Annotated in this window: 109 protein-coding genes and 1 tRNA gene (1 of these 110 only partly in view); 47 read left to right on the top strand and 63 right to left on the bottom strand. The window is 73.6% G+C overall.

The features are described from left to right. On the bottom strand, window positions 1–322 hold the start of the coding sequence (gene paaA / locus J3P38_RS14005) for a 1,2-phenylacetyl-CoA epoxidase subunit PaaA (protein WP_210440379.1). It extends 629 nt beyond the left edge of the window; only the first 322 of its 951 coding nucleotides appear in the window; its start codon is at window positions 320–322; its stop codon lies beyond the left edge, outside the window. A gap of 121 nt (window positions 323–443) precedes the next feature. Between paaA and paaZ the strand changes: the two genes are divergently transcribed. Together paaZ and J3P38_RS13995 are read left to right on the top strand one after the other, a co-directional pair. After that, window positions 444–2477, top strand: a complete 2034-nt coding sequence (gene paaZ / locus J3P38_RS14000; protein ID WP_307807921.1) for a phenylacetic acid degradation bifunctional protein PaaZ — start codon at window positions 444–446, stop codon at window positions 2475–2477. Continuing rightward, window positions 2474–2773, top strand: a complete 300-nt coding sequence (locus J3P38_RS13995) for a hypothetical protein (RefSeq protein WP_210440378.1) — start codon at window positions 2474–2476, stop codon at window positions 2771–2773. Before paaZ ends, J3P38_RS13995 begins: the two co-directional genes overlap by 4 nt. 24 nt (window positions 2774–2797) lie before the next feature. On the opposite strand, the gene J3P38_RS13990 is transcribed toward J3P38_RS13995, so the two are convergent. After that, window positions 2798–3454, bottom strand: coding sequence for an SDR family oxidoreductase (locus tag J3P38_RS13990; RefSeq protein WP_210440377.1), 657 nt, complete (start codon window positions 3452–3454; stop codon window positions 2798–2800). A gap of 22 nt (window positions 3455–3476) precedes the next feature. Next, entirely contained in the window at window positions 3477–3692 is a 216-nt protein-coding gene (locus tag J3P38_RS13985) for a hypothetical protein (RefSeq protein WP_210440376.1), read from the bottom strand. 94 nt (window positions 3693–3786) lie between these two features. On the opposite strand from J3P38_RS13985, the gene J3P38_RS13980 reads away from it, so the two are divergent. Continuing rightward, on the top strand, window positions 3787–4773 hold the full coding sequence (locus J3P38_RS13980; protein WP_210504103.1) for an LLM class F420-dependent oxidoreductase: 987 nt from the start codon (window positions 3787–3789) through the stop codon (window positions 4771–4773). A gap of 12 nt (window positions 4774–4785) precedes the next feature. On the opposite strand, the gene J3P38_RS13975 is transcribed toward J3P38_RS13980, so the two are convergent. Then, window positions 4786–5808, bottom strand: a complete 1023-nt coding sequence (locus J3P38_RS13975) for an LLM class flavin-dependent oxidoreductase (RefSeq protein WP_210440374.1) — start codon at window positions 5806–5808, stop codon at window positions 4786–4788. A gap of 14 nt (window positions 5809–5822) precedes the next feature. Continuing rightward, entirely contained in the window at window positions 5823–6500 is a 678-nt protein-coding gene (locus J3P38_RS13970) for a hypothetical protein (protein WP_210504102.1), read from the bottom strand. 135 nt (window positions 6501–6635) lie between these two features. Between J3P38_RS13970 and J3P38_RS13965 the strand changes: the two genes are divergently transcribed. Continuing rightward, complete coding sequence (locus J3P38_RS13965) at window positions 6636–7340, top strand: GntR family transcriptional regulator (protein ID WP_210504101.1); 705 nt, start codon at window positions 6636–6638, stop codon at window positions 7338–7340. Beyond that, window positions 7337–8380, top strand: coding sequence for a 1-aminocyclopropane-1-carboxylate deaminase (locus tag J3P38_RS13960; RefSeq protein ID WP_210440371.1), 1044 nt, complete (start codon window positions 7337–7339; stop codon window positions 8378–8380). The genes J3P38_RS13965 and J3P38_RS13960 overlap by 4 nt, the downstream gene beginning before the upstream one ends. Here the strand turns inward: J3P38_RS13960 and J3P38_RS13955 are convergent. From J3P38_RS13955 to J3P38_RS13945, 3 genes are read right to left on the bottom strand one after another with little or no spacing between them, the layout of a single operon-like run. Beyond that, complete coding sequence (locus J3P38_RS13955; RefSeq protein WP_210504100.1) at window positions 8377–9378, bottom strand: cytochrome d ubiquinol oxidase subunit II; 1002 nt, start codon at window positions 9376–9378, stop codon at window positions 8377–8379. The genes J3P38_RS13960 and J3P38_RS13955 overlap by 4 nt on opposite strands. Beyond that, window positions 9375–10790, bottom strand: coding sequence for a cytochrome ubiquinol oxidase subunit I (locus J3P38_RS13950; protein ID WP_307807920.1), 1416 nt, complete (start codon window positions 10788–10790; stop codon window positions 9375–9377). Before J3P38_RS13950 ends, J3P38_RS13955 begins: the two co-directional genes overlap by 4 nt. A gap of 51 nt (window positions 10791–10841) precedes the next feature. Then, a complete protein-coding gene (locus J3P38_RS13945; protein ID WP_282595440.1) occupies window positions 10842–11543 on the bottom strand; it encodes an aspartate/glutamate racemase family protein in 702 nt (233 codons plus the stop codon). Between the two features lie 50 nt (window positions 11544–11593). Here J3P38_RS13945 and J3P38_RS13940 point away from each other — a divergent pair, with 50 nt between their 5' ends. Both J3P38_RS13940 and J3P38_RS13935 read left to right on the top strand, forming a co-directional pair. Next, window positions 11594–12220: a GNAT family N-acetyltransferase gene (locus J3P38_RS13940; protein ID WP_210504099.1), complete on the top strand. Its 627-nt coding sequence runs from the start codon at window positions 11594–11596 to the stop codon at window positions 12218–12220. 22 nt (window positions 12221–12242) lie between these two features. Then, on the top strand, window positions 12243–14900 hold the full coding sequence (locus J3P38_RS13935; RefSeq protein WP_210504098.1) for an FAD/NAD(P)-binding protein: 2658 nt from the start codon (window positions 12243–12245) through the stop codon (window positions 14898–14900). 27 nt (window positions 14901–14927) lie between these two features. On the opposite strand, the gene J3P38_RS13930 is transcribed toward J3P38_RS13935, so the two are convergent. Genes J3P38_RS13930 through J3P38_RS13920 form a run of 3 tightly spaced genes read right to left on the bottom strand, consistent with a single transcriptional unit; the run spans window position 14928 to window position 18371 of the window. Next, a complete protein-coding gene (locus J3P38_RS13930) occupies window positions 14928–16046 on the bottom strand; it encodes an amidohydrolase family protein (protein ID WP_210504097.1) in 1119 nt (372 codons plus the stop codon). A gap of 4 nt (window positions 16047–16050) precedes the next feature. After that, window positions 16051–17190 carry a carboxylate-amine ligase gene (locus J3P38_RS13925; protein ID WP_210504096.1) on the bottom strand — a complete coding sequence of 380 codons (1140 nt, stop codon included), beginning with the start codon at window positions 17188–17190 and terminating at the stop codon, window positions 16051–16053. Then, window positions 17187–18371, bottom strand: a complete 1185-nt coding sequence (locus tag J3P38_RS13920; RefSeq protein ID WP_307807919.1) for a fatty acid desaturase family protein — start codon at window positions 18369–18371, stop codon at window positions 17187–17189. The genes J3P38_RS13925 and J3P38_RS13920 overlap by 4 nt, the downstream gene beginning before the upstream one ends. Window positions 18372–18429: 58 nt before the next feature. On the opposite strand from J3P38_RS13920, the gene J3P38_RS13915 reads away from it, so the two are divergent. From J3P38_RS13915 to J3P38_RS13885, 7 genes are all read left to right on the top strand, one after another. Further along, the gene (locus tag J3P38_RS13915; RefSeq protein ID WP_210504095.1) at window positions 18430–18594 is read left to right on the top strand and encodes a hypothetical protein; all 165 of its coding nucleotides are present in this window, start codon (window positions 18430–18432) and stop codon (window positions 18592–18594) included. Beyond that, the gene (locus J3P38_RS13910; RefSeq protein WP_210504094.1) at window positions 18591–19481 is read left to right on the top strand and encodes a hypothetical protein; all 891 of its coding nucleotides are present in this window, start codon (window positions 18591–18593) and stop codon (window positions 19479–19481) included. Before J3P38_RS13915 ends, J3P38_RS13910 begins: the two co-directional genes overlap by 4 nt. After that, a complete protein-coding gene (locus tag J3P38_RS13905) occupies window positions 19478–19957 on the top strand; it encodes a phage holin family protein (protein WP_210504093.1) in 480 nt (159 codons plus the stop codon). Before J3P38_RS13910 ends, J3P38_RS13905 begins: the two co-directional genes overlap by 4 nt. Beyond that, the gene (locus J3P38_RS13900; protein WP_210504092.1) at window positions 19933–20562 is read left to right on the top strand and encodes a DUF3618 domain-containing protein; all 630 of its coding nucleotides are present in this window, start codon (window positions 19933–19935) and stop codon (window positions 20560–20562) included. The genes J3P38_RS13905 and J3P38_RS13900 overlap by 25 nt, the downstream gene beginning before the upstream one ends. Window positions 20563–20719: 157 nt before the next feature. After that, complete coding sequence (locus tag J3P38_RS13895) at window positions 20720–21859, top strand: zinc-dependent alcohol dehydrogenase (protein ID WP_246851171.1); 1140 nt, start codon at window positions 20720–20722, stop codon at window positions 21857–21859. Between the two features lie 22 nt (window positions 21860–21881). After that, the gene (locus J3P38_RS13890; protein ID WP_210440360.1) at window positions 21882–22439 is read left to right on the top strand and encodes a hypothetical protein; all 558 of its coding nucleotides are present in this window, start codon (window positions 21882–21884) and stop codon (window positions 22437–22439) included. 73 nt (window positions 22440–22512) lie between these two features. Continuing rightward, window positions 22513–23220, top strand: a complete 708-nt coding sequence (locus J3P38_RS13885) for a hemerythrin domain-containing protein (RefSeq protein WP_210504091.1) — start codon at window positions 22513–22515, stop codon at window positions 23218–23220. A gap of 267 nt (window positions 23221–23487) precedes the next feature. Here the strand turns inward: J3P38_RS13885 and J3P38_RS13880 are convergent, their stop codons facing one another. Both J3P38_RS13880 and J3P38_RS13875 read right to left on the bottom strand, forming a co-directional pair. Then, on the bottom strand, window positions 23488–24597 hold the full coding sequence (locus J3P38_RS13880) for a putative manganese transporter (RefSeq protein ID WP_210504090.1): 1110 nt from the start codon (window positions 24595–24597) through the stop codon (window positions 23488–23490). 9 nt (window positions 24598–24606) lie between these two features. Further along, complete coding sequence (locus tag J3P38_RS13875; protein WP_210440357.1) at window positions 24607–25527, bottom strand: manganese catalase family protein; 921 nt, start codon at window positions 25525–25527, stop codon at window positions 24607–24609. Between the two features lie 316 nt (window positions 25528–25843). Here J3P38_RS13875 and J3P38_RS13870 point away from each other — a divergent pair, with 316 nt between their 5' ends. Further along, window positions 25844–26578 carry an AfsR/SARP family transcriptional regulator gene (locus J3P38_RS13870; protein ID WP_210440356.1) on the top strand — a complete coding sequence of 245 codons (735 nt, stop codon included), beginning with the start codon at window positions 25844–25846 and terminating at the stop codon, window positions 26576–26578. Window positions 26579–26594: 16 nt separating this feature from the next. Here the strand turns inward: J3P38_RS13870 and J3P38_RS13865 are convergent, their stop codons facing one another. Continuing rightward, complete coding sequence (locus J3P38_RS13865) at window positions 26595–27395, bottom strand: MBL fold metallo-hydrolase (RefSeq protein ID WP_210504089.1); 801 nt, start codon at window positions 27393–27395, stop codon at window positions 26595–26597. Window positions 27396–27400: 5 nt separating this feature from the next. Continuing rightward, complete coding sequence (locus tag J3P38_RS13860) at window positions 27401–27865, bottom strand: DUF4383 domain-containing protein (RefSeq protein WP_210440354.1); 465 nt, start codon at window positions 27863–27865, stop codon at window positions 27401–27403. A gap of 197 nt (window positions 27866–28062) precedes the next feature. On the opposite strand from J3P38_RS13860, the gene J3P38_RS13855 reads away from it, so the two are divergent. From J3P38_RS13855 to J3P38_RS13840, 4 genes are all read left to right on the top strand, one after another. Then, on the top strand, window positions 28063–28740 hold the full coding sequence (locus J3P38_RS13855; protein WP_210504088.1) for a hypothetical protein: 678 nt from the start codon (window positions 28063–28065) through the stop codon (window positions 28738–28740). 30 nt (window positions 28741–28770) lie between these two features. Beyond that, window positions 28771–29112 carry a DUF2200 domain-containing protein gene (locus J3P38_RS13850; protein ID WP_210440352.1) on the top strand — a complete coding sequence of 114 codons (342 nt, stop codon included), beginning with the start codon at window positions 28771–28773 and terminating at the stop codon, window positions 29110–29112. Window positions 29113–29216: 104 nt separating this feature from the next. Beyond that, window positions 29217–30026 (top strand): alpha/beta fold hydrolase, encoded by an 810-nt coding sequence (locus J3P38_RS13845; RefSeq protein WP_210504087.1) that lies wholly within the window; start codon window positions 29217–29219, stop codon window positions 30024–30026. Further along, window positions 30023–31105 carry a spore photoproduct lyase family protein gene (locus J3P38_RS13840; protein WP_210440350.1) on the top strand — a complete coding sequence of 361 codons (1083 nt, stop codon included), beginning with the start codon at window positions 30023–30025 and terminating at the stop codon, window positions 31103–31105. Before J3P38_RS13845 ends, J3P38_RS13840 begins: the two co-directional genes overlap by 4 nt. Window positions 31106–31148: 43 nt before the next feature. Here J3P38_RS13840 and J3P38_RS13835 read toward each other — a convergent pair whose 3' ends face one another. Both J3P38_RS13835 and J3P38_RS13830 read right to left on the bottom strand, forming a co-directional pair. Next, window positions 31149–32054: a helix-turn-helix domain-containing protein gene (locus J3P38_RS13835; protein WP_210504086.1), complete on the bottom strand. Its 906-nt coding sequence runs from the start codon at window positions 32052–32054 to the stop codon at window positions 31149–31151. A 59-nt stretch (window positions 32055–32113) separates the two neighbouring features. Next, complete coding sequence (locus J3P38_RS13830) at window positions 32114–32836, bottom strand: winged helix-turn-helix transcriptional regulator (RefSeq protein WP_210504085.1); 723 nt, start codon at window positions 32834–32836, stop codon at window positions 32114–32116. Window positions 32837–32970: 134 nt separating this feature from the next. On the opposite strand from J3P38_RS13830, the gene J3P38_RS13825 reads away from it, so the two are divergent. Then, on the top strand, window positions 32971–33831 hold the full coding sequence (locus J3P38_RS13825; RefSeq protein WP_210504084.1) for a class I SAM-dependent methyltransferase: 861 nt from the start codon (window positions 32971–32973) through the stop codon (window positions 33829–33831). Between the two features lie 36 nt (window positions 33832–33867). On the opposite strand, the gene J3P38_RS13820 is transcribed toward J3P38_RS13825, so the two are convergent. Then, entirely contained in the window at window positions 33868–34389 is a 522-nt protein-coding gene (locus J3P38_RS13820) for a hypothetical protein (protein WP_210504083.1), read from the bottom strand. Next, window positions 34386–36854, bottom strand: coding sequence for a molybdopterin oxidoreductase family protein (locus J3P38_RS13815; protein ID WP_210504082.1), 2469 nt, complete (start codon window positions 36852–36854; stop codon window positions 34386–34388). The genes J3P38_RS13820 and J3P38_RS13815 overlap by 4 nt, the downstream gene beginning before the upstream one ends. Window positions 36855–37032: 178 nt before the next feature. Here J3P38_RS13815 and J3P38_RS13810 point away from each other — a divergent pair, with 178 nt between their 5' ends. Continuing rightward, on the top strand, window positions 37033–38808 hold the full coding sequence (locus J3P38_RS13810; RefSeq protein ID WP_210504081.1) for a thiamine pyrophosphate-requiring protein: 1776 nt from the start codon (window positions 37033–37035) through the stop codon (window positions 38806–38808). Window positions 38809–38866: 58 nt separating this feature from the next. Here the strand turns inward: J3P38_RS13810 and J3P38_RS13805 are convergent. The 6 genes from J3P38_RS13805 to J3P38_RS13780 all read right to left on the bottom strand — a co-directional run bounded on the left by J3P38_RS13805 (window position 38867) and on the right by J3P38_RS13780 (window position 44617). Next, window positions 38867–38943 (bottom strand) — tRNA-Met (locus J3P38_RS13805). 193 nt (window positions 38944–39136) lie between these two features. After that, on the bottom strand, window positions 39137–42139 hold the full coding sequence (locus J3P38_RS13800) for a UPF0182 family membrane protein (protein WP_210504080.1): 3003 nt from the start codon (window positions 42137–42139) through the stop codon (window positions 39137–39139). A 12-nt stretch (window positions 42140–42151) separates the two neighbouring features. Beyond that, window positions 42152–42763 carry a PPA1309 family protein gene (locus J3P38_RS13795; RefSeq protein WP_210440342.1) on the bottom strand — a complete coding sequence of 204 codons (612 nt, stop codon included), beginning with the start codon at window positions 42761–42763 and terminating at the stop codon, window positions 42152–42154. After that, window positions 42763–43812 carry a YlbL family protein gene (locus J3P38_RS13790; protein WP_210504079.1) on the bottom strand — a complete coding sequence of 350 codons (1050 nt, stop codon included), beginning with the start codon at window positions 43810–43812 and terminating at the stop codon, window positions 42763–42765. The genes J3P38_RS13795 and J3P38_RS13790 overlap by 1 nt, the downstream gene beginning before the upstream one ends. A gap of 79 nt (window positions 43813–43891) precedes the next feature. After that, on the bottom strand, window positions 43892–44149 hold the full coding sequence (locus J3P38_RS13785) for a hypothetical protein (protein WP_307807918.1): 258 nt from the start codon (window positions 44147–44149) through the stop codon (window positions 43892–43894). Window positions 44150–44191: 42 nt separating this feature from the next. Then, the gene (locus J3P38_RS13780) at window positions 44192–44617 is read right to left on the bottom strand and encodes a molybdenum cofactor biosynthesis protein MoaE (RefSeq protein WP_210440340.1); all 426 of its coding nucleotides are present in this window, start codon (window positions 44615–44617) and stop codon (window positions 44192–44194) included. A 62-nt stretch (window positions 44618–44679) separates the two neighbouring features. Here J3P38_RS13780 and J3P38_RS13775 point away from each other — a divergent pair, with 62 nt between their 5' ends. Continuing rightward, a complete protein-coding gene (locus J3P38_RS13775) occupies window positions 44680–45999 on the top strand; it encodes a zinc-dependent metalloprotease (RefSeq protein WP_210504078.1) in 1320 nt (439 codons plus the stop codon). Continuing rightward, a complete protein-coding gene (locus J3P38_RS13770) occupies window positions 45996–46619 on the top strand; it encodes an NUDIX hydrolase (RefSeq protein ID WP_210504077.1) in 624 nt (207 codons plus the stop codon). Before J3P38_RS13775 ends, J3P38_RS13770 begins: the two co-directional genes overlap by 4 nt. Here J3P38_RS13770 and J3P38_RS13765 read toward each other — a convergent pair. The 3 genes from J3P38_RS13765 to J3P38_RS13755 form a co-directional block, all read right to left on the bottom strand. After that, the gene (locus tag J3P38_RS13765) at window positions 46544–47107 is read right to left on the bottom strand and encodes a M48 metallopeptidase family protein (protein WP_210504076.1); all 564 of its coding nucleotides are present in this window, start codon (window positions 47105–47107) and stop codon (window positions 46544–46546) included. The genes J3P38_RS13770 and J3P38_RS13765 overlap by 76 nt on opposite strands. 50 nt (window positions 47108–47157) lie before the next feature. After that, complete coding sequence (locus J3P38_RS13760; RefSeq protein ID WP_307807917.1) at window positions 47158–48210, bottom strand: PHP domain-containing protein; 1053 nt, start codon at window positions 48208–48210, stop codon at window positions 47158–47160. Window positions 48211–48508: 298 nt separating this feature from the next. Next, window positions 48509–49315, bottom strand: coding sequence for an enoyl-CoA hydratase/isomerase family protein (locus J3P38_RS13755; RefSeq protein ID WP_210440336.1), 807 nt, complete (start codon window positions 49313–49315; stop codon window positions 48509–48511). A 192-nt stretch (window positions 49316–49507) separates the two neighbouring features. On the opposite strand from J3P38_RS13755, the gene J3P38_RS13750 reads away from it, so the two are divergent. Together J3P38_RS13750 and J3P38_RS13745 are read left to right on the top strand one after the other, a co-directional pair. Then, on the top strand, window positions 49508–49666 hold the full coding sequence (locus tag J3P38_RS13750) for a DUF5679 domain-containing protein (protein ID WP_090969683.1): 159 nt from the start codon (window positions 49508–49510) through the stop codon (window positions 49664–49666). 125 nt (window positions 49667–49791) lie between these two features. Next, on the top strand, window positions 49792–50295 hold the full coding sequence (locus J3P38_RS13745) for a hypothetical protein (protein WP_210440335.1): 504 nt from the start codon (window positions 49792–49794) through the stop codon (window positions 50293–50295). 16 nt (window positions 50296–50311) lie between these two features. On the opposite strand, the gene J3P38_RS13740 is transcribed toward J3P38_RS13745, so the two are convergent. From J3P38_RS13740 to J3P38_RS13720, 5 genes are all read right to left on the bottom strand, one after another. Beyond that, entirely contained in the window at window positions 50312–50479 is a 168-nt protein-coding gene (locus J3P38_RS13740) for a hypothetical protein (RefSeq protein WP_210440334.1), read from the bottom strand. A gap of 141 nt (window positions 50480–50620) precedes the next feature. After that, entirely contained in the window at window positions 50621–50815 is a 195-nt protein-coding gene (locus J3P38_RS13735) for a hypothetical protein (RefSeq protein ID WP_210440333.1), read from the bottom strand. Window positions 50816–50862: 47 nt separating this feature from the next. Next, window positions 50863–51243 (bottom strand): WhiB family transcriptional regulator, encoded by a 381-nt coding sequence (locus J3P38_RS13730; protein ID WP_210440332.1) that lies wholly within the window; start codon window positions 51241–51243, stop codon window positions 50863–50865. 112 nt (window positions 51244–51355) lie between these two features. Continuing rightward, entirely contained in the window at window positions 51356–51541 is a 186-nt protein-coding gene (locus tag J3P38_RS13725; RefSeq protein WP_210440331.1) for a hypothetical protein, read from the bottom strand. 176 nt (window positions 51542–51717) lie between these two features. Continuing rightward, window positions 51718–53811 (bottom strand): ATP-dependent DNA helicase UvrD2, encoded by a 2094-nt coding sequence (locus J3P38_RS13720; protein WP_210504075.1) that lies wholly within the window; start codon window positions 53809–53811, stop codon window positions 51718–51720. Between the two features lie 32 nt (window positions 53812–53843). On the opposite strand from J3P38_RS13720, the gene J3P38_RS13715 reads away from it, so the two are divergent. Together J3P38_RS13715 and J3P38_RS13710 are read left to right on the top strand one after the other, a co-directional pair. Continuing rightward, a complete protein-coding gene (locus tag J3P38_RS13715; RefSeq protein WP_210440329.1) occupies window positions 53844–54086 on the top strand; it encodes a mycoredoxin in 243 nt (80 codons plus the stop codon). Window positions 54087–54134: 48 nt separating this feature from the next. After that, window positions 54135–54590, top strand: a complete 456-nt coding sequence (locus J3P38_RS13710; RefSeq protein ID WP_210440328.1) for a hypothetical protein — start codon at window positions 54135–54137, stop codon at window positions 54588–54590. Window positions 54591–54606: 16 nt separating this feature from the next. On the opposite strand, the gene nudC is transcribed toward J3P38_RS13710, so the two are convergent. Further along, window positions 54607–55530, bottom strand: a complete 924-nt coding sequence (gene nudC / locus J3P38_RS13705) for an NAD(+) diphosphatase (RefSeq protein WP_307807915.1) — start codon at window positions 55528–55530, stop codon at window positions 54607–54609. Window positions 55531–55627: 97 nt separating this feature from the next. Between nudC and deoD the strand changes: the two genes are divergently transcribed. Next, window positions 55628–56353 carry a purine-nucleoside phosphorylase gene (gene deoD / locus J3P38_RS13700; RefSeq protein WP_210440327.1) on the top strand — a complete coding sequence of 242 codons (726 nt, stop codon included), beginning with the start codon at window positions 55628–55630 and terminating at the stop codon, window positions 56351–56353. A gap of 364 nt (window positions 56354–56717) precedes the next feature. Here deoD and J3P38_RS13695 read toward each other — a convergent pair whose 3' ends face one another. The 6 genes from J3P38_RS13695 to J3P38_RS17855 all read right to left on the bottom strand — a co-directional run bounded on the left by J3P38_RS13695 (window position 56718) and on the right by J3P38_RS17855 (window position 68697). Next, entirely contained in the window at window positions 56718–59906 is a 3189-nt protein-coding gene (locus J3P38_RS13695; RefSeq protein WP_307807914.1) for an ATP-dependent DNA helicase, read from the bottom strand. A gap of 53 nt (window positions 59907–59959) precedes the next feature. Next, the gene (locus J3P38_RS18440; protein WP_307807913.1) at window positions 59960–63193 is read right to left on the bottom strand and encodes an ATP-dependent helicase; all 3234 of its coding nucleotides are present in this window, start codon (window positions 63191–63193) and stop codon (window positions 59960–59962) included. A gap of 87 nt (window positions 63194–63280) precedes the next feature. After that, window positions 63281–64387: a barbiturase gene (gene bar, locus J3P38_RS13685; protein WP_210504074.1), complete on the bottom strand. Its 1107-nt coding sequence runs from the start codon at window positions 64385–64387 to the stop codon at window positions 63281–63283. An 11-nt stretch (window positions 64388–64398) separates the two neighbouring features. Continuing rightward, the gene (locus J3P38_RS13680; RefSeq protein WP_210504073.1) at window positions 64399–65343 is read right to left on the bottom strand and encodes a carbamate kinase; all 945 of its coding nucleotides are present in this window, start codon (window positions 65341–65343) and stop codon (window positions 64399–64401) included. A 107-nt stretch (window positions 65344–65450) separates the two neighbouring features. After that, window positions 65451–65921: a hypothetical protein gene (locus J3P38_RS13675; protein WP_210440324.1), complete on the bottom strand. Its 471-nt coding sequence runs from the start codon at window positions 65919–65921 to the stop codon at window positions 65451–65453. Between the two features lie 145 nt (window positions 65922–66066). After that, entirely contained in the window at window positions 66067–68697 is a 2631-nt protein-coding gene (locus J3P38_RS17855; RefSeq protein WP_246850123.1) for a thrombospondin type 3 repeat-containing protein, read from the bottom strand. Window positions 68698–68934: 237 nt separating this feature from the next. Between J3P38_RS17855 and J3P38_RS13665 the strand changes: the two genes are divergently transcribed. Next, window positions 68935–69300, top strand: a complete 366-nt coding sequence (locus J3P38_RS13665; RefSeq protein WP_210504072.1) for a hypothetical protein — start codon at window positions 68935–68937, stop codon at window positions 69298–69300. Beyond that, window positions 69297–69980 (top strand): polysaccharide deacetylase family protein, encoded by a 684-nt coding sequence (locus J3P38_RS13660; protein WP_210440322.1) that lies wholly within the window; start codon window positions 69297–69299, stop codon window positions 69978–69980. The genes J3P38_RS13665 and J3P38_RS13660 overlap by 4 nt, the downstream gene beginning before the upstream one ends. Here J3P38_RS13660 and J3P38_RS13655 read toward each other — a convergent pair. Continuing rightward, a complete protein-coding gene (locus J3P38_RS13655; protein WP_210440321.1) occupies window positions 69959–71530 on the bottom strand; it encodes a YcaO-like family protein in 1572 nt (523 codons plus the stop codon). The two genes, J3P38_RS13660 and J3P38_RS13655, sit on opposite strands and share 22 nt — an antisense overlap. A gap of 116 nt (window positions 71531–71646) precedes the next feature. Between J3P38_RS13655 and J3P38_RS13650 the strand changes: the two genes are divergently transcribed. Genes J3P38_RS13650 through J3P38_RS13640 form a run of 3 tightly spaced genes read left to right on the top strand, consistent with a single transcriptional unit; the run spans window position 71647 to window position 74757 of the window. Continuing rightward, window positions 71647–72978, top strand: coding sequence for an ABC transporter substrate-binding protein (locus J3P38_RS13650; RefSeq protein WP_210440320.1), 1332 nt, complete (start codon window positions 71647–71649; stop codon window positions 72976–72978). Window positions 72979–72991: 13 nt separating this feature from the next. Further along, entirely contained in the window at window positions 72992–73954 is a 963-nt protein-coding gene (locus J3P38_RS13645; protein ID WP_210440319.1) for a carbohydrate ABC transporter permease, read from the top strand. Next, on the top strand, window positions 73951–74757 hold the full coding sequence (locus J3P38_RS13640) for a carbohydrate ABC transporter permease (RefSeq protein WP_210440318.1): 807 nt from the start codon (window positions 73951–73953) through the stop codon (window positions 74755–74757). Before J3P38_RS13645 ends, J3P38_RS13640 begins: the two co-directional genes overlap by 4 nt. Here J3P38_RS13640 and J3P38_RS13635 read toward each other — a convergent pair. From J3P38_RS13635 to J3P38_RS13595, 9 genes are all read right to left on the bottom strand, one after another. Continuing rightward, entirely contained in the window at window positions 74750–75439 is a 690-nt protein-coding gene (locus J3P38_RS13635; RefSeq protein ID WP_210504071.1) for an SDR family oxidoreductase, read from the bottom strand. The two genes, J3P38_RS13640 and J3P38_RS13635, sit on opposite strands and share 8 nt — an antisense overlap. 4 nt (window positions 75440–75443) lie before the next feature. Further along, window positions 75444–77462 (bottom strand): hydantoinase B/oxoprolinase family protein, encoded by a 2019-nt coding sequence (locus J3P38_RS13630; protein ID WP_210504070.1) that lies wholly within the window; start codon window positions 77460–77462, stop codon window positions 75444–75446. Next, complete coding sequence (locus J3P38_RS13625) at window positions 77459–79579, bottom strand: hydantoinase/oxoprolinase family protein (RefSeq protein ID WP_210440315.1); 2121 nt, start codon at window positions 79577–79579, stop codon at window positions 77459–77461. The genes J3P38_RS13630 and J3P38_RS13625 overlap by 4 nt, the downstream gene beginning before the upstream one ends. Before the next feature lie 285 nt (window positions 79580–79864). Then, complete coding sequence (locus J3P38_RS13620) at window positions 79865–81256, bottom strand: amidase (RefSeq protein WP_210440314.1); 1392 nt, start codon at window positions 81254–81256, stop codon at window positions 79865–79867. Further along, entirely contained in the window at window positions 81253–81882 is a 630-nt protein-coding gene (locus J3P38_RS13615; protein WP_210440313.1) for an SRPBCC family protein, read from the bottom strand. The genes J3P38_RS13620 and J3P38_RS13615 overlap by 4 nt, the downstream gene beginning before the upstream one ends. Further along, window positions 81879–84326 carry an aerobic carbon-monoxide dehydrogenase large subunit gene (gene cutA, locus J3P38_RS13610; RefSeq protein WP_210504069.1) on the bottom strand — a complete coding sequence of 816 codons (2448 nt, stop codon included), beginning with the start codon at window positions 84324–84326 and terminating at the stop codon, window positions 81879–81881. Before cutA ends, J3P38_RS13615 begins: the two co-directional genes overlap by 4 nt. Then, window positions 84323–84865, bottom strand: a complete 543-nt coding sequence (locus J3P38_RS13605) for a (2Fe-2S)-binding protein (RefSeq protein WP_210504068.1) — start codon at window positions 84863–84865, stop codon at window positions 84323–84325. The genes cutA and J3P38_RS13605 overlap by 4 nt, the downstream gene beginning before the upstream one ends. Further along, window positions 84862–85728, bottom strand: coding sequence for an FAD binding domain-containing protein (locus J3P38_RS13600; protein WP_210504067.1), 867 nt, complete (start codon window positions 85726–85728; stop codon window positions 84862–84864). The genes J3P38_RS13605 and J3P38_RS13600 overlap by 4 nt, the downstream gene beginning before the upstream one ends. A gap of 4 nt (window positions 85729–85732) precedes the next feature. Then, window positions 85733–87259: a uracil-xanthine permease family protein gene (locus J3P38_RS13595; protein WP_210504066.1), complete on the bottom strand. Its 1527-nt coding sequence runs from the start codon at window positions 87257–87259 to the stop codon at window positions 85733–85735. Between the two features lie 252 nt (window positions 87260–87511). Here J3P38_RS13595 and J3P38_RS13590 point away from each other — a divergent pair, with 252 nt between their 5' ends. Both J3P38_RS13590 and ddaH read left to right on the top strand, forming a co-directional pair. Continuing rightward, window positions 87512–87946, top strand: a complete 435-nt coding sequence (locus J3P38_RS13590; protein WP_210504065.1) for a hypothetical protein — start codon at window positions 87512–87514, stop codon at window positions 87944–87946. A gap of 109 nt (window positions 87947–88055) precedes the next feature. After that, window positions 88056–88844 carry a dimethylargininase gene (gene ddaH, locus J3P38_RS13585; RefSeq protein ID WP_210504064.1) on the top strand — a complete coding sequence of 263 codons (789 nt, stop codon included), beginning with the start codon at window positions 88056–88058 and terminating at the stop codon, window positions 88842–88844. Window positions 88845–88893: 49 nt separating this feature from the next. Here ddaH and J3P38_RS13580 read toward each other — a convergent pair whose 3' ends face one another. Further along, entirely contained in the window at window positions 88894–90153 is a 1260-nt protein-coding gene (locus J3P38_RS13580) for a PucR family transcriptional regulator (RefSeq protein WP_210504063.1), read from the bottom strand. Between the two features lie 77 nt (window positions 90154–90230). Between J3P38_RS13580 and J3P38_RS18435 the strand changes: the two genes are divergently transcribed. Genes J3P38_RS18435 through J3P38_RS13565 form a run of 3 tightly spaced genes read left to right on the top strand, consistent with a single transcriptional unit; the run spans window position 90231 to window position 93957 of the window. Next, window positions 90231–90998, top strand: a complete 768-nt coding sequence (locus tag J3P38_RS18435; protein WP_210504062.1) for an oxamate carbamoyltransferase subunit AllH family protein — start codon at window positions 90231–90233, stop codon at window positions 90996–90998. Next, window positions 90995–92491 (top strand): FdrA family protein, encoded by a 1497-nt coding sequence (locus J3P38_RS13570; protein WP_210504061.1) that lies wholly within the window; start codon window positions 90995–90997, stop codon window positions 92489–92491. Before J3P38_RS18435 ends, J3P38_RS13570 begins: the two co-directional genes overlap by 4 nt. Next, entirely contained in the window at window positions 92488–93957 is a 1470-nt protein-coding gene (locus tag J3P38_RS13565) for a YlbE family protein (protein WP_210504060.1), read from the top strand. The genes J3P38_RS13570 and J3P38_RS13565 overlap by 4 nt, the downstream gene beginning before the upstream one ends. On the opposite strand, the gene J3P38_RS13560 is transcribed toward J3P38_RS13565, so the two are convergent. Genes J3P38_RS13560 through moeZ form a run of 8 tightly spaced genes read right to left on the bottom strand, consistent with a single transcriptional unit; the run spans window position 93930 to window position 100214 of the window. Beyond that, window positions 93930–94598, bottom strand: a complete 669-nt coding sequence (locus J3P38_RS13560; protein ID WP_210504059.1) for a lysophospholipid acyltransferase family protein — start codon at window positions 94596–94598, stop codon at window positions 93930–93932. The two genes, J3P38_RS13565 and J3P38_RS13560, sit on opposite strands and share 28 nt — an antisense overlap. Window positions 94599–94602: 4 nt before the next feature. After that, a complete protein-coding gene (locus J3P38_RS17845) occupies window positions 94603–94935 on the bottom strand; it encodes an MGMT family protein (protein ID WP_307807912.1) in 333 nt (110 codons plus the stop codon). After that, on the bottom strand, window positions 94932–95438 hold the full coding sequence (locus J3P38_RS17840) for a hypothetical protein (protein ID WP_246856249.1): 507 nt from the start codon (window positions 95436–95438) through the stop codon (window positions 94932–94934). The genes J3P38_RS17845 and J3P38_RS17840 overlap by 4 nt, the downstream gene beginning before the upstream one ends. Then, on the bottom strand, window positions 95438–96718 hold the full coding sequence (locus tag J3P38_RS13550) for a DUF58 domain-containing protein (RefSeq protein ID WP_210504057.1): 1281 nt from the start codon (window positions 96716–96718) through the stop codon (window positions 95438–95440). The genes J3P38_RS17840 and J3P38_RS13550 overlap by 1 nt, the downstream gene beginning before the upstream one ends. After that, window positions 96715–97749: an AAA family ATPase gene (locus J3P38_RS13545; RefSeq protein ID WP_307807910.1), complete on the bottom strand. Its 1035-nt coding sequence runs from the start codon at window positions 97747–97749 to the stop codon at window positions 96715–96717. The genes J3P38_RS13550 and J3P38_RS13545 overlap by 4 nt, the downstream gene beginning before the upstream one ends. Continuing rightward, window positions 97736–98173, bottom strand: a complete 438-nt coding sequence (locus tag J3P38_RS13540; RefSeq protein WP_210504056.1) for a hypothetical protein — start codon at window positions 98171–98173, stop codon at window positions 97736–97738. Before J3P38_RS13540 ends, J3P38_RS13545 begins: the two co-directional genes overlap by 14 nt. Further along, window positions 98170–98961, bottom strand: a complete 792-nt coding sequence (locus J3P38_RS13535; RefSeq protein WP_210504055.1) for a DUF4129 domain-containing protein — start codon at window positions 98959–98961, stop codon at window positions 98170–98172. The genes J3P38_RS13540 and J3P38_RS13535 overlap by 4 nt, the downstream gene beginning before the upstream one ends. Window positions 98962–99014: 53 nt before the next feature. After that, a complete protein-coding gene (moeZ, locus tag J3P38_RS13530; RefSeq protein WP_210504054.1) occupies window positions 99015–100214 on the bottom strand; it encodes an adenylyltransferase/sulfurtransferase MoeZ in 1200 nt (399 codons plus the stop codon). Between the two features lie 283 nt (window positions 100215–100497). Here moeZ and J3P38_RS13525 point away from each other — a divergent pair, with 283 nt between their 5' ends. The 4 genes from J3P38_RS13525 to J3P38_RS13510 all read left to right on the top strand — a co-directional run bounded on the left by J3P38_RS13525 (window position 100498) and on the right by J3P38_RS13510 (window position 104228). Next, window positions 100498–102759: an immune inhibitor A domain-containing protein gene (locus tag J3P38_RS13525; RefSeq protein WP_210504053.1), complete on the top strand. Its 2262-nt coding sequence runs from the start codon at window positions 100498–100500 to the stop codon at window positions 102757–102759. Between the two features lie 214 nt (window positions 102760–102973). Further along, window positions 102974–103561 (top strand): TetR/AcrR family transcriptional regulator, encoded by a 588-nt coding sequence (locus J3P38_RS13520; protein WP_210440809.1) that lies wholly within the window; start codon window positions 102974–102976, stop codon window positions 103559–103561. 120 nt (window positions 103562–103681) lie between these two features. Continuing rightward, window positions 103682–103900 (top strand): DUF3107 domain-containing protein, encoded by a 219-nt coding sequence (locus J3P38_RS13515; RefSeq protein ID WP_210440295.1) that lies wholly within the window; start codon window positions 103682–103684, stop codon window positions 103898–103900. Window positions 103901–103913: 13 nt separating this feature from the next. After that, on the top strand, window positions 103914–104228 hold the full coding sequence (locus J3P38_RS13510; protein WP_307807909.1) for a GlsB/YeaQ/YmgE family stress response membrane protein: 315 nt from the start codon (window positions 103914–103916) through the stop codon (window positions 104226–104228). Between the two features lie 12 nt (window positions 104229–104240). On the opposite strand, the gene J3P38_RS13505 is transcribed toward J3P38_RS13510, so the two are convergent. Then, window positions 104241–104915 carry a ferritin-like fold-containing protein gene (locus J3P38_RS13505; RefSeq protein ID WP_210504052.1) on the bottom strand — a complete coding sequence of 225 codons (675 nt, stop codon included), beginning with the start codon at window positions 104913–104915 and terminating at the stop codon, window positions 104241–104243. Between the two features lie 153 nt (window positions 104916–105068). On the opposite strand from J3P38_RS13505, the gene J3P38_RS13500 reads away from it, so the two are divergent. Continuing rightward, entirely contained in the window at window positions 105069–106493 is a 1425-nt protein-coding gene (locus J3P38_RS13500; RefSeq protein ID WP_374222615.1) for a DEAD/DEAH box helicase, read from the top strand. A gap of 7 nt (window positions 106494–106500) precedes the next feature. Here the strand turns inward: J3P38_RS13500 and J3P38_RS13495 are convergent, their stop codons facing one another. Then, the gene (locus tag J3P38_RS13495) at window positions 106501–107334 is read right to left on the bottom strand and encodes a ParA family protein (protein ID WP_210440293.1); all 834 of its coding nucleotides are present in this window, start codon (window positions 107332–107334) and stop codon (window positions 106501–106503) included. A 61-nt stretch (window positions 107335–107395) separates the two neighbouring features. On the opposite strand from J3P38_RS13495, the gene J3P38_RS13490 reads away from it, so the two are divergent. Together J3P38_RS13490 and J3P38_RS13485 are read left to right on the top strand one after the other, a co-directional pair. Beyond that, entirely contained in the window at window positions 107396–108148 is a 753-nt protein-coding gene (locus J3P38_RS13490) for an SDR family NAD(P)-dependent oxidoreductase (RefSeq protein WP_246856247.1), read from the top strand. A gap of 93 nt (window positions 108149–108241) precedes the next feature. Then, on the top strand, window positions 108242–108946 hold the full coding sequence (locus J3P38_RS13485) for an ANTAR domain-containing protein (RefSeq protein ID WP_210504050.1): 705 nt from the start codon (window positions 108242–108244) through the stop codon (window positions 108944–108946). Window positions 108947–108997: 51 nt separating this feature from the next. Here the strand turns inward: J3P38_RS13485 and J3P38_RS13480 are convergent, their stop codons facing one another. Then, the gene (locus J3P38_RS13480) at window positions 108998–110569 is read right to left on the bottom strand and encodes a sensor histidine kinase (protein ID WP_210504049.1); all 1572 of its coding nucleotides are present in this window, start codon (window positions 110567–110569) and stop codon (window positions 108998–109000) included. 110 nt (window positions 110570–110679) lie between these two features. Next, the gene (locus J3P38_RS13475) at window positions 110680–111093 is read right to left on the bottom strand and encodes an SPFH domain-containing protein (protein WP_210504048.1); all 414 of its coding nucleotides are present in this window, start codon (window positions 111091–111093) and stop codon (window positions 110680–110682) included. Window positions 111094–111285: 192 nt separating this feature from the next. Here J3P38_RS13475 and J3P38_RS13470 point away from each other — a divergent pair, with 192 nt between their 5' ends. Further along, window positions 111286–111618 (top strand): hypothetical protein, encoded by a 333-nt coding sequence (locus J3P38_RS13470; protein ID WP_210504047.1) that lies wholly within the window; start codon window positions 111286–111288, stop codon window positions 111616–111618. Continuing rightward, window positions 111615–111914 carry a hypothetical protein gene (locus J3P38_RS13465; RefSeq protein WP_210504046.1) on the top strand — a complete coding sequence of 100 codons (300 nt, stop codon included), beginning with the start codon at window positions 111615–111617 and terminating at the stop codon, window positions 111912–111914. The genes J3P38_RS13470 and J3P38_RS13465 overlap by 4 nt, the downstream gene beginning before the upstream one ends. Window positions 111915–112041 lie beyond the last annotated feature (127 nt).

Here is a 112041-nt window from a genome sequence, read left to right as displayed (position 1 = left end):
CGGCGAGGAGCAGCTCGGTGAGCTCGAGCCGCGAGACCCCGAGGGTCTCGGCCGCCGAGTAGAGGTAGAGCCCGTGGCCCGCCTCGTCCTGCACCTTGGCGAGCAGGATCGCCTTGCGGCGCAGGCTCGGCGCGCGGGTGATCCAGTTGCCCTCGGGCTGCATGCCGATGATCTCGCTGTGCGCGTGCTGCGCGATCTGCCGCACGAGGGTCTTGCGGTAGCCCTCCGGCATCCAGTCGCGCGGCTCGATCCGGTCGTGCCGGGCGATGGTCGCCTCGAACTGCCGCTCGAGCTCCTCCGGTGCGGTCTCCGTGAGCGTCATGGGTCCTCCGACGGGGTCTGCACGACATTTACTGACCGATCGGTCTGGTATTAGTGTGTCACTCGTCACCCCGGCAGGCAAACACCGGCCTGCGCCCGCTCCGATCCCGAGGAGAACCGCCGTGACCCGACTGCTCGAGAGCTATGCCGCCGGCCGGTGGTACGCCTCCTCCGCCGAGGGCGACCCGCTGCTCGACGCGGCGACCGGCCAGGAGGTCGCCCGGATCTCCAGCGCCGGCCTCGACCTCGGCGCGATGGCCCACTTCGCGCGCACCGTCGGCGGACCGGCCATCCGCTCGCTGACCTTCCACGAGCGCGCTCTGCTGCTCAAGGAGCTGGCCACGCACCTGACCGGGCTCAAGGAGGAGTTCTACGAGCTCTCGCTCGCGACCGGCGCCACCCGTCGCGACTCGCTCATCGACATCGACGGCGGCTTCGGCACCGTCTTCAGCTACTCCTCCAAGGGGCGCCGGGAGCTGCCGAACGACACCGTCGTCTGTGACGGCGACCTCGAGCAGCTCGGGCGGACCGGGGTCTTCCTCGGCCAGCACGTCTACACGTCGCGGCCCGGCGTGGCGGTCCAGATCAACGCCTTCAACTTCCCCGTCTGGGGCATGCTCGAGAAGCTGGCGCCGGCCTTCATCGCCGGGGTGCCCTCGATCGTCAAGCCGGCCAGCCAGACGGCGTACCTCACCGAGCTCGTGGTCCGCCGGATCGTCGAGTCGGGCATCCTCCCCGAGGGCTCGCTCCAGCTGCTGGCCGGCTCGGCGGGCGACCTGCTCGACCACCTCGGGGTGCAGGACTCGGTGGCGTTCACCGGCTCCGCCCACACCGCGGGGATCCTGCGCCAGCACCCGTCGGTGCTGCACGGAGGCGTCTCGCTGCAGGTCGAGGCCGACTCGCTCAATTGCTCGGTGCTGGGCCCCGACGTCACGCCCGGCGACCCCGAGTGGGACCTGTTCGTCAAGGGCGTCGTCACCGAGATGACCGCGAAGGCCGGTCAGAAGTGCACGGCCATCCGGCGGGTGATCGTGCCGGCGTCGGTGGCCGGCGAGGTGACCGACGCCATCGCGCAGCGGCTGGCGACCGTGACGGTCGGCGACCCCGGCGACGAGTCGGTCCGCATGGGCCCCCTCGCCTCCCTCGCGCAGCGCGACGAGGTCCGCAAGGCCGTCGAGGCGCTGCGCTCGTCGTGCGACGTGGTCCTCGACGAGGGGAAGGTGGCCGGCGACGCCGAGCGCGGCGCGTTCATGTCCCCCGTCCTGCTCCGTGCCCGCGCCGGCGCAGTCGAGCCGCACGACGTCGAGCCGTTCGGGCCGGTGTCGACGGTGCTGACGTACGACTCCCTCGACGAGGCGGTGACGCTGGCCGCGCGCGGCAGGGGCTCCCTCGCCGGCTCGGTCGTCACGCACGACCCGGCCGTCGCGCGCGCGCTCGTGCTCGGCCTGGCGCCGTGGCACGGCCGCATCCTGGTGCTCGACCGCGACGACGCGCCCGAGAGCACCGGGCACGGCTCGCCCCTCCCGATGCTGGTGCACGGCGGGCCGGGCCGGGCCGGCGGCGGCGAGGAGCTCGGCGGCGTCCGCGGCGTGCTGCACCACATGCAGCGCACGGCCATCCAGGCCTCCCCCGACATGCTGACTGCGATCACGGGCCGGTGGACGCGTGGCTCGCGGCGCACGGTGACCCCGGAGCACCCGTTCCGCCACTCGCTGGCGACGCTGCGCGTGGGCGACACCATCGCCTCCGAGCCGCGGGTGGTCACCCGGGCCGACATCGACCACTTCGCGGAGTTCACCGGCGACACCTTCTACGCCCACACCGATCCCGACGCCGCGGCGAGGAACCCGCTCTTCGGCGGCATCGTCGCGCACGGCTACCTCATCGTGTCGCTGGCCGCCGGGCTCTTCGTCGACCCGGCGCCCGGCCCGGTGCTCGCCAACTTCGGCGTCGACGACCTCCGGTTCCTGACCCCGGTGAAGGCGGGCGACTCGATCCGGGTCACCCTCACCGTCAAGCAGATCACCCCGCGCTCCTCCGCCGACTACGGCGAGGTGCGCTGGGACGCGCTCGTGACCAACGGTGACGACGAGCCGGTCGCGACGTACGACGTGCTGACGCTGGTGGCCAAGCAGACCGAGGGGGTCGAGCAGTGACCGCGTCGGTCCAGCGCGCGGTCGGGATCGTCGTCCTGCTCGTCCTGGGTGCGCTCAGCCTGCCGGTGGCGGCGTCGTTCCTCGACGGGGAGGGCACGGAGAACTGGATCATCCCCGTGCAGCTGCTCGCGATGGCGGCCGTCGGCGCGGCGGTCACCGTCGGGCTGCCGGCCCTCGCGCGCGACGGTGCCGACACCACGCGGCGGGCGCTCACCGGCGCGTGGTGGGGCCTGCTGGCGGCCTTCGTCGGCGTGCTGGTCTTCTGGGTGCTGGTCAGCGGCTTCGACGGTGCGTGAGCCCGGAGGTGGCGTGGCGCTGCCTCAGCCGCTGTAGGGGACCTCGCTGGTCCACCGGTCCGGGTCGCGGGTCACCGCCGACCAGATCGCCTCGGCCACCCGGTCGGGGGTGAACGCGCCCTGCCTGGCCAAGGTGCCGCGGACCGTGACGGAGACGGCTCGGATGCCGTCGGGCGACAGCGTCTTGTCGAGGCTGTGCACGAGGTTGCGCACGCCCGCCTTCTGGACCCCGAGCGAGGCCGCGCCCTGCCAGGGGTCGTCCGCGGCCATGCTCCCGGTGACGCTGACCCGGCCGCCCGCCGTCATGTGGGGCCGCGCCGCCTGCACCACGGTGAGCAGGGCGCCCACGCCGAGGGCGACGTCTGCCAGGAGCTCGTCGACGGTCAGCGTCAGCGGGTCCTTCTCGCGGTAGGCGCTGGGGTTGAAGTGCAGCACGTCGATGCGGCCGGCGTGCTCGCCGAAGCGGCGCACGGCCTCGCGCGCCGCCTGCTCGTCGGTGACGTCGGCGACCGCGTGCTGCACGGCGGCGCCGCGCGCCTCGAGGTCGGCGACGAGCCGGTCGAGGACGCCCTGGTCCTGCCCCAGCAGTGCGACGTCGTGGCCCTCGTCGGCGAACCGTCTGGCCACCGAGCCGCTCACGCCCGGTCCGGCACCCACCACCACGAGGACAGGCCTGCTCATGGAGCAGTCCTACCGCACCGCCTCACTCGGCGGTGTGGGGGTGCTGCCCGGTGGGGTCGTCGGGCACCGCGTCGGGGCCCTGCCTGCCCTCGTCGACCTCGCCCGGGTGGGGGTCGGGCTGACCGGCCACGGAGTCGCCGGAGCTGATCGGCTCGCCGCCGCCCTCGATGTCGGCGAGCTCGCTGACCTGCCCGCCCTGGTCGGGTCCGTCGTTCGTGGTGTCCTTGGCGTCGCTCATGCCCGGACAGTTCCCCCGCGGGACCCGCACATGCGCCCGGGGGCTCACCTGAGCGGGTGGTGGCCGTCCGGTGAGCGCTGGTTACGGTCGAGGCATGACGCGTTTCGGATACACGCTGATGACCGAGCAGAGCGGCCCGCGCGAGCTGGTGGACTACGCCGTCGCGGCCGAGCGGGCGGGCTTCGACTTCGAGGTGATGAGCGACCACTACTCGCCCTGGCTGACCGAGCAGGGGCACGCGCCGTACGCCTGGACGACCCTCGGCGCGGTGGCGCACGCCACCGAGCGGGTGGGCCTGATGACCTACGTGACGTGCCCGACCCTGCGCTACCACCCCGCCGTCGTGGCCCAGAAGGCGGCGACGCTGCAGATCCTCGCCGAGGGACGCTTCGTCCTCGGACTGGGCAGCGGGGAGAACCTCAACGAGCACGTCGTGGGCGAGGGCTGGCCGGCCATCGCCGAGCGGCAGGACATGCTCGCCGAGGCGATCGAAGTCATCAGGGCGCTGCACACCGGCGAGCTCGTCGACCACCGCGGCGACTTCTTCCAGGTCGACTCGGCGCGGATCTGGGACGTGCCCGAGCAGGGCGTGGACATCGGCGTGGCCGTGGCGGGCGACCGGGCGATCCACCGGTTCGCAGCGCTGGCGGACCACCTGGTCGCGGTGGAGCCGAGCGCGGAGATCGTGGAGACGTGGAACGAGGTCGACGGGGCGCCGCGCGTCGGCAGGGACGCCCGGGCGATCGGCCAGATCCCGATCTGCTGGGACCCCGACGAGGAGGCCGCCGTCGCCCGTGCGCACGAGCAGTTCCGGTGGTTCGGTGGCGGCTGGTCGGTCAACGCCGACCTGCCGACGCCCGCGGGCTTCGCCGGGGCGACGACGTACGTCCGGCCCGAGGACGTCGCGGAGTCGATCCCCTGCGGGCCCGACCTCGACAAGGTCGTCGACGCCGTGTCGGCCTACTGGGAGGCGGGCTTCACCGACGTCGCGCTCGTGCAGGTCGGCGACGAGGGGCAGGACCGCTTCCTCAGCGAGGCGGCCGGCCCGCTGCTGGAGAAGCTGCGGGCAGCCGCCGGCTGAGCAGGGACGCGCTCAGCGCCAGCCGAGGTCCGGCGCCACGTCGGTGAGCACCGACTCGAGGATGTGGGCGTTGTAGTCCACCCCGAGCTGGTTGGGCACCGTCAGCAGCAGGGTGTCGGCCGCGGCGATGGCCTCGTCCTCGGCGAGCTGCTCGACGAGGACGTCGGGCTCGGCGGCGTACGTCCTGCCGAACACCGCGCGCAGGTTGGCCTCGATCTGGCCGAACTGGTCGGAGCTGTCGCCCTCGTGGCCGAAGTACGCGCGGTCGAGGTCGGTCGTGATGGGCATGATCGAGCGGCTCACCGACACACGCGGCTCACCCTCGTGCCCCGCCTCGCGCCACGCCTCGCGGAACACCTCGATCTGCCTGCGCTGCTGCACGTGGAACGGCTCGCCGGTCTCGTCGGCCTTGAGCGTCGAGCTCATCAGGTGCATCCCCATCTGCGCGGTCCAGCGGGCCGTCGCGTCGGACGCGGCGCCCCACCAGATGCGGCTGCGCAGGCCCGGCGAGTGCGGCTCGAGGCGGAGCAGCCCCGGCGGGTTGGGGAACATCGGGCGCGGGTTGGGCTGAGCGAAGCCCTTGCCCTCGAGCACCTGGAGGAACACCTCGGTGTGGCGGCGCGCCATGTCGGCCTGGTCCTCGCCGTCGGCCGGCTGGTAGCCGAAGTAGCGCCACCCGTCGATCACCTGCTCCGGTGAGCCGCGGCTGATGCCGAGCTGGAGCCGGCCGCCCGAGATCAGGTCGGCCGCGCCGGCGTCCTCGGCCATGTAGAGCGGGTTCTCGTAGCGCATGTCGATGACGCCCGTGCCGATCTCGATGCGGCTGGTGCGCGCGCCGACGGCGGCGAGCAGCGGGAAGGGCGAGGCGAGCTGCCGGGCGAAGTGGTGGACGCGGAAGTACGCGCCGTCCGCGCCGAGCTCCTCGGCGGCCACGGCCAGGTCGATCGACTGCAAGAGCGTGTCCGACGCCGAGCGCACCTGGGACTGCGGCGAGTCGGTCCAGTGGCCGAAGTTGAGGAACCCGATCTTCTTCATGACCGGTTCAACGCTCAACCACCGCGGTTGTTCCCAGCGGGGCGGTCGTCCCCAGCGCTCGGGACCGGCTGCCCCTCCCGGCTGCCGACGTACGCCCGCGCCCGCAGCGCCGCGAGCCAGGCGGGCGCCAGGCGCCACGACTGCGGCGGGTGCAGGACCGGGTCGAAGTCGGGGCGCGGCTGCTCGGAGCGGCGGTCCACCCGGATCGTGCCCGCCTGCACGTCACCGTGCCGGCCGACCACGCGGAGCGCGAAGGTCGCCGGCAGCCGTCCCACCAGCACGTCCGGGTCGGGCGAGTCGAGCCCGGCACCGGGCGCGTCCACGACGACCTGCAGGCGCTCACCGGACGAGGAGCGCCACCACATGAGCGACGTCAGCGTGGCGCCCGACCACCGCCGTCCGGGTCGCAGCACGTAGCGCTGCCACCCGGAGGCGCCCGGAGCCGTCGTGCACAGGACGTCGACCGGCGGGTCCTGGAGGAGGCGGACCGCCATGCCCAGCAGGTCCGGCACGCCGCGCGGCGTGCCGATGCCCTTCGAGAGGCGGACCAGGCAGTCCCACTCGCCCTGCTGGAGCGGGCCGGGGCCGTGGATCTCCGCGCGTCCCTCGTAGAGGACGCCGTCGGGGTGGAAGGCGGGAGCGGACCGGGCGGCGGCGATGGCCTTGAAGGCATGGCGGTAGGGGGCAGGCACGGGCGTGCAGTACCCCGGGTCGGGCCCGCACACGCACGGGCCCCGCTGGGGGCCGCTCCGCTGCATCCTGATCGTCGCCCTCGTGCGGATGGACGCGACCTTGACCCGCAGCGATCGGTGATATCCAATATATCGGTGCCTGTGCCCCCGTCCTCCGCTCCGGTCCGCACCTCGCTGCTGCGCGACACCGTCCACGAGCGGCTCCGCGACGCGATCGTCGACGGCACGCTGGCGCCGGGCGAGGTCGTCCGCGACACCGAGCTGGCCGCCTGGCTCGGCGTGAGCCGCACGCCCGTGCGGGAGGCCCTGCTGCGGCTCGGCGAGAGCGGCCTGGTCCGGGCGGCGCCCGGACGCTCGACCGTGGTCGCGGAGATCGACGTCGCCGAGGTGCGCGAGGCGCACGCGGTCGTGGCCGCCATGCACCGGCTCGCGGTGAGCGAGGCCGTCGCCCGGCTCACCGCCGACGACCTCGAGCGCATGCGCGACGCCAACCGGCGCTTCGCGGCAGCGGTCGAGCAGCGTGACAGCGGCGCCGCGCTCGCGGCGGACGACGACTTCCACGCGGTGGCGGTGGAGATCGCCGGGAACCGCGCCGTCGCCACGGTGCTCGCCCAGTTCGGCCCCGTCGTCCGCCGCCTCGAGCGCCGCCGCTTCGCCTCCCACGCCGCGGCCGAGTCCGTGGCGCTGCACGAGCGTCTGGTCGAGGCGTGCGCCGGCCGGGACGCCGACGCCGCCGCCGAGGTGGCCTTCCGGACCTGGCAGAACCTCGCCGACCTCATCCCGGCTCCCGATCCCGCCGCCGACCCCGACCAGCCCACCGCCCTGCAGGAGACCCCGTGAACCTCGAGCAGTTCGAGCGCTACCCGCTCACCTTCGGCCCCTCCCCCGTCCACCACCTGAGGCGCCTCAGCGAGCACCTGGCGTCGCGGGGCGGCGGCGCGCAGGTGTGGGCCAAGCGCGAGGACGTCAGCAGCGGCCTGGCCTACGGCGGCAACAAGGTCCGCAAGCTGGAGTACATCGTCCCCGACGTGCTCGCCAGCGGCGCCGACACGCTCGTGTCGATCGGCGGCTACCAGTCCAACCACACCCGCCAGGTCGCCGCCGTCGCCGCGCACCTCGGCCTGCGCTGCCGGCTGGTGCAGGAGAAGTGGGTGCCGTGGGACGACCCGACGAACACCCAGGTCGGCAACATCCTGCTCAGCCGGATGATGGGCGCGGACTCGCGCCTGGACCCCCACGGCTTCGACATCGGCATCCGCGACTCGTGGAAGGAGGCGATCCGCGAGATCGAGGAGGCCGGCGGCACGCCGTACGCCATCCCGGCCGGCGCCAGCGAGCACCGGCTCGGGGGGCTCGGGTTCGCCAACTGGGCCTTCGAGGTGGCCGAGCAGGAGAAGGCGCTCGGCGTCACCTTCGACACGATCGTGGTCTGCACCGTCACCGGCTCGACGCACGCCGGCATGGTCGCCGGCTTCGCGGCGCTGGAGGACCTCACCGGCGTACGCCGGCGGGTGCTGGGCATCGACGCCAGCGCCACGCTGGAGAAGACCCGCGACCAGGTCGCCAGGATCGCCCGGCACACCGCGGAGCTCATCGAGCTCGGTCGCGACCTGCGCGACGACGAGATCACCGTGCTCGAGGGGTGGGCCGGCGACCTCTACGGGATCCCGGTCGACTCGACGATGGAGGCGATGGCGCTCGGCGCCCAGCTCGAGGCGATGATCACCGACCCGGTCTACGAGGGGAAGTCGCTCGCCGGCCTTATCGACCTCGTGACCGGCGGCGAGGTCCCGCGCGACTCCCACGTGCTCTACGCGCACCTCGGCGGGCAGCCGGCCGTCAACGCCTACCACTCGCTCTGGCCCGCACCGCCGGCCTAGTGCTCGGACCAGGCCTCGGACTGGGTCAGCCGGAAGAGGTACACCAGGGGCGGCAGGACCAGCACGCCGGCGAGCCCCACCACCACCAGGAGCCCAGCGAGCGTGGCGTCCGCCCCGGCGGCGTCGCGGAGCGTGAGCTCGTCGACGAGCAGCCACGGGTACTGGCCCACTCCCCAGCCGCTGACGACGGCGGCGACGGCGAGCACCGCGGTGACGCGAGCGATCGCGAAGCGGCGGCGCAGCAGCAGGACCAGGGTGGCGACGCCGCACAGCCCGGAGAGCACCACGAGCGGCGCCGCGCGGCCCCTCAGGCCCTCGGCGAGGGTGGGCGCGTCGTGGGTGATCGGCACGAGCGCGGCGAAGACGACGGCGCCGGTCACCAGGCCGACGCCGAGGGTGCGGCGCCGCAGGGAGGCGGCGAGCGACGCACGCCCGGCACGGTCGGCGTCCGCGGTGAGGAACACGCCGGCGAGGAGCGCGCACGTGCCCACCGCGATGACGCCCCCGAACGTGGAGGTGGGGTTGAGCCACGACGACCACAGGTCGCCGCGACCCTCGGCCGGCACGCGACCCGAGGCGATCCCGCCCGCGACCGCGCCGAGGAAGTAGGGAGTGATGAGGGAGGAGCCGGCGAAGACCGCGCCGTAGAGCCGGGCCTGCCCGAGCGTCGGCGCGAACTTGCGGAACGCGAACGCCGCGCCCCGCAGCACGATCCCCAGCAGCGCCAGGAGCATCGGCAGGATCAACGTGTTCATCGCGCTGGCGAACGACTCGGGGAACCCGGTCCACCACATCACGAGCACGTAGATCAGCCAGACGTGGTTCGCCTCCCACACCGGGCCGATGCTGTGGTCCACGAGCGTGCGCAGCTCCGCGCCGCCGCGCGAGCCGCCGGCCGTCAGGTCGTAGAAGCCCGACCCGAAGTCGGCTCCCCCGAACAGGGCGTACGCCACCACGCCGACGAAGAGCGCCGCCGCGACGGCCAGCTCGAGCGTCACGACGCGTCGTCGGCCCGCCGGCCACCGCCGGCGGCCGCGGCCTCGGGCCCGTAGGGGCTGGGGAGGTCCTGCTCGCCGGCTCGCCACCGTCGAGCCATCGAGCGCAGCACGACCACGGCACCCACCGTCAGCAGGGCGTACAGCGTCGCCGTGGCGGCCAGCAGGATCCACACCTGCGGATTGTCGCCCGCGGCGTCCTCGGTGCGCAGCACCCCGTAGACCACCCAGGGCTGGCGGCCCACCTCGGTCGCGATCCAGCCCGCCTCGAGGGCCACCACCGCCAGCGGACCGGCGGCCACGGCGGCGCGGAGCGTCCACCGGTTCGCCAGGGGGTCGCGTCCCCGCCAGCGCGCGAACCAGTAGACGAGCACGGCCACGGCCAGGAGCGTGCCGATGCCGACCATCGTCTGGAACGCCACGTGGGTGACGTTCACCGGTGGCCGGTCGGCCGGCGGGATGGTCTCGAGCCCCTGCACCGGCTCAGTGAAGGAGTTGCGGGCGATGATCGAGCCGAGGCGCGGGATGTCGAGGGCCCAGCGCACCTCGCCGTCCACGAGCAGCCCGCCCAGCCGCAGCGGCGAGGGGCTCTCGGTCTCGGTGGCCAGCTCGAACGCCGCCAGCTTGGCCGGCTGGGTGTCGGCGATCCGCAGTCCCAGCACGTGCCCGATGAGGGGCTGGACGAGCGCGGCGACCGTGGCGAACACGAACGGCAGGGTGAACCCCAGCCGGTGGTGCCGGTCGCGGCGCCCGCGCAGCATGCCGGCGGCGTAGACCCCGGCGACGACGAAGCCGACCACCATGTAGGCAGCGACCCACATGTGCGCGAACTGCAGCAGGGCGCCGGAGCTGAACAGGACCGCCCACGGGTCGACGTCGACCACCTCGCCCCCCTCGATGGCGAACCCGACGGGCATGTTCATCCAGGCGTTGACGGAGATCACGCAGTAGGTGCCGACAACCCCGGCGAGGGCCATCGGCACGAGCATGAGCAGGTGCCGCTTCGGGGGGATGCGCCCCCAGCCGTAGAGGTAGAGGCCGAGGAAGATCGCCTCGACGAAGAAGGAGAGGCCCTCGAACGCGAACGGCAGTCCCAGCACGTCGCCGAACGGACCCATCAGGCCGGGCCAGAGCAGGCCCATCTCGAAGCTCAGCACCGTGCCCGAGACGGCGCCGATCGCGAACAGCACGCCGCTGACCTTCGCCCACCTCCTCGCCAGGCCGAGGGCGACCTCGTCGCCGCGGTAGACCCCGCGCCAGTGCGCCACCAGGATCATCGCGGGGAACGCCACGCCGAAGCAGGCGAGGATGATGTGCCACCCGAGCGAGAGCGCCATCTGCTGCCGCGCGGGCAGCAGGCCGGCGGGCTCGGCGGCCCAGGGCACCTGCGCCAGGTCGAGCCACGTCGGGTCCACGTCCCTAGCAAACCACGGGTGGTATGGCCGTCAGCGGTGACCCAGCAGCCGTCAGCCGAGGGCGAAGTCGAGCGCCGCCAGGGCGTGGAGCCGCGTCGTGGCGAAGACCGGCACGTCGACGTCCTCCGGTCGCAGGAGCAGCTCGATCTCGGTGCAGCCGAGGATCACGCCCTCCGCCCCGGCGGCGACGAGGCGCTCCACCACGTCGACGTACGCCGCCCGCGACTCCGCGCGCACCACGCCGTGGACCAGCTCGTCGTAGATCACGGCGTGCACCAGCTCGAGGTCCTCCCCCACCGGGACGAGCGCCTCGACGCCCTGCGAGGCCAGCCGGTCGCGGACGAACGCCTGCTCCATCGTGAACCGGGTGCCGAGGAGCGCCACGCGGGACAGCCCGGCTGCACGGATCGCCGCAGCGGTGACGTCGACGATGTGCAGCAGCGGGACGTCCGTGGCGGCCTCGATGGCGTCGGCGACCTTGTGCATGGTGTTGGTGCAGAGCACGAGGCACTCGGCTCCGGCCGCCTGCAGCGCGGCGGCCTCGGCTGCGAGGAGCGCCCCCGCCGACTCCCAGTCCCCCGCGGCCTGCATCGCCTCGACCTCGGCGAAGTCCACCGACGACAACACCACGCGCGCCGAGTGGTAGCCGCCGAGCCGCTCGCGCACCGCCTCGTTGAGCACGGTGTAGTAGAGCGCCGAGCTCTCCCAGCTCATGCCGCCCAGCAGGCCGATCTTCCTCATCCCCGTCGTCATGGCGACATTCAACAGCCCCGGACGTCGCTGGGCGGGTCTAGCGTGGCCGCATGGCCCCGACGCCCCTCGCCAGGTCCGGCGACGTCACCGTCGTCCCGGCCGACCACGCGCGCTTCGCCGACGTGCGGACGATGCTGGGTCCGAAGAACCCCACGTCCACGGTGTGCTGGTGCCTGAGCCACCGCATCCCCGCCCGGGAGAACCGCGAGCTGTCCGGGCCGGCGCGGGAGGCCTACGTCGAGGCGCTGACGCGCAGGCCCACCAAGCCGGGCGTCCTGGCCTACGACGGCACCGAGGTCGTCGGCTGGGCGGCCGTGGCTCCGCGGGCGGAGCTTCCCTACGCCCGGTCCACGAAGATCCCGCACGTCGACGACCAGGACGCCTGGTCGGTGTGGTGCATCCGCGTCCGCCCGGGGCACCGCGGTCGTGGCATCTCGCACGTCCTCCTGCGGGGCGCCGTGGCCTACGCCGGCCAGCGTGGCGCTCCCGTGGTGGAGGGCTACCCCGTGGACAACCGCGGCGCGAAGGTGGACCTCACGATGGCCTACGTCGGCACCCGCAAGCTCTTCGAGGACGCCGGCTTCTCCTTCGCGATGGAGACGCAGGCCACCTCGGCGGGCTTCCCGCGGGTCGTCATGCGCCGTCCCACTCCGACTGCGCTACCCTTAGTCGAGTAATTCACTGGAGAAAGGGGCGCGCATGGGAACGAACGAGGGTGACTGCCGGGTCGTCGTGGTGGGGGCCGGAGCGGGCGGGACGCTGGTCGCGACCCACCTCGTCACCGCGCTCTCCTCCCGCTTCCGCGTCGAGCTCGTCGACCCGGCGCCCACCACGGGTCGAGGCCAGGCCTACTCGACCGCGGACGACCGCCACCTGCTCAACGTGCCGGCGTCCGGCATGAGCGCGTTCCCGCGCGACCCCGAGCACTTCCTGCGCTGGTTGCGCAACCACCACGACCCGCGCTTCCAGCCCCACGACTTCGCGCCCCGCGCCGTGTTCGGCCGCTACGTGGAGAGCCTGCTGACCACCGCCACCGAGTACCCCGGCAACGCCCGGCTCGTGCGCCGCCGAGCGGAGGTCGTCGACATCGCCGCCTCCGGCGAGGAGTTCCTGGTCGAGCTCTCCGACGGCGACAGCCTGGAGGCGCGGGCCGTCGTCCTGGCCACGGGCAGCCGCCCCGGCACCGGTTGGGCCCCGCCCCCGCTGGCCGACGACCCGCGCCTCGTCGCAGACCCGTGGACGCAGCCGATCCCCGAGGTCGGCGACGTGCTGATGTTGGGGTCGGGCCTCACCATGGTGGACCTCGCGATCAGCGCCGACCGTCCCGACCGCACGATCCACGTCGTCTCGCGCACCGACGCCGTGCCGCGCGCCCACGTGCTGCCGACGACGCCCCCGGTGCCCCCGCCGCCCGGCATCACCCGCACGCAGGACCTCGACACGCTGCGCGCCACGCTCGGCGCGCACGTCGAGGACACCGTCGAGGCGACCGGCGACTGGCGCGCGGCCGTCGACGGCCTGCGCCCGGTCACCGCCCAGCTGTGGCGCGGGCTGTCGGAGGCCGACAAGCGCCGGTTCCTCGCCGAGGATGCCCGGTCGTGGGACGTGCACCGTCACCGGATGGCCCCGGCCACGGCTCGGCGGTTCCACGCCATCGCGGCCGCCGGCCGCCTCGAACGGCACCGCGGCACCATCACTGCGGTCCAGCCCGACGCGAGCGCCCTGCGCGTGACGCTCGACGACGGCACCACGCTGCGCGTGGCCGCGGTCGTCAACTGCACCGGCCCGGTCGGCTCCATCGCCGGCGACCCGCTGCTGAGCCGGCTCGCGCAGACCGGCCTGGTCCGTCCCGGCCCAGCGGGGCTCGGCATCGACACCGCCGACGACGGCCGGATCGTCGGCACGCTGCCGGCGACCCTGCCGTTCCTCGCCGTCGGCTCCCTGCGACGCGGCAACCTGTGGGAGTCGACGGCGATGCCCGAGATCCGCGAGCAGGCCTACGACGTCGCCCGCATCGTGAGCCGCTCGATGCACGGTGAGTCCCGCCGCCGCCCGGTCGACCCCTACGGGCTCACGCTCTCGACCAGCCCCGAGGCCGCCGAGCGCTACAACGCCGCCCTCGGCCGCCTGCTCCGCCTGCAGGACGGCGTCGAGGAGGGCCTGACCGACGCGGTGGCCGCCGACGGTGGGTTCGTCCAGGCGCACGCGGCGCTCGCCCTCCTCGGGCACGAGTGGGGCACCAACTCCCACTGGCGCACCTCGTTGCAGGCGGCGCACCGCGCTGCCTCCGACCGCCACCTCGACGACCGCGAGTCGTCGTTCCTCGACGCGGTCACCACGCGCCTGCGCTCCGACGAGGCCACCGGCGCGGCGGCCCTGCTGCGCCACGTGCGCCTCTTCCCGCGCGACGCGCTCGCCGTGAGCGTGGCCGTGCCGACGGTCGCGTTCGGCGGCCTCACGAGCGGCCCGCAGACCGCCGAGCTGGTCGAGTCGCTCGGGCGCTCCTACGGCGACGACTGGTGGTACGCCGGCCAGCTGGCGTTCGTGCGCCAGGACCAGGAGCGCTGGGCCGAGGCCGAGGACCTGTCCGCCTACGCCCTCTCCGTCGAGCCCGCCTCGGGCCACGCCGTGCACGCCCGGGCGCACGTGTTCTACGAGACAGGTGAGCACGACGCGGGCCTGGCCTGGCTCGACGAGTGGATCCGCAGCCGGGGCCCCGAGGCCAACCACCGCTCGCACTTCTCGTGGCACGCCGCTCTCCACGAGCTGATGCAGGACGACGTCGACGCGGTCCGGCGGCGCTACCTGCGCGAGCTGGCGCCGTCGCTGGTCAGCGGCAGCCGCGTCGTGGTCGACAGCGGCTCCCTGCTGTGGCGCGGGCACGTCACCGGCGCCTGGACCGGGGACCTCCCGGTCGCCGACGTCCGCGAGCGGGCGCCCCGCGAGTGGCTCACGGCCCCGCCCACCCCGTTCGCCGCGATGCACGCCGCCGTGCTGCTCGCCGCGGACCGCGACGCGGCAGCGCTCACCGACCTCGCCGACCTCGCCGCCCGCAGCGAGGACCGCGTCTTCCGCGACGTCGTCGCTCCCCTGTGCACCGGCCTGGTGCACGTGGTGGAGGAGCGCTGGAACGCGGCGTCGGCGGCCCTCGGGGGCGTGGTGCGCACGATGGTCCCCCTGGGCGGCAGCAGGGCGCAGCGCGAGGTCGTCGAGGACACGTTGATCCACGCGCTCGCGATGGCGGGGCGGACCTCCGAGGCCGCCGGGCTCCTCGACGAGCGGCTCTCGCGCCGGTCGTCCGCGCTCGACGCGCGGCGGCGTGCCGCGGTGCTGGCGGCCCAGCCCGTCGGCCAGTGATCCCGTCGCCGCGGGACCAGTCGCCGGTCAGGCGCGGTCCGGGAGCGGCGCCGCCGGGGTGCGCGCCACGACCGCAGCCGCGGAGACCAGGTCCCAGCCGGGGCTGAAGGTGTTGCGCCGCTGCAGGCGCTCGTGGTGCTCCTCGTAGAGGTCGAGCAGCTGCAGCACCGAGGCCAGGACGTCCGCGTCGGGGTCGTCGGGGCGCACGTCGCAGGCGTGGCGGGCCACCGTCAGGGGCACCTCGGGGTCCAGGCCGCGCTGCATCGCCTCGAGCGCCGCCAGCAGGTTGCTCGAGGCCGCCTCGAGGAACGGCCCGACCTCCCGGGCCTCGCGCGCCGGCGGCGGACCGAGCTCGAGGGGGTCGAGCCCGTCGACCAGGCGCGTGGCCTGCCCGCCGAGGACGGACGCGACCTGCCGGGGGTCCAGGCCGGCCTGCCAGGCGCACCGGCCCGCCGAGAGGAGGCCGTTGACCGGCGTGCTGTACGGCAGGTCGCTCGCGCCGAGCACCCGCCCGGGCGGCACCAGCCGGAAGAGGGCCAGCAGGTGTGCCGGCGTCCACCACGAGGTGTCGAAGAACAGGTGCGGCACGTCGGTCACGTGCGGGTGCAGGCGGCCGAGGTCGGAGAGCGCGCAGTGCGCCAGCACCATGCGCGCCCCGGGCCACCGCTCGCAGGCGTCGAGCACCGCCCTCCCGATCGAGTCCACCTCGGGACCGGCGTGCACGACGACCGGGAGGCGGCGCTCGTCGGCCATCGCGAACACCGGCTCGAGGCGCTGGTCGGCGAGGTCGACATCGTCGCTCGAGAGGTGGAGCTTGAGGCCGCGCGCGCCGGCGTCGAGCAGGCCCTCGACCGCGTCCACCTCGTCCGGGACGACGCGCACCAGCGCGCTGAGCCGCCCCTCGCTGCGCAGCGCGGCGTCGAGGACGGCGGCGTTCGCGATGCGGTAGCCGTCTGGCTCGGACAGCGGGAAGACCAGCGCGCGGCCCCGGGCGGCGTCGACCGCGCCGAGCAGCTCCTCCACGCTCGCGGTGACGCCGCTCGGGTCGCGGTCGCCGACGTGGGTGTGCGGGTCCAGGACCTGGGCGTCGGGGAGCTCCGCCAGCAGCCGGTCGTACCACGGCTGCACGAGGTGGTCGGCGTACACCGGGTCAGCCGTCCAGGTCCGCGGTGCGGGCGGCGAGGTCCGCGAGCAGTGCCGGCAGGCCGCCCTGGCGCGCGACCGCGCGCTGGCGCTCCGGCTCCGGTGGCCCGACCAGCATGGACTCGACCGCGTCGAGCGGCCCGTCGAGCCCGTCGCCCGCGAGAGCGACGCGTGCGTCGGCGAGGACCCGCACCGCCACCTCGCGGAGCGGCCGCATGGTCAGGTCGACGTCGAGCACCCGGGTCTCGAGCCCGTGGCGGCAGGCCCGGCTGTCGTTGACCGCGAGCACCTCGTCGGAGAGGTCGACGGAGTCGGGGGCCTCGACGGCGCGCCGCGCGATGCCCTGCACCAGCGCGGTCAGGCCGGCGACCGCCGCCAGCGACGGCACCGCGTCCATGACGCGCACCTCGATCGTGCCGAGCAGCGGCCGGGTCCGCACGTCCCACCAGACGTAGGTGTGGTCGGGGGACTCGGCGGCGTCGAGCAGCGCCTCGGTACGCTCGACGTACTCCTCCCAGCTCCGCAGCAGGGGCGGCACCGTCGTCCGCGGGTAGGACCGCAGGATCGCCGACCGGCTGGAGGCCAGCCCCGAGTCGACGCCGTGCCAGTACGGCGACCCGGCGGCGAGGGCACGCAGCAGCGGCACCTGGTGGCGCAGGCCGCGGTAGGCCAGCATGGCGGTCTCCGGGTCCGGCAGCGCCACGTGCACCTGCAGCGCCGCGGTCGGGGTGCGCAGCAGGCCGGCGTACTCGTCGAGGATGCGGTCGTAGCGCGGCGAGGACGCCAGCACCGCGCCGCCCAGCGCCGCGCTCGGGTGCACGCCCGCCGCCAGCGGCCGGGCGCCGCCGGCGGCCACGCAGCCGCGCAGCAGCCGCAGCGACCGCCAGACCTCCTCGGCGCTGGTGCACACCGGGGTGTTCAGCTCGACCTGGTCGACGTAGACCTCCCCCGTGACCACGCCGCCGTCGAGCGGCTGGGCGCTCAGCGACGCCACGAGCCCGCCGGCCGCGGCACCGAGCATCTCCCCCGAGGAGTCGACGAGCATCAGCTCCTCCTCGACCCCGACGGTGAGCTCCCCGCCAGGCCGGTACTCCGGCACCCGCACCCGATCCATCTCCTGCGGCACCCCCGTGGGAATCGCTGTCACGCCGGGACGGGTGCCCCCTGGCGGGCTCCCGCATGCGCCCCGCCCGGTCGCGGGGGCAGGGACAGCCGCAGCACCTTGTGCCACGCGCTGGCGACCTGCCGCAGCAGCGGCGCGCTCTGGTAGGCCAGCCCGTGCCGTGCGAAGAGCTCGCGCACGGGTCCGGCGATCTCGCGGTAGCGGTTGCTGGGCAGGTCCGGGAAGAGGTGGTGCTCGATCTGGTGCGACAGATTGCCGCACAGCACGTGCAGCAGCCACGGTCCCGACACGTCGGCGGAGCCCAGCATCTGCCGGAGGTACCAGTGCCCGCGGGTCTCGTGCTCGTCGATCTCCGCGACCTCGAAGGTCTCCACGCCCTCGGGGAAGTGACCGCACATGATGACCGAGTGGCTCCACACGTTGCGGGCCAGGTTGGCGACGAGGTTGGCGGTCAGCGTGCTGCGCGCCGAGCCGGTGGGCGCCGACAGCAGCGGGTGCAGCACGTAGTCGCGGAAGGCGTTGCGGCCCGCCCGCCGGGCGGTGGTGCGCAGCTCGCGCCGCAGCTGCGGGGACAGCCCCTTGCGCGACCTCAGCGCGTCACCGAAGTCGAGGTCGTACATCGCGATGCCGTACTCGAAGATGCAGGCGTTGACGAGGTTCCACAGCGGCTGCGCCAGGTGGCGCGGCTCCCACTCCTGGGCCTCGTCGACGCGCATGATGCCGTAGCCGAGGTCGTTGTCCTTGCCGAGCACGTTGGTGTTCACGTGGTGCCGGTCGTTGTGGGCGCGTCGCCACTGCTCCGGCGCCGAGGCGTGGTCCCAGTCCCAGGTGGAGGAGTGGATGCGCGGATCACGCATCCAGTCCCACTGGCCGTGCAGGACGTTGTGGCCGATCTCCATGTTGTCGAGCACCTTCGACAGGGTGAGCGAGGCCGTGCCCAGCCACCAGGCCGTGCGGCTGCGGCTGCCCAGGAGCACGACGCGCCCGCCCACCTCCAGGCACCGCTGGACGGCGATGAGCCGGCGGATGTACGCCGCGTCGCGCGCCCCGCGACTGGCGAGGACCTGCTCGCGCAGGGCGTCGAGGTCCCGGCCGAGCTGCTCGACCTCGGCGTCGCTCAGGTCGCCGTACGACCGGTGCGTGGGCCCGTGCTGCAGGAGAGCGACCATCGCACCCGGTGCCCCGGCGGCGGGCTCGGCATGCATCCGCCGATTTTCCTCCCGAGGGGTGGAGTGCTCCCCGGATCGGTGGGTACGGAGCGACATGACCGAACACTCCCACAACCCCGACCAGGACGCGGAGCCGCCGACGCCGGACGGTGAGGAGCCCGATGTCGGACAGCTGGATCCCGCTTCGGAGCCGGCCAGCGACCCCGACCCCGACCCGGACGCAGAAACGACCCCCACCCACTCCGAGGAGGACGCATGACGACGTACGGAAACGACCCAGGCAGCACGAGCGGAATCGGTTCGAGCACCGGCTCGAGCGACTTCGGTGCCAGCACCAGCTCGAGCGAGTTCGGCACCGGCTCCACCACCGGCTCCACCGGCTCCACCGGCTCGAGCGGCGACACCAGCGCTGCCGACAAGGCCAAGGACACCGCCTCGACGGCGGCCGACCAGGGCAAGCACGTGGCCGGCACCGCCAAGGACGAGGCGCTCAACGTCGCGGGCACGGCCAAGGAGCAGGCCCGCAACGTGGTCGGTGACGCCAAGCAGCAGGTGACCAGCCAGCTGAGCGAGCAGGCGACCACCCAGCGCGACAACCTGTCGCAGACGCTGCGCACCTTCGGCGACGACCTGCAGAAGATGGTCGAGGGCCAGGGCTCCGGCCAGGGCATGGCCGCCGACGTCGCCCGCGAGGTCAGCGACCGCGTGCGGGCCCTCGGCAGCCACCTCGAGAACCGCGAGCCCGGCCAGCTGCTCGACGACGTGCGCGACTTCGCGCGCCGCCGGCCGGGCGCCTTCCTGCTCGGCGCCCTCGCCGCCGGCGTGGTGGCGGGTCGGGCGTTCCGTGCCACCGCCGACGGAGCAGCGGCGGCGTCGCTCGCCGAGTCCGGCGGCACGACGGGCACGACGTACGGCGGCACCGGCACGACCGGCACGACGTACGGTGGCACCACGACCGGCACGGGCACCATGGGCACCGCCAGCGGCGCCGCCCCCCTGGCCGGCACCAGCACGGAGTCCAGCACCGACAGCCCGGGCACGACGGGGTACGACACCCCGGCGCCGCACCCGACGCTGACGACCCCGGCGAGCACCGACCCGACCACGTCGGGCTTGCCCGGCCAGCGCACCCAGGACACGCCGTGACGGGGCCCTCAGGGGTGGACCCGATGCTCGGGACCCCGGCAGCCGAGCCGGTGCCCCCGGCCCCCGCGGCGACCACGTCCGGGGCGACGGCGAGCAACGACAACCGCAGCCTCGGCGAGATCGTGGGCGACCTGAGCCACGACCTCACCACGCTGGTGAAGCAGGAGCTCGAGCTCGCCCGCACCGAGCTCAAGGCCGAGGCCACCAAGGCCGGCAAGGGTGCGGGGATGCTTGGCGGCGCCGGCGTGGCCGGCCTGCTGACGCTCATCCTCGCCTCGTTCGCGCTGAGCTACCTGCTCGACAACTGGATGCCGGTGGAGCTGGCGTTCCTGATCACCACCCTGCTCTGGGCAGCCGTGGCGGCCGTGCTGGCCGCCCGCGGACGCACCGAGCTGAAGAAGTCGAACCCGCAGCTGCCCGAGACGCAGCAGACACTCAAGGAGGACGCAGCATGGGCCAGAGCACAGAAGAGCTGAGCAGCGAGATCGCCCAGACCCGGCAGTCGATGACGGCCAACGTGGACGCCCTGCAGGACCGGGTCAGCCCGTCGGCCATCGTCGAGCGCCGCAAGGAGGCCGCCCGCGGCCGGGTGCGCAGCATGCGCGACAAGGTGATGGGCACCGCCCAGAGCGTCGGCTCCTCCGCGTCCGGCACGGCCGGGTCCGCCAAGGACTCCGCGGCCGGGGCGGTCGGCTCCGTCAAGGGCACGGCGTCTGGGGCGGTCGGCTCCGTCACGGGCACCGCGCAGGACGCCGTCAGCGGCGCCCAGGACAAGGTGCAGGGCGCGCCCCTCGCGGCCGGCCTGGTCGCCTTCGGTGCCGGGATGATCGTCTCCGCGCTCATCCCCGCCTCTGAGAAGGAGGCCGTCGCGGCCGGACACGTCGTCGACGCCGCCAAGGAGCACGGCCAGCCGGTCGTGGACCAGGCGAGGTCGGTGGCGCAGGACGTCGCCGAGGGCGTCAAGGAGACCGCGACGCAAGCGGCCCAGGAGGTCAAGGACACCGCCACGGAGAGCGCCGACAAGGTGCGCTCCGAGGGCCAGTCCGGGGTCGACGAGGTCCGCTCGCAGACCCAGTCCTGACCCCGGGCCTGATCCCTGGGGCCTGATTCCTCCGCGTACGCCGGCCCGCGCGCTCGCGCGGGCCGGCGTACCGGTCGGTCGACCCGTCACCCAGCCCTGCAGCACCCAGCCCTGCAGCACCAGCACTGCACAGCACCCGGAGGCACCCGTGCGCGCCATGGTCTACCGCGGTCCCTACCGCGTCCGCGTCGAGGACAAGCCGCGGCCCAGGATCGAGCACCCCAACGACGCCGTCGTCCGGGTGCGACGGGCCGCGATCTGCGGCTCGGACCTGCACCTGTACCACGGGATGATGCCCGACACCCGGGTCGGCCACACGTTCGGCCACGAGTTCGTCGGCGTGGTCGACGAGGTCGGCCCCTCGGTGCGCCACCTGAAGGTCGGCGACCACGTGATGGTCCCCTTCAACATCTTCTGCGGCACGTGCTTCTTCTGCGCCCGCGGCCTGTACTCCAACTGCCACAACGTCAACGCCAACGCGACCGCGGTCGGCGGCATCTACGGCTACTCCCACACCACCGGCGGGTACGACGGCGGGCAGGCGGAGTACGTCCGGGTCCCGTTCGCCGACGTCGGGCCGATGGTGATCCCGGACTGGCTCGACGAGGAGGACGCGCTGCTGATGACCGACGCCCTCTCGACCGGCTACTTCGGCGCGCAGCTGGCCGACATCCGCGAGGGCGACACCGTCGCGGTGCTCGGCGCCGGACCGGTGGGGCTGTACGCCGCCCGCAGCGCCTGGCTGATGGGTGCGGGCCGCGTGGTCGTCATCGACCACCTCGCCGAGCGCCTCGAGAAGGCGCGCACCTTCGCCTACGCCGAGGTCCTCGACTACGACGAGGTGGAGGACGTCGTCGTGGCCATGAAGCGGATGACCGACCACCTCGGCTTCGACCGCGTGATCGACGCCGTCGGCGCCGAGGCCGACGGCAACATGACCCAGCACCTGACCTCGGCGCGCTTCAAGCTCCAGGGCGGCTCGCCGACGGCGCTCAACTGGGCGATCGACGGCGTCCGCAAGGCCGGGACCGTGTCGGTGATGGGCGCCTACGGCCCCATCTTCAGCGCGGTGAAGTTCGGCGACGCGCTCAACAAGGGCCTCACCCTCCGGATGAACCAGGCGCCGGTGAGGCGCCAGTGGCCCCGCCTCCTCGAGCACATCGGCAAGGGCTACCTGAAGCCCAACGACATCGTCACCCACCGCTTCGGGCTGGAGGAGATCGCCGACGCCTACCACGTCTTCTCCGCCAAGCTCGACGGCTGCATCAAGCCGGTCATCGTCGTCAGCGACGACTGAGCAGACTGAGGAAGGACGTCCCGTGCCCTACAGCGCCGACAAGCCCCCGCTCCCCGAGTCACCCGACGAGCTGCGCGCCCGCATCCCGGGCTGGGGTGCCGACCTCGACCCGGCCGACCGCCCGTCGTACCCCCGCGAGGTCCTCGACCTCAGCGCGACCGGCGCCCACTGGGACGTCCCGGTGGACCAGCCCGGCGGGGTCGGCCGGGAGCGCTCGATCGAGCACGCACGCCTCACCCCCGTGTTCGGCACCGCCCAGCCGTTGCGCGGCCTCGCCGGCCCGATCCGGCGCTACGCGTACGCCCGGCACAGCGAGGGCAAGGCCGCCCACTGGCTGCTGCTGATCGCCGCGGACCGCGTCGACGTGGTCGAGCACGTGGTGCGGTCCTTCGCCAGCCTGCGCCCGGACAACCCGCTCACCGAGACGGGCATCCGCGCGGAGACGACGCACGGCGGGCTGCGGTCCCGGCGCGGGCGCAGCGACGTGCGCCACCACGCCCTCGACCCGGTCGTCAACGGGGCGCCGTGGGCGCTGGGGGCGTACGCCGCCTGGCGAGCGGTCCGCGCGCTGCGTCGCTGAGTCGGGCCCGCGGGACGCCGCGGGCCCGGGGACCGAGGTGCGTGACAGCGCCCGGGCGGGGTACCGCGGTGGCATGACCTCACTCGCAGACCAGGACCTCGAGAGCCTCGGCGGGCCGCTGAGCATCCTCACCCGGCAGAAGCGCGACCACGAGCGTCTCGACCGGCTGCTGCAGCGGCTGGACCGCAGTGCGCCCGGTGTCGAGGAGGACGCCACCCTGCAGGCCATCGCGCGCCTGGTGTTCCCGCACGCCTTCGCCGAGGAGTCGGTGATCTGGCCCGCCGCCCGTCGCGTGCTCCCCGACGGCGAGGAGCTCACGCTCCAGGTGGAGCAGGAGCACCAGGAGGTCAACGAGCTGTGGACCTCCTTGGAGGACCTCGCACCCGGGACCCCCGAGCGCCGCGACGTGCTCGCGAGGCTGGCGACCGTGCTGCGCGAGGACGTGCGCGACGAGGAGGACGAGCTGCTCCCCCGCCTCCAGGACGCTCTCAGCACCCGCCGGCTGCAGGTGCTCGGCGTCGCGTGGGAGGCGGTGCGCCGCACGGCGCCGACGCGGCCGCACCCGGTCGTCTCCCGGCGGCCGCCGGGCAACGCGCTGGCCGCCCTCCCGCTCACCGTGCTGGACCGCAGCCGCGACGCGCTCGAGTCGGGCGGCAGGCGCTTCCCGCACCTGCACGCGCGCACCTCACGGACGAGCGACCGCCTCGCGGCGGTGGCCGGCCGCGTGGAGCAGGCCGGGCCCCTGCGCCGGGGCGAGGATCCCTCCACCCACCGCGACTGAGCGCTCGAGCATCCGGCGCGCACCGCGCCGAGCGAGCAGCACGGCGAGCACCACGGCCGCCATGGCCGCGCCGAACGGCGTGAGCGTGAGCGCGCAGCACAGCGCGAGGAGGAGCTGGACGCGGTCACCGGTGGTGAGCTGCGCGGGCGGGGAGACGAGGCGGTGGGCGGACACGGGATGCTCCTTCACGAGCGGCGACAGGGTCTGGGTCTGGGTCTGGGTCTGTCTGGGCTGAGTTCGGGTCGCGGGGGGCGTGAGGCGGTCGCCTCACGCGAGGACGAGGAACGCGAACCCCACGGCGAGGGCGGGGATCGTGGTGAGCACCGTCGCGACGAGCGCCGAGCGGTGCTCCAGGGCCAGCAGGGGCAGCAGCGCGTCGCCGTCCTGGCTGATCGTGTTGGCGACGAGGGTGGCCAGGGGCATCCCGCCGGCGGCGAACATCCCGGCGAAGACGAGCTGCACGGCGCAGCCCGGGACCAGGCCGACCAGCGCCCCGACCAGCACGCCCGCCACGCCCAGGACCGGGAGCGTGGATCCGTCGAACCCGGTGAGGTGGGTGACCATCGACCAGGCGAGGTAGGCGACCGCGACCCACACCGTCACGAACGCCACCTCGTGGCCGCCGTGGCGCAGGACCGCCGCGAACGACGTCTCCGAGGCGGATGACTCGTCGTCGTCGGCCAGCCGGCAGCCGGCGCGGGCGAAGACCACGACGGCGACCGTCGCACCGAGCACGCCGAGCACCAGGTACAGGGTCTCCGGGTCGAGCAGCTGGAAGGTCACGGGCAGGCTCACGGTCGCGCCGCCGCCGATGGCGAGCCACAGCAGGACCGGCAGGACGCCGACCTCGTGCAGCGCGAACGCGGGTCGCGGCGCGGCCGGCACGGCTCGGGCCGCGACCGGCACCGGGGCGGGCGCCGGGACCGCTGTCGGGGCGGGCGGGGCCACGCGCCGGGAGGTGGGTGCGGCGGCCGGCCGCTTCCGGCGCGGGTCGAGACCCACGGCGTCGACGAGCCAGCCGGTGCACGCCCCCACCACCAGCAGCAGCCCCTTGAGCTGCACGGTGAGCCACGGGTCGTGGGCCAGCAGCACCCAGGACGCGTCGCCCATGGTCGCCACCAGGGCGGCGACGGCCGAGCCGTACGACACCGCACCGCGGCCGTAGGCCGCCATCACCATGATGGCGCCGCCGCAGCCGGGGGGCATCGTGAGCGCCGCCGCCACCAGGGGGGCCGCCGCCCGGCGCCGCTCGAGGGCGGCGTCGAGGCGGTGGCCCCACCGGCAGCGTGCCCAGCCGAACGGCGCCACCATCAGGGCGACGAACACGCCGACCTGCATGAAGGCGTCGGCCAGGGGGCGGAGCAGGAGCTCGGTCATGGCAGCGGCTCACTCCCCCGGAGTGAGCTTCTCCTTGGCCTTGTTCATCAGGTTCTGCGCCCCCTGGGCGTAGGCGCCACCGGCGGTACCGGGCTTGCCGGGGCCCTTGGAGCCGTCGTAGGTGGAGAAGTGCAGCGGGTCGGGGGCGGGCAGCTCCTGCACGTCGTCGGTCAGGGCACGGCCCTCCTCGAACCTGATCTCCTGGTCGCCGACGAGGGTCGTGCCCTGCGCCCAGCGGCCCTCGTGGGCGGTGCTGCCCTCGTGGAAGCTGTAGAAGACGCTGGCGTGCTCGGAGGCCTCCTCGTCCTTGCGCGAGTCCTCGAGGCCGTCGGTGTGCCCGTCCTCGATGAGCTGCTCGATGCCGAGCAGCCACTGCTGCTGGTGGAAGGTGTCGCGGGCCAGGGCGAAGGAGAGCGTCTCCTTCACCCCGGGGTCGTCGGTCATGCCGATGAGGCGGGACACCTGGAGGCGGCCCTGTGCCTCGGCCGCCACGTTGTGCCGGAAGTCGGCGAGCAGGTTGCCGCTCGCGACGATGTAGCCGGCGTTCCACGGCACGCCCTGGCTGTTGGTCGGCATCGCGAAGCCGCCGCTGACGATCGCCTGCTGCGGGTTCTGGCCGCCCAGCACCGCGGCGAGCGCCGGGTTCGCGGCCGCGGCCTCCGCCTGCGTCTCGGCCGGCGCTCCCTCGAGGAGCCGCGCCAGCAGCGTCGTGAGCATCTCGACGTGGCCGATCTCCTCGGTGCCGATGTCGAGGATCATGTCCTTGTACTTGCCGGGCGTGCGGCACGCCCAGCCCTGCCACATGTACTGCATCATCACGGTCATCTCGCCGAACTGGCCGCCGATGACCTCCTGCAGCTTGGCGGCGTAGAGGGCGTCGGGACGCTCGGGCTTGGCGCTCCACTGGAGCTCCTTGGTGTGCCGGTACATGACGGTCCTTCCGATCGCGTGGGGTGGCAGGAGCGGGTGTCGCTCCTGGCCGTCCACGCTCCCGGAGAGCCGTTCGGTCCCCGTGACGGCGGCGGCTGCGCTGCCGTACGCCTCGTGTCCCCTGCCTGTCCACTACGTGTCCCCCGCGAGTCGTCCGAGGCTCCCGCCCGGCGTTCCGGCGGTGTCCACCCATCGCCGACGGGCCGTCGCGGCCGGCGCGGCGCGGCGTCACGGCGGCGTCACCGGGAATGCATGGACGCCCGGGTGAGGGGCACTGACAGCGCACGCGATCGCGATCTGGGGAGGCGCTGTGGCGTTGACGGCACGACTCAACCTGCTCGGAGGGTTCCGGCTCGACATCGACGGACAGCCGCACGCCGTCCCGGCCAGCGCACGCCGCCTGCTCGCCCTGCTCGCCGTGCTCCACCAGGGACGCCGCGCCTCGCGCAGCGCCCTCGCCGAGATGATGCGCCCGGACTCCGATCCCGCGCGCGCCACCTCCACCCTGCGCTCGGTGCTGTGGCGGCTGCCGCGCGACCGCGGCCGCGCGCTCGTCCTCGGCGACGCGCTCGAGGTGTGGCTGCACCCCGACCTGAGCGTCGACCTGTGGGAGGCCGAGGCCCGCGCCAGCCTGCTGTGCGGCACCGACTCGCCGAGCGTCGAGGACCTGCCGGACCTGTCGCTGCTCACCCAGGACCTGCTGCCGAGCTGGCACGACGACTGGCTGTCGGTGGAGCAGGAGTCGTTCCGGCAGCGCCGCCTGCACGCCCTCGAGCGGGGCGCCGACCTGCTGTGCCGTGCCGGCCGCTACCACGACGCGCTGCGCGCCGGGCTGGGCGCGGTGCGCTCGGAGCCGCTGCGGGAGAGCGCCCACCGACAGGTGATCGCCGTGCACATGGCCGAGGACAACCACGCCGAGGCGCTGCGCCAGTACGACCACTACCGGCGGCTGCTCGCCGACGAGCTCGGGCTGGCGCCGAGCGCCACGATCCGACGACTGGTGGCGCCGCTGCTCGGACGGCCGGTCGACCTTCCGTCCCGGGCGGAGTGAGCCGGCGGGCGCTCGTTCAGCCGGTGGTCGGGACGAGGCTCACGACGTCGCCGTGGGCGGGGCGGCGCAGCGTGGCCTGCAGTCCCCGCTCGCGTGCGCGGGCCTCGAAGTCGGAGACGGGCGAGCGGAAGACGGTGTAGTCGTCGTGGTGCACCGGAATCACGACCGCGGGCCGGCACCGCTCGACGAAGTCGACGCCCATCGGGGCGTCCATGGTGACGGTGCGGAACAGCACCCGGGTGCCGCCGAGGTGCACGACCGCGGCGTCGATGCCGGGGAACCGCTCACGGACCTCGTCGACGTGCGAGCCGGTGAGGGTGTCGCCGCTGAAGTAGACGCGCCGACGCACCTCGCCGCCGACGACGTGCTCGACGATGCTGCCCATCACGGGGGGAAGCATCTTGCCGAGCAGCCCCCGCGCGTGGATCCCGGGGACGGCCGTGACGCGGAGCTCCTCGCCGTCCTTGGTGAGGGTGTGCTCCTGCCAGGTGCGCAGCGCCTGGCCGTCGAACCCCCACGAGTCCAGCCGGCGCACGGCCTCCGGCGTGGAGAGCACGGGCGGTGACCGGTCGAGCCGCGCCTTGGCGACCCGGTCGAAGTGGTCCCCGTGCAGGTGCGAGAGCAGCACCGCGTCCAGCGGCGGCAGCTGCTCGGGCTCGAGGGCCGGATCCGTCAGGCGACGGGTCCACAGGCCCCACCCCAGGTAGGCGCGCTGGCCGCGGTGCAGGAAGTTGGGGTCCGTCAACAGCGTGAAGGACCCCAACGTGACCACCGTGGTCGCGTTGCCGATGAAGTGGAGCCTGTCGCCCGTCGTCATGGGGCTCAGGCGGTGACGGAGCCCCGGCTGCGCTTCCCGAGGACGACGCCGAGCCCGATCATGGCGACGCCGAGGACGAAGTGCAGCCAGTCGTCGGCGGTGTTGAGGGGCACGAAGTTGGCCTGCGACGACTTGTCGATCACCAGCCCGTAGAGCCACAGCACGAGGTAGATCGCGCCGCCGCCGATGAGGAAGGTGCGGGCAGTGGACGCGGTGCGCGCCAGCGCCAGGCCGGCGGCGCCGAAGAGCAGGTGGACGACGTTGTGCAGGATCGACACCTGGAAGATGCCGAGGAGCTTGGCGTGGGACTCGTGCCCGGCCGCCTCGAGCCCGTCGTACTGCGTGGTGATGCCGGGGATGAACCCCAGGACCCCGACGAGCAGGAAGGTGGCGCCAACGAGGACGGCCGCCGCCTGGACGGGTGAGCCCTTGGTGTTCCGACCGGTGTTGAGGTGTGCGCGCTCGGTCATGGGTGTTTCCTCCTCTCGACGCCGTGGATGTCGGCGTCCGTGGACCTCCCCCGTACCCATTGGCTCGCCTCGCACGCACCGACCCACCCCGAAAGCGGGGTCCGGCTCGACGTGGCCCACGCCACGTGCCGGGGAGGTCTGGGACGGCCGCCGACTGGGTACGGCACGGGGTGCACCCCCCGACGAGAGGACGACTCGTGAACCCCATCCGCACGGTCACCGGAGTGATCACCCATCCCGCCCGGACCGCTGGCGCCGTCGCCGGAGCGACGATCGGCACGTCCGTGGGCGCCGCCCGGGCCGGCCTCCGCACCACGGCACGCGTCGTCGGCTGGGCCGTCGAGCGTGCCACCGGGGCGACGCCCGTGCCCGCCGGCGCCCCGTGGACGGCCGCACCCGACGCCGCATCCGACGCCGGGTCCGAGGCCGATGCGGCGCCCGCTCCCGTGGTGGACGAGGTGCTGGGGACGCGTACGGCTCCGGCCGACGGGACCGCCGCGAAGAAGGCGCCCGCCAAGAAGGCCGCCGCCAAGAAGGCCCCGGCCGAGAAGGCTGCCGCCAAGAAGGCTCCGGCGAAGAAGGCCGCAGCGAAGAAGGCCCCGGCCAAGAAGGCCCCGTCCAAGAAGGCGGCGGTGCTCGCCCCCGCCCTCGGCATGAGCGAGGCCGAGGTGGCTGCCGGAGCAGCCGACGAGACCGTCGACGACCTGACCACCCCGTCCGGCATCCCGGCGGCCGCCGAGGGCTTCAACCCCGACACGACCGACACCGACCTCCACCAGCCCGGCACCGAGCCCCTGGTCGACCCGGCGACCGTCAAGGCCGTCGCCAGCGAGTCCGAGGTCCTGAGCAGGGCGGCCGACCCCGACAAGGGCTGAGTGTCGGTCCCGGCACCTATCCTCGAAGGCATGCACCGGATCTTCACCACGAGCGTGGCCTCGGTCTATCCCCACTACGTGGCGAAGGCGGAGCGGAAGGGGCGCAGCCGGAGCGAGGTCGACGAGGTCATCGCGTGGCTGACCGGGTTCGACGCGGAGACGCTGCAGGCCCACCTCGCGGCGGGCACCACCTTCGAGGACTTCTTCGCGCAGGCCACGCTCAACCCGCGTGCCGAGCAGATCACCGGCTCGGTCTGCGGGGTGAAGGTGCAGGAGGTCGACGACCCGCTCATGCGGCGGATCCGCTACCTCGACAAGCTGGTCGACGAGCTGGCCAAGGGTCGGCCGATGGAGAAGGTGCTGCGACGCTGAACGGCTGGACGGACGCCACCGGGGTACCGGGCGGCATGGACGCGGCAGACGACCACCCTCCCGGGCCGGCCCCCGGCCCAGGCCGCCGCTGGCGGCAGCGCACCGTGCACGCGGACGGGGTGGACCTCGCGGTGCACGAGACCGGCGACCCCGACGCGCCCCCGGTGGTGCTGGTGCACGGCTATCCCGACACGCACCGGCTCTGGCTCCCGGTGGCGAGGCGCCTCGCCGAGGACCTGCGCGTCGTGGTCTACGACACGCGCGGACAGGGGCTCTCCCTCACCGATGCTCCGGACACGTCGTTCGCGCTGCCCCGCCTGGCCGCGGACCTGATGGCCGTCCTCGACGAGGTGTCCCCCGACCGCCCCGCCCACGTGGTCGGCCACGACTGGGGCTCGGTTCAGGCGTGGGAGGCCGTCTGCGAGCCCGGCGCCGAGCGCCGGGTGGCGTCCTTCACCTCGATCAGCGGCCCGAACCTCGACCATGTCGCCGACTGGGTGCGCCGGACGCTGCGCCACCCGAGTCCCGGTGGCCTCGCGGGCGTGGTCGGCCAGGCCGTCTCCTCGTCCTACGTGCCGTTCCTCGTCTCCTCCCTCGCCCCGCCCGTCCTCCGGGTCGCCGGCGGGCGCGACATGGTGTCCGGCCTGCGCTACTACCGGGGGAACCTCGGCGGCGCGGCGCGGCGCCCCCGCGAGCGGCGGACGTCGGTGCCGGTGCTGCAGCTCGCGCTCACGCGCGACCCGTTCATCCGCGAGGGGTCCCTCACGGCCAGCGACCCGTGGTGCGAGAACCTCCGCCGCCGCCACCTGGCCGCGGGGCACTGGGCTCCTCGGACCCACCCCGAGGCGGTCGCCGACGAGGTGCGTGCCCACGTCGTCGACGTCGAGGGCCGGCTCGGAGGTCCGCCGTCGTGAGCCGGGTCCCCACCGCGCTGGCCGACCGCCTCCTCGACGTCCGCCGCATCTACCACGAGCGCGACATCGAGCGCTTCGCCCGCGCCCGCGAGGTGCTCGACCGGTTCCCCGACGCCGAGCGCATCGAGGTGCTGTCGCACCAGGCGATCCCCGGCCTCTACGGCAACGCCGGCGCCGTGGAGGACTGGGTGCGCAACAAGCAGGAGGTGCTGGTCCTGGGCGAGAAGAAGTCCCTCAGCGCCCGGCGCAACGAGCGCTCGAGCGACTGGATCGCGCCGTCGACCGCCAACGGCTGTGCCATGGCGTGCTCCTACTGCTACGTCCCGCGTCGCAAGGGCTTCGCGAACCCCATCACCGTGTTCGCCAACATCGAGGCGGTGCTGGGATACCTCGAGCGCCACGCGGGGCGGCAGGGCGTAAAGCCGGAGCCCAACCAGTGCGACCCGGTGGACTGGGTCTACGACATCGGCGAGAACAGCGACTGCTCGGCCGACGCGCTGGTCTCCGACAACGTGCGCGACCTGGTCGACCTGTTCGCCCGGCTGCCCAACGCCAAGGCCAGCTTCGCGACCAAGCTGGTCAACCGCGACCTGCTGACCTGGGACCCGCGCGGCGGGACCCGCGTGCGGTTCAGCCTCATGCCCGAGGGCACGTCGCGGCTGGTCGACGTCCGCACCTCCAAGATCGCCGACCGCATCGCCGCGATGGACGACTTCGTCGAGGCGGGCTACGAGGTCCACGTCAACCTCAGCCCGGTCATCGTCCACGAGACCTGGCTGGAGGAGTGGTCCGAGCTGCTCGAGCAGGTCGCCGACGGCACCAGCCCCCGCACCCGGGCACAGCTGGCCGCGGAGGTCATCTTCCTGACGCACAACGAGGACCTGCACGAGGTGAACCTCGGCTGGCACCCCCGCGGCGAGGAGCTGCTGTGGCGGCCCGACCTGCAGCAGCCCAAGCGCAGCCAGAGCGGCCAGGTCAACGTGCGCTACCGCACCGGCTGGAAGGGGCGCTGGGTGAAGCAGCTCACCGACCTCCTCGCCGACAAGCTGCCGGAGTGCCGGGTGCGCTACGCGTTCTGAGGACTGGTCCTCAACCTCCTGAGGGCGAGGCCCGGTCCGGTCCTCACTCCTCGCCGCGCTGGCGGCGCAGCCAGGTGATCGGGTCGCCGTCGTCGACCACAACGCCGTGCCGCAGCAGGAGGTGCCGCGCGAGCTGCCGGCGGGCCGCGGAGTAGGTCACCACGTGGGCGAGGACGCTGGCCATCACGAAGCTCTCCGGCGGGTCGCAGAGGGCGTCGACGAGCCGGTCCTCCCAGGCGCCGCGCGCGTCGAGGTCCCGCACCGTCGCGAGCCACCTCGGCGCCACCTCGTCGTGGCGCGACAGCAGGGTCGCCGGGTCGCGCCCGGCCGCGGGCGGGAGGTCGGCGCCCTCGATCGCGGCGAGCCAGATCTCCTTCGTCGCGACCTGGTGCTCCAGCAGCTGCGCCAGCGACTCGTCCGGGCCGTCGAAGCCGAGGACCTGCATCCCCGGGAGCAGCGGTGCCTCGTAGGCGTCCGCCGGCACGCCCTTGGCGAGGTCGAGGAGGGTCCGCGTGTCGTCGAGGTCGTGGCGGACGAGGTGCTCGGTGATGGGGTTCACGCGCTGCTCCGTGGACTGCACCCACAGCGACATGGGTGGGTGGAAGTGGATGCCGTTGGGGGCCGGGAGCCAGTGCCCGGACGCCGGCGTGCTGGGCGGGTGCCCGAAGGCCCTGCTGTACGCGCGAGCGAAGCCCTCCACCGACTCGTAGCCGGCCTCGAACGCCGCGTCGGTGACGCTCGACCCTCCGGCGATCCGCCAGGCGGCCCGCTCCAGCATGACGCGCCGGCGCATCGCGACGGGCGGCTCGCCCGCGTCGCGGCGCAGGCGCCGGTTGAAGTGGAACGGCGAGGCGTACGCGCCGCCGGCCATGTCGGCGAGGGTCGCGTGGTCCTCGTCCAGCACGGCGTCGAGGAGCTCGCGGAGGCGGTCGCGTCCCGACTCGGTCATGGCCCCAGTCTGCGGGACCGGACGAGTGGTCCGCCCGACCGGAATTGCCCTGTGCGCCGTCAGGGCGCCGGCTGCCTGGGCTCCGGCGCGGCATCCCCGGGAGGCAGGCCCAGGCGCTCCCGCACCGCCGGCGCGAACGGGCTCCAGGCGCACCAGCGCGGGAAGTCACGGACCAGCCGCGGCGGACCGGTCAGCGTGAGCGCGCCCTGGGCCAGGGCCTCGGGGTAGGTGACGATGCCGGAGAACACCCGCATCAGGTCCACGGGCGCCACCACGACGACCAGGTCGGTCTCGAAGCCCGGCGGGTCCGTGCAGACGGAGGTCTCGCGACGCTCGATGACCATCCAGATCCGGGTCGGGGCGTCGCCCGCGTAGTCGAACTGCACGACCGTGCGCCGGTCGGGCAGCGCGGCGACGTCGAGGCGCCGCGACATCCACCAGGTCAGGGTGACCGGGTCGACCTCGCGCGGCTCGGGCTCGCTGAACATCCAGCGGACCGCCCACTCGCCGACGGCCATGATGACCTTCTCGAGGTCACGGCCCGCAGGGGTCAGGTGGTACTCGTGACCGGTCGGCGTGGCGACCCGGTCGACGACGCCCTTGCGCTGCAGGTGCTCGAGGCGCTGCTTGAGCAAGGTGCGCGAGATGCCCGGCAGACCGCGGTCGATCTCGTTGAACCTCTTCCCGCCCAGGACCAGCTCACGGACGATCAGCGGCGTCCAGCGCTCCGCGATGACGGCACTCGCCAGCGCGACCGGACAGTACTGCCCGTAGTCCTTCACCCCATCAGTGTCCGCCCGTCCCGACGGCGAGTCCAGAAACTGTTCCGCCCCGGTCCAGAAGTCGTACTGGAGGGCGGTGCGGCAGGCGGGAGAACGTGGTCGCACAGCCCAGCCACCCAGCACAGGAGGATCCCATGACCACCACGTTCGACCCCGTCGCCTTCAAGGCCACCACGCGCACCCAGTGGGAGCAGGCCGCCGACGCCTGGCACCGGTGGGGACCGGCCATCGAGGACTGGCTGGGCGCCGCGACCCGGCAGATGCTCGACGACGTACGGCTCCGCCCGGGATCGGCCGTGCTCGACGTGGCCGCCGGGGCGGGCGGACAGTCCCTGGCCGCGGCCCGTCGGGTCGGTCCGTCAGGACGCGTCCTCGCGACCGACATCTCACCGGCGATCCTCGAGCACGCCGCCGCCGTCGCCGCCGCGGAGGGACTCACCCAGGTCGTCACCCTGGAGGCGGACGGCGAGGACCTCGCCGGGGTCGCGGACCGGTCCTTCGACGCCGCGATCTCCCGCGTCGGCCTGATCTACTTCCCGGACCAGCACCGCGCGCTCAGCGAGATCCACCGCGTGCTGCGCCCCGGTGGGCGGCTCTCGGCCGTCGTCTACTCGACCCCAGATCGCAACGGGTTCTTCTCGCTCCCGGTCGGCATCATCCGGCGGATCGCCGACCTGCCGGCGCCGCAGCCCGGCCTGCCCGGGCCGTTCAGCCTCGCCGCGCCCGGGGTCGCCGAGGCGGCGTACGCCGCCGCCGGCTTCGAGGACGTCACCGTGACCGCGGTGCCGTCCCCGGTCCGGATGGCCAGCGCCCGCGAGTGCGTGCGGTTCGAGCACGAGTCCTTCGGCGCGCTGCACCAGATGCTCTCCGCGGTGACCCAGGCGGACCGTGACGCCGCGTGGCGGGAGATCGAGGAGGCGCTCGAGCAGTTCGAGGGGCCCGACGGCTTCGTCGGCCCGTGCGAGATGCTGGTGGTCAGCGGGACACGACCCTGACGCCGTGGCCGGGCGCCCGCCGCGACGACGGGACCGTCAGCCCGTGACCATGACCTGGGCCGCCGTCTCCTTGACCTTGGCGTCGGCCCAGCGCATCTGCCTCAGGGTCTGGGGGTGCGCGTCCTGGCAGAGCCCCAGCAGCTCGCGGTCCTGCATCGCCTGCGCGGTCTGCGCCAGCACCTCCCAGTCCAGGGAGACACCCGCCGCCTCGCGGTGGATGTGCCGGAGGTCCGCGAGCAGGAGGAGCGACGGCTCGTGGAGCCGGCCGACCGCCTCGGCGGCCTTCTGCCTCAGCCGGGCCAGCAGCGCCGACTCGTCCTCCGGCTCCGGGTCCAGCTCGACGCCGTAGTCAGACCCGACGCGCGCCAGGTCGCGGGCGTGCTGCTGGGACCACCGTGCGATGTCGCGCGCGACGTGGAAGACCTCCTGGTCGGTGCGCTGCCTGTCGCTGAGGTGGAGCAGCGCGCCGGCCAGGTCGTTCTCGGCCCGGTGCAGCTCCTCGATGGCGGCACCGACCTTGTTCCCATGGAGGCTGCGGAGGCTCCGGACCACGCTCATGGCCGGGCCCCCGTCCCGCCGGAGTCCTCGTGGACGAGGGCGGTGGCGATCCCCCGTGTTGCAGGGACGCCGGCGTCGACCGGGCGCGACCCCGTGGTCGTCGGCGCCGATGAGGGCGTGCCGTCGGTGGCCCGCACCCGGGTGGCGGCGGCCGCGGCCGTCTTGAAGATCGGCTGCTTCGACGCCGGGTCCCAGTCGGTGGGGGTGAGCTCGTTGGCCGCACGTCCGACCGTGCCGGGCTCGTGCCCCGCCTCGGTGTCCCAGTAGCCGTAGTGGAACGGCAGGAACAGCACGCCGCGACGGATCCCGCTCACCCGCAGCCGGGCGGTGACCTCTCCTCGGGGGGTCGTGATGCGCAGCAGGTCACCCTCGCTCCAGCCGTGCCGCTCGGCATCCGCGGCCGAGGCCTCGACCCACACCTCGGGAGCCGCGGCCCGGAGCTCGGGTGCGCGCCCGGTCTTGGTGCGGGTGTGGAAGTGGTACAGCGTCCGGCCGGTGATGAGCTGGAAGGGGTGCTCCTCGGTCGGCAGCTCGTGGGGCGGCAGGTACTCGCCCGCCTTGATCACCGCCTTGCCGTCGGGATTGAGGGCGCGGTACTCCACGGGCGACACCGGGGAGCCGGTGACGAGGTCCCGGCCGTAGCTCTCGCAGTAGTCGGGCCGGGACCAGAACCGCCCGCCGGCGTAGAGCCGCTCCGTGCCGTCGGGGTGCTCGTCGGTGCAAGGCCACTGGATCCCGCTGCCGCCGCGCAGCCTGTCGTAGGTGATCCCGGTGTAGTCGCACGGTCGGCCGCGGCTGCACTCCTTCCACGCCTCGAAGGCCTCCTCGGGCGTGGACCACTTCACCAGCGGCGCCCCGTCCTTGTCGCGCAGGTCGAGGCGGCTCGCGTAGTCGAGCAGGATGTCGAGGTCCGACCGGGCCTGCCCCGGCGGGTCGACGGCCCGCTCCGAGAGGTGCACCGTCCGGTCGGCATTGGTGAAGGTGCCCGTCTTCTCCCCCCAGGTCGCCGCGGGCAGCACGACGTCCGCGAGCCGGGCGGTCTCGGTCAGGAACAGGTCCTGCACCACGAGGAAGAGCCGGTCCTGCGACAGGATCGACCGCATCCGCCGCAGCTCCGGCATGGACACGACCGGGTTGGTGGCGGTGACGTAGAGGAAGCGGATCGACCCGTCCTCGACGTACCGCATCATCTGCATCGCGTGCGTAGGGGCGGTGTAGTGCGGGATCCGCATCGGGTCGATGTTCCAGATGCGGGCGAGGTCCTCCACGTGGGCGTCGTTCGACCAGTTGCGGAACGCCGGCAGGTCCCCGTCGGCGCCGCACTCGCGGGTGTTCTCCGCGGTCGGCTGACCGTTCATCTGCAGGACGCCGCAGCCCGGCCGGCCGAGCATGCCGCGGACGATGTGCACGTTGTTGACCTGCACGGCGGCGGCGGTGGCCTGGTGCGACTGGTAGAACCCCTGGAGCACGCTCGAGACGAGGCGCTCGGCCGTCCCGATGAGCCGGGCCGCCTCCCGGAGGTCGCCGGCGGGGACGTCGCACACCTCGGCGGCGCGCTCGATCGTGCAGTCGTCGACCATCTTCCGCAGCTCGGGAAACCCGACGGCGTGCGCGTCGACGTACGCGTGGTCGACCCAGTCGTTGACGAGGAGCTCACGCAGGAGCGCGTTCATCAGCATCACGTTGGTGCCCGGACGTGGCGCGAGGTGCACGGTCGCGTGCCGCGCCACGGGTGTCCGGCGCGGGTCGACGCACACGATGCGGGGAGGGTTCGGTCCCGCCAGGCGGTCGAGGACCCGGGTCCAGAGGACCGTCTGGGTCTCGGCCATGTTGTGGCCGTAGAGGCAGATCGTGTCGGCGTGGTCGAGGTCGGCGTAGGACCCGGGCTGCCCGTCGCAGCCGAACGACTCCTTCAGGGCCGCCGCCGCAGTGGCCGTGCACAGCCGCGTGTTGCCGTCGACGTGGTTGGTCCCGATCCCGCCGTGCGCGATGAGCCCGAGGGTGTAGTACTCCTCGATGAACAGCTGCCCGGTCGTGTAGAACCCGATCGAGCTCGGGCCGCGCTCCTCGAGCAGCTCGCGGGTCCGCCCGGCGACCGCCCCCATGGCGGTGTCCCAGTCCGTCTCGACCAGCCGTCCGTCCCGGCGGACCAGCGGTCGCGTCAGCCGGTCGGGCGAGCCGTTGGCCTGCCACCCGTAGAGGTCCTTCGGGTCCAGCCGGCCGCGGTTGACCCGGTCGACCGCGCGACCGCGGACGCCGACGATCCGGTCGTCCTTCACCGCGATGTCGATGCCGTCGCCGTTGGAGTGCAGGATCGACGCCGACTGCACCCACCGGTCCACGTCCTCGGGCGCGATCCCGTCCGCGAGGTGGGTGTCCACCCGGACGGGCCAGTCCTCGCCCGGGCCGTACGGCGTCCGGCTGCCCCACGGCTCGGCCACCCGGTCCACGCGTCGTACGACCACGAACGACGGGTACCCGCGGCCCCGACGACGATGCGTCCCGCGACCGGCGCGACGCTGCCGTCACGTCCGCAGTGCACGCATCCCCTCCCCCGCCCTGGGCACTGGGAGGCCCCTGACCGACGGGCCGAGGAGGCAGACGTGCGTGGCTGGACCGAGCTCACCTCCGGACGGGCCTGACGTGGCCGGGCAACGACTCGTCGCCGACCTCGTCGTCGACCGGCTCCGTGACTGGGGCGTGCACCGGCTCTTCGGCTACTCCGGCGACGGCATCAACGGGTTCATGGGGGCGCTGCGCCGGGCGGGTGGCGACCCTGAGTTCGTCCAGGCGCGGCACGAGGAGAACGCCGCGCTCATGGCCGTCGGCCACGCGAAGTACACCGGCGGGATCGGCGTGGTCACGAGCACGCAGGGACCGGGGGCCGTGCACCTGCTCAACGGGCTCTACGACGCCAAGCTCGACCACCAGCCCGTCGTCGCGATCGTCGGGCAGCAGCCCACGACCGCCCTCGGGGCGGAGTACCAGCAGGAGATCGACCTGACCAGCGTCTTCAAGGACGTCGCCGCGCAGTACGTCCAGGCGGTGCTGGCCCCGGAGCAGGCCCAGATGGTGCTCGACCGTGCCTTCCGCACCGCGCTCGCCACCCGGTCGCCGTGCGTGGTGATCCTTCCCCACGACGTCCAGGTGGCCCCGGCGCCCGACGCCCTGCCGCACGAGCACGGCGTCGTGCCCACGTCCGTCCAGTGGCGCCCACCCCGGGTCGTGCCGCACGACGTGGACCTCGCCGCCGCCGCCGAGGTGCTCGACGCCGGCGAGCGGGTCGCCCTGCTCGTCGGCCAGGGCGCCCGCGGCGCGGGCGGGCAGGTGCGCGCGGTGGCCGAGCGCCTCGGCGCCGGCGTCACCACCAGCCTGCTCGGCAAGCCCTTCTGGGACGAGACCCTGCCCACGAGCTGCGGCGTGATGGGCCACCTCGGCACCACCGCCTCCGGCTGGCTGCTCGACCAGTGCGACACCCTGCTGATCGTCGGCAGCAACGACCCGTGGACGGAGTTCTACCCCGCTCCCGGGCAGGCCCGCGCGGTCCAGGTCGACATCGACGGCCGCCACCTCGGCAACCGCTACCCGGTGGAGGTCGGGCTGGTCGGTGACGCCGCCGAGACCCTGGAGGCGCTGCTGCCGCGCCTCCGCCAGCGGGACGGGTGGCGGGCGGACGTCGAGGACCGGGTCCGGGAGTGGCACGACCTCGCCGAGCGGAGGGCCGGCGCCGCCGCCCGCCCGCTCAGCCCCGAGCGCGTCGTGCGGGCGCTCTCCCCCCGCCTTCCCGCCGACGCGCAGGTCAGCGTCGACGTCGGCTCGGTGGTCTACTGGTACGCCCGGCACCTCACCCTGCCGCCCGGCGTGCCGGCTCACCTGTCCTCGACGCTGGCGTCCATGGGCTCGGGACTGCCCTACGGGCTCGCCGCCAAGCTGCACGCCCCCGACCGGCCGCTGGTGGCGCTCGTCGGCGACGGCGCCATGCAGATGAACGGCATCTCCGAGCTCGTCACGGTGGCGCACCGCTGGCGCGAGTGGGCCGACCCGCGGTTCGTCGTGCTCGTCCTGCACAACCAGGAGCTGGCCGAGGTGACCTGGGAGCAGCGCGAGACCGAGGGCGACCCTCGCTTCGCCGCCAGCCAGGCGCTCCCCGACTTCCCCTACGCGGCGTACGCCGACCTGCTGGGCCTGACCGGCATCCGCGTCGACTCGCCCGACGGGGTGGACGCCGCATGGGACCGCGCCCTGTCCGCCGACCGGCCCGTCGTGCTCGAGGCGGTCGTCGACCCCGACGTCCCGCTGCTCCCGCCCTTCCCCGCCGGGCGGGAGAAGCTCGACAGCTTCCGGCGCGGGCTCGACCAGGAGGAGGACGGCGGCCACGCCCGCGAGCTGCTCGACGAGCAGGCCCGGCAGGAGGAGTGAGGCGCCGGCTGAGCGGGAAACAGATCGAGGCCAGACGAATGTCTGGCCTCGATCCGATTGGTAGCGGGGGCAGGATTTGAACCTGCGACCTCTGGGTTATGAGCCCAGCGAGCTACCGAGCTGCTCCACCCCGCGTCGGTGAACAGAACATTACAGGGGCGCCGCGGCGGACCCCAAATCGGGGTCCCATGGCGCTGCTCACACCGCGACCGCGGCGCGTCGGACAGGACGAAGCTGCCGCCCCGGCGACGGCGTACGCGGGAACGGCCCGTCGGACAGGGCTTCGTCCTGTTCGACGGGCCGTCCGACGGGCCTCCGACCGATCGGCTCAGCCGGCGAGCCGGACGGCCTCCTCGATGAGGTCGCGCCCCTCCTCCATCAGCCGGGCCCACCTGACGGTGTCGCCGCGCTGCTGCGCCGCGTCCGCCTGGTTGAACTTCTCCTCGGCCTGCACGAGCAGCTGGCGGATCTGCGCCTGCGTGCCCTCGGGCGCCGGGGTCGGCTCCTCGCCGGGCTCGTCCGTCGGGGAGGCCGACGGCGGCTCGGTCGGCTCCTCGCCCTCCTCGCCCTCGGGGTCCTCCGGCGTGGCCGGGACGCCGTCGAGGGAGTCCTCGATCGCGTCACGCAGGGTCTCGCCGATGCCGACGCGGCCCTGGTAGGAGACCAGCACGAAGCGCAGGATCGGGTAGGCCGACTCGTCGTCGCGGCGCGTGTAGAGCGGCTGGACGTACATGAAGCTGTCGCCGATCGGCAGCGTGAGCAGGTTGCCGAACACCGGTGTGGCGTCACCCTGGGTGAAGCTCAGCAGCTCCTGCCGGACGGTCTCGTCGGTGCTGAGCGCCGCGGCGATCAGGCGCGGGCCGTCCGTGCGGGTGTCGGGCAGCTCGAGGACGGAGATCTTGCCGTAGTCCTCGGTGTCCGTGGCGTCGCTGTTGACGCTCATGAACGCCGCCAGGTTGTCCCGCTCGCGCGGCACGTAGACCGAGGTCAGCGACCACGTCGACTCGCCGTCGGTCTCCGAGAACAGCCGGTACGGCGGCTGGAGCCGCGTCGCCGCCTGCGGGTCCTTCGGCACCTCCCACCGGGTCGAGCCTTCGTACCAGTCGGCCGCCGAGGTCTCGTGGTAGCGCTGGTACTGGTAGCGCTGGGCCTTGAACAGGTCCTCGGGGTAGCGCAGGTGCGACAGCAGCTCGTCGGGGATCTCCTCGCGCTCCTCGAGCACGCCGGGGAACACCTCGTCCCACGCCCGCAGGATCGGGTCGCTGTCGTCCCAGGCGTAGAGGGTGACGGTGCCGTCGTAGGCGTCGACGGTCGCCTTGACCGAGTTGCGCATGTAGTTGATCTCGTCGGTGGGCAGCGTCTGGAAGCCGCTGTCCTGCTGGAGGGAGTCGTCGGTCATCGTCTCCAGCGACTCACGCTGCGACAGCGGGTACTTGTCGGTGACGGTGTAGCCGTCGAGCACCCACTTGATCCCGCCGTCGACCACCACCGGGTAGGGGTCGGAGTCGACGGTGAGCCACGGCGCGACCTTCTCGACCATGGTGCGGGGGTTGCGGTCGTAGAGCACCTTGGAGTTCTCGTGGACGCGGCCGGACAGGATGAAGTTCGGCTCGCCGAACTTCACGGCGTAGAGCAGCTTGTTGAACAGGCTGCCCACGGGCACGCCGCCCTGGCCGTCGTACGTCGTCTCGGTGCCGGACTCCTCGGCCTCCGAGCTGCTCGTCCCGCGCGGGAGGTCGAGCTCGATGTCCTCGCCGCCGTCGGGCTTGCCCACGATGCTGTAGGACGGGCTCTGCTCGCCGTAGTAGACCCGGCCCTCGAAGTCGTCGCCGTACTCGCGGCTCAGCGCGTCCTCGTCGGCCTGCTGGCCCTCCGCCCACTGGATGCTGAGCGACTGGCTGGAGTCGTCCTCGGGGCGCTGGTTGGCGTACGCCGCGATCACGCCGTTGCCGTGGGTGTAGACCGTGTGCAGGTTGGACCAGTCGCGGTCGCCCTCGGCGATGCCGTTCTGGTAGAGCTCGCGCACGCCCAGCACGACGGCGCGGTCGGTCTCGCCGATGTCGTAGCGGTCCACGTCGAGGACGTTGCTCACCGAGTAGTAGCCGCGCACCTGCTGCTGCTGCTCGAAGACCTCGCTCACGACCTTCGGGTCGACCAGCGGCACGTTGGAGGTCGCCGCGTCGAGCTCGTCGAGGCGGCCGTCGGCCGGGCCGGGCGAACCGCCCACCGGCCTGGTCTCCACGGCGTCGAGCGCGTAGGCCTCGCGGGTCGCGTCGATGTTCTCCTTGATGTAGGGGCCTTCGCGGTCCGGCACGTTGGGGTTGACCCGGATGGCCTGGACCAGCGTCGGCACGATCAGCCCGAGGATGATCGCCGACAGCGCGAACAGGGCCACCCCGACCGACGGCAGCAGCCACGTGCGCCGCCAGATGTTGGCAAGGAAGAGCAGGGCGCAGACGAGGGCGATGCCGGCGAGGATCTCCTTGGCCGGCAGCACGGCCTTGTCGTCGGTGTAGCCCATGCCGGTGAAGATCGAGCCGGAGCTCGTCACGAGGTCGAACCGGTCGAGCCAGTAGTCGACGGCCTTCGCGATCACGAACATCGCCAGCAGCGACGACACCTGGATCTGCGCGGCGCTGGTCAGGCGCTCACCCGGGCGCGCGGAGAGACGGATGCCGCCGAAGAGGTAGTTCATCAGGATCGAGGCGATCAGGCCCACGACCGCCAGCGCCATGACGTAGTCGACGACGTAGTGCCAGAACGGCAGCTCGAAGACGTAGAACCCCACGTCCTTCTCGAAGTAGGGGTCGGTCGTGCCGAACTCCTGCCCGTGCCGCCACAGCGAGTAGCTGCGCCACTGCCCCGACGCGGAGGCGCCGGCGAACAGGCCCATCACCACCGACGCGCCGGCGACCACCCAGGCCATCCGGGGGGCGAGGAGCTGGCGGTAGCGGTCCATCCCGTCGTCGGGGACGCCCGGCATGCCCGGCCACAGCACCGGACGGAAGCGGTAGGCCATCGACATCGCGAGCGCGACGGTCGCCGCCATCAGCCCGGCGAAGACCAGGAACAGCCCGACCCGGGTGAGCAGCAGCGTGCTGAAGACCTCGCTGTAGCCCACCGACCCGAACCACAGCCGCTCGGTCCAGAACGACGCGAACCCGCTCAGCAGCATGAAGGCGAGGATCAGGACGATCGCGGTGATGACGAGCGCGCCGGGGCGGCGCGACGACGTCACGGTACGGGGGCCGCCCGGACCTGCGGGTCCACCGGGCCGCTGCGGGCCGTCGGGGCCCTGGGGGCCGCTGGGTCGGTCGAAGGGATTGCTCATGCCGGCGCCTGCTCAGGGATTCTCGTGGGGGTCGGACGGGGTGTCGGAGGGGGTGTCGTGCAGCGTCGCGTGGAGGAGCGCGAGCAGGCCGGGGACCAGCTCGGTGCCGTTGACCACCGACTGCTCGTCGTCGTGGGCCCGCAGCCGCAGGGCGCAGTACGACGCCCCGGCGCGCGTGACGCCGGCGACCATCCGGACCTCCTGGCGGTCGGGGTGCTCGCGGGCGAAGACCTCGGCGGCCGCGGGGTCCTCGGGAATCTCCTCGTCGGTGCCGGGCGGGAGCACGAGCCGCTCGATCACGGCCGCGCACCCGGCGACGCTGTCGGGCCAGGCGATGGTGGGCAGCGCGTCCTCGAGCGCCTGGCCGGGGGGCAGGCCCTCCTGCTCGATCGGGGTGAAGGACCCGTCGTCGCCCGGGCCGTCGATCGACATGGCCGCGGCGAGTGCGGGCTCCTGCGCCACGAGCTCGGCGGTGTCGACGAGGGCGTAGAGCCGCGCCGGCTGGTCCCAGCCGTCCTGCGCGACGTGGGCCTCGATCTCCAGCACGGCTGCCGCCAGTGCGGGATCCTCGGGCAGCGCGTCGGGCGCGGCCGGGTCGGGGATGGAGTCGCTGGGGTCCGTCATCAGGCGGTGTCCTCACAGGTCGGGAGGTCGGTGTCGGGGTCTGCGACCCAGTCGGCCAGGGTCTCGAGGGTGCCGTGCAGGGTCGTGGCCCGGGCCAGCCGCATGCTCCCGGTGTCCACTCCCCCGATGCTGTTGCAGTTGTCGGCGGGCACGAGGAAGAGCTCGGCGCCCTCGTCGCGCGCCGCCGCGATCTTCTGCTGGATGCCCCCGACGGGTCCGACGTCGCCGGCGGGGGTGATGGTGCCGGTGCCGGCGACGTGGGCTCCGTCGGTCAGCGAACCGGGCGTGAGGGTGTCGTAGATCGCCATCGACATCATCAGCCCGGCGCTCGGCCCACCGATGTTGTCGGCGATGTCGACGCTCACGCGGAACGGGAAGTCGTAGCCCGGCCCCGGCGTGATGCCGACGCGGAGGTCGCCGTCGACCTCCTCGGGGACGAGGTCCACGCTCACCTCCTCGTCGCCGCGACGCACGAGGAAGGTGATGGGCTCACCGGCCCTCGCGCCGTCGACCGCGTCGACGACGTCCTGGGCGTCGTCGACGGCGGTCCCGTCGACCTCGAGCAGCACGTCGCGCACCTCCAGCTCGCCGTCCGCGGGCAGCCCCGGGGTCACGTCGAGCACCTCGACGATCGGGTCGACCTCCTCGCCGAGCTCGGTCAGCGCAGCCGCCACCGCCGTGTCCTGCGAGGACACCATGGCGACCTCGGACAGGCGGTCGCTGGACTCGTCGGTCTCGTCGGGGGCGTAGACCGAGGACCGCGGCCACACCGCCGCGTCGGGGTCGAAGTAGGCGCGCAGCAGCTCGGGGAGGGTCACGTCCTCCTGCGGCGTGCTGACGTAGACGGTCGTCATCCGCAGCTCGCCCTCGTCGTGGTACGCGCGGTGCCCGGTGACCCGCACGGTCTCCCCGCCGTCGTCCTCGCCGAGGATGTCGACCGTCGGTCCGGGGTAGTAGGTGACGTAGGGCAGCGGCACGAAGGCGGCCGTGCCCCACAGCACGGCCAGCAGGCAGAGCGCGAGAAGCCCCGCCCTGGTCCGCTGACTCATGGGCGCAACTCTCTCAAACGGCCGCAACCGGCCGGCAGGCAGCCGACCGGCGGTCGACCGACGGCCGGTGCGCGGCGGGTCAGGAGGCGCGCCGGGTCGTGCCGTCCCGGCCGGCGCCGTGGCTGGGACGCACCGCGATGCCGGTGCTGCGGTCACGCACGGGCGGGGACGTACGCCGGGTGCCGGCGGGCAGCTCCTTGGCCAGGGCCCTGCCGAGCCGCTCGACGGCGACGTCGCGGTCCACCTCGCCGTGCCCGTCGCGCCCGACCCACGACACCCAGGCCATCGCCGCGACCGTCACCACGACGGACGGCACCAGCCACAGCAGGATTTCCACGCCCCGAGCCTAGGAGGCGGCGCGCCTCGGAGCGCGCAGGCGCTACGGCGTGCCGACCCACTCCTCGGTCCGGTCGTCGAAGACCTGGTGCTTCCAGATCGGCACCTCGGCCTTGAGCGTGTCGATCAGGGCACGCGACGCCGCGAAGGCGTCGCCGCGGTGGGCGGCCGTCGTCGCGACCACGACCGCGAGGTCGCCGATGCGCAGCGGTCCGACGCGGTGCACCGCCGCCACGCCTCGTACGTCGTGCTCCTCCGCCACGCGTCGGCACACGTCCCGCAAACGCGCGAGCGCGGTCGGGTGCGCCGAGTAGTCGAGCGCGGTCACGCCCTTGCCGCCGTCGTGGTCGCGGACCTGCCCGATGAACAGCGTGAGCCCGCCGGCGCCGTCGTCGCCCAGTGCGTCGACGACCTCGGTGACGTCGAGCGGGGTGTCGCGGATGTCGACGAGGCGCAGGGGGTCGGTCACGCCTCCGAGTGTAGGACCGAGCGGGGATGCCGGGGCTGGGCGCGGTGGGTACCGTTGCGGGCATGAGTGACACCCCCGGAGGCCCGGGATCGTCCGGTCGGGATCCCGACGACAACCCGTTCAAGGGCACGCCGTTCGAGCAGATCTTCTCGCAGATGGGCGGGTTCGCCGGCGGCATGCCCGACCTCAACGCACTGATGGCGCAGATGCAGTCGCTGTTCGCCCCGAACGACGGTCCCGTCAACTGGGAGACCGTGACCAACCTCGCCCGCCGCGCCGCCGCGCAGGAGCCCGACCCGACGGTCACCACCGCCCAGTCCGCCGCCGTCGCCGACGCCGTGCGCCTCGCCGACCACTGGCTCGACACGACGACCGAGTTCCCGTCCGGCGTCACCACCACCGCGGCCTGGTCGCGCGCCGAGTGGATCGTGGAGACCGTCCCGGTGTGGAAGGTCCTCGTCGAGCCGATCGCCGGCTCCGCCACGCAGGCCCTCGGCCAGGCCATGCCCGAGGAGATGCGGCAGCTCGCCGGGCCGTTGATGGCGATGCTGGGCAAGGCCAGCGGCGCCATGGTGGCCTCGCAGGTCGGCAGCGGCCTTGGGGCGCTCGCCGGCGACGTGCTGAGCGCCTCCGACATCGGCCTGCCGCTGGGCCCGATCGGCCGGGCCGCGCTCCTGCCGACCAACGTCGCCGCCTTCGCGGCCGAGCTCCCCGACGTCACCGCGGACGACGTGCTCCTCTACCTCGCGCTGCGCGAGGCGGCGCACCAGCGCCTCTTCGCGGGTGTGCCGTGGCTGCGCGACCACCTCATCGGCGCGGTCGCCGAGTACGGCGCCGGCATGGACTTCGACACCTCCGGCATGGAGACCAAGCTGCGGGAGGTCGACCTGAGCGATCCGACCGCGATGCAGGACGCGCTGGCCGGCGGGCTGTTCGACCCCGAGCCCTCCCCGGCGCAGAAGGCCGCCCTGGAGAAGCTCGAGGTCACCCTCGCCCTCGTGGAGGGCTGGGTCGACGAGGTCGTCGGCCAGGCCACCGCGGAGCGGATGCCCGCGGCCGCCAAGCTGCAGGAGACCGTACGCCGCCGCCGCGCCGCGGGCGGACCGGCCGAGCAGACCTTCGCGACCCTCGTCGGGCTGGAGCTGCGGCCCCGCCGGCTGCGCGACGCCTCCACGCTCTGGGGCTCGCTGCGCACCCGTCAGGGCACCGAGGCGCGCGACGGCGTGTGGATGTCGCCGCACCTCCTGCCCACCGCCGCCGACCTCGACGACCCGCTGGGGTTCCGCGAGGACTCCGTCGCCCCGGGCGAGCTGTCCGAGGACGAGTTCGACGCCGGCCTGCGCGAGCTCCTCGACGGCGGCGACCCGCGACCCGGCGAGTGAGCCCGGCCCTGCACGCCAGCGCCGTCGCGACGCTGACGGCGTGGGCACCGCCCTCCCCCGAGCAGGCTGCCCTGCGCGAGCGCTACCTCGCCCACCTGGCCGCCCACGACGACGGGCTCGCCAAGGCGTGCTTCCCCGACCACCTCACCGCGGGCGCGATCGTGGTCTCCCGCGGCGCCGACGCGGTGCTGCTCAACCACCACCGCAAGGCCGACGCCTGGCTGGCCTTCGGCGGCCACCTCGAGCCCGGTGACGCCTCCCTCGCCGCCGGCGCCCGTCGCGAGCTGGTGGAGGAGTCCGGACTCGTCTCGTTCGACCTCGACCCCGAGCCGTTGTCGCTCGACGAGCACACGGTCGAGTTCTGCTCCGAGCGCGGTACCGTCCACCACCTCGACGTCCGGTTCCTCGCCGTCGCAGCGCCCACAGCCGCCCACGCCACGAGCGCGGAGTCGCTCGACGTGCGCTGGTGGCCGGCGGACGCGCTGCCGCCGACCTTCGACGACATGTACGTCCTCGTCGACGCCGCGCTGGCTCGGGTGCGCGGTCAGTCCCCCGGCTCGCCGGGCTCGCCAGGTTCGACACCGCCCGGTGGCGGCTCGAGGCGCGCCGCCGCGGAGTAGCCCTCCAGGTAGCCCTTCGCCTTCTCAGCCCGCGGGTAGCGGTCGACCCAGGCCCAGAACGCCGGCGTGTGACCGGGCTCGAGCAGGTGCGCCAGCTCGTGCACGAGGACGTAGTCGACGACCCACCCCGGCACCTGCTGGAGGCGGTCGCTGAGCCGGATGGTGCGGTCGCCGGGCGTGCACGAGCCCCAGCGCGCGTTCTGGTTGGTCACCCAGCGCACCGAGGCCGGCACGGCGAGGCCGCCGAAGTAGAGGTCGTTCAGCTTGGCCGCCCGCGCCACCAGGTCGTCGTCGGAGCGCAGCCGGCGCTTCTCCTGCCGCTCGATGCGGGCCACCATGTCGGCGACCCAGGTCGCCTCGTCGCGCTTGCTCATCGTGGCCGGGATCAGCACGACGATGCGGTCGCCGTCGCGGTAGGCGGACACCGTGCGCCGGCGGCGGCGCGAGCGGCGCACCTCCACCTCGGGCGTACGGGTCCGGGTGCTCATGGGCCGAACCTAGCCGCCCCCGCCCACGCACGGGTGGCGAAACGCGCGGGTCACAGTCGCGCCGATGCCCACTCCAGCAGCCGGTCGCGCTCCCAGGTGGTCACGATCCGGTCGGGCTCGATGCCCACCTCGGCGGCCCGGGCGGCACCGTAGTCGAGCATGTCGAGCTGGCCCGGCGCGTGCGCGTCGCTGTCGATCGAGAACAGGCACCCGAGGTCGCGGGCCAGCTCGAGGAGCTCCGTCGGGGGGTCCCGGCGCTCGGGCCGGCTGTTGATCTCCACCGCGACGCCCTCCTCGGCGCAGGCGGTGAACACGGCCCGCGCGTCGAACTGGCTCTGCGGACGGACGCCCCGGCTGCCGGTCACCAGGCGGCCGGTGCAGTGGCCGAGCACGTTGGTGTGCGGGTTGCGGACCGCCGCGACCATGCGCCGGGTCATCTGGGGTGCGTCCATCCGGAGCTTGGAGTGCACCGAGGCCACCCGCACGTCGAGCCGTCGCAGCATGTCGGGCGTCTGGTCGAGCGAGCCGTCGTCGAGGATGTCGACCTCGATCCCCTTGAGGAGCGTGAAGCTGCCGCCCAGGTGCTCGTTGACCGCCTCCACCACGGCCAGCTGGCGGGTGAGCCGCTCGGCGCTGAGGCCGTTGGCCACCCGCAACCGCGGGCTGTGGTCGGTCAGCACGAGGTAGTCGTGCCCGAGCTCCATGGCGGTCATCGCCATCTCCTCCAGCGGCGAGCCCCCGTCGGACCAGTCCGAGTGCGAGTGCAGGTCCCCCCGCAGCCGGGCACGGAGCTCCTCACCGCCGTGGGCCAGCGGGCCGGCCGTGGCCTCCAGCCTGACCAGCCGCTCGGGGACGACGCCGTTGCAGGCGTCGGTGATCACGGCGGCGGTGCTCGGTCCGATGCCGGCCAGCTCGGTGAGCGTGCCCTCCGCGGCGCGCCGGCGTACCTCGTCCTCGGGAAGCGGCAGGATCGTGCGGGCGGCCTTGCGGAACGCCTCGATCCGGCGGGTCTCCTCGCGCTGGCGCTCCATGAGGAACGCGATGCGCCGCAGCGTGGCGACGGGTCCGCGTGCGGGCTGGACGTCGCCGCCGTCTTCGCTCACGTTCTTCTCCTCCACAGGGCCTGCGGTGCCGAAGCCGCTGGTCACCGGCACAGTACGGCGCGGGGCCGGCGATGTCGCCCACAGGGTCCTCCCCACGGCCGACCGCGTCCTCCACGGCCCCCGGGATGCCGTCCCCACAGCATCCACAGGTCTGTCCACAGGGGTGGACACTGATGTGTTGACCGCCCGCGGGCACGGCCCTAGCGTTGCGCAGCAGACGGGCCCCGCGGTCCCTCGACGCCGGCAGGGGAAGGCAGGCGTGGTCGGCTGCGGGGCCCTTCTTCCGCGCCGCGGCGGATCAGCGGCCGCGGAAGCGCGGCGGGCGCTTCTCCCTCGCCGCCCGGATGCCCTCCTGCAGGTCGGCGGTCGCGAGCGTGACCGGCTGGGCGAGCGCCTCCCACTGCAGGGCGGACTCGAGGTCGGCGTGCCCGCCGCCGGCGAGGGCCACCTTGGTCAGCCGCGCCGCGATCGGGGCGGTCGCGGCGACGTCGGACGCCGTCGCGAGCACCTTCTCGAGGAACGACCCGGCTCCGAGCACCCGGGAGACCAGCCCGAGCCGCAGCGCCTCGTCGGCGTCGACCACCCGGCCGGTGAGCAGCAGATCGCGCGCGTGCGCCGGCCCGACGACGTCGGGCAGCAGGTAGGTGCCCGCCATGCCGGCGTGCATCCCCAGCCTGGTGAACGGCACGCCGAGCCGCGCCCCCTCGGCGGCGTAGCGGATGTCGCAGGCCAGCGCCAGGCACAGGCCGGCGCCGATCGCGGGCCCGTTGACCGCGGCGATCGTGGGCACCTCCAGCCGGCGGAGCGAGAGCCAGGCGCGGTAGAACGGCAGCATCCGCGAGCGGAGGTGGTCGACCCCGGCGTCGGGCTCGCTGGCGATCCAGGAGGTGTCCCCGCCGGAGCAGAAGGCGCTGCCCTCGCCGGTGACGACGACCGCGCGGACCGACCGGTCGGCGGCGAGCGCGTCGACGGCGGCGACCCAGGAGGAGGTCATCTCCTCGCTCATCGCGTTGCGCATGTCGGGGTTGTCGAGCGTGAGCAGGGCGACCCCCTCGGAGGGCCGCTCGAGGCGCAGGTGGACGAGGTCCGGCGGGGTCTCTGGCATGCGCCGAGGGTACTGATGGCGCTGAGCGTAGGAGCAGGCGGATTCACGCTCAGCGCGTGTGGTGCGTGAGCGTGCGCCACGCGTGGCGTAGGGTCTCCGACGGAGCACCGGCGACCGCCGGCGCTCCCCGGCGGGCTTCCCCTTCGACAACCCCGTCGCGACGACCACGAAGAAACAAGCAAGGAGGCCGTCATGGCGGAGACCTGGAGCGGCGAGTTCTACTGCGTCAAGTGCAAGGAGAAGCGCGAGGCGGAGGGCGAGATCAAGGTCAACGACAAGGGCACCAAGATGGCCAAGGGCGTCTGCCCGGTCTGCGGCACCAACTTGAACCGGATCCTCGGCAAGGCGTGAGCCTCACCCCGTGAGCTGATCCGCGGCGGCGTCACCCATCGGGTGGCGCCGCCGCTGCTTTCCCGCCGGCCGCGTCCCCTGTGGACGACGCCCCGGCCGACCGGGGCGCGTGGCAGCCTCGGCTCATGACCGGCTCCGCCCCTTCCGCCCCGCTGCGCGCGCAGCTCGACTGCCCGGACGTGTGGCACCGGCCCGTGGTCGGCGCGCTGGCCGCCGCCGGGGTCGTGGTGGACGACGCCGCGGCCGTCGGCGTCGCGGTGACGCCGGGCCGCCTCGTCTCCGCGAGGATCGACGACTGGAGCGTCGCCTCGCTGCCCCACCTGCTCGTCGCCGTGCGTCCCTGGGCCGTCGAGGTCGGCCCCTGGGCCGCACCCGGGATCGGGCCGTGCGCACGGTGCGTGGCCGCGGCCGTGCTCGACGAGGGCGACCGCACCTGCACGGACCACCTGCCGCCCCCACTGCTGGCCCTCGCCGCCGGCGCCGCCGCCCGCGACCTGGTGGCGTGGGGCCGGGGCGAGCCGCCGCACTCGTGGCTCACGTCGTGGCGCCACGACCACGAGCCGCTGCCCACCGCCCGCCGCTGGCAGCGGCACCCCTACTGCGGGTGTGCGTGGTTCGACCTCGGGTGAGCCGTCCCGGACGGGGTCACCACCACTCGCTGTCGAGCTTGCTCTCCATCGCGCGCAGGTGGCTGCGCGAGCAGGTGTCGCAGAAGGACCGCCTCCGGCCGTTCTCGACCGCCGTCGTCCACGTCAGGGTCTCGGCCTCGGGTGCCTGCGTGCCGCAGAAGTCGCACGTCACGGGCTCGCTCACGCCTCGAAGGCTACTCCTGACGACCGGTTGGGCCGCGCGCCGAAATCGACACGAGCCGGTACGTCGCCACCGTGACGACGTACCGGCTCGTGCTGTGCTCACCCGCGATCAGGGCGAGAGCCTCCCCCAGAGGGGGATCGATCAGATCGCGCGGGCGAGTGCGAGACGCGCCTGCTGCGCGGCCTGCTCGGCCTTGCGGCTCATCCGACGGGCCAGGGCCAGCTGGTGGCCGCGTCGCAGTTCGTGCGCCTCTCCCAGGCGCGCGGACATTTGCGCGCGTGCGAGTTCTTCGTGCATGAGATTCATGTCGGTGCTTCCGTTCCGGTAGGTCTTCATCGATGTTTTCCTGTGTTTCCTCGGTGGAGTCGGGTTCGCGGTGGCGCCTACGCGGCTGCCCCGTCCTTCTGGTCCTGGCTGGCCTGTACGGCGACCTGCTCGGACTTGCGGGGCCGGCCTCGCGGCCGCTTGCGCGGGATCACCACGCCCTGGAGGAAGAGCTCGCCTCCCCAGACGCCCCACGGCTCACGCCGCTCGAGGGCTCCGTCGAGGCACAGCGCCTGCACGGGGCAGTCGGTGCAGAGGGCCTTGGCGTGCTCCACGTCCGCGGGGGACTCGGCAAACCACAGCTCTGCGTCGTTGACGCGGCAGGGCAGCAACTCCTCATCCACCTCGGCAGCTGCGTCGTGCAGGGCTCCGAGCGGGGCCTGGGGCTCCAGCTCGGGCGTGACGTCGGCAGCTCGGCGGTCGAGAACGCTGATGGTCATGTGTTCACCTCCTCCTCGTTGACCTGATCGCGGGTGTGACGGACAAACAGAAAGGCCGCGGATCCCGGGTTCGGGTTCCGCGGCCTGGAGGCTGCCGGTGCGAGGTTGTGACCTAGCTCGACGGACTCCAGGCGGGAGAACCCGGGAAATCGCCCTTGACGCGCACGATGGCGGCGGCGTCGCCCTGGACAGCCACCACGCCGGCGCCGAGGGCGCGCGTGTACGCGCAGGGGCGGCCGAGGGTGGACATGCCGAAGGACGGCGTCCACGCCGTCATCGTCATCGTGTTGTTCTCCATGGGGGCCACCTCCTTCGGGGCATCGGGCGCGGATCGTTGTCAGCGATCCCAGTGCGCGGGTCGTGAGTGGAACGTTAGACCCCGGCGTACGTCAGGGGCAAACGATTTAGTGGCCATTACATGAAAAAACTTCTGCAGAGCGCCGGACGGCCGCCTGCACGCCCGGTCCGGACCCCTCAACTGGTCTGGACCGCCACGAGGGCGAGCACCTCGTCGCCGTACTTGGCGATCTTGCTCGGGCCCACGCCGCTGATCGCGCGCAGCGCCTTCACGTCGGAGGGCACGTGCTCGGCGATGAGCTGCAGCGTCGCGTCGGTGAACACCACGAACGCCGGCACGCTGTCCTCGGCGGCTCGCGCCAGGCGCCACTCGCGCAGCCGCTCGAAGAGGGCCTCGTCGTAGGACGCCGGACAGCCGGCGCACCGGGCGGTCTTCTTCTCCTGCGCCGTCGACAGCGCCCTGCCGCACTCGCGGCAGTGCAGGGCCGAGCGGTTGCGCCTGCTGCGCTCGCGGCGCTGCCCGGCCACGCCGGGCGCGCCGTCGAGCAGCGGCGCGAGGAAGGGGGAGCTGCCGCGCGTGGGGCGGCCGCCGGGCTCGCGAGCCGCGGCCCAGGAGACGGCGAGCTCGTCGCGGGCCCGGGTCATCGCGACGTAGAGCAGCCGGCGCTCCTCCTCGACCTCCGCCGGGGTCTGCGCCTGCGAGATCGGCATCATCTTCTCGTGCATGCCGGCCACGAAGACGGCGTCCCACTCCAGGCCCTTGGCCGAGTGGATGGTGGCCACGGTGACCGCGTCGGCGACCGGGGCGTGCTGCTCGCTCGCACGTCGGTCGAGGTCGTCGACGAGGTCGCCGAGGCCTGCGTCGGGTCGCTCACGACCGAAGTCCGCGGCGAGGTCGACCAGCGCCTGCAGCGACTCCCAGCGGTTGCGGACCTCTCCCCTGCCCTCGGGCGGGTCGCTGCTGTGCCCCATCTGGGACAGGACGGCCACGACCGCGTCGGCCACCGGTCCGTCGGCCTCCCCGCTGCGCGCCGCGCCTCGCACCAGCGTGATCGCCTGGCGCACCTCGGGACGGTCGAAGAAGCGCGCCGCACCGCGGACGACGTAGGGGATGCCGCGCGCGGCGAGCGCCTCCTCGAAGCGCTCGGACTGCGCGTTGATGCGCAGCAGGACGGCCATCCGGCTGGCCGGCGTCCCCCCGGCCCGCAGCGCCGCCACGCGGTCGGCGACGGCCTCCGCCTCGGCCACCTCGTCGCTCGCCTCGCGATAGCTGATGGCGGCACCGGAGGGCCGCTGCGCGACGAGGTCGACACCCTTGCTCGGGGTGCCGGCGAGCAGCTCGTTGGCGGCCGCCACGACCTGGGGCGTGGAGCGGTAGTTGCGGACCAGCTCGACGCTCGTGGCCGACGGGAACCGCTGCGTGAACTCGCGGAGGTAGCGGGCGTCGGCGCCGGCGAAGGAGTAGATCGTCTGGGCGGGGTCGCCGACCACGCAGAGCTCGTCGCGCCCGCCCAGCCAGAGGTCGAGCAGGGCGTGCTGCAGCGGTGAGACGTCCTGGAACTCGTCGACGACGAACCACTTGTACTGGCGGCGCACCTGGGCCGCGACCGCCTCGTTGTCGGCGAGCAGCCCGGCGCCGAGGAGGAGCACGTCCTCCATGTCCATGCGGCCCTGGCCGCGCTTGACCTCCTCGTAGGCCTCGAAGGCGCGCGCCACCACCTCCGGCTCCAGGCCGGACACCGCCCGGCCACGGGCCCGGGCGATCGCCGCGTAGGTGTCGGGAGCGACGTTGGAGACCTTGGCCCACTCGATCTCGCTGGCGAGGTCGCGCAGCGTCGCCTGGTCGACGCCGAGCCGCTGGCGGCGCGCGGCGAGGGCCAGCATGCCGAGCTTGGACTCCACGAGCTCGGGGAGGTCGCGGTGGTGGACCCGCGGCCAGAAGAACCGCAGCTGGCGCAGGGCGGCCGAGTGGAACGTCCGCGCCTGCACGCCCGGCGCGCCCAGGGCCCGGAGGCGCTCGCGCATCTCGCCGGCCGCGCGGGTGGTGAACGACAGGGCCAGCACCTCGGTCGGCGCGTAGACCCCCTGCGCCACGCCGTGGGCGATGCGGTGCGTGATCGCGCGGGTCTTGCCGGTGCCCGCGCCGGCGAGCACGCGGACCGGCCCGCGCAGCGCCTCGGCGACCTGTCGCTGCTCGGGGTCGAGCGCTTCGAGCAACGGAACAACTCCTGCGAGGTCGTGGTTGACAGGGGTGGGAACCACCCGTTCCATCACCCTAGACGCCGGAGGGGACACTCCATCCCATGACCTTCACGATGTTCACCACGCCCTGGTGCGGCTACTGCCACCGCCTCAAGAGCCAGCTCGACCGCGAGGGCATCGAGTTCTCGATCGTCGACATCGAGCAGCAGCCCGACGCGGCGCTCACCGTCGAGCAGGCCAACGGCGGCAACCAGACCGTGCCGACGCTGCTCTTCACCGACGGCAGCACGCTCACCAACCCCTCCGTGGCGCAGGTCAAGGAGAAGCTGGCGGCTCTCGCGTGAGCACCGCCCGAGCGGGACGCCACGCCGGACCGGGGTTAGCCTGACGTCGTGTCACTGCTGAACTCGATCGACCGCGACCACGTCCTCACCGCGATGGAGACCTGGGACGCGGCAGGTGGCGCCAACTACATGCTCGTGCGCGGCGGCGTCTCGACGCACGTGCTGGTGCACCACGGCAGGGAGTACGACGCCGCGGCGATCGCCGGCATCGCGCATGGTCTCGCGACGGGCCGCACGCTCACTCCTGCCGACATCCCCGGCGGCGGCGCCGGTGCCAGCAAGGCGCTGACCCGTCTGGGGTTCGACATCCGCGACGACTCGCCCCCGAGCACCCGCGTGCCGGGCACCCGCGCGAGCACGCCGCGTACGACGTCGGCTCGCGGCACCGGGACGCCGCGGCCGTCGCGGCCGTCGCGGGTGGCGGCCACCGACAAGCCCGTCGACCTCTGCCCGCGCTGCTTCATCGCCCTGCCCGCGACAGGTGTCTGCGACACCTGCGACTGACGCCGCAGGACCCCGCTCAGCCCCAGCCGGGGCCGTCGAGTGGGCGGCCGAACCAGCTCTCGATGAGCGAGGACGAGATCGAGACGCCCCGCGGCACGAGCAGCTCGCCTGCGCGGGCGGCGGCCTCGAAGTCGGTGCGCGTCCACCAGCGCGCCTCCTCGATCTCGGCGCCGTCGACGTCGATCTCGGTGGTCACGGCCCGGCCGGTGAACCCGAGCATGAGGCTCGCGGGCAGCGGCCAGGGCTGGCTGCCGAAGTAGGTCACCTCGCCCACCGTGACCCCGACCTCCTCGGCGACCTCGCGCCGCACGGCGTCCTCGAGCGTCTCCCCCGGCTCGCAGAAGCCGGCCAGTGTCGACCACCGCCCGGCCGGCCAGGCGACGTTGCGGCCCAGCAGGATCGCCTCGTCGTCCCCCTCGCCATGGGTGATCGCCATGATGACGGCGGGGTCGGTGCGCGGGAACTGGGCGCGGTCGCACTGCGTGCACCGCAGCTCGTGGCCGGCGGCCCGGCTGACCAGCGTCCCACCGCAGCGCGGGCAGAAGCGGGTGGCGTGGTGCCACTCCGCCAGGCCGATCGCGTGCATGAGCAACGGCGCCTGCCCGGTCGCGTCTTGGGCCAGCAGCGGGAGCACCGCGCGCAGCGGCACCCACTCGTCGGCGCTGCCGGGAGCGTCGGCGGGGTCGACCACCACCGCCACGTGCACGACGCCGTCGCGGTCGCCGAGGAGCACCAGCGTGCCCTCGGGCGCCTCCTGCGGTGCTGTCCACTGCACGCTGCCCTCGACCGGGCGCAGCCGGATGCCGGCCACGACCAGCACGCGCGTCGCCGGGTCCGACATGCGCTCGGCGAGCCACGCCTCGTCGGTCCGGCGCAGCCCCATGCGGTTGTGTGCGTGGGCCGAGAGGGCGACGTGCGGCAGGGGGCGCTGGGCGGTCACGCCGTCAGGCTAGCCCCGGCTCCCGCGACCGCCGCCCGGACGCCCCACGGGGTCGCCGCGACCGGCGGGGACCGCGTCACTGCCTAGGCTGGGCGCCGTGAGCACCCACATCGGCGCCCAGCCGGGCGACATCGCCCCCACCGTCCTGCTCCCCGGCGACCCCCTGCGAGCGAAGTGGATCGCCGAGACCTTCCTCGACGAGGCCCGCTGCTACAGCGAGGTCCGCGGGATGTACGGCTACACGGGCACCTGGAACGGTCATCCCGTGTCGGTGCAGGGCTCGGGGATGGGCCAGCCGTCGATGTCGATCTACGTCAACGAGCTGTTCACCGACTACGACGTGCAGTCGATCGTGCGGGTGGGCTCGTGCGGCGCCGTCACGGAGGCCGTCGGGGTGCGCGACCTCGTCATCGCCTCCGGCGCGTGCACGGACTCCTCCATGAACCGGATCACCTTCCACGGCATCGACTACGCACCGGTGGCCGACTTCGGCCTGTTGCGGCGGGCGGTCGAGGCCGCGGAGGCACGGGAGGGCGGGTCGCCGTTCCACGTCGGCCTCATCTTCTCCAGCGACTCCTTCTACCCGACGCGCCCCGAGCTCCTCGGCGAGATGGTGGGCTACGGCGTGCTCGCCGTCGAGATGGAGGCCAGCGCGCTCTACACCCTCGCCGCGAAGCACGGCCGCCGCTCGCTCGCGATCTGCACGGTCTCGGACCACATCGTCACGGGCGAGGAGACGACGGCGCAGGAGCGGGAGCAGACCTTCGGCGAGATGGTCGAGATCGCGCTGACGGCCGCGTTCGGGTCCCCGGGCGGTGCGTGAGGCAGCTTTCGAGGCGCGGGAACCTGCCCCACTCACCGCTGCCGGGGCGGCGACCGCACGGGCGGTGCGTGAGGCAGCTTTCGAGGCGCTAGAACCTGCCCCACTCACCGCTCCCGGGGCGGCGACCGCACGGGCGGTGCGTGAGGCAGCTTTTCGAGCGTCAGAACCTGCCTCACACACCGCTCCCCGGGCGGTCAACGTACGGGCGGTGCGTGACGCAGCCTTTCGAGCGCCAGAACCTGCCTCACTCACCGCTCTCGGGCGGTGACGCAGCTTCTCAAGCGCCAGAACCTGCACCACACACCGCTGCCGGGCCCCCCGGGCATACGCCCGCGCCCATACGCCCGTACGCGCGACCCCGGGGTCAGAGGTCGGAGAGCAGGCGCTCGAGGCCGTCGCGGTCGGGCAGGTCGGCGGGCTCGACCGTACGGCCGGACCGCACGTAGTGGAACACGGCACGCACCCGGTCCAGCGGCGTCCCGGTGAGCTCCGACCAGGCGAGCCGGTAGAGGGCCAGCTGGAGCGGGTCGGCGGTCTCGTGGCGGTTGGTCTTCCAGTCGACGAGCAGGAACCCGCCGTCGGGCTCGGCGTAGACGGCGTCGATCCGGCCGCGCACCACCTGGCCGCCCAGGACCAGCGCGAACGGCGCCTCCACGGCGTGGGGCGCGCGGTCGCCGAACGGTCCGTCCTCGAACCGCTTGACCACTTCTCCGAGGTCGGCCTCGTCGTCGATGCCTGCGTCGGCGCGGCCGGGGAGCTCGTCGGGCTCGATGAGCGCCTGCTGGCCGAAGCGCTCCTCGACCCACGCGTGGAAGGCGGTGCCGAAGCGCGCCGCCGGCGCGGGTGGTCTGGGCATCGGCCGAGCGAGCTCGCGGGCGAACGCTGCGGGGTCGTCGCGCAGCCTGGCCAGCGAGGTCACCGAGAGGCTGCTCGGCAGCGGCAGGTCGACCGTCGTCGCGCGCTCGGCCCGCGCCTCGGCGAGGAGCTGCGCCAGGTCGTCGTCCCACTCGGCCACCCGGGCGGCCTCCACCATGTCGAGGCCCTCGTCGGGGGCGGTGCGGTCGACGGACCGGACGAGCTCGGCTGCCGCGAGCCGCCGGCGAGCCTCCTCCCCCGGGCCGGGGACGGGCCAGGGGCGGGAGGTGTCGACGTCGTCGTTGGGGTTCGGCGACCTGGGCGGCGGCTTCTCCAGCCAGCGCTCGACCGGCCGACCCCACTCCTCGAGCTGCTCGCGCACCACCCGCTGGTAGTCGGAGGGCCCGAACGGCGTGGAGCGCTGGCCCCAGACGTACGACGTCACGCACAGGTGGTGAGCCGCCCGGGTGAAGGCGACGTAGCCGAGCCGCAGCTCCTCCTCGGCGTCGTGGGCCTTGGTGGCGGCGCGGTAGGCGTCGAGCGCGGCCTTGTCGTGGCCCTGCAGCTGCGGCTGGTCGGCGCGGTCGCCGCGGAGCGGCGCGGGCAGGACCGCGGGCGAGGAGGTCCAGAGCGTGCGGGACCTGTTGCTGGGGAAGCGCGTCTCCCCCACCCCGACGCAGAAGACCGACGACCACTCCAGGCCCTTGGCACGGTGGACCGTCACCAGCTTGACGGAGTCGGCGGCGGTCGGGGTCGCCACGTCGAGGCCGTTGCCCTGGTCGTCCTCCGCGGTGAGGTAGGCGAGCAGCGCCGGGAGCGTCACGTCGCCGTCGACAGACTGGAACTCCGCGACGGCCTTGACGAAGAGGTCGAGGTTGTCGCGTCGGGCCGCCGCGGCCGGCGAGGTCGCCGAGGCCAGCTCGACGTCGACGCCGGTCGTGTCGATGATGCGGCGCACCACGTCGAGCAGCGGGTCGCCGACGTGGCCGCGCAGGCGGCGGAGCTCCGCCGCCAGCAGCGCGAACCGGTCGCGCGCCTCGGGCGAGTACGCCGCCTCCCCCGGCGACTCGAGCGCGTCGCTGAGCGCCGGGAGCTCGGAGGCGTCGATGCCGTCGGCGATCTGGAGCAGCTGGTCGGCGATGGTCGCCGTCGCCGCACGACCGCGGACGCCGGCGACCTCGGCGGCGCGCTCGGCCAGCAGGCGCAGGTCGCGCGGCCCGATCGCCCACCGCGGTCCGGTGAGCAACGTGAGCATCGCGGCGTTGGCGGTGACGTCGTGCAGCAGCGTCAGGGTGGCGACGACCTCGGCCACCTCGGGCAGCCGGATGAGGCCGGACAGGCCGACGATCTCCACCGGGACCCCGGCCGCGGTGAGCGCGTCGTAGACCTCCTCGGCCTGCGCGTTGTCGCGGCTGAGAACCCCGATGTCGGACCAGGCGGTGCCGTCGTCGTGGACGCGCCGGACCTCCGTGGCCAGCCATGCGAGCTCGTCGACGGAGCGCTCGAACACGTGCGCCTCGACGCGGCCCTCGGCGGCCCCGTCAGCCGCCCGCAGCCGGGCCACCTTGTCGCCGTAGGCGGCCAGCAGCGGCTCGGCGAGCCGGTTGGCCACGTCGAGGATGCGGCAGTCGGACCGCCGGTTGACAGTGAGCGGCAGCCGGCCCGGCTCTCCGTCGGGGACCGGGAAGGTCTCGGCGAAGTTGAGGATGTTCGACACCGAGGCACCGCGCCAGCCGTAGATCGCCTGGTTGGGGTCGCCGACGGCCATCACCGGGTGGCCGAGCCCGTGGTCGACGTCGGGACCCGAGAACAGCCGGGCCAGCATCGTGGCCTGCGCGACCGAGGTGTCCTGGTACTCGTCGAGCAGGACCACCTTGAAGCGCCTGCGCTCCAGCTCGCCGACCTCCGGCTGGTCGTCCACCAGCCGCGCAGCGAGCGCGATCTGGTCGCCGAAGTCCATCAGGCCGAGGTCGGCCTTGAGCGTGCGGTAGCCCGTGACCAGCTGGAGCAGCTCGGCCCTCCGGTCGATGGCGTTGATCGCCTTCGCCGGTCCCTCGAGGTAGGTCTTGCGGGCCTTGCCGGCCAGCTCCTCCTCGATGGCGCGCTCGAACCCGCGGCGCGCCTCCCCGTCGACGCGGCGTACGTCGTCGGCGTCGACGAGGTGCTCGCTCATCGCGCCGTCGAGGGCGAGGAGGTTCTGGATGGCGGTCGCCGGGTGGTCGGTGAGCAGCTCGATGCGGCCGGTGAACCGCTCGATGACCCGGGCGCCGACCTGGTAGCGGGAGGCGTCAGAGACCACGCGGGTGTCCGGCTCGTGGCCGATGCGGAGGCCGTGGTCGGTGAGCAGCGTCGCGGCGTAGGCGTGGTAGGTCGCCACGGTCGGCTCCAGCACGTCCTCGCCCTCGGCGACCACCGAGCGGTCCAGCAGCCCGGCGGCGCCGAGGGCGGTCGTGACACGGTGGCGCAGCTCGGCGGCGGCCTTGGTGGTGAACGTGAGCCCCAGGACCTCCTCGGGGCGGACCTTGCCGGTCGCGACCAGCCACACCACCCGCTGCGCCATGAGGGTGGTCTTGCCGCTGCCGGCGCCTGCGACGACCACCGTGGGCCGCAGCGGCGCGGTGATGGCGGCCCACTGCTCGTCGCTGGGGGCGTGGCCGCCCATCAGGGCCTGGAGGTCCCGGGGCGAGTCGAGCCGCACCGGCGGGCTTCCGGGAGTCGGGGAGGCGGGAGTCGGGGAGGTGGGAGCCTGGGTCACTGGACGGTCACGCTCCCTGCGCCCTTTGCCGGGCAGATGGGGACGAAGGGGCACTCGCGGCAGTGGGCGCCCGCGGTCGCCGGGAAGGTCTCGGCCCGCACCAGGTCGGCCGCCCGGGCGAGGGCGGTGCGCAGCACGGTGCGCTCGGGCCCGCCGTCGGCGTGCGGCGGCTGCGCCTGCACCTTGGCGCGCGCGGAGTCGTCGTCGATACCGAGCTGCACGAGCTCCGCGCCCCCGGAGGCGACGGCCCGGCCGGCCGCCTCGTCGAGCGCGCCGGTGTCGACGGCGTACTGGTAGAGGGCGAGCTGGAGGTTGCCGGCCACGGCGGGACCGGTGGGCGCGCTGCGGGCGCTCTTGAAGTCCACGACGACGACCCGACCGGCGTCGTCGATCTCGAGGCGGTCGGCGAACCCCGTGAGCAGCACCGGGCGCCCGTCGACGTCGACCGTGCTCTGGAAGCGCTGCTCGGCGCCGAGGACGGCGCGGGGGTTGTCGAGGTGCCACTGCACGAAGCGCGCCACCGCCTTGCGGATCCGGGCGAGCTCGCGCTGGCGCGACCACGGGGTGCGGAACGCCAGCCGGTCCCAGACGGCCTCGACCTCGGCCATGAGCGGCTCCACCTCCGCGGCGAGCTCGCCGACCGCGACCCGTTCGGCGAGGGCGTGCAGCACCTGGCCGAGGTTGGCCGACTGGTGGACCGTCGAGACGCCGCCGGCCTCTCGCTCGAAGAACCACTGGGCCGGGCAGACCAGGATCGACTCGAGCATGCTGGCAGAGACCGGCACCGGCCGGTCGGGATCGCGGATCGGCGCCACGGACCGCGTGGCGCTGCGGGTGCCCCACCAGGTGGACGGGTCGGCGGCAGGCACCAGCTGGCGGCCGTCGGCCTCCTCGGCCGCGAGGGCGGCGAGGCGTCGCGCCGCGGCCTCGCGGAGCGCGGGTGACACGGCAGGGTCGGCAGCGGTGCGACGCAGCTCGGCCACGAGGCCCCCGAGGGACAGCGGACGCGGCGGGCGACCGTCCTGGTGGTCGATCGTGACCCCGAGCTCCTCGAGGAAGCGCGAGGGCTGCTCGCCGTCGTCCTCCCGTGAGCGCACGGCGGTCACGACGAGGCGTCGCCGCGCCCGGGTGCAGGCGACGTAGAACAGGCGCCGCTCCTCCATCAGCAGCGCCCGGGTGGTGACGGGCGGGACGAGGTCGGGGTGCCCGGTCGCGTCGACGCCGATGCGGTCGGCGCCGAGCAGCGTCGTGCGGCGGCGCAGGTCGGGCCAGCCCTCCTGCTGCACGTGCGCGACGACGACGAGGTCCCACTCCAGGCCCTTGGAGCGGTGCGCCGTGAGCAGCCGCACGGCGGCGCCGCGCACGCCCTGCTCGGCGAGCGTGTCGGCCGGCAGCTGCTGGGCCACCACGCTGGCGAAGAAGGTCGCGACCCCGACGTGGTCGCGCTGGTCGACGGCGCGGGACGCGAGGTCGAACAGGGCCACGACCGCGTCGAGGTCGCGGTGCGCCCGGCGCGCTCCCGCGCCCCCTGCCTCGACCTGCCGCCGGAGCCGCTGGGGCCAGGCCGTCGACGACCACAGGTGCCAGAGCACGTCCTCCACGCCGGCCCGCTGCGCCAGCATCCGCGCGCCACCGCGCAGCAGGTCCGCCAGCGCGGCGGCGCGCTGCACGTCGGGACCGTCGAGCCCGTCGAGGAAGCCCAGCTCCACGACCGCCAGCCGCAGCAGCTCGCGGGAGGTCCGTCGGGCCGCGGCGTCGGGCACCTCCTTCTCGCGGGCGCGCAGGCGGCGCACGAGTGCGCGGAGGTCGGACGCGTCGAGGCCGCCGAGCGGCGAGAGGAGCAGTGACTCGATGCGGCCGGGGTCGAGGTGGTCGGGCGAGTCGGGGTCGTCGTTGTCGAGGTTGACCACCGCCCGCAGGGCGTCGAGCAGCGGCAGCACCGCCGGGTCACGCGCCAGGGGCAGGTCGTCGGACGCGACCTCGACGGGGACCCCGGCGGCGGCCAGGGCGCGCCGCAGGGGCGGGATGCTGGTGCGTCCCGACCTGACCAGCACGGCCATCCGGTCCCAGGCGATGCCGTCCTCGAGGTGCGCGCGGCGGAGGAGGTCGGCGAGCCGCTCGGCCTCGGCGCGCTCGGTGTCGTAGGTGACGACCTCCACGCGGCCGGGACCCTGCGGCCCCGGGACGGCCTCGGGCGCGAGGAACGCGTCACGGGCGGAGGCGTCGATGCTGCCGGTCAGGGTGAGCCGCTGGGCCACCCGCCCCGCGGCGAGGAGGATCCGGGGACCGAACCGTCGGGTGCGCTGCAGGACCACGACCGGGGCGGGGGCGCCGGAGGCGGTGGGGAAGCTCGCGGGGAAGTCGAGGATGCCGCGCACGTCGGCGCCGCGGAAGCCGTAGATCGACTGGTGCGGGTCGCCGACGACCGTGAGGTCGCGGCCGTCGCCGGCGAGGGCGCGCAGCAGCGCGACCTGGCCGGGATCGGTGTCCTGGTACTCGTCGACGAAGACGTGGCGCCACCGGGCGCGGAGCTCGTCGCGGTGGGCCTCCGCCTCGATGACCGCGCGGCGGATCAGGTCGGAGTAGTCGGTGGCGCCGAGGTTGTCCAGGACCGTGAGGTACTGCTCGAGGAACAGTCCCGCGGCGACCAGCTCGGGCAGGTCGTGCTCGATGCCGAGCGCGCGCAGCCCGGCCGGGTCGAGTCCCTTCTCCCGCGCCCGCGCCAGGACGGCCTGCACCTCGCGGACGAAGCCGCGGGTGCCGGCCGCCCGCCGCAGGGGCTCGGGCCACACCACTGACTCGGGGTTGTCGCGGAGCAGCTCGCGCAGCACCACGTCGGCCTCGGGAGCCGACAGCAGCCGGATGGCCCCCTCGTAGAGCTCGGCGAAGGCGTACTTGCGCACGAGCGCGTAGGCGAAGGAGTGGAACGTCGAGCAGGACGCCGCCGACGTCGTGCGCGCCACGCGCGCGGTGACCCGGTCGCGCAGCTGCTCGGCGGCCTTGCGCGAGAACGTCAGGGCCAGCACCGAGTCGGGCGAGGCCCCGCGTCGCTCGATGCGGTCGACGATCGCCTCGACCAGCGTGGTGGTCTTGCCGGTGCCCGGACCGGCGAGCACGAGGAGCGGGCCGCCCTCGTGGTCCACCACGCGCCGCTGGTGCTCGTCGAGCTCGGGCACCACGACCTCGCGGTCGGGGCGCACGAGCCGGTAGCGGACGGTCGGGGTGCTCACAGTGACACCCCATCACGAGGGACCGACAGTGTCCCGCCGGTCCCGCGCAGCGGCGGGCGCGTGTCGGGTCGGTCCCGCTGGCCCCGATCAGCCCAGGTCGACGATCGCGGCGACCGGACCGCCGCCCTCGGGACCCTGGTGGGCGGCGGAGACGGAGACGAACACGGCCGGGTCGCCGGTGACGGCCGCGGTGACGCCGCCGACGCACGCCTTGATCTGGCGGTGCCAGTGGACGTCGGAGTCGTCGAGCATCGCGTTGCGCCGGCCGCGGACCATGCCGTCCTGGCTGGCCTCGCACTTGAGGAAGACGTTGACGAGCCTGCCGTCGAGGTCGCTCGTGCGCGGGCGCTCGGGCAGGTCGAGGCCGGCTGAGCGGATGGCCTCCCAGATGCCGTCGGCGTCGAGGGCGTCCTTCATCACCGAGTGGCCGATGCGGTAGCGGCCACCCACCCCCGTGGCGTTGCCCACGACGACGATCTGCGCCTGGTCGAGCTCGACGCCGGAGGAGCACGAGGCCACCGAGGAGTACAGGTCGCGGTCGTGCATGACGTCGGCGTCGGTCGGCATCTCGATCTCGCCGAGCGCGACGGCGATGCCGAGGCCGGTGACGCCGTTGGAGAGGTCCATCGACTCGTGGGTGTGCTCGGTCCACACCTTCTTCCCGCGGGACTTGGCGTCGCGGATGGTGTGGATGGTCAGCAGCGGCGTCTTGGTCTGCACGTAGTGGACGTCGGCCGGGTCGGTGATGCCGGCGCGCTCCATCGCCACCTTCACCCCGGCGGCGACCTTCTCGATCATCGCGGTGTAGCCGATCTCCTCGGGGAGGATCGGCTCGCTCATGGCGAAGCCGGCGGTGAGCCGCATCTCCTGGCGCGACGGGTCGTCCTCGGGGACGTCGGTGGTCGCGAAGATCGTCGCGTGGGGGCTGATCACGCCGTCGGTGCCGCCCGACCACACGATCGGCACGCCCTTGACCTGCTCGGGATCGGCCCCCTTGGCCACGAGCGCCTCGCGGAAGGCCCGGTCGGCGATGATCCGCGTGTAGTCGTTGACGCCACCGTTGCCCTCGGTCTTGCCGATGATGGCGAACACCCGGTCGGCGGCGATGACCCCGTCGTCGATGAGCTTCGTCAGCTCGGAGGCGTCGGCGACCGAGTGGATCGGGACCTTGCGGACTTCGATGGCGCTGGGCATGGCGGTTCCTTTCAGGATGCTTCCACGGGGAGTACGACGGTGCCGGCGTCGCCGGTGACCGCCGCGGTGATCTGGTCGAGACTGGTGATCACGCCGGTGCCGCCGGTGGCCTCGACGAAGCGGCACACCGCGTCGACCTTGGGGCCCATCGACCCGGACGCGAAGTGCCCCTCGGCGGCGTGCGCCCGCATCCGGTCGACGGTGAGGCGGCCGAGCGGCTCCGCGTCGGGCTCGCCCCAGCGGACCACCGCGTGCGGCACGTCGGTGGCGACGACGAGCACGTCGGCGCCGGTCGTGCGGGCGAGCAGCGCGGCGCCGAGGTCCTTGTCGATGACCGCCTCGACGCCGGCGAGCGAGCCGTCCGGGCGGCGTACGTGCGGGATGCCGCCGCCGCCGTTGGCGATCACCACGAAGCCCGCCTCGATGAGGGCGAGCACGGCGGGGGCGTCGACGATCTCGCGCGGCTCGGGGGACGCGACGACGCGGCGCCAGCCCTTCTCGCCGCGGTCCTCCCAGGTCTCGCCGTGGCCGACGAGCACCTTCGCCTCGGCCTCGGTGAGGTGGCGCCCGATCGGCTTGGTGGGTCGGGTGAAGCCCTCGTCGTCGGCGTCGACGACGGTGCGGGTGACCAGCGCGGCGCTGCGCCGGTCGAGCCCGCGCGCGGCCGTCTCCCGGTCGAGCGCGTCCATCAGGACGAAGCCGAGCGTGGCCTGCGTCTGCGCCCCGCACCAGTCCAGCGGCACGGGCGGAACGACGCCGGCGGCGAGCTCGTTCTTCACGAGCAGGTTGCCGACCTGCGGGCCGTTGCCGTGGGTGACCACGACCTCGTGGTCGTGCTCGAGGAGGCCGGCGACGGCCGCCATGGCGACCTGCGCGGCGGCGATCTGGTCCTCCGGGCGCGCCCGCCCGTCGGCGTTCGTCATGGCGTTGCCGCCGAGCGCGAGCAGGACCCTCATGCGGCGACCCTAGTGATCGTGCGCGGGGTCCCCCACCGGCAACAGTTGTCAGTGGCTGCGCCCGCTGAGCGCAGGTGTTGCCAAGGGGTGGGCGTCGAGCCGCAGGCTCAGCCCAGCGCCGCCCCGCACTCGGCGAGGGCCGCGCGCATGGCGGTCCGCCAGCCGTCCGGGTCCCTCGCGTGACCGGCGGCGTGGGCGGCCTCGAGGGCTGCGTCGAGGTCGCCGAGCGCGGCGTCGGACTCGGCCGCCCGCCCGGACTCGATGATCGCCCAGTCGAGCAGGAGCACGGAGGCGGCATAGCGCGCCCTCCTCCGCTCCTGTCCCGACTCCGCCGCCTCGCCGGCCCTGGTGGTCAGCTCGCAGGCCGCCTCGGCGTGCTGGCGGGCCTCGGTGCCCGGCCGGGTCTCGCCCTCCTCGGTCTGCACCGCCACCAGGGCGAGCGCACACAGGGTCGCGGCGGTGACGAGCGCCGCGGCCAGCACCACGAGGTGCCTGCTCCTGCGGACCGGGGGGCCGGACGCGGCGGTGCGCCTGCTCGGGTCGCCGCTGCGTCGTGCAGCGCCTCTGGACGAGCTCACGGTGGGGCCTCTCTCGGGACCGCGTGGGTCGATGGGCGGGACGATCGGCCGGCGCGTCGTGGAGCCGCTGGCCGATGGCGGGCCGGCCCCGAGGGGACCGGCCCGCCGACCCGGCGTGACCTGGGGTCACGCGCCGGGCTGGGAGCTACCGACCGAGGCCGACGCGCGTCTTCCTGCCGGGGTAGGAGGTGGCGTCGTAGGGGTCCGTGCCCTGCGACCGCTCCTTGGCGTTGGAGTGCCCGTCGCCGTCGATGTCGGTGTCACACGCATCGCCCTGCCCGTCGCGGTCCAGGTCGGCCTGACCCGGGTTGGGCTGCTTGAGGCAGTTGTCGCGCGAGTCCGCGACACCGTCCCCGTCCCGGTCCGTGCCGGGCGCGGTGTGGACGACGGTGCGCACGTCGGTGGCGAGGACCTCGTCGTCCTGCATCCACACGGTCCGGACCTCGCGGGCCCCCGCCGGCACCGTGACGTCGATCGCGAAGGTGTCGGGTCCGTTGCTGGACTCGACCTCCTCGCTCGCCGCCTCGACCCCGTCGACGAAGACGGTGACCGTCTCGTCGGACGGCACCGGGCACCCGGTGCTCCCCGGCGCGGCCACGTCCGGGCACGCGTCGTCGCCGTCGGCGACGCCGTCACCGTCGGTGTCCACGGGCGTCTCGCCCTCTGCGGGACCGCTGGGCACGATCGTGGCCTGCAGCGTGTAGGTCGTCGACGGCACGCCCACGACGAGGTAGGGGTCGACCGTGATGTCGAGCGTGCCCTGCACGTCCTGCAGGACGAGCCGCTCGGGCTGACCCGCGGTGGCCGCCGAGCCCGACGCCGCACCGGTCACGACCATGTCGAGGTCGCTGGCGTCGGGCCAGGTCATCAGCAGCTCGACCGTGCTCTTCTCCGGCACGGGGAGGGCGAAGCGGTGCCCGGGTCCGCCGGTCACGCCGAGGGTGCTGTCGGTGACCACGAACGTGTTGCCCCCCGCGCGCTGGAGGTCGACGGTGTCGAGGACGGCGCCGCCGGTGGTGCCGCCGCTCGTCCCGGAGGAGGCGGTGGTCGTGGCGGCGGGCTGCACGCCCGCCGGGGCGGCCACGCCGATGCCTCCCTCGTCCGGTGCGCGGTCGTCGGCCACGACGGTCCACATGTTCGTCGGCGCGCGGTAGCTGGTCAGCGCGAAGACGTCGTACGGCGCGGTGACCTTGGCGCCGGCGAGGTAGCTGCGCGGGATGCGGAAGGTGACGGTGCCGGCCGTCGCGTCCCACTCCGACCACTCGCTGGGCAGCTCGGTCTCCATGGAGTGGTCGTAGGTGACCACCGTGGCGGGGTTGCGCGGGTCGGGGATCGTCGACTCGATCTCGCGGCCGTCGATGCTCACCCCGTACTTCGGGAGCCCGACGACGCCCTCCGGCCAGAGCTGGTCGACCTTCACCGTGGCGACCACGTCGAGGTCGGTGACCTCCACCTGCACGTTCGCGATGTCGGTGACCGGCGTGAGCGAGTCACCGTCGGCGTCGTCGTGGGAGGCGCTCGCGGAGGTCGGCGGACCGTCGAGGGGGCGTCGCTCCACGGTGCCGGCCACCTGCAGCCGGCCGTCCGCCGTCTCCGCCCCGTGCTCGGGACTGCTGAGGGTCAGCACCGGGGTGCTGGTCTCCTCCGGCTCCGGCGAGAAGTCCACCGGGTCGCCCGGGACCAGGCCGAGGTCCGGCTGCGGGCAGTCCCACACGGAGCCGGTCGAGGACGCGTAGAGGTGGTCGTCGGGGTGCTGGACCTGGAACGGGTTGGCCCCGTCCCCGGCGGCGTCGTTGGGCTCGAGGCGGTCGGCCGCGGTGACCGTGCCGTCGCCGTCGACGTCGAGGTAGCGACTCATCCGGACCGCGAAGGCCTCGACGTTGAGGGTCGAGACGCACTTGTTCTGGCCCACCGGATCGGCGCTGTACGCCATGATGTCGGTGGTGGGGACCGGGCCCCACTCGCCCTCGGCCCCGTCACCGACGTGGCCCAGGGTCAGGCAGTGGCCCGTCTCGTGGAGCACGAGGTCGTAGAGCGAGAACGTGTCGGTCTTCCCGGGCACCGGGTCGATGGCGCCGTTGACGGAGAAGCAGACGTTGCCGCCCTTGCCGCCGCAGTCCTCGACGTACGTCCCGCCGCGGGTCTCGTGGTGGGAGTCGAACCCCGGGAGCATCTCCCAGGCGTCGAGGTCGAAGGGGTTCTCCACGTTGTGGCACGGGACGCCGTCCTCGTCCACGATGCCCAGCTCGCCGCCGAGGTAGACCGGGTCGACGCCGATCCCGAGACCGCCCGCCGGGTTGCTGGCGATGACCACGATCTCCGGGTCCACGAGGGGGTACGTCGTGAGCTCGCCGCCGCCGTCGCCGGTGAGGTCGATGGTGTCCACGGTGATGTGGAAGTCCACCCCGTCGCGGAGCCAGCCGAGGCCCATCTCGTCGGAGAGGTAGTCGATGCCGCCCTCCCAGGACTGGACGGCCTGGCGCATGATCCGGAGGTCGCGCTCCGCCGTCGGGGAGGCCGGGACCAGGATGGCCACGTCGACCTGCGGGGAGTCGAGGGCGTTGAGGCCCAGCTTGCCGTGGTAGCAGACGTTGGCCGGGTTGTCCCGGCTCATGTCCTTGATGCAGCCGGGCGGCAGGTTGCCGTCACCGAAGTAGGGGCCGACGTAGTCGTCGGCCGGGCTGGCCTGGGCCGGCGAGGAGTAGGTCGAGGCGATCCCCACCAGGGAGACGCTCGCCAGCACCGGAGCGAGGACGAGGGACAAGGGTTTGCGCAACGGTCGTTCCTTTCGAGGCGCCCGTGAGGGTTCGGGCGGCCGGGGCCGTGAGCGCCGGCGGTGGCCGGCCACGACCGGTGGCACGGGGGGAGCCACCGGCAGGCACAACGTCCGGCGATCGGCGGAGTTACGCAGATCACATCGGCGGTGACCCGGCGCGGCGCGGCTCGCAGTGCTCCGTGCCGGCGCCGGCCTCGGAGCGCTCGGTCCAGGACGTCGCTGTGACAGGCTCGGGCCGTGCTGCCCGCCGACCTGCCCGACGACCTCGCCACCGAACCGGCGCGCGACGTCCTGGCGGCGCTGGCGTCCTGCCGCGCCGCCGACCTCGAGCGCGAGGGCATCGCGATGTACGTCGCCGTGGTCGACGCGCGCCCTGGCCGTGGCAGCAGCGACCAGCCGGGCGCCTCGTCCCGTCCGGCAGACACCCGCCTGGCGGAGCTGTTCGACCACTACCACGACGCACTCGCCCGAGCCGGCTTCCCTCGACCCGCGCACGAGCCGCCGGACGCCCCCGACCTCACCGGCGGAGGGCGCGAGCTCATCGACGTGCTCGTCGTGCTCAGCGACCACCACCTGCACGCTCGACCGCAGGAGGTGTCGTGAGCGGCGTCCTCGAGCCGGCCCGCCAGCGCGCCGCCTTCGCCGCGGGTCGCTACGTGCGCGTGGTGAACTGGCACAACACCCCCGCCACGGACCGGTCCACGCTGCGGGCGGAGCTGGCCTGGTACGCCGCCCGGTTCGACCCGGTGCTGCCCGAGCACCTCGACCGGTTCGTCGAGACCGGCGACTGGGGGCTCGAGCGACCCGGCTTCGTGCCGTGCTTCTACGACGCCTACCGCAACCACGTCACGGTCGCCGTGCCGGCCCTCGAGGAGCTCGGCCTGACCGGCTGGTTCCTCCCGCCGACCGGTGCCCTCGACGTCCCGCACGAGCAGCAGCGCGACTACGCCGCGGCGCACGCCATCGACCTGCTCCCCGACGAGCCCGACGGCCCGTGGCTGATGACGTGGGACGACCTCGCTCGGATCGCCGAGCGGCACGTCGTCGCGGCGCACACCGCGCACCACACCGGCGCCGACGAGATCCTCACCGCCGAGGACGTCGAGCGGGAGGTGCACGAGCCGGTGCGGCTGATCACCGAGCTGACCGGGACGGTGCCGCCCGCCTTCGCGTTCCTGCACGGCACGGTGCCGGTGCCGGGCACGGTCGCCGGCGACGCGGTGCTGGCCTCGGGCGTCAGGTACGCCGTAACGAACACCGCCTACGTGCGCATCGCCGACTGACCCCCGGCCCCTGCGCGTGCCAGCGCGACCTGCGCGGCGTGCCATCCGGGCTCGCGGTACAGCGGCAGCAGTGACCCGGCCACCGCGTCGAGGGCGTGCCGGTCGAGCCAGGCCGGGCCCCCAAGCCGCTGCTCGGCCTCCGCCGTCAGGTGCACCCGAGCCCACCCGGCCGGCGCCTCCCCCACGCGGACGAGGTCGGTGCGCCCCGCCTGCACGAGGCGGCGCACGTTGCGCTCACCGATCCGGCCGTAGGCGACCGTCTCCACCTCGAGGCCGGGCACCAGCACCTTCGCGGCGTGCACCCCGTCCTCGGGCGCCGGGGAGAGGTCGGCGACGAGCACCTCGTGGCCCTCGGACTCCAGACGGCCGCACAGGACCGCGAGCACGTCGTCGCCGGCCACCGCCTCGCTCGGGAGGTCGGTGAAGCGGACGGTGGTCCTGCGCGCCAGCACCTTCCCGCGCAGCAGCGGCTCCCAGTGCTCGCGCGGCGCCCTCAGCCAGGCGAGCATCGCCGCGAGCACCCGCTGCTCCTCGCCGGCGGGGTCGACCGCCTCCACCTGGGCGAGGAACTCGGGCGGCGCCACGCCTCGGACGGCGTCGAGCGGGCCGTGCATCAGCTGCTTGCGCGCCCGGGCGCTGGCGAACTCCAGCACGGCCTTGCGCAGCGCCTCCTCGCGATCGGGATGCACCGCCTCGCCGCACGCGGTGGCCGAGAGGATGTCGTCGTCGTCCGCCATGCCGACCACGTCGATGTTCGCCATGCCGAAGTCGGTCGCGGCCAGCTTGGCGACGACGTCGACGCCGGCGGCGCGCAGCCGGTCCAGCACGGCGAGGGTCTCGGCGTCGCGCACCCCGTCGAGGTCGAGGACGACGCCGGTGTCCATCGCCCGGAAGGTCAGGCCGTTGCCGTCACGCTGCAGGACCTCCAGGACGCCGTGCGCGATCGCCTGCTCGAGCCGCCCGCCGGCACCGAGCCCGTTGGTCACCGGGGTGACGAGCCAGCCGCCCGGCGCCGCCTCTGCCGGCAGCTCGCCGCGCGCGCTGGCGACCAGCTCGGCGGGCGCGAGCACCTGCTCGTCGGTCAGGCTCCCGCCACGCAGCCGGCGCAGCGCCCACCACGCCAGCGGCCGGTCGTCGTCGAAGTCCGTCCCGGCGGGGAGGCCGAGCAGACGGGGGTCGACGACGCCGTGGTGGCCGTGCCGCCGGCGCATCTCGCGGGTGGACCCGCGCTCGACCTCCCGTCCTGCCAGGGCGAGCCGCGAGCCCACGTGCTCGACGCACTCGCCGAGCGCCCCGACGCGGGCCCTCAGCTCCGTGGCGCCGTAGCCGAGCCCCGACGTGGTGGACTCCCCGCGACCGTCCGCGCCGGTCCACCACGTCGCCCACACCGGTACGCCGACGCGGTCGAGCTGCGTGACCGGGAACTCGATCAGCCGATCGGGGCCGAGGGCGGACACGAACCGCTCGGCCACCTCGCGCAGCGCGGCCTCGACGTCTCGCGCCTCGTCCGGTCCGTGCGCTGCCGAGGATGCACCCGCCCCGCCCGTCACCCGGTCAGGGAAGCGGACCCGGAGCCGAGCGGTCAATCACGGTCCACCGCCCCGCGCGCCGCCGTCTCGCCCAGAAGGGTGGTGGCGGCCGTCCGGCGATCCGCGAAGGTGTCGTGATGAACGCGCGTCCCGCGGGCCCGCCGGCACTCCACCTCTCCCGTCGGACGCTGCTCGGCGCCGTCGGCGGCGTGACGGCCGCCTCGTCGCTGAGCGCCTGCGGCGGCTTCTCGCGGCAGGAGAGCGGCGGCGGTGGCGGCTCGGACACCCTGCGCTTCAAGACGTGGGCGAGCGACGCGGAGAAGAACGCGTTCACCCGGCTCGTCGCGGCCTTCAACGAGGCCGAGGGCGTGAGCGTCGAGCTCGAGGTGGTGCCGTACGCCGAGATGTTCACCGCCGTCGACACCGAGCTGCAGGCCGGCAACCCGCCCGACGTCTTCCGGGTGGACTACCCCACGCTCGGCACGTACAGCAGCACCGACCAGCTGCTCGACCTCGGCGACCAGCTCGACGACGACCTCACGGGCGACCTCATCCCGGCCCTGTTCCAGGCGGTCCAGTACAACGGGACCCCCTACGGCGTCCCGCACCAGACCGACACCACGGCGATCGTCTACCAGCCGCGGCTGCTGCGCGAGGCCGGCATCGCAGGGGTCCCGGACTCGCTGGACTCGGCATGGTCCTGGCAGGAGTTCGCCGACGTCGCAGAGCAGCTGCGGGGGTCCTTGCCCGACGGGGTCTTCCCGTTCGCCTACGACTGGCAGCAGCTCGGCGCCTACCGGTGGCTGACCTGGCTCTTCGAGGCCGACGGCCGCTTGCTCGGCGACGACCTGCGCACCCCGGCGATCGTCAGCGCGGAGGGTCGCAAGGCACTCGAGTACACGCGCCAGTTCCTCCAGCGGGGCTGGGTCCCGCCCAACACCTCGGTGAAGGGCGCCACCTACCCCGACACGGCGTTCGCCTCGCAGAAGGTGGCGATGGCCTTCGTCGGCGACTTCCTGCTGCCCTCGCTCGAGACGAGCATCGGCGACGGCTTCGAGTGGCAGGTGACCTACCAGCCGCGCGACGTCCGCGCGAGCACCGACCTGGGCGGCAACGCCCTGGTCGCCGCGGCCGCCACGGACAACGCCGACCTGGCGGCGACCTTCCTGCGCTTCATGGTGGATCCCGACAACATGCGCACCTTCTGCGAGGAGACCACCGAGCTGCCGACGCGTCAGTCGCTCGTCGACGCCGAGCTCGACTTCGCCGTGCGTCCCGACCTCATGCCCACCTTCGTCGAGCAGGCGACCACCATGACGCCAGACGACGTGGCGCAGGTGACCGTTCCGTTCTTCGCCGAGATCAACACCGTGCTGCAGAACGAGCTCGAGCTGTGCTTCGTGGACGGTCAGTCGGTGGACGACACGCTCACCAACATCGCCGACGCGCTCGAGTCCGCGGCCGGCTGAGGTCCCGGCGCCGATGAGCACGTCGACGCGAGCGGCCCCGGCCGTCGCTCCCCCGCTGCTGCCGGGCGACCGCCGCCCGCGGCGCCGCCGTCGCGGCGGACGCGAGGCGGCCGTCGGCTGGGCGTTCGTCTCGCCGAACCTCGTGCTCCTCGTCGCGTTCCTCTTCCTGCCGCTGGTCTCGGCCCTCGCGATGTCGTTCCAGGACGTGTCCTCGTTCGGCGGCAGCACGTGGGTCGGGCTCGACAACTACCGGCGGCTGCTGTCGGAGGACGTCTTCTGGCGCACGCTCGCCAACACGCTCGTGTTCACCGCGGCCACGGTCCCCACGAGCATCGCGGCCGGCCTCGTCCTCGCCGTCCTGCTCGACTCCGCGGTCCCGGCGCGCGCGGTGCTGCGCACCATCATCTTCGTGCCGATCGTCATCAGCGGCCTGGTGGTGGCGCTCATCGGGTTGCTGATGTTCGACGAGGGCGTCGGCATGCTGAACGGCATGCTGGCCGCGGCCGGGCTCGACGGCGCGAGGTGGCAGACCGACGGGACGCTCGCGATGGTGTCGGTGGTCGTCATGACGATCTGGACCCGCCTCGGCTTCGCGATGGTCGTCTACCTCGCGGCCCTCCAGGACGTGCCGCGCGAGGTCACCGAGGCCGCAGAGGTCGACGGCGCCGGCGCGCTGCAGCGCTTCTGGTGGGTGACCGTGCCGATGCTCTCCGCCCCGACGTTCTTCCTGCTGGTGATGAACGTGATCTGGTCCTTCCAGGTCTTCGACATCGTCTACGTCATGACCGGCGGGGGGCCCGGCAACGACACGGAGATGCTCGTGACCTACGCCTACGACCAGGGCTTCGGGCCGACCCGCGACTTCGGCTACGGCTCCACGATCGGGGTGGTGATCTTCCTGCTGACGCTGGTGGTGGTGGTCCTGCGGCTGCGCCGCGAGCGGGCGGAGGCCCGGCCCGCCGGAGGCACCCGGTGAGCCGCTGGACACGGTTCGTCGTGGTGGCGGGCGTCTGCGCGATCATGCTGTTCCCGCTGTACTGCATGCTCGTCGTGGCATTCACCCCGCGCGACGCGCTGTTCGACGCCGGCGCCCAGCTGTGGCCCGACGCGTTCACCACCGACAACTTCACGAGCCTCTTCGCCCGCTTCCCGGTCGGGACCTGGTTCGTGAACTCGGTCATGGTGGCCGCGGTGACCACGGCGATCTCGGTGACGGTCAACCTCCTGGCCGGCTACGCCTTGGCCAAGCTCCGCTTCCTGGGCCGCGACGCGGTGTTCGTCCTGATCATCTCCACGATGATGATCCCGGCCCAGGCGATCATGTTCCCCCAGTTCCGCACGGTCATCGACCTCGGCCTCTTCGGCACGTTCTGGGCGGTGATCCTGCCCTCCGCCGCGACCGCCTTCGGCATCTTCCTCGCCCGGCAGTTCCTCCTCGCGATCCCCGACGAGCTCCTCGAGGCGGCCACGATCGACGGGGCGGGACAGCTGCGGATCTTCCTGCGCATCGTGCTGCCGCTCTGCAAGCCCCTGATCGCCGTCCTCGTCCTGCTGGCGTTCATGGCCCAGTGGAATGACTTCCTGTGGCCGCTGATCGCGCTGAAGGACCCGGCGCTCTACACGCTGCCGGTGTCGCTGCGCTTCCTCCAGGGACAGTACGACGCGGACTACGGCGGACTCATGGCAGCTGCCCTGCTCACCTGCCTGCCGCTCGTGGTGCTGTTCCTGTTCCTCCAGCGCTACTTCGTGCAGGGCATGGCGCGCACCGGCATCAAGTAGTCGCCGGGGACGGGGGCCGACCCAGCAACCACGCCAGCACCCGCGTGCCCACCGGCAGGCCGTGGTCGTCGTAGTGGGCGAACATCGCGCTCAGCCACGGATGGAGCTGCGGGTCCGGCACCCGCCGGACGTCCACGCCGGCCTCGGAGGCCAGCTCGCGCACCGTCGCCCGCCGCGTCGCCAGCTCGTACGTCGCCCCGTCGTGGCCGGGCTCGGTGAGCACCACGGCCGCCGCGCGGCCGAGGTCGGCGAGGTCGAGGAAGCCGAACGGCACGTCGGGCGAGTAGGGCAGGTCGAGCGGCCCGGTCAGGTCGAGGTTCTGCAGGTACGCGCCGGGCTGCAGGATCGTCCAGCCGAGCCCGGACCGGCGCACCAGGTCCTCGGCGACCGCCTTGCCGAGATGGTGCGGCATCGCGGGCGCGTAGGGCGAGGCGACGGAGTGGTAGACCGCGCGCCGCACCCCGGCCTCGGTCAGGGCCCTGAGCGCCTCGGCGACGTACGCCGGCTCGTCGGGGTGCAGGTTGGGCGCGATGACGTACGCCGCGTCGCAGCCCGCGACCGCCCCGGCGAGGTCGGCCCAGTCCGCCCGCCCCAGGGGCCGGGCGTCGACGCCGCGACCGGCGAGCGCGGCGCACACGGCGCGCCCGGTCTTGCCGTGGCCACCGACGACTGCGACGCGCACCGGCTCAGATCCTGTCGACCTCGGCGAACGCCGCCCCGTCGGCGAGCGCGGCGTAGCCCGGGCCGCGGTGGAAGAACGCGTCCGCGCTGCGGTCCCAGGGCGCCCGGCCGGCCCGCTCCGCCTCCGTCGCGCGCGGGTCGTGCCCCAGGTCGCCCTCGTCGACCGACCCGGTGAGCACGACGCCGTAGTCGCGCAGCGCCGCCTCCGGGGACACCTTGCGCCAGAGCACGTCACGCACGACGAGCTCGGGGTCGCGGGCCAGCGGGTCGCCCCAGCCGCCGCCGCCCGTGGTGCGGATGCGCACCACCTGGCCGGCCTTGACGACCTCCGCGTCGGCCAGGGCGTCGACCTCGCGCTCGTCGGGACCACCGGGGTCGATGACGACCTGGAACGGCGCGCCGGCCTTGCCGCCGCGCACCCCCCAGCACGCGAGGATCGAGCGGTCGGCGATGGACATGAAGTGGGCGTCGGCGAGCATCCGGATGTGCTTCTCGTAGCCGAGGCCGCCGCGGTGCTCCCCCGCGCCGCCGGAGTCGATCGCCAGGCCGAGGCGCTCGACGACGAACGGGAAGCGCGACTCGGTGAACTCCGTCGGCAGGTTGCGCGAGTCGGGGACGACGTGGATGGTGTCCTCGCCGTCGGCGTAGTAGCGGCCGCCCGAGCCGCCGCCGAGCACCTCGCGCATCAGGTAGTCGTTGCCGTCGAGGTCCTTGCCGTAGACGCCGGTGTAGCGGATGGTCTCCTGGTCGGCCGGCATCCTGCCGTCGACGGCCTTGGCCACGACGCCGGCGAGCACGCCGAGCAGCCGCAGGATGACGAAGGTGCGGGCGTTGGTGGGCGCGGGGTGGATCGGGGTCAGGAGCGTGCCCTTCTCGGGGAAGCGCATCTCGATCAGGGGAACGATGCCCTCGTTGACGTCGAGCTCGGCCATCCGCTCGGGGGTGTCGGCGAGGTTGCGCAGGATCGGCGCGAGCCACTTCTTGAGGAAGTTGCCGCCGACGTAGTCGCCGCAGTGGTTGATCGGACCCCTCGCCTGGGCGCTGGTGCCGGTGAAGTCGATGATCAGCCGCGGCCCCGCCGGACGGCCGTTGTCGGGGTCGGCCGGTGCGTCGCTGACCTTGGTGAGGGTGATCCGCTGCGTGTGCAGCTGCGGCTCGTCGACGCCGTCGTGCTCGGCGTAGTCCTCCCACACGTAGGTGCCGTCGGGGATCTTGGACAGGATCTCGCGTCGGTAGGTCTCGGTGGTCGCGTCGAGGATGGCGTCGAACGACGCCTCGATGGCGTCCCGGCCGTAGCGGGCGAACAGCTCGCCGAGCCGGCGCGCCCCCATCAGGCAGGCGGAGCACTCGGCGTCGAGGTCGGCGGCCAGGCTGTCGGGCATCCGCGAGTTGCGCGTCATGATCCGCAGCGCGGACCGGTTGGGGACGCCGGCGTCCCAGAGCTTGATCGGCGGGACGGCCAGCCCCTCCTCGTAGACGGTCGTCGCGTTGCTGGGCATCGAGCCCGGCACCGCGCCGCCGATGTCGTCGTGGTGGCCGAAGGCCTGCACGAAGGCGACGACCTCGCCCTCGTGGAAGACCGGCACCGTCACGCAGAGGTCCGGCAGGTGGCCGATGCCGCCCTCGGACTCGTACACGTCGTTGTGGAAGAACACGTCGCCCTCGCGCATCTCCGCGATCGGGAAGTCCCGCACGATCGGGTGCACCAGCGCGCTGTAGGAGCGGCCGGTGAGCTTGCGCAGCTGCCGGTCGTGGATGCCGGCGCGGAAGTCGTGGGCGTCGCGGATCATCGGCGAGCGGCTGGTGCGACCGATCGCGGTCTCGACCTCCATCTCGACGCTGGCGAGGGTGCCCTGCACGATCTCGACGAGGATCGGGTCGACGCCCGTGCCCGGTGGGGTGAGCCGGCCGCCGTGCTCGTACGACGTGGGCAGTCCGGCGGGGTTGACCGGCTTCGCCGTGACGTACGCCGGGTCGACCGCGCGGGTCGTCGGGCCGGCGGTGGTGGGGGCGGTGCCGCTCATCGGGCGGCCTCCTTCCGGATCACGAGGTTGGCCCAGTCGTCGACCACGACCTCGAAGCCGGGGTGCACGGGGATGGTGGAGCCGAACTCCTCGACGATCGCGGGGCCGCTGAACGTGTCGCCGGCGCCGAGGTCGGCGCGCCGGACGACCGGGGTGTCGACGTAGCCCTGCTCGGGGTCGAAGCACACGGGGCGCCGGCCGTCCTCGGCCCGCTCGCGCAGGTCGCCCTCGGCCTTGTCCAGCGTGGGGATCGCGGGCCGGGTGATCGGACCGATGCCGGTGACGCGCAGGTTGACCCACTCGACCTGCTGGTCGCGGTCGCCGCGGAAGTCGTAGCCGTAGAGCTGGCGGTGCTCGGCGTGGAAGGCCTCGGCGACCTGCTCGACGTACGCCGCGTCGACGCGGCCCTCGGGCGCCGCGACGCGCACCTCGAACGCCTGGCCGACGTAGCGCACGTCGACGCTGCGCTGGAACCGGTGCTGCGCCGGCGCGAAGCCCTCCTTGGCCAGCGCCTCGCGTGCCCGCTCCGTGAGGTCGTCGAGGATGCCCTGCACGACGGCGTGGTCGAGCGCCGACTCCTTCGCGACGTGGGTCTGCACGTAGTCGTTCTTCACGTCGACGGTGAGCAGGCCGAAGGCGCTGACGTTGCCCGGGTTGGGCGGCACGACGACCCCGGCGAGGTCGAGGATGTCGACGAGCCGGCAGGCGAGCAGCGACCCGGAGCCGCCGAAGGTCGTCAGCATGAAGTCGCGCACGTCGAGGCCGCGCTTGACGCTGACCTGGCGCAGCGCGTTGGCCTGGTTCCACGCGGAGATCTCCAGGATGCCGGTGGCGCAGCGCTCGAAGTCCAGGCCGAGCCGCTCGGCGAGGTCGGCGATGCCCCTGCGGGCGGCCTCGACGTCCAGCGGGATCTCCCCGCCGAGGAGGTGGGGCGGGATGCGCCCCAGCGTCACGTGAGCGTCGGTGATCGTCGGCTCCGTGCCGCCCTTGGCGTAGCACAGCGGCCCGGGGTCGGCGCCGGCCGACTGCGGCCCGACCTTCAGCGTGCCCTCGGGCGAGAGCCAGGCGATCGACCCGCCGCCGGCGCCGACGGTGACGACGTCGATCATCGGGATCTTGCTGGGGTAGGCGCCGACGGTCCCCTCGGTCGTGAGGGTCGGCTCGCCGTCGAGCACGACGGACACATCGGTCGACGTACCGCCGCCGTCGCAGGTCAGCACCCGCGGGAAGCCGGCGACCTCGGCGATGAGCGCGGCGCCGAGGGCGCCGGCGGCCGGGCCGGAGAGCACCGTGGTGATCGGTTGGTGCACGACCTCGTCGGCCGACAGCACGCCGCCGTTGGACTTCATCACGTAGAACGGAATGGGCGCGCCGCCCGTGCTGGGGCCACCGGTGAAGGCGTGCAGGCGGTCCTGGATGTTGGTGACGTAGCGGCTCACGTTGGGCTTGACCGCCGCGTCGACGAGCGTGGTCATCGAGCGCTCGTACTCGCGGTACTCGCGGAGCACCTCGCTGGAGATCGACACCACGGCGTCGGGGTGCTCACGGCGCAGCACGTCGCGCATCCGCAGCTCGTGGTCGTCGTTGGCGTAGGCGTGCAGCAGGCAGACGCCGATGGTGGTGATGCCGCGCGCCGCGAACCACCGGGCCGCCGCGACGGCGGCCTCCTCGTCGAAGGGGCGTATCTCCGCGCCCGTGTGGTCGAGGCGCCCGCCGACGGTGCGGACCCGGTCGGCCGGGACGATCCGGTCGGGCTTGACCCAGAAGTAGGAGTTGCCGTAGCCGTCGGGCACGGACTGGCGGGCGATCTCCAGCATGAACTCGTAGCCCTCGGTCGTGATGAAGCCGAGCGCCTCGACCTTGCCCTCGAGCAGCTTGTTGGTGGCCACCGTCGTGCCGTGGGAGACGGCGCTGACGTCACCGCCGTCGGCCCCGACGATCCCGAGGATCTTCTCGATGCCGGCGATGAACCCGTCGGCGGGGTTGCCCGGGGTGCTCGGCGTCTTCGTGGTGACGAGCTCGCCGGAGTCCTCGTCGAGGGCCACGACGTCGGTGAACGTGCCGCCGGTGTCGATGCCGATCCTGATCCGCCGCCGCGTCCGGTGGGTGCTCGCCATGGGGACGATTCAACCGAGGCGGCCGCGGCGTAGGCCACGGCAGACGTTGCCGACCGAACGCCGTTTCGTCGGCAAGTCCTGCGGTACGGGTTGCGTGTGCGGCGTACCTCCGGCTCCGGCGGGTCGTGCACAGCGCCGGGGTGCTCGTCCCCAGCCTCGGGTGGTTCGTGCACAGGTCTGTCCACAGGGTGGGGGTCGTCGCGAATCCCCCGCCTAAGCGGGGGATTGCGAACTTCCGGGGGCCTGCACACCCCGAGAAGTTCGGACAACCCCCGGGAAGTCCGCTCAGCCGAGCAGCTCCTCCACGGCGGCCGCGACCTCGAGGAGGCGGCGGTCGGCACCGTGGCGTGCGACGAGCTGGACGCCGACGGGCAGCCCCTCGGCGGTGCGGCCGGCCGGCACGGAGATCGCGGGACAGCCGGTGACGGTGATGAAGTACGCCGAGCGCATCCAGGCCAGGTAGTCGGGCATCTCCTGGCCGTTGATCGACTCCGGGTACTCCTGCTCCACCGGGAACGGAGGCACCTGCGAGGTCGGCAGCAGCAGGACGTCGTGGTCGCCGAAGAACAGCCGCATCGTCTCCGACAGGGCGGTGCGCTGGGCGTACGCGCGCGCGACATCCGCGCCCGTCAGCGACTCGCCGGCGCGGATGTTGGCCTCCAGCGAGGGCTTGAACGACGTCGGGTGCCGGGCGAGCAGCGGGCCGAGCTTCGCCTGGAAGTGCCACGCCCGCAGCGTGCGGAAGGTGTCGTCGGCCAGCGCGAGGTCGGGCGCGGCCTCGACCACGGCGGCACCGGCGTCGGAGAGCCGCGCGGCGGCGGAGCGTACGACGGCGGCGACCTCGTGGTCGACCACGAGCGCCCCGCCGAGGTCGACCGAGGACGCCACGCGCAGGCCCGCCAGCGGGGCGGGCGCCAGCGGAGGGGCGAACGCGGAGCCGGGGTCGCCCAGCGCGTGCGGCGCGCGCGGGTCAGGGCCCGCGATGACGGACAGCAGCAGGGCCACGTCACCCACGTTGCGCCCCATCGGGCCGCCCACCGACGTCGTCTCCCACTGGTTGTACAGCGGCCACTCCGGCACCCGGCCGAGGGAGGGCCGCATGCCGACCACCCCGCAGAACGACGCCGGGTTGCGCAGCGAGCCGCCCATGTCGGAGCCGTCGGCGAGGGGCACCATGCCGGACGCCAGCGCGCAGGCCGCTCCCCCGCTCGACCCGCCCGCCGAGCGCGAGGGGTCGACGGGGTTGCGGGTGACGCCGAAGACGGTGTTGAAGGTGTGCGAGCCGGCGGCGAACTCCGGGACGTTGGTCTTGCCGACGAAGACCGCACCGGCTCGACGGATCCGCTCCACCAGCAGGTCGTCGTGGTCGGCGACGGCGTCGGCGTGGATCGGCGAGCCGTACGTCGTGCGCCAGCCGCGGAGCGCGTGCGTGTCCTTCACCGCGAAGGGCAGGCCGTGCAGCGGTCCGCACTCCTCGCCGGAGGCCTGCGCCTGGTCGGCGACCGCCGCCGCCGCGCGTGCCCGCTCCGCGTCGAGGGACACGATGGCGTTGAGCCCGGGGTTGCGCTCCTCGATCCGGTCGAGGTGCAGCTCGAGCAGCTCGCGGGCCGAGACCTCGCCCGAGCGCACCGCAGCCGCCTGCTCGCGGGCGGTGGAGTCGACCGTCAGGTCGGTCACCGGCGACGCCCGATCAGCACGCCGAGCGTGACCAGACCGGCACCGACCGCGATGCCGAGCAGGAACTCCTGGCGCGACCCCGTCGTGGCGGCGGCGGCCGGGGCCGTGAACACCCGGCCGGTCGCCGGCTCGGGGGAAGCGCTGGCGGCGCCCTCACCGGGCTCGGTCACGGACGGGGCGGCGGCGCCCCCGCCGGCCAGCACCGCGTCGACGTTGCCGAAGAACTCGCCCGCCATCCGGCGCGAGACGCTGGTCAGCATCCGCTGGCCGACCCCGCCGATCATGCCGCCCACGACGGCGTCGGCGTCGTAGGACACCCGCGTCGAGGACCCCTCGGGGGTGAACCGCACGTCGACCGTCGCGCCGATCGTGCCCGGCGCGCCTGCGCCCTCGAGCCTCATCACCAGCGACTCGTGCTCGACCAGGTCGGTCAGCACGCAGGAGCCGGCGTACGTCCCGCGGATCGAGGCGACCCCCGCGGTCACGGTCATGGCGTACGCGTTGTCCCCCGTCGCCTCGAGCCGCTCGCAGCCCGGGATGGTGCGGACGAGGACCGCCGGGTCGAGCAGCGCGTCCCACGCCTTCTCCACGGGAGCGGCCAGGACGTTCTCTCCGGTGAACTTCATCGGGTCTCCTTCTGGGCGGCGTGCTCGGCGGCGGGCTCGGCGGCGGGCTCGGCGGCGTGCGCGAGGCGCAGCTCGAACAGCTCGGACGGCGAGATCGGCATCGCGGTGATCGCCAGGTCCGGGTGGTGGGGCCGCTCGGCGTCCTCGATGGCCGCCGCGAACACCGCGGCGGACGGGATGACACCCGCCTCGCCGGCGCCCTTGATGCCCAGCGGGTTGAGCGGGGACGGCGTCTCGAGGTGGTCGATGTCGATCGAGGTCGGCACCTCGGTGACGTAGGGCATGAGGAAGTCCATGAACGAGGCGTTGAGCAGCTGCCCCGACTCGTCGTAGGCCATCCGCTCGTAGAGCGCGCCGCCGACACCCTGGGCCACCCCGCCGTGGATCTGCCCCTCGACGATCATCGGGTTGATGAGGTGACCGCAGTCGTGCACGACGGCGTACTTGAGGATGCTGATCTCGGCGGTGTCGGGGTCGGTCTCGACGATCACCGCGTGCATGCCGTTGGCGAACGTCGACCGCGCCGGCGAGTAGAAGTCCTTGCCCTCCAGCCCCGGCTCGTCGTCCTCCGCGACGGGCGGCTTGCCGGGGTCGCCCACGGAGAACTGCGTCGCGGCCTTGGACGCCTCGTCGAAGGCGTAGCGCAGGGGGTTCGACAGCACGGCGACGGTGCCGAGGTCGATCGAGGCGTCGGTGCCCCGCACCGAGACCACCCCGTCGGCGATCTCGAGGTCGGACTCGTCGGCCTCGAGCGCCTCCGCGGCGATCCGCAGCGCCTTCTCCTTCGCCCGCAGCGCCGCGAGGTGGATCGCCGAACCGCTCATCACGGCCGCCCGGGAGGCGAAGGTGCCCACGGCGTACGGCATCTTGCGGGTGTCGCCGGTGGTGATCTCGACGTCCTCGAACCGCACCCCGAGCGTGTCGGCGACGATCTGCGCGAAGGCGGTCTGGTGGCCCTGCCCCTGCGTGGTGAGCCCGGTGGCGACCTTGACCCTGCCGGAGGTCTCGATGTGCACGTGCGCGCCCTCGTAGGGGCCGACGCCGGTGCCCTCGACGTAGCAGGCGAGGCCGATGCCCACCCGGCGGCCCTCGGCGGCCATCTCGGCGCGGAAGTCCTCGAACTCGTCCCACCCGACCAGCTCCTTGAGCTTGGCGAGGGACGCCGGGTAGTCACCGGAGTCGTAGGTCAGCTCGCGACCGTCCTGGAACACGAGCCCGTGCTCGTAGGGGAACTCGTCGGGCTGGATGAAGTTCGCGCTGCGCACCTCGGTGCGGTCCGTGCCGAGGTACGCCGCGATCGCGTCCATCGTCCGCTCCATCACGAAGCAGCCCTGCGGGCGGCCGGCGCCGCGGTAGGGCGTGACGATCACGGTGTTGGTGTAGAGCGACTCGAACGCCACCCGGTAGTTCTGCGGCTTGTACGGTCCGAGCAGCTGAGTGGAGGTGATGATCGGGACGATGAGGCCGTAGGGCGTGTAGGCGCCGTGGTCGTGCCAGAACTCCACGCTGAGGCCGAGGAGGCGGCCGTCGTCGTCGAAGCCGACCTCCACGTGGTGCTGCTGCGCCCGCTCGTGCGCGGAGGAGATGAAGTGCTCGCGGCGGTCCTCGGTGAACTTCACCGGCCGGCCCAGCGTCATCGCCGCGAGCGGCACCAGCAGCTCCTCGGGCCACGGGTGGTTGATCTTCACGCCGAAGCCGCCGCCCACGTCGGGGGTGACCACGTCGACCTTCGCGAGGTCCAGGCCGAGCTTGGCGGCCACGCAGCCTCGTACGCCGGTGGAGGTCTGGGTCGACGACCACACCGTCAGCCGGCTGGTGTCGGGGTCCCACCGCGCCACGGTGCCGCGGCCCTCCATCGGCGTGCAGGCCGAGCGCTCGACGTCGAGGTCGAGCGTGAGCGTGTGCGGTGCGGCCGCGATGGCGGCCCGCGCGTCGCCGGTCTCCTGCACCATGCGGGCGCCGACGTTGTCGGGCACGTCGTCGTGCACCGCGCGCGCGGCTTCCCTGGCGGCAGCGATGCCGACGACCGGCGGGAGCTGCTCGTAGTCGACGCGGATGCGCGAGACCGCGTCCTCGGCGACGTAGCGGTCGGTCGCGACGACGAAGGCGATCGCCTCGCCGACGTAGTTGACCTCGTCCTTCGCGAGGGCGTACTGCGTGCGGCCGTGGGTGAGCGTGGGGTGCGGGATGAGCAACGGCAGCGGCTCGGCCATCGGCCCGGTGAGGTCGTCCCAGGTCCACACCGCGACGACGCCCTCGACGTCCAGCACGTCGGCGACGTCGATGTCGACGACGCGGGCGTGCGCGTGGGGCGAGCGCAGCACCGCCGCGTGCAGCAGGCGCGGGTCGTCGTGGAGCAGGTCGTCGACGTAGCGTCCCTGCCCGCGCAGGAACCGCTGGTCCTCCACCCGGGGGACCCTGCTGCCGAAGAGCTTCGTGGTCACCGGTCCTCACCCCCGCCGTCGACGTCGGTGGAGCGGGAGGCAGGGCCCTCGGCGCCGATCTCGGCGGCGCGCAGCACCGAGCGCACGATGTTCTGGTAGCCGGTGCAGCGGCACAGGTTGCCCGCGATCATCTCCCGGGCCTCGTCCTCCGAGGGGTCGGGGTTCTCCCGCAGGCCCGCCGTGATGGTCGTCAGGAAGCCCGGCGTGCAGAAGCCGCACTGCAGGCCGTGGCAGTCGGAGAACGCCTGCTGCACCGGCGACAGCGAGCCGTCGGGCTCGGTCAGCCCCTCGACCGTCGTGATCTCGGCGTCGACCGCCGACACCGCGAGCATCAGGCAGGACCGCACCGGCCTGCCGTCCACGAGGATCGTGCAGGCGCCGCAGACGCCGTGCTCGCAGCCGACGTGGGTGCCGGTGAGCCCGCAGTCGTGCCGCAGCGCGTCGGAGAGCAGCCGTCGGGCCGGGACCCGTACCTCGTGGACGGAGCCGTTCACGCGCAGGCGCACGTCGTGCAGCTCCTCGGGTGCGGGACTGGTCATGCGCTGCTCCTCTCGCCGGCCCGCCTGCGGGCGTGGTCGGTCGCGTCGGCCAGCACCCGCGGGGTGAGCACCGTGACGAGGTGGGCCCGGTAGGCGGCGCTCGCGTGGATGTCGCCGGCCGGCTCGAGCTCCGCGAGCGCGGCGGCGGCGGGGTCGCCGGCAGGGTCCGTCACGGCGTCGGTGACGTCGACGACGACCGGCACGTCGCTGGCCGAGACGTAGCCCACGCGCGCGCGGGTGACCGCGTCGCCGTCGGTCTCGACGTGCGCGGCGGCCCCGACGAGGGCGTAGTCGCCGTGGCGCCGGGCGATCTCCTGGAACGCCACCCCGGCGCCGGGCCCGAGGGCGGGGAAGAACGCCTCGACGGCGATCTCGTCGTGGGCCAGCGTCGTCTCGAGCGGGCCGGCGAACAGCTCCGCCGCCGGGACGGTACGACGGCCGCGCACCGACGCGACGTCCACCGAGCCCTCCAGCAGCCGCAGCACCATCGGCATCTCGGCCGCGGCGTCGGCGTGCACCACGGAGCCGACGGTGGTGCCGCGGTTGCGGATCGTCGGGTGGGCAACGTGGCTCAGCGCCATGGCGAGCAGCGGCTGGGCGGCCGCGGCCCCCGAGGAGGCCAGGACGTCGGCGTGCCGGGCGAGCGCCCCCACGCGCACCCCGTCGTCGTCAGACGTCACGTGGTCGAGGTCGGGCAGGGCGTTGATGTCGACCAGCATCGACGGGGCGGCCAGGCGCATGGACAGCAGCGGGACGAGCGACTGACCGCCGGCCAGCACCTTCGCCCCCTGCGTGCCCGCGAGGGCCGCGAGGGCCTCCTCGAGGATGGACGGTCGCAGGTAGGCGAAGGGTGCGGGCTTCACGAGGTCAGTCGTCCCGGTGCGAGCCGCGCCGGCGATCCGCCTGGTCGCCGCCGAGACCCCGGTGGTCCTCGACGTGTCCGGGCCGTCCGGCGTCGTCCGGGTGGACGGTCTCGTCGACGTAGCCCTCACGACCGGGCCGGTCGGCCTGACGATGCTGGTCGACGTGGTTGAGGCTGCCGGCGATGGACGTGGAGGACTCACCCAGCCGCCCCTTGACCATGTGGAAGAACACGATGACCAGGATCGTGCCCAGCGCGATGCCGCCGAGCTCGAAGTCGTCGCCGAAGGTCAGGGTCACTCCGCCGATGCCGGCGATGAGGCCACCGGCGAGGCCCACCAGGTTGACCGGGTTGCCGAAGTCGACGCCGTTCTCCACCCAGATCTTGGCTCCCACCAGACCGATCATCCCGTAGAGCACCACGGTGATGCCGCCGAGAACGCCGCCCGGGGTCGCGTTGACGATCGCGCCGAACTTCGGGCACAGCCCGAGCAGGATCGCGACCACCGCGGCGACGTAGTAGGCGGCGCTGGAGTAGACGCGCGTCGCGCCCATGACCCCGATGTTCTCGGCGTACGTCGTGGTGGGCGAGCCACCGAAGGCGCTGGCGAACGCGGTCGCGACGCCGTCGGCGCCGATCGCGCGGCCCATGTAGGGGTCGAGGTCCTCGCCGGTCATCTCGGCGACCGCCTTGACGTGTCCGGTGTTCTCGGCGACCAGCGCGATGACGCCCGGCAGGACCAGCAGGATCGCGGTCAGCGAGAAGGACGGGCCGTGGACGACGGAGACGCCGTCGGCCAGGGTGCCGCTCGGCAGGCCGATCCAGTCCGCGGCCTGGACGCCCGCCCACGAGACGCGGTCGTGCTCGGTGGCCTCGGTCGCGCCGCCCAGGACCGAGGTGATGGGGCCGAAGACCAGGTCGGCGAGCCACGACAGCAGGTAGCCGAAGATGAGGGCCAGGAACACCGCGATGCGCGACCAGAAGCCCGGCAGCATGACGGCGGCGAACACCATGAAGGTCGCGGTCGCGAGCGCGATCCACTGGTCCTGCGGCCAGTAGATGCCCGCGACGACCGGGGCGAGGTTGAAGCCGATGAGCATCACGACGGCGCCGGTCACGGCGGGCGGCAGGATGCGGTGGATCAGCTCGGCGCCGGCGAAGTGGATCAGCACGCCGACCGCGGCGAGCACCAGGCCGCCCACGAGGATCGCGCCCGTGACGTACGAGGAGTCGTTGCCCTCGTCGAGAGCGCGGATCGCGGCGACCGAGGCGACGAAGGAGGCACTGGTGCCGAGGTAGCTGGGCACCCGGTTCTGGACGATCAGCAGGAACAGGATGGTGCAGAGGCCCGAGAACATGATGGCGAGGTTGGCGTCGAGCCCCATCACCAGCGGGAACACGAAGGTGGCGCCGAACATGGCGACCACGTGCTGGGCACCGAGCCCGATCGTCTTGCCCCACGGCAGGCGCTGCTGCGGCAGCACCGCCTCACCCGGGGCGGGATCGACCACGTCCCACTTGAACATCGACATGAGCAGGCCTCCAGATTCGGTGGGTGTGGACCCGAGAAGCCACAAACTAGTGCGGCCCATCTCACACCCTCACTGGCGACATCTGCCGAAGGAACGCCGAAGTCGATGACAAGTTCTTGGGCGGGTCGAGCGGCTGCCGACCCCGCGCGGGCCCTGGCAGGGCACGACCGGCGGCCGCACCGCGGCACCTGCCGGCGGGACGTGACGGACGGGACGTAACAGATCCGGGCGGCTGGTCGCTGTAGTGGCGGGGTGGCGAACGGACCGCCCCGACACGAGGAGGATCTCCTGTCTGTCTCCATCCGCTTCGCCGGCCTGGCCACCGCGGCCGCCGTCGCCCTCGGCGGCGCCGCCGCCGCCCCGGCCGCCGCCGACGAGGCACCCGCCCCCGCCCCCTGCGCGCAGCAGCAGGCCAAGGTCGACAAGGCGGAGGGCGCCCTGGAGCGGGTCACCGCCGTCTTCGCGCGCCAGGAAGCCCGGGTCGCGAAGGCCAAGAAGGCCGTCGCGCAGGCCGAGGCCGGCCGCGAGAGGGCTGCCGCCCGTCGAGCGCTGGCCGCCGCGAAGCAGGACCGTGACGAGACCAAGGCGACCGAGCGCGCACAGCAGCAGCGCCTCGCCAAGGCCCAGGAGCGACTCGCCACGTGCGAGGCCGAGCAGGAGACCACGGAGGCCTCCGCCCAGGCCTGACCGGCCGGGTGCTCAGCCACGCAGCCGCGCCCGGGGGCGCACGACGGGGGCCGGTCCACGACGGACCGGCAGGGACGTGCGGCCCCGGGGCCCGCCCTAGGCTCGCGGCATGGAGTACCGCCACGCCCTCGTCCGCCGCCCGTCGCCTCGCATGGGCGAGGGGCTGGTCACCCACATCGAGCGCAGCGACGACGTCGACCCCGACCTGGCCGTGCGCCAGTGGGAGTCGTACGTCGAGGCGTTCCACCGCGCCGGATGGACCACCGACGAGGTCGAGCCCGCCGACGAGCTCCCCGACTCGGTGTTCGTGGAGGACACGATGGTCGTCTACGGCGACCTGGCCGTCATCAGCCGCCCCGGCGTGCCGGAGCGGCGCGGGGAGACCGTCGCCGCCGAGGCGGCGGTCGCCGCGCACGGCTACCGCATCGCGCACATCGAGGCACCGGGCACGCTCGACGGCGGGGACGTGTTGAAGTTCGCGGGCCGCGTGTGGGTCGGGACGGGCGGGCGCACCAACGCCGACGGCGTCGCCCAGCTCCGCGCCCTCCTTGCGCCGCTCGGCGCCGAGGTCGTGGGCGTCCCGGTGCGCACGGTGCTCCACCTCAAGACCGCGGTGACCGCGCTGCCGGACGGGACGGTCGTGGGCCACCGCCCGCTGGTGGACGACCCGGACGTGTGGGCCGGACACTTCCTCGAGGTGCCGGAGGAGTCCGGCGCCCACGTCGTCCTCCTCGACGGCACGACGGTGCTCATGGCCGCCTCCGCACCGCGGTCGGCCGCGCTGTTCCGGAGCAGGGGCCTGGACGTCGTCACCGTCGACATCTCCGAGTTCGAGAAGATGGAGGGGTGCGTCACCTGCCTGTCGGTGCGCCTCCGCTCACGCCCCGTCTCCGCCTGAGGACCGGCCGACCCGGTGAGCCTTGCCGCTGCGGCAGGGTCGAGCCCGCTCAGCCCACGATCTCCAGCGCCCGCAGCGCCACGGCGACGTCGAGGCGCAGGTGCGGGTCGGTCGCGACGGGGCCGAGGATGCGCTGCAGCTTGCCGACGCGGTAGCGCATCGTGTTGTAGTGGAAGAACTGGGCGCGCGCCGCCTCCGCCACGTTGAAGTTGGTGTCGAGGAGCACCTGCAGGGTCTGGCGCAGGTCGGCCGCCTCGGCGGTGCGGTCGGCGAGCGGACCCAGCACGTCGGAGGCGAACGCCGTCAGCTCGGCGCTGTCCGGCACGAGGGCGAGCAGCCGGTGCAGGCCGAGCTGGTCGAAGCGGGTCACCGACCCGCCCCCGTGCACGCGGCGGCCGATCTCGACGGCTCGCTGCGCCTGGCGGAACGCCTCGGGCAGGTCCGCGAGCCCGTGCGCCACCCGGCTGACCCCGGCGGAGAACGCGATCCTGCCGCCGCCGCGGTCACCGCGCACACCATCGACGATGCGGTCGACCGCGGCGTGGCCGACGGCGGCCGGTGCCCCGGGGTCGACCGGGACGAGGGTCACGACCTCGCGGCTGAACGCCACCGAGGCGATGCTGTCGTCGGCGGCCGCCGCGACCTGCCGCCACGCGTGGGCGAACCGGTCCTGCCACGCGCGCCGGTCCTCCGGGTCCGGCCCGAGCTCGGCGATGGCGTCGGGGTCGAGCACGGCGACCACGACCACCACCGGCCGGTCGAGGTGCCAGCCGAAGGCCTGCGCGTGCTCGGCGACGTCCTCCTCCTCCCCCGCCCGGCCGAGGAACACGTCGCGCAGGAAGTCGCCGCGGTACTTGTTCTCCACGGCGGTGATCGCCTCGACGCGCGTCACGAGCAGCGCCGCCACGATGGCGGCCCGCTCGAGCGCGTGCACGTCGGAGGAGTGCACCCGGCCGTCGGGACGCAGCGCGACCAGGCGTGCCAGGTCGACGCCGGCGGCCACCACGCGGCGCACCACCGCCTCCCCCGGTCCCACCGCGGTGCCGTCGGGGTCGATCCGCTCGACGCGCACCCGGCCGCTCGGGTCGAGCAGCCCGGCGCGCGCGAGCGCCTCCCGCTGGGCCTCGTCGAGGTGCGCTGCCCGCTCCCGGCCGTCGGTCGAGGTGAACACCACCCCGCAGCCCAGGGCGGCTCCCACGGCCTCCGCGATCGCGGCGAGGTCGCCGCCCTCGAGCACGATGTGCGTCAGCGCGGTGTGCAGCGCGTCCGCGCGCTCCAGCGCCGCGACGGCCTCCGGATCGCTTATCAAGTCTTGGCCCACTTCTGCCCCTCGCTTGTCAGGAAGTCACATTCGCGAGTGTCGCACGGGCCGATAGCGTCTGGCAGGTGACCTCCAGCCCGACCGTGCCGGACGAGCCGGTCATCGCGGTGGCGGCCCCGGTCCGCGTGCGGACGCGGCTCGCCGCGGCGGACGACGGCCCCCGGCGCGTCGTGCACGCGAGCCCGACCGCCGTCTACGTCGACCTCGACGGCTGGTGCCTCGGCCTGGTCTCAGCCACCGCGAGCCGGGTCCCGTGCGCGCTCTGGTCGACGCTGCCCGACCTGACGGACCTCGACCCGGTGGTCCGGGTGCGGCGCGGGACCCTCGTCGTCGGCGGTCGCGAGGCACGCGTCACCCGGCTCGTCGACCCCCGCGCGGCCCGTCCCCGGTCGGGCGCGGGACCCACCGCCCGACCGGCGTCCGGCGCGACGACCGCGCTCGCCGCGGCGTACGACCTGCCCGCCGACGGCCGGCTCACGCCCGGCCACCTCGACCGGCTGCTCGGCCGCGGACCGGGACTCACGCCGCTCGGCGACGACGTGCTGGCGGGCTGGCTCGCCGCCCGCACCGCCGCCGGGGCACCGGACGAGGTGCTGGCCGCGGCCGTGCGCCAGCGCCTGGGCGCCACGACGCTGCTGTCCGCCACGCTGCTCGACTGCGCGATCCGCGGCGAGTCGCTGCCGCAGCTCGCGGACTGGCTGGCCGCCCCCACCGACGCCAGCGCCGGCGCGCTGCTGGCCGTCGGCGCCACCTCGGGCGCCGGCCTGCTCGCCGGCGCCGAGCTGGCCATCGCCTCCCTGCCCCGCCGCACGACCCCCAGGAGGGCTGCATGAAGGACCACGTCGAGCTCCGCAGCGGCGCCTACGCCGACTCGGTGACCCTGCTGCAGGTCAGCCGGTCGGTCCAGGCCACGCCCGGCGTGGTCGCCGCGCAGGTCGCCATGGCCACCGGGCTCAACCTCGAGGTGCTCGAGGGCATGGGATTCGACGTCCCGGAGTCCTCGCCCAACGACATGGTCGTCGCACTCCGGCTCGACGACGACGCCGACCTCGCGGCGGTCCTGGCGGCGGTCGACGCCGCGCTCGCCCCCGCCCGGCCCGACTCGGGCCGCGCCACGGTCGCGCCGCCACGCACCACCGCGTCGGCCCTGCGTGCCGTCGCGGGCGGCGCCGTCGCCCTCGTCTCGGTGCCCGGAGCCAGCGCGAGCGTCGAGGCGATGGACGCTCTCGAGGCGGGGCACGACGTGATGGTCTTCAGCGACAACGTGCCCCTCGCGGAGGAGGTCGCGCTCAAGACGTACGCCGCCGCGCGCGGGGCGCTCGTCATGGGCCCCGACTGCGGCACCGCGGTCATCGACGGCGTCGGGCTCGGCTTCGCCAACACGGTGCGCCCCGGCCGGATCGGGATCGTGGCGGCGTCGGGCACCGGGTGCCAGCAGCTGCTCGCGCTGCTGCACCACGCCGGGGAGCGGCTGGCCGCCCAGGGGCACGACGGCGTGGGCGTGCGCCACGCGATCGGCGTCGGTGGCCGCGACCTGTCGGCCGCGGTCGGGGGGCTGGCCACGCGCGAGGCGCTGCGCCGCCTCGACGCCGACGCGGACGTCGACCTCGTCGTGGTGGTCTCGAAGCCGCCCGCCGCCGAGGTGGCCGACGCGCTGACGTCGTACGCCGACGGGCTCGCGACGCCCGTCGAGCTCGGGCTGCTCGGCCCCGGGCAGCGGGACCTGACCGCCGTCGCGGAGGCGGTGCTCGCACGGCTCGGCCACGACGCCCCACCGTGGCCGGTGCACGGCGCCGACAACAGCGGTCCCGCGACGGGGCCGCTGCTGCGGGGGCTGTTCGTCGGCGGCACGCTGTGCGACGAGTCGATGCTGCTGGCGACCGAGGCGCTGGGCCCGGTGCGCAGCAACATCCCGCTCACCGACGACCTGGCCCTGGGCGACGACCTGCTCGCCGACACCCACACGTTCGTGGACTTCGGCGACGACGCGCTCACGCAGGGGCGCGCCCACCCGATGATCGATCCCACGCTGCGCCACGAGCAGCTCGCGCGGGCCGCCGCAGACCCCGGCACCGGCGTGCTGCTGCTCGACCTCGTGCTCGGCCACGGGGCCGAACCCGACCCGGCCGCCCTCCTCGCCCCCGCCATCCGGCAGGCGCGCCGCGACCGCCCGGTCCCGGTGGTCGCGAGCCTCGTCGGCACCGACCTCGACCCGCAGGGGCTCGCGCAGCAGCGGGACGCCCTGGTGACGGCCGGGGCGGAGGTCCACCTCTCCAACGCGGCGGCCACCCGTCGCGCCCTCCAGCTGATCGGAGACGCCCGATGACCAGCGCAGCCACCGGGGTCGCCCCCGGCACCTCGGGCCCCACCGGGGTCACCCGCGGCGCCTCCACCCCCACGGTCGTCGCCTGCGGCGCCGACATGCTCGCCGACGCCGTGGCCGGGCAGGCCGTCGACGTCCAGCGCGTCGACTGGCGCCCGCCGATGCCCGGCACGGAGGCGCACCTCGCGACCGTCGCGACCGACCCGCGCCGCCCCGAGGCCAACCGGAGGGCCGTCGCGGCGATGCTCGGGGTCACCGCCCACCTCGTCGACGTCGCGCCGGCGGCCGAGGTCCTCGGCCTGGAGCGCGGTCAGTTCCTGCACGCCGGCCCGCCGATCGACTGGGAGCGCGCCTCCGGTCCCCTGCGCGGCGCCCTGATGGGCGGCGCGGCGCTGGAGGGGCTCGTCGACGACCCCGAGGACGCGGTCGCGCTCTTCGAGTCCGGGCGCGACGTGAGCCTGGAGCCCTGCCACCACCGCAGCGCCGTCGGCCCGATGGCCGGCGTCGTCACGCCGTCCATGTGGATGTGGGTCCTCGAGGACCGCGCCACCGGGCGCCGGACGTACTGCTCGCTCAACGAGGGGCTCGGCAAGGTGCTGCGCTACGGCGCGTACGGCCCCGAGGTGCTCGACCGCCTGCGCTGGATGGGCGACGTGCTCGGCCCGCTGCTGCAGGCGGCGGTGCGCGGGACGGAGGAGGCCACCGACGTCACGGGCATCCTCACCCAGATGCTGCAGATGGGCGACGAGGCGCACAACCGCAACCGTGCCGGCACGCTCATGCTGCTGCGCGACCTCTCCCCCGCCATGGTGGGCGCCGGGTTCGACGCCGCCGACGTCGCCGCGGCGCTGCGCTTCGTCGGTGGCAACGACCACTTCTTCCTCAACCTCGCGATGCCGGCCTGCAAGCTGGCGCTCGACGCCGGCCGCGACGTCCCCGGCTCCACCATGGTCGTGGCCATGGCTCGCAACGGCACCGACTTCGGCATCCAGGTCTCGGGCACCGGCGACGAGTGGTTCACCGGCCCGGCGCAGGTCGCCGAGGGCCTCTTCCTCGGCGACTACGGGCCCGACGACGCGAACGCCGACATCGGCGACTCGGCGATCACCGAGACCGCGGGCATCGGCGGGTTCGCGATGGCGACCGCCCCGGCCATCGTGCGGCTGGTCGGCGGCACGGTGCCCGACGCGCTGGCCACGACCCGGAGGATGCACGAGATCACGCTCGCCGAGAACCCGCGGTGGTCGGTGCCGGTCCTGGAGTTCCAGGGCACGCCGACGGGCATCGACGTGACCAGGGTGTGCCGGACGGGCATCCTGCCGCAGATCAACACCGGCATGGCCGGCCGCGTCGCCGGCGTGGGCCAGGTCGGTGCCGGCCTGGTCACCCCGCCGGCCGAGATCTTCCCGCAGGCGCTCGCCGCCCTCGCCGCCAGGGCGGCTCAGGCGTCCGCGGGGCGCTCGTTGTAGACGCCGGCGAGCTCCTGGCCGGACAGCTCGGCGATCGCGGTCATGATCCGGTCGGTGAGCTCGCGGCGCGCGCGCCCCGACGGGACGCCGTCGTACTCGCCCGCGACCCGGATCGGCTCGCCGAAGCGCACGCTCACCTCGGCCAGCCGCGGCCGGCTGGACCCGACCGGCTGGATGTCCTCGGTGCCCCGCAGCCCGACCGGGACGACGGGGCAGCCGGCGGTCAGCGCCAGGTGGGCCACCCCGGTGCGGCCGCGGTAGAGCCGCCCGTCCCGCGAGCGGGTGCCCTCCGGGTAGATCCCGAACGCCTCCCCGCGTCCGAGCACCTCCAGCGCGGTGTCGAGGCTGGCGAGGGCGGCCCTGCTGTCGTCGCGGTCGACGGGCAGCATGCCCAGCCCCTCGAACCAGGCCCGCTGCGCGGCGCCCTTGAGCCCCGTGCCGGTGAAGTAGTCCGACTTGGCCAGGAAGACGACCTTGCGCGGCACCACGCAGGGGATCACCACGCTGTCGACGAACGACAGGTGGTTGCTCGCCACGATCACCGGGCCGGTGGGCGGCACGTGGTGCAGGCCCTCGATGGTCGGCCGCCACACCGCGCGCGCCAACGGAGGGACGACGCTGTGGAGCACCGAGTAGAGCATGGCGTCATTGTGCCCCGAGGCGCGGCTGCCAGAAGGCACGCGCCATGTCCACGGACCCGCCCGGACGCAGCGGCGTCCCCTCCTCGAGGTAGGCCTGGCGCGCCTCGGCGTCGTGCGAGGGCGGCAGCGACCCGTCGGCGCGCACCACTCGCCACCACGCGACCGCGGCGCCGTGCGTGGCCATCACGGTGCCGACCAGGCGCGGACCGCCGCGGCCGAGCCGCTCGCCCACCACGTCGGCGATGGCGCCGTACGTCGTCACCCGCCCGCGCGGGACCAACTCGGCGCACTGCAGCACGAGCTCGACGTAGAGCTCGCGCTCCTCGGCGGTCGTCACGCGGGCCCGGGCCGCACCAGGCGGGCGGTGAGGAGCAGCATCGCGACGGTCGTGGCCGCGGCCGCCAGCCACAGCCACGACGGCGCGGCCCCCGGGTCGAGGCCGCGGACCGCGAGCCACGTCACGGGCAGCGGCACGAGCGCCAGCAGTCCGCGGGCCGACCAGCGCCGGGCCAGGCGGCGGTCGACCGGGAGCGTCGCCGGGCCGTAGGAGACCACCGTGGCCGCCACGTGCGCGGCGACCAGCAGCGCCCCCACGACCAGCACCCGCCAGTCGACCACCCCGTGCGCGGCCCACCAGCCGGCGACGATCGCGAGCGGCACGACGCCGACGGCGTGGTCGGGCAGCCACGCCCATGCCGCGGCCGAGACCACCACCCCGGCGAGGACCGTCCCGTGCGGGACCTCCGGCAGCGCCAGCGCCAGCGCGGCGCACGGCAGCACGAGGAGCAGCGCCCGGAGGGCGACGACCGTCGCGGTGACGCCGGGCCGCAGGACGCGCATCAGGCACGCACCTTCGGCACCTGTGCACGGCGCGCCAGCTGGTGCAGCACCGTGTCGAGCGTGCCCGGCCCCCGCCACGGCACCACGGGTGTGCCGAGGGCGGCCAGGCGTCGCAGCCGGTCGTCGCGCTCGATCCTCTGCATCCGCGCCGCGAGGCTGGGGAGGGCGAGCCGGTCGGCGCCGTCGGGAGCGGTGAGCGCGTCGCCGAGCGTGTCGACCACCACGACCGACGCCCCGCTGCGCTGCAGGCCGGCCGTCGCGGTCACGAGCGGCGTGAACAGCATCGGCGACAGCACGTGCACCACGCTGCCCGCTCCCGCGCCCAGGTCGAGCCGCTCGGGAGGGGTGCTGCGCGCCTCCGTGCGCACCCGGGCGAGGGTGCCCTGGAGCCGCTGCAGGTGCCGGGGGCCGGACCCGAGCGGCACCCGTGCGCCGTTGGCGGCGACCACGAGGAGCCCGACCCGGTCGCCGGTCCGGACGTGGTGCTCGGCGAGCGCCGCCGCTGCCCGCACGGTGAGGTCGAGGGTGCTGGCGTGACCGTCGATCCCGCCCGAGACGCCGATGTCGCGCAGCCCGTCGACGACCAGCCACACCCCGGCGTCCTGCTCGGCGCGCGTCGTCACGACGTGCAGCTCGCCCGTGCGCAGCGAGACCGGCCAGGTGATCCGCTTGAGGCGGTCGCCGGGCGCGAAGGGCCGGATGCCCTCGAGCTCGGTGCCGCTGCCGAGCCGCCGCGAGCGGTGCCGTCCGACGAGGCCGTCGGGCTGCGGCACCTCCGCCCGGGTGTCGTACGGCGCGGTCTGGGGCAGCACCACGAGGCTGTTCTCCGGCAGCGGCACCGGCCCGAAGCGCCAGCCCGCCCACGCGCTGGTGAGCGCCACCCGCTCGGCACCCACCGCGCGCCGGCCCCACCGGCGCGGGCTGAAGGCCACGCCCGGCAGCCCCTCGTCGACGAGCGAGCCCACCGTGCCGTACGTCGGCGAGGTGGCGACGTGCACCGCCCGGGCGGCGACCCGGGTGACGTGCTCGACACCGGCGAGGTCGTCGACCTCCAGGCGCGACGTCGTGCCCTGCCCCTCGTGGAGGCGGTGGTGGTCGAGGCGGGCGACGAGCCGCGGCGACCGGCGCGGCCGGCCGGCGAGCCCCATCGCGGCGAGGACCACGAACGGCGCGGCCAGCACCACCAGCACCTCCTGGCCGAGCACGATCCCGCCGCTCACACCACCGAGCGCGAGCAGGCACGACCGGACCAGCGCCGGGGTGGGCCGCCACGAGGTCACCGCTGCGCGCCCCCTCCGGCGCCCGGGGACTCGAGGGTCCGCGGCGTCGCCACGCCGGACAGCACCGCGTCGACCACGCGCGTGCCCGAGGCCTGGGTCATCCAGAGGTCCGGCTTGATCGTGATCCGGTGCGCGAGCACGGCGCGGGCGACGACCTTGACGTCCTCGGGCACGACGAAGTCGCGGCCCCGGATCGCCGCCCACGCCCGCGCGGTGAGCACCAGGCCGAGGCTGCCGCGCGGCGAGGCCCCGGTCAGGACGTCGGGGTGCGCCCGGGTCGCGGCGACGAGGTCCACGCAGTAGCGCGCCACCGACTCGTCGACGACCACCTCCTCGACGGCGGCCTGGGCGGCCGTGAGGCCGGCCGCGTCGGTGACCTGCGCGATGTCGACCTCCTCGCGCCGGCGGTCCAGCCGCCGGCGGAGCACGTCGTGCTCCTCCCGTGCGGTCGGGTAGCCGAAGCCGACCCTCAGCAGGAAGCGGTCGAGCTGCGCCTCCGGCAGCGGGTACGTGCCCTCGTACTCCACCGGGTTGGCCGTGGCCAGGACGTGGAACGGGCTCGGCAGCGGGTGCGTCTGCCCCTCCACGGTGACCTGCCCCTCCTGCATCGCCTCGAGCAGCGCGGCCTGCGTCTTGGGAGGGGTCCGGTTGATCTCGTCGGCGAGCAGCAGGCCGGCGAACACGGGGCCCGGCCGGAAGTCGAACTCGGCGCGGCGCTGGTCGTAGACGTAGGAGCCGGTGAGGTCGGCCGGCAGGAGGTCGGGGGTGAACTGCGCGCGGGAGAACTCCAGGCCGAGGGCGCCGGCGAACGAGCGGGCCGCGAGCGTCTTGCCCAGGCCGGGGAAGTCCTCGAGCAGCACGTGCCCCTTCGCCAGGATGCCGGCCAGCACGAGCGCCAGCACCTCGCGCTTGCCCACGACGGCGCGCCCCACCTCGTCGAGCACGCGCTCGGCGAAGGCCGCGACCTGCTCGGGCGCGGCGGGCGCCGACAGCCGGTCGGGGGCTGGGCCGGGGCGGTCAGCTTGGGTCACGGACGTCCTCGATTCGGGTCAGGATGCGGTCGATGTCGGGCGGCGCCAGCCGGTGCGTGCCGGCCAGCTCCCGCTGCACGGCGTCGCCCAGCCCGGGGTCGCGGGCCCGCGCGAGCGCCACGAGCCGGTGGGCCAGGGCGTCGGAGGGGTGGTCGGCCTGCTGGTGGCTCGAGAGCACGCGGAGGTCGGGCGTCGCCTCGTCCACCCGGTCCGACGGAGCCGGCGGTCCCTGCTGCCACTCGGCGGCGGGCACGTCGACGGTGTCGATGACCAGGTACGCCGTCGCCAGCACGACGACCGACCAGACGACGTACGGCAGGAGCCGGGGCTCCATGTCGAGCCAGGCCGTGACGGCGTAGCCGATCCCGGCGAGGACCGCGCCGCCCGCCGCGCGACCCCGCCACAGCGCGGGGAGCCGGCTCATGCGTCCACCCCGAGGCTGTTCCTCAGGACGGCGAGGGCGGCCAGCGCCTCCGCGCGGTGCGCCTCCGTCACCGGGTGGTCGGAGAACCGGGCCTCGCGGTAGAGCTGCGCGAGCCGGCTCACCGAGCCGGTGTCGGCGTCGGCGATGTCGAGGATCCGCACGGCGTACTCCGAGGAGGTCTCGGACGGCCGTCTCGCCACGCCCGCCCGCTCGCCCTGGACCTCGAAGCGGTGCCACGCGGCGACGATCGCGTTGCGCGGGTCCCCGTCGCCCAGCACGGCGTCCTGCTCGGCGGCGTCCGCGGCCACCTGCTCGGCGACCCGGACCGGCTCGTCGAGCACGGCGAAGCCCACCGCCGAGCGCTCCTCCGTGCGCGCGCGACGCACCCGGACCTCGCGCAGCACCGTGGCGAGGAGCCACAGCACGAGCGCCGCGACGCCGGCCACGAGCGCCGCGAGGAGGAGCCAGGCGAGGACCTGCACCCACAGCGGGGGCGGCCGCTCGACGACCTCCTGCGTCCCGTCCGCGGACCCGGCGGGCACGTCGCAGGCCTCGCGCCCGGCAGGGTCCTCGGGCGCGGGGACGGCGGTGCCGTCGTCGGTGCCCACCGGGGGCGGGATGCAGCTCGCGGTGGTCGTGGCCGTGGCCGGGCGCGGCCCGGGGCCGGTGAACACCTGGTCGGGGCCGAGCAGGGTCGCCCAGGCGACGAGCACCATCAGCAGGCACGTGCCGGTCACGGCGACGACGGCCCGTGCCGCCGGTGGTGTCCGGTCGCCCCACGCACGCATGGCGCGACCCTAGGTGACGCCGGTCGCCCGTGCGAGTGGCGCGGGGACGTCGGTCAGTACGCCGGCTGGCTGGGGTCGACCTGGCTGACCCAGGCCACGACGCCGCCGCCCACGTGCACCGCGTCGGCGTACCCCGCGCCCTTGACGATCGCGAGGACCTCGGCCGAGCGGACGCCCGACTTGCAGTGCAGCACGATCGGCTTGTCGCTGGGCAGGTCAACGAGCGCGTTGCCGTTGAGGAACTCGCCCTTGGGGATCAGCTTCGCGCCCGGGATCCGGTTGATCTCGTACTCGTTGGGCTCCCGGACGTCGATGAGCTCGAAGTCCCGGGTGCCCTCCTCGCGCTCCTTGAGCATCGCCTCGAGCTGGGTGACCGAGATCGTCGAGCCGGCCGCGGCCTCCGCCGCCTCGTCGGACACCGCGCCGCAGAAGGCGTCGTAGTCGATGAGGCCGGTGACGGTGGGGTTCTCGCCGCACAGGGCGCAGCTCGGGTCCTTGCGCACCTTGAGCTTGCGCCACTCCAGCTCGAGGGCGTCGTAGATGACGAGCTTGCCGACGGCCGGGTCGCCGATGCCGGTCAGCAGCTTGATCGCCTCGTTGACCTGGATCGAGCCGATGCTCGCGCACAGCACGCCCAGCACCCCGCCCTCGGCGCAGCTGGGGACCATGCCCGGCGGCGGGGGCTCGGGGTAGAGGCAGCGGTAGCACGGAGCGTCGTCCGCCAGCGTCGGCGCGAAGACCGACGCCTGGCCGTCGAAGCGGTAGATCGAGCCCCACACGTAGGGGATCCCGAGGAAGTAGGCGGCGTCGTTGACCATGTAGCGGGTGGCGAAGTTGTCGGTGCCGTCGACGATGAGGTCGTAGCCCTCGAAGACCCGCATCACGTTGTCGTTGTCGAGCCGCTCGTTGTGCACGACGACCTCGACGTAGGGGTTGACCTCCGCGATCGACTCCTTGGCCGACTCCGCCTTGGGTCGGCCGAGGTCCGACATGCCGTGGATGATCTGGCGCTGCAGGTTCGACTCGTCGACCTCGTCGAACTCGGCGATGCCGAGCGTGCCGACGCCCGCCGCGGCGAGGTAGAGCAGCGCCGGGGAGCCGAGCCCGCCGGCGCCGATCACGAGCACCTTGGCGTTCTTCAGCCGCTTCTGCCCGGCCATGCCGACGTCCGGGATGATCAGGTGGCGGCTGTAGCGGCGCACCTCGTCGGTGCTGAGCTCGGCTGCCGGCTCGACAAGTGCAGGGAACGACACGACTTCTCCTCGACTCGGGGAACAGGCACAACCGGCGCGACGCCGGCTCTGTTCCCTGCCATGGTCGCCCCGCTCCTGGCGGCACCCCGACGAGTCCCGCCATCCGGACGTCGCGGCACCCACCGGCGCCGCAGCATCTGCGGCCCTGGGCGTGTCCCGGCCGAAGATCTCCTTGCCAAACCCCGCCGGCGTGGAGTGGAGTAGCCCGCTGTGGTGCCCAAGAGCCGGACGGTCCGGTGGCCCTGGGGGGTGCAGGCACTGCCGTATCTCGTGGAGCACCAACGTGAACAAGCTGGCAACCGGCGTCCTCGCCGGAACCGCCACGCTGGCCCTGGGCCTGACCGCCCTGTCGCCTGCCGTGGCTTCCTCCTCCAGCGACGCCCCGGCGTCCTCGGAGAAGGTCAGGTCCAAGCCCGACAACCGGACGTCGCCGCAGATCAGGAGGCAGGCGCGGCTCAAGGCCAAGGCCCGCGCGATGGTCGAGAACGGGTCGGCCCGGGCCCGCACGACGCCTGACGGCACCCAGGTGGTCGAGGTCGCCGAGGGCGAGTTCGTGGAGCTCGGGGAGACCGGCACGGACCGCATCTGGACGATCCTGTCCGAGTTCGGCACCCAGGGCTCCAAGAAGCTCGGCCTCACCCCCGGCCCGGTGCACGACGCCATCCCGCGCCCCGACCGCACCCAGGACAACTCGACGACCTGGGAGCCGTCCTACGACAAGGCCTACTACGACGACCTGTTCAACGGCCCCGGCGAGTCGATGGCCAACTTCTACTCGGCCCAGTCCAACGGCGCCTACACCGTCGACGTGACCACGGAGGACTGGGTCACCGTCCCGGGCAACGCCTCCACCTACGGCGACAACGCCGTCGAGGACGACGGCGGCTCGTGGGCGTTCATCGACGACACCGCGGACGCCTGGGCGACCTCCTCGGGCAGGTCCACCGCGGAGCTCAACGCCTACCTGTCCCAGTTCGACGTGTGGGACCGCTACGACTTCGACGAGGACGGCGTCTTCGACGAGGCCGACGGCTACATCGACCACTTCCAGGCCGTGCACGCCGGCGAGGGCGAGGAGGCCGGCGCCGACCCCGACGCGATCTGGTCGCACCGCTGGTACGCCTACCCCACCACCGCCGGGTCCGAGGGCCCGTCCGTGGACGGCAAGCCCAACCTCAACGGCGGAGCGCGCATCGGCGACACCGACTACTTCATCGGCGACTACACCGTCGAGCCGGAGAACGGCGGACTGGGCGTCTTCGCCCACGAGTACGGCCACGACCTCGGGCTGCCCGACTTCTACGACACCAACGGCGGCGACAACGGCTCGTCCTTCTGGACCACCATGTCGTCCGGGTCCTGGCTCGGCCACGGCGGCCCCGACGAGGGCATCGGCACGCACCCGGGCAGCTTCGGCCCCGCGGAGAAGCTCTTCCTCGGCTGGCTGAAGTACACCGAGGTCGACAAGGGCGCCGGCACGCGGAGCATCACCCTGAGCCCGTCCGAGAAGCAGGTCGAGGGCGCCTACCAGGCCGTCAAGGTGAACCTGCCGGCGGCGACGACCACGCAGGCCCAGGTCGACATTCCCGGCGGTGAGCGGGCCTGGTGGTCAGGTCGCGGCGACGAGCTGCGCAACACGCTGACCCGCGACGTCCCGGCGGCCGACACGGTCACCGTCACCGCCGACGCCTGGTACGACATCGAGCAGGGCTACGACTTCCTCTACGCCCAGTACTCCGTCGACGGCGGCGACACCTGGACCACGGCCGGGCGCGCGCTCACCGGCGCCAAGACCCGCTGGGGCGGCCTCCGCTTCAGCTACAAGGCGGCCGGCCAGGTCACCAAGTTCCGCTTCCGCTACGCCACGGACGGCGGCGTGAACGGAGCCGGCGCGTTCCTCGACAACATCACGATCAAGGCGGACCGGACCACGTTCACCGACGACGCCGAGACCGAGGCACCCGGCTGGACGGTCAAGGGCTGGAAGCGCTCGACGGGCACGGAGACGGTGTCGGACAACCGCTACTACCTCATCGAGAACCGGCAGTACGTCGGCTACGACGCGACCCTGGCCGAGGGCCCGTACAACTTCTCCGAGGCGGTCACCCGACCCAACTGGGTGGAGTTCTTCACGTTCCAGGACGGCATGCTGGTGTGGCTGGTGGACCCGACCACGGCCGACAACAACACCTCGGTGCACCCGGGCTCCGGCTACGCCCTCCCGGTCGACGCCACGCCGAACTCGTTCACCTACAGCGACGGCACCAGCCCGACCAACCGGCGTGAGCCGTTCGACGCCACCTTCGGCCTCGACGTGATCGACCGGACCTGCCTCCACAAGCAGATCGCCGTCGACAGCACGCTCGAGACGTGCTCGGGCGGCGTGCCGCAGCAGGCCACCTTCGACGACACGCTGGTCTCGGCCTACTACGACGCCGCGAACAACCCGCAGAACTCGGTGCGGGTCGCCGGCGAGGGCGTGAAGGCCACCGTGAGGAGCGTGGACGCCACCACGCGCGCCATGCTCGTGGACGTGACCTACTGAGCCGCCGACCGACCGACGGCTGACCGGCGGGGAGGGGCTCCGGGCACCGGGGTCCCTCCTCGCACGTCGGGCTGCCGATAGGCTCGCCACCAGCACCCGGCAGCACCGGCCCGCCTCCCCCGCAGCAGCACCACGGCCCCAGGAGCACCACGTGACCGCAGGCACCACCGAACCCTCCTCCGACGGGGCGTTCGCGCGACCCCGCGGCGGCCGGATGCCGCGGCGCGAGCGCCGCGCGCAGCTGCTCGAGTCGGCTCTCGAGGTCTTCGTGGCCCAGGGCTACCACGCCGCCGCGATGGACGACATCGCCGACCGCGCCGGGGTCTCCAAGCCGGTGCTCTACCAGCACTTCCCCGGCAAGCTCGACCTCTACCTCGCGCTGCTCGACTCCTCCTGCGACATGATCATCGACAACTGCCGCGAGGCCCTCGCCTCCACCACCGACAACAAGGACCGCGTCGCGGCGACGATGAAGGTGTTCTACAGCTACGTCGCCTCCGAGGAGGGCGCGTTCCGGCTGGTCTTCGAGTCCGACCTGACCAGCGAGCCCGACGTGCGCGAGCGCGTCGACCGAGTCACGACCGAGTGCGCGTCGATGATCGCCGACGTCATCCGCACCGACACCGGCCTGCCCGACGAGGCCTCCGAGCTGCTCGCCGTGTCGCTCGTGGGAATGGCGCAGGTGTCCGCGCGGTTCTGGCTCGCGGGCGGTGGCGGGATCTCGCAGGACGACGCGGCGGCCCTCATCGCCGGTCTGGCCTGGCGCGGCATCCGCGGCTACCCGATGACCGACGACCACTGACCCGACCCAGGCACGACCCCTGGCACGACCACCGACCCGTCATCATCGAGACGGACCGGACCGACCGGTACGCCACGACGGACCGGCGAACGACAACCCCGACAGCTGAGGAGCATCACCGTGGAGGTCAAGATCGGCGTGCAGCACGCCCAGCGCGAGCTGGTGCTCGACACCGACAGCACGCCCGAGGACATCGAGAAGCGGCTGGGTGAGGCCCTCGCCACCGACGGCGTGCTGCACCTGCGCGACACCAAGGGCAGGGCGGTCGTCGTGCCGGCCGCGAAGATCGCGTACGTCGAGCTGGGGTCCCCGACCGCCAGCACCGTGGGCTTCCGCTGAGCGAGGGCCGTCCGTGGGTCTGATCTGGACCGCGATCGTCACGATCCTTCTCGGTCTGGTCATCGGCTTCCTCGGCAAGGCGGTCGCACCCGGGTCGCGCGACAACATCCCCCTGTGGCTCACGGTCGTGTGCGGGATCCTCGGCGCCGTCGTGGGCAACTACCTCTACTGGGCGCTCTTCGGCGCGGCCGACGGCTACCGCGGCGGCGACATGCACGACACCAACCGCGGGCTGGACTGGTGGCGGCACGCCTGGCAGGTGGGGGCGGCCGCCGGCCTGGTCGTGGTGGCCGCGACCGTCACCGGGCGCCGCGACCGCGCGGCCTGAGCCCCGGCGGGCTCAGGCGTCGAGACCGAGCTCGGCCATCCGCGCCGCGTGCAGCTCGGTGAGCCGGGCGAACATCCGCCCCAGCGCCGCCAGGTCGAGCCCGGGGCGATCCACTCCCCCGGCCAGCAGCGCCGTGAGGGAGTCGCGGTCGCCGGCCACGCGCTGCGCCTGCGTGAGCGCCTCGCCCATCAGGCGGCGCCCCCACAGCGCCAGGCGACCGCCGAGCCGGTGGTCCTCGGCGATGCCGGCGCGCACGCGCTCGACGATGAACGCGGTCTGCCCGGAGTCCTCCAGCGAGCTGATGATGACCTCGCGGGTCTCGGGGTCGAGGTAGGCGGCGATCTCGCGGTAGAAGTCCGCGGCCAGCCCGTCACCGACGTACGCCTTGACGAGTCCCTCGTAGAAGTCCGAGGGGGCGGTGTGGGCGTGGAAGCCGTCGAAGCTCGACCGGAAGCCCTGCATCGCCTCGGCCGGGTCGGCGCCGAGCTGCTCGAGCCGCTCGACGAGCTTCTGCAGGTGCCCGAACTCCGCGGTGGCCATCGCGCCGATCGCGATCTTGTCGTCGATGCCGGGCGCCAGCTTGGCGTCCTCGACGAGCCGCTCGAAGGCGGAGAGCTCGCCGTAGGCGATCGCGCCGAGGAGGTCGACTGCTGCGCGGCGGTAGTCCTCGTCGGGCGATTCCGTCATGGTCGCAGCCTAGCGATAGCATGACCGGGACCGAGCCGCCGTCCTTCCGCCGGTGGCCGCCTGTATGTGCGCGGTCGTCATCCCCTCCCGGGAGCTTTCGAGTGGGTCGACCGCATACGCGTGGGACACCCGACTCTTCCGAAAGCGACCTTCGTGACCACCTTCCGTGACATGGGCGTGCTGCCCGAGATCTGCGACGCGCTCGAGCGCGCCGGCATCACCACCCCCTTCGCCATCCAGGAGATGACCCTCTCGGTCGCGCTCCTCGGCACCGACCTGATCGGCCAGGCCCGCACCGGCACCGGCAAGACGCTGGCCTTCGGCATCCCCGTCCTGCAGCGCTCGGTCGCCCCCAGCGACCCGGCGTACGCCGACCTGCCGCAGGGCAAGCCGCAGGCCCTGATCGTCGCGCCGACGCGCGAGCTGGCGCTGCAGGTCTCCAACGACCTGCACCTCGCGAGCAAGGACCTGGGCCTCCGGGTCCTCACCGTCTACGGCGGTGTCGGCTACGAGCCGCAGCTCGAGGCGCTCGAGAGCGGCGTCGACATCGTCGTCGGCACCCCCGGCCGGCTCATCGACCTGGCCAACCGCCGGGCCCTCGACCTGTCCCACGTCCACGCGCTCGTCCTCGACGAGGCCGACGAGATGCTCGACCTGGGCTTCCTCCCCGACGTCATCACGCTGCTGTCGAAGACGCCCGAGACCCGCCAGACGATGCTGTTCTCGGCCACCATGCCGGCGGCCATCGTGGCGCTCGCCCGCACCCACATGCGCCACCCGATGAACATCCGCGCGGAGTCCTCCTACGAGAACGCCACCGTCCCGGCCACCGCGCAGTTCATCTACCAGGCCCACGACCTCGACAAGCCGGAGATCATCGGGCGCGTCCTCCAGGCCGAGGACGCCGACAAGATGATCGTCTTCACCCGCACCAAGCGCCAGGCGCAGCGGGTCGCCGAGGACCTCCAGGAGCGTGGCTTCAAGGCGTCCCCGCTCCACGGCGACATGGCGCAGGTGGCGCGCGAGAAGGCGCTGGCGAGGTTCCGCGAGGACAAGATCCAGGTCCTGGTGTGCACCGACGTCGCGGCCCGCGGCATCGACGTGCGCGGCGTCTCGCACGTCATCAACTACACCTGCCCCGAGGACGACAAGACCTACGTCCACCGCATCGGCCGCACCGGCCGGGCGGGTGCCTCCGGCACGGCGATCACCTTCGTCGACTGGGCCGACCTGCACCGCTGGAAGCTCATCAACAAGGCGCTCGACCTGCCGTTCGACGAGCCGCAGGAGACCTACTCGACCTCCGAGCACCTCTTCCACGACCAGGGCATCCCGGCCGGCACCAAGGGCCGCGTCGTCGACCCCGCCCCGGCCCCGAAGCGGGAGGCCAAGGACCGCGCTCCGCGCGAGCGCCGCTCGGGTTCCGGTCGCTCGGACTCGGGTCGCTCGGACTCGGGTCGCTCGGACTCGGGTCGCTCCGACTCCGGCTCCGCGGAGTCTGGTGACGCGCCGCGTCGTCGCAACCGCAGCCGTCGCCGTACCCGCGGCGGCCAGTCGGTCGAGGCCCCGAAGGCCTGACCTCCGGTCACCGCCTGGAGCGGGCGGGCCTCGCCTTCGGGCGCGAGGCCCGCTCGACCAGGGCGCGCGCCACCTCGCGATAGGCAGCGGCGCCCTTGCTGGTGCGGCTCGTCGCGAGGATCGACCGCCCGGCCGCCGGCGCCTCGGCGAACTTGATCGTCTTGGGGATCGGCGGCTCGACGACCTCGAGGTCGTAGGTGTCGCTGATCGTCTCCAGCACGGTGCGGGCATGGGTGGTGCGGCCGTCGTAGAGCGTCGGGAGCACGCCCCACACCTCCAGGCCGCGGTTGGTGAAGCGGCGCACGTCGTGGACGGTGTCGAGCAGCTGGCCGACGCCGCGGTGCGACAGCGTTTCGCACTGCAGCGGCACGAGCACCCCGTCGGCCGCCGTGAGCGCCGCGACCGTCAGGACGCCGAGCGAGGGCGGGCAGTCGAGCAGCACCCAGTCGTACGCCTCGTCCCCCCGGTCCTCGGCGAGCTGCTCGAGCACGCCCGCGACGACGTGCTCCCGACCGGTGCGGGTGAGCAGGTCGGCCTCGGCGCGGGCGAGCTCGATGGTGGCCGGCAGCAGGTCCACCCCGTCCTCGGTCGCGATGACGACCTCGGCGGGGTCGACACCCCGGGTCAGGACGTGGTGCACGGAGGTCTCCACGTCCTCGGGGTCGACGCCGAGGGAGAAGGTCAGGCACGCCTGCGGGTCGAGGTCCACCAGGAGCACGCGGTGTCCGAGCTCGGCGAGCGCAGCACCGATGGACGCCACGGACGTCGTCTTGGCGACGCCGCCCTTCTGGTTCGCGACGGCCAGCGTCACCGGGGCCGCTGCGGTGCTGTGGGTGCTCATCGTCGGCCATTGTGCCGGACGGGGTCGCGGTCCATCCGGACCTCCTGAAATGCTCGGGCCCATGACGACCTCCCTCATCACCGGCGCGACCGCCGGCATCGGCCACGAGTACGCCGTCCAGCTCGCCGCCCGCGGCGACGACCTCGTCCTCGTCGCACGCGACTCCGCACGGCTCGAGGAGGTCGCCGAGGAGCTGCGCCGCGCCCACCGGGTCGACGTCGAGGTGTTGGTGGCCGACCTCACCGACCGCTCCCAGCTGGCTCGGGTGGAGGCTCGGCTCGCGGACCGCGACCGCCCGGTCGATCTGCTCGTCAACAACGCCGGCTTCGGGCTCAGGAAGCGCTTCCTCGACAACACCGCGGACGAGGAGACGGCGATGCTCGAGGTGCTGGTCACCGCCGTGCTCCGGCTCAGCCACGCCGCCCTCGGCGCGATGGCCGAGCGCGGCCACGGGGGCATCATCAACGTCTCGAGCGTCGCCGCCTTCCTCCCCCGCGGCACGTACTCCGCCGCCAAGGCGTGGGTCAACAGCTTCAGCGAGTGGGCGCACCTGGAGTACGCGTCGCGCGGCGTCACCGTCATGGCGCTGTGCCCGGGCTTCACGAAGACCGAGTTCCACGAGCGGATGCAGGTCCGGCGCGGCGACGGCTTCATGTGGCTCGACGCCGACTTCCTGGTCCGCACCTCGCTCGAGGACTTCGCGAAGCGGCGGGCCTACTCCGTGCCGGGGGCCCAGTACAAGGCGATCCGGCTGCTCACCAGGGCCATCCCCAACCGCGCCCTGCGGCTGACGCAGTCGGTGGGGCGGCGGTGAGCCCGCGGCTGGTCGCCGTCCGCCGGTGGCGGCCCGTCTGGCGGGCCGGTGTGCGGAAAACCTAGGATCGCGGCTCGACGACGGGGAGGTCGGATGAGCAAGCCCGCGGTGGACTACGGCGCGGTGTTCGACGCGACGCCGACGCCGTACCTGGTCCTGACGCCCGACCTCGTGATCGTCGGGATGAACCGGGCGCGCGAGGCGGTGACGGGCACGCGGCGCGAGGACATCGTCGGCCGGCCGGTCTTCGAGGTGTTCCCGGACAACCCGGGCGACCCGGCCGCGACGGGGGTGCGCAACCTCCGGGCCTCGCTCGAGCGCGTCCTGGCGACGAAGGCGCCCGATCCCATGCCCGTGCAGAAGTACGACCTGCTCGACCCCACGACCGGCGACTTCGTCGAGCGGTGGTGGAGCCCGGTGAACGTGCCGGTCCTCGACGAGGACGGCGAGGTCGCGCTGCTGCTCCACCGCGTCACCGACGTGACGGAGTGGATGCAGGTCCGGTCAGGGCGCCAGCTCGAGGTCGTGCCGTCGCTCGACGAGGCGGACAGCGACCTCTACGCCCGGTCCCAGGACCTGCACGCCGCGTGGATGCAGGCCAGCTCGGACCTCGAGAACTTCCGTACGGCGATGCAGTCCCAACGCGTGATCGGCCAGGCGGTCGGGTTGCTCATGGCCCGGCGCGGCCTCGACGCGCAGCAGGCGTTCGCCGTGCTGGCCACGCAGTCGCAGCACACCAACGTCAAGCTCCGCGAGGTCGCGGCCGAGCACGTCGCCCGTCACGGCCGGCCGGACTGACGCAGGCCGGCCGCCGGCGCTCAGCACCTCGGCGAGGAGCCGGCGACGGGCTCATGCGTCCCCGTCGACGGGGAGCCGGACGGACACGACGGTCCCGCCCGCCGTCCCGCCCTCGATCCAGATCCTGCCTCCGTGCCGTTCGACGATCCGTCGGCAGGTCGCCAGTCCTATCCCGTTGCCGGGGTACGCCGTCGCCTCGCGGTGGAACGCCTCGAAGACCCGCTCCCTCGACTCGGGCGCGACGCCGATCCCGTTGTCGGCGAAGCGCAGCGTCCACGCGTGCGTCGCGGGGTCCTTCTCGGCGCTGACGTGCACGTGGGGCACCACTCCCGGCGCCACGTACTTGAGGCCGTTGCCGATGACGTTGGACACCACCTGGCGGAAGAGGATGGCCTCCACGTGCAGCGACGGCAGGTCGTCGCGGGTGACGCGGACAGGGCGGTCGGACAGCACGGCCAGCTCGTTCGCGACGTCGTCCACCAGGGCGTCGAGGTCCACCTCCTCGCGGCGCAGCGCGGCGCCCTCGGCGCGCGAGTACGCCAGCAGGCCCTCGATCAGCGAGTTCATCCGCCGTGCGGCGCGGGCGATCGCCGCGGCGGCACGAAGCGCCGTGGCACGCTCCCCCTCCGACTCCGCCAGCAGGTCGGCGTGCATCGCGATCGCCGTCAGCGGGTTCTGCAGGTCGTGGGCGACAGCCGCGCTGAAGCCGTCGAGCTCGGCGTTCGCCGCGGCCAGCTCCTCGTTGGCCCGGCGCAGCTCACGGTTGAGCCGGACGAGCTCCTGGGCGGCCGAGCGTCGCTGCGTGACGTCCACGAGCTGGTGGATGCTGTGGATCGGCGAGCCGTCGACCTCGCGCACGACGGTCGCGCTGAACGCCACCCAGACGTGTCGGCCGTCGCGACCGATGAAGCGCTTCTCGTACTGCAGCTTGTCGACTGCACCGCTGAGGAGCCGAGGAACCAGCCGGGCGTCGCGGCGCGCGTCGTCCGGGTGCGTGATCTCGCTGCACGACATGGAGCACAGCTCCTCCTGCGAGTAGCCGAGCATCTTCACAGCCGCCGGGTTCGCCGAGATCACGCGTCCGAAGTCGGCGTCCCCGACCTCGGTCAGGAGCATGCCGACCGGCGCGTTCTCGAACGCCATCCGGAAGCGGTTCTCGCTGAGCTCGAGCGCCGTCCGAGCCGACTCCCGGTCGGTCACGTCACGGATGAAGGCGTGGAACCGGCGACCACCGTCCCACTCCAGCTCGCCGACGCTCAGCTCGACGAGGATGTGGCGGCCGTCGCGGCACACCGCCTCGACCTGCACCGGGTCGGCTCCCAGCCGCGGACGGCCACCGGCCGCGCGGCGCCGGAGCCCCTCGTCGTGGGCCGCCTTGTACGGCTCCGGCACCACCAGGTCGGTGAGGAGCTGCCCGACCGCCTCCTCCACCGACCATCCGAAGAGCCGCTCCGCCGCGCGGTTCCACCACTCGACCCGGTCCTCGTGGTCGAGGACGACGAAGGCGTCCGGCGAGGTGTGCATGGCCGCGAACAACAGCTGGTCGCGTGAGGCGGCAGCATGGTGTCCGTCGGTCGCGTCCGCGCGGGACACAGACGTCTCGCGCCCGGCCCCACCCTCCATGTCGGTCAGTATGGACCCTGCCGGCCCCTTCGCGGCGGGTCGTGCACGAGCGGGGTCCGGGAGGCGGTGCCCCGCCGGGGCGGCGAGGACGCGGCCGGCGAGGACGTCGCTCAGGAGCGGGCGATGCGGAACTCGTGCCGGAAGCCCACGAGGCCGGGCTCTCGGGAACGGACCTCGACGCTCAGCACGCGTGCCTCGAGCCCGACAGCGACCGGGGCGAGCGCGAGCCCCTGCTCGAGCGCCTCGGCGACGCGCGAACGCCCGACCAGGAGCTCGTCGGACGGCACACCGGCAGCCATCAGGCGCAGCACCACGACGCAGACCGCGTGGATGGCGGCTTCCTCCGCCGAGTCGTATCCGAGCACGAGGTCCCGGTCCTCGGCCGGCCGGCGCACGCTCAGACGCACGGTGGCGTCGACGAGCACGACCCGGCTGTCCTGCGTGACCAGGGGGCAGCCGGTGAGCACGTAGTCACGGTCGCGGAGGTCTTCGGGCTCGGATGAGCGACGTGCGAACAGCCCCATGCGCGCATCGTTTCCCACGCAGGGTCGGTCGAGGTGCCGGTTCCAAGCGCTGGACCGAGGCCAGCAGCACCTCGCGCACCGCCTGGGCCCGAGCGACGCCCTGCGGTCCCGGCCGCTCGCCCGGGCAAGCCGAGCTGTTGAGCAGGTACCGAAGGCTGTGGTGCCATCGCCAGGGCCGGGCAGTGTTCCTGCATGAGCAGGAACTTCTGGATCGACGACGACTGGTGGCGCGACTGGTTGTTCTGGGTCGGCGCGGTTGCCGCCGGCACCGCTGCAGCGCTGTCACTCGCCATCACGGACAGGAGCATGTGGACGGTCGCTCTCGGAGCCCTGACGTCCTCTGCACTCACGGTCGCCGTGCTGGGGTTCGTCCGGACGGCCTACCGCTCCTATCGCGAGGACCAGGCAACCCCTCCTTCCTCACGACGCGGGCACGTCACGGCTCCCGATATCAGGGAGATGCGCACACCCGGCAGGTCCGCGCGCATCCCGGCGGACGGGTGCGTCGCTAGGGTCGCGTGGTGACCGATCGTCCTGACGTCGTCTGCATCTGCGGGTCGGCGAAGTTCTCGACCGAGATGCGCGCGGTGAACCGGGAGCCGACCCTCGCCGGGGTCATCGTCGTCGCTCCCAGCGAAGCGGACGAGCCACCCACACCGGAGCAGAAGCTCGTCCTGGACGACCTGCACCTGCGCAAGATCGACCTGGCGGATCGGGTCCTGGTCGTGAACCCGGGCGGATATGTCGGAGAGTCGACGCGAAGGGAGATCGCGTACGCCCGAGCGGCCGGCAAGCCGGTCACCTTCACCCACCCCCGCTGAGCGACAGGACCGCGCTCGTCGGCAGGTCCGGGCGTGCTGGTGGCCCGATCACCGGGTGGGTGTCGGGCTCAGCGGGGCGGTTGGGGTCGTCGGTGGGGTGGGTCGGTGGTGACGGTGCGTCCGGACG

The organism is Nocardioides xinjiangensis, from assembly GCF_017916455.1.
In the GTDB taxonomy this organism is placed as follows: Bacteria; Actinomycetota; Actinomycetes; order Propionibacteriales; family Nocardioidaceae; genus Nocardioides; species Nocardioides xinjiangensis.
Note: the sequence above shows the minus strand (reverse complement) of the source record. Positions and strands in the feature narration are given on the sequence as shown.

Bases quoted from the DNA above. Each gene is read 5' to 3' on its own strand.
- J3P38_RS13990 (WP_210440377.1), bottom strand. From the start codon at position 3,454: ATGAGCAGGCCTGTCCTCGTGGTGGTGGGTGCCGGACCGGGCGTGAGC.
- J3P38_RS13985 (WP_210440376.1), bottom strand. From the start codon at position 3,692: ATGAGCGACGCCAAGGACACCACGAACGACGGACCCGACCAGGGCGGG.
- J3P38_RS13980 (WP_210504103.1), top strand. From the start codon at position 3,787: ATGACGCGTTTCGGATACACGCTGATGACCGAGCAGAGCGGCCCGCGC.
- J3P38_RS13975 (WP_210440374.1), bottom strand. From the start codon at position 5,808: ATGAAGAAGATCGGGTTCCTCAACTTCGGCCACTGGACCGACTCGCCG.
- J3P38_RS13945 (WP_282595440.1), bottom strand. From the start codon at position 11,543: ATGACGACGGGGATGAGGAAGATCGGCCTGCTGGGCGGCATGAGCTGG.
- J3P38_RS13940 (WP_210504099.1), top strand. From the start codon at position 11,594: ATGGCCCCGACGCCCCTCGCCAGGTCCGGCGACGTCACCGTCGTCCCG.
- J3P38_RS13935 (WP_210504098.1), top strand. From the start codon at position 12,243: ATGGGAACGAACGAGGGTGACTGCCGGGTCGTCGTGGTGGGGGCCGGA.
- J3P38_RS13920 (WP_307807919.1), bottom strand. From the start codon at position 18,371: ATGCATGCCGAGCCCGCCGCCGGGGCACCGGGTGCGATGGTCGCTCTC.
- J3P38_RS13915 (WP_210504095.1), top strand. From the start codon at position 18,430: ATGACCGAACACTCCCACAACCCCGACCAGGACGCGGAGCCGCCGACG.
- J3P38_RS13910 (WP_210504094.1), top strand. From the start codon at position 18,591: ATGACGACGTACGGAAACGACCCAGGCAGCACGAGCGGAATCGGTTCG.
- J3P38_RS13900 (WP_210504092.1), top strand. From the start codon at position 19,933: ATGGGCCAGAGCACAGAAGAGCTGAGCAGCGAGATCGCCCAGACCCGG.
- J3P38_RS13895 (WP_246851171.1), top strand. From the start codon at position 20,720: ATGGTCTACCGCGGTCCCTACCGCGTCCGCGTCGAGGACAAGCCGCGG.
- J3P38_RS13885 (WP_210504091.1), top strand. From the start codon at position 22,513: ATGACCTCACTCGCAGACCAGGACCTCGAGAGCCTCGGCGGGCCGCTG.
- J3P38_RS13880 (WP_210504090.1), bottom strand. From the start codon at position 24,597: ATGACCGAGCTCCTGCTCCGCCCCCTGGCCGACGCCTTCATGCAGGTC.
- J3P38_RS13875 (WP_210440357.1), bottom strand. From the start codon at position 25,527: ATGTACCGGCACACCAAGGAGCTCCAGTGGAGCGCCAAGCCCGAGCGT.
- J3P38_RS13865 (WP_210504089.1), bottom strand. From the start codon at position 27,395: ATGACGACGGGCGACAGGCTCCACTTCATCGGCAACGCGACCACGGTG.
- J3P38_RS13860 (WP_210440354.1), bottom strand. From the start codon at position 27,865: ATGACCGAGCGCGCACACCTCAACACCGGTCGGAACACCAAGGGCTCA.
- J3P38_RS13850 (WP_210440352.1), top strand. From the start codon at position 28,771: ATGCACCGGATCTTCACCACGAGCGTGGCCTCGGTCTATCCCCACTAC.
- J3P38_RS13835 (WP_210504086.1), bottom strand. From the start codon at position 32,054: ATGACCGAGTCGGGACGCGACCGCCTCCGCGAGCTCCTCGACGCCGTG.
- J3P38_RS13825 (WP_210504084.1), top strand. From the start codon at position 32,971: ATGACCACCACGTTCGACCCCGTCGCCTTCAAGGCCACCACGCGCACC.
- J3P38_RS13820 (WP_210504083.1), bottom strand. From the start codon at position 34,389: ATGAGCGTGGTCCGGAGCCTCCGCAGCCTCCATGGGAACAAGGTCGGT.
- J3P38_RS13800 (WP_210504080.1), bottom strand. From the start codon at position 42,139: ATGAGCAATCCCTTCGACCGACCCAGCGGCCCCCAGGGCCCCGACGGC.
- J3P38_RS13795 (WP_210440342.1), bottom strand. From the start codon at position 42,763: ATGACGGACCCCAGCGACTCCATCCCCGACCCGGCCGCGCCCGACGCG.
- J3P38_RS13790 (WP_210504079.1), bottom strand. From the start codon at position 43,812: ATGAGTCAGCGGACCAGGGCGGGGCTTCTCGCGCTCTGCCTGCTGGCC.
- J3P38_RS13775 (WP_210504078.1), top strand. From the start codon at position 44,680: ATGAGTGACACCCCCGGAGGCCCGGGATCGTCCGGTCGGGATCCCGAC.
- J3P38_RS13765 (WP_210504076.1), bottom strand. From the start codon at position 47,107: ATGAGCACCCGGACCCGTACGCCCGAGGTGGAGGTGCGCCGCTCGCGC.
- J3P38_RS13755 (WP_210440336.1), bottom strand. From the start codon at position 49,315: ATGCCAGAGACCCCGCCGGACCTCGTCCACCTGCGCCTCGAGCGGCCC.
- J3P38_RS13750 (WP_090969683.1), top strand. From the start codon at position 49,508: ATGGCGGAGACCTGGAGCGGCGAGTTCTACTGCGTCAAGTGCAAGGAG.
- J3P38_RS13745 (WP_210440335.1), top strand. From the start codon at position 49,792: ATGACCGGCTCCGCCCCTTCCGCCCCGCTGCGCGCGCAGCTCGACTGC.
- J3P38_RS13735 (WP_210440333.1), bottom strand. From the start codon at position 50,815: ATGAAGACCTACCGGAACGGAAGCACCGACATGAATCTCATGCACGAA.
- J3P38_RS13730 (WP_210440332.1), bottom strand. From the start codon at position 51,243: ATGACCATCAGCGTTCTCGACCGCCGAGCTGCCGACGTCACGCCCGAG.
- J3P38_RS13725 (WP_210440331.1), bottom strand. From the start codon at position 51,541: ATGGAGAACAACACGATGACGATGACGGCGTGGACGCCGTCCTTCGGC.
- J3P38_RS13720 (WP_210504075.1), bottom strand. From the start codon at position 53,811: ATGGAACGGGTGGTTCCCACCCCTGTCAACCACGACCTCGCAGGAGTT.
- J3P38_RS13715 (WP_210440329.1), top strand. From the start codon at position 53,844: ATGACCTTCACGATGTTCACCACGCCCTGGTGCGGCTACTGCCACCGC.
- bar (WP_210504074.1), bottom strand. From the start codon at position 64,387: ATGCCCAGCGCCATCGAAGTCCGCAAGGTCCCGATCCACTCGGTCGCC.
- J3P38_RS13680 (WP_210504073.1), bottom strand. From the start codon at position 65,343: ATGAGGGTCCTGCTCGCGCTCGGCGGCAACGCCATGACGAACGCCGAC.
- J3P38_RS13650 (WP_210440320.1), top strand. From the start codon at position 71,647: ATGAACGCGCGTCCCGCGGGCCCGCCGGCACTCCACCTCTCCCGTCGG.
- J3P38_RS13645 (WP_210440319.1), top strand. From the start codon at position 72,992: ATGAGCACGTCGACGCGAGCGGCCCCGGCCGTCGCTCCCCCGCTGCTG.
- J3P38_RS13630 (WP_210504070.1), bottom strand. From the start codon at position 77,462: ATGAGCGGCACCGCCCCCACCACCGCCGGCCCGACGACCCGCGCGGTC.
- J3P38_RS13625 (WP_210440315.1), bottom strand. From the start codon at position 79,579: ATGGCGAGCACCCACCGGACGCGGCGGCGGATCAGGATCGGCATCGAC.
- J3P38_RS13615 (WP_210440313.1), bottom strand. From the start codon at position 81,882: ATGAAGTTCACCGGAGAGAACGTCCTGGCCGCTCCCGTGGAGAAGGCG.
- J3P38_RS13605 (WP_210504068.1), bottom strand. From the start codon at position 84,865: ATGACCAGTCCCGCACCCGAGGAGCTGCACGACGTGCGCCTGCGCGTG.
- J3P38_RS13595 (WP_210504066.1), bottom strand. From the start codon at position 87,259: ATGTCGATGTTCAAGTGGGACGTGGTCGATCCCGCCCCGGGTGAGGCG.
- ddaH (WP_210504064.1), top strand. From the start codon at position 88,056: ATGGAGTACCGCCACGCCCTCGTCCGCCGCCCGTCGCCTCGCATGGGC.
- J3P38_RS13570 (WP_210504061.1), top strand. From the start codon at position 90,995: ATGAAGGACCACGTCGAGCTCCGCAGCGGCGCCTACGCCGACTCGGTG.
- J3P38_RS13565 (WP_210504060.1), top strand. From the start codon at position 92,488: ATGACCAGCGCAGCCACCGGGGTCGCCCCCGGCACCTCGGGCCCCACC.
- J3P38_RS13560 (WP_210504059.1), bottom strand. From the start codon at position 94,598: ATGCTCTACTCGGTGCTCCACAGCGTCGTCCCTCCGTTGGCGCGCGCG.
- J3P38_RS17840 (WP_246856249.1), bottom strand. From the start codon at position 95,438: ATGCGCGTCCTGCGGCCCGGCGTCACCGCGACGGTCGTCGCCCTCCGG.
- J3P38_RS13540 (WP_210504056.1), bottom strand. From the start codon at position 98,173: ATGAGCCGGCTCCCCGCGCTGTGGCGGGGTCGCGCGGCGGGCGGCGCG.
- J3P38_RS13535 (WP_210504055.1), bottom strand. From the start codon at position 98,961: ATGCGTGCGTGGGGCGACCGGACACCACCGGCGGCACGGGCCGTCGTC.
- J3P38_RS13520 (WP_210440809.1), top strand. From the start codon at position 102,974: ATGCCGCGGCGCGAGCGCCGCGCGCAGCTGCTCGAGTCGGCTCTCGAG.
- J3P38_RS13505 (WP_210504052.1), bottom strand. From the start codon at position 104,915: ATGACGGAATCGCCCGACGAGGACTACCGCCGCGCAGCAGTCGACCTC.
- J3P38_RS13495 (WP_210440293.1), bottom strand. From the start codon at position 107,334: ATGAGCACCCACAGCACCGCAGCGGCCCCGGTGACGCTGGCCGTCGCG.
- J3P38_RS13490 (WP_246856247.1), top strand. From the start codon at position 107,396: ATGACGACCTCCCTCATCACCGGCGCGACCGCCGGCATCGGCCACGAG.
- J3P38_RS13485 (WP_210504050.1), top strand. From the start codon at position 108,242: ATGAGCAAGCCCGCGGTGGACTACGGCGCGGTGTTCGACGCGACGCCG.
- J3P38_RS13480 (WP_210504049.1), bottom strand. From the start codon at position 110,569: ATGGAGGGTGGGGCCGGGCGCGAGACGTCTGTGTCCCGCGCGGACGCG.
- J3P38_RS13475 (WP_210504048.1), bottom strand. From the start codon at position 111,093: ATGGGGCTGTTCGCACGTCGCTCATCCGAGCCCGAAGACCTCCGCGAC.
- J3P38_RS13470 (WP_210504047.1), top strand. From the start codon at position 111,286: ATGAGCAGGAACTTCTGGATCGACGACGACTGGTGGCGCGACTGGTTG.